Genomic DNA, 82,407 nt, shown 5'->3' on the forward strand with positions numbered 1-82,407 from the left:
AAGCATTTAGTTACACTATAGATTCCTTAGAATATGATTCACATTCCGATAAAGAACTAAATGCTTTTTCATCAAAAGACTTAAATAGAAATTCGGGATTTAAAGCCCATTATAAGGTGTTAAGAATCAGATGAATTGCTCTTCCATTTATAAATTAAACCAAAAGTATGGAAAAAATTGTAATAGGTATTGATATTAGTGCCAAGACACTGGATATCTGTATTAAAAAGTGTGGTTCTTATTCTTTTTATGTTATTGCCAATGAAGCTAAGGCAATCAAAGTATTCTTCAAAATTTTTCAAAAACCAAAATCTGAGACTATAGTTTCCATGGAAAATACAGGAAGATATAATTGGGAATTATATCAGGTTCTGGAGTATTTTAATTTTAAAGTTTTTGTACTTAACCCCTTACACTTAAAGAAAAGCATAGGCTTAATAAGGGGTAAAAATGATAAAATTGATGCTAAAAGGATCTGTGAGTTCACAGAGAAACATGAAAAAGAGCTCATAGAATGGAAACCATGCTCTGATAACATAAAGAAAATTAAAGTGCTGTTTTCTGAGCGAAATTCTAAGATAAAGCTAAGAGCTTCTTTATTAAAACAAAGACATCTGTATTCACAACTTGAAAGTATAGGATATGATTCTAAATTTTTAAGAATGAATAAAAAGGAGATTGAAGTTTTAGAAAAGCATATAGATTTTTTAGAAAATGAAATAGAACAACTCATTGATAATGACTCAGATTTATACTCCAAGAAGCGATGTATACAAAGTATTCCAGGAGTAGGAAAAGTATTAAGCTGGATGATTATTGCCAAAACAGAAGGGTTTACAAAGATTAATAGCCCCAGAAAATTAGCTTGTTATGCAGGTGTGGTCCCCTTTGGCTATCAATCCGGAACATCAATAAAATTTAAACCTAAACTTTCTTATTATGCGGATAAATCATTGAAAACAGTACTCCATATGGCTGCAATGAGAGCTGTGAGACTAGAAAATGATTTAAAAATATATTATCACAGAAAAATAAGTGATGGTAAAAACAAAATGGCAGTTTTAAACGCTGTGAGAAACAAAATTATTCATAGAATTTTTGCAATGATCAGAACAGGGAAACTTTATGAAAAAAACTATAATAATTCTTTGTTTTTGTCATAGAAATCGGAATGACATTGCGAATGGATAACCTAAGCGTTGTATTTGTAATTCTGAAAGAATCCCACATTACAATTTTCTAGCTATCATGTAACCATCATCCATTTTATCGGAGATAAAATCCTAGCGCCTTATAACATACAGCTTAAGACAAAACTTGCGACTTTGCGTTTTTCAACCAAGCAATGCAGAGATTCTTACGGAATGGCAAAGTGTACGAATAAGCTAAACGTTGTATTTGTCATTCAGCAGGAATCTAACCTTATACTTTTCTATGCAGTTATTATTTACCAATATCCCAACCAAAAGACGTAAAAATTCGCTTCTTCCGGAGGGTGGCAAAAATTCCAAGAATTTTTGACGGGGTGGTTTTACCGGAACAATTTCTCATACCAGGCGCCAACATCATTTTTAATTTCCTCATGATGCTTGCATAAAATCATAGCCAGCTCAAGTTCAGATCTCTCAGATTGATAAGGATTCAAAGTAAGAAATCCAAAGAAATTCCCATCCTGATCCAGAATCGCCGGAGGATAAGAAGCATAAGCATTCCACGGAGAGTAAGGACCATAAGTGCTTCCGTAGTTTCCATAGGTATTCCAGATAGATTTTGAACTCAATGCATTTCCATAATCACTGAACTTATTCCATATCGAATTTTTATCAAAATTATCACAGTTTAAGCATCCCAGATACTGATCCTGATCTGCGCCGCCATACAAATGCAGAGTTTGCGCATAAAAGATACAGTATAAGAAAAGACTTAAAATAATGAACACTTTTTTATAATACATAAGATGATTACTTTATTGAATAATGATAACTGCCGGAAATAAAAAACTGATACTAACCTCCATCTTCCTTTCTTCCATCTTCCAGCCTTATCTCTCAGTCTATTTTAAACTTTTTCGGTGATTTTCCAGTGATCTGAGTGAATTTTCTATAAAAATATTCCAATGTATTAAAACCTGATTCAAAACAGATATTCTTAATCCCGATTTCTGGATTGCTGATCAAAAGGTGCTTGGCATGCTCTATTCTCAACTGGATAATATATTCTACCGGAGTACAGTTGTAGGAATGCTTAAACTTTTTAAACAGATTGGCTTCACTCATTCCTGCGATCACAGAAAGTTTTTTGATGGTAATCGGTTCTCGGTAATTTTGTTTGATAAAATGAACCACTTCCTGAAGTCCGTTTTGCACATTTTCTGTCTTGTCAGAATACAACAAAATATGCTTTGCATTGGTCTTCATCAGCTCATAAATCAGTTCTTTCAAACTTAAGCTTAAAAGAAAATCCGAGGTATTATGAAGATTTCCGTCAATTCTTCTGTTGTAAAGATTGGTAAGGCTTCTCCATAAAGATTCATCCGAGCTTACGAACTTTTTCACGGCATTTTCTTTCATCATAATTCCGGTTCTGTCCCAGTCCGGATGCCAGTTTTCAATCACTTCGGAGAATACACTGTCAATATACTCCTGCTCAATATTCAGTACCAGACATTTCGTGGGTTCTTTGAAAATGGGATGGATATCTATGCTCAGTTCTTTATTGCAGGGCGGAATAAATACACTTCTTTCATTAAACTCAAAAGTTTCATCCTCACTACGAATGATCTTATTGCCACTCAACATTAGCGTGATGACAGGCTTTTCAAAATAGAAAGGAAAATCATGACAAACTACATTCGTTTCAAATACATTCAATTCACCAAAAGGAATGCTGAAAACAGTTCTTTCTTCGATCTTTTCCATGATAGGTAGAGTTTAGGTTAAAAAAAATAGAGAATAGGTAAATGATTTATATCATGTTATTGCCATTTTCGAACTACGTAAAATACAAAATAATTTAAAACAATGGAAAATACATCAGCAGTCAAGGAAACCCATACTCCAGATACCCGGTTTTTATCCCTAAATCCTTCTACCTTAGAGGTTATAGGCGAAGTAACCAATACTTCCCATGAGGAGATTGATACCAAAATTGAGAAAGCAAAAAAAGCCCAGAAACTATGGGCAGCAAGGACGGATTCAGAAAGAAAAGAGATTTTATTAAAAGTAGCGGAAGCTTTACAGCAAAATTCACAACACCTTGCAGAATGGATTACCCGCGAGCAGGGAAAACCGTTGAATGGTCCTGGAGCTAATTTCGAAATGCAGGCTTGTGTTGGTTGGACACAGGTTCCTGCATCACTGGATTTGCCTGAAGAAATTGTTTTCGAAGACGACACCCGAAAAGATGTTTTATACAGAAACCCGATTGGAGTGGTGGCCGCCATTGCCCCTTGGAACTGGCCTTTGATGATTGCTATCTGGCAGATTATTCCTTCATTGAGAATGGGAAATGCTGTCATCATCAAACCTTCGGAATATACCACTTTCTGCAGTCTGGAAATGATAAAAGTGATCAATAGTGTCCTTCCTGAGGATATTTTGCAGGTAGTTACCGGCAGAGGAGAAGTAGGTGGTTACCTTACCTCACATCCTGAAATTGGAAAAATTATGTTCACAGGTTCCATTGCTACAGGAAAAAAAGTCATTGAAGCTTCTGCTAAAAATATGGCCCGGTTAACCCTTGAATGTGGAGGAAATGATGCTGGAATTATTTTACCCGGACTTGATGTCTCTAAGTATATTGATGGAATTTTCTGGGGAACCTTCTTGAATATGGGGCAAACCTGTGCCTGCTTAAAAAGGCTATACGTTCATGAAAATGATTACGAAAAAGTCGTTAAAGCATTGGCAGACTATTCTTCCAATATTCCAATGGGGAACGGAGCGGATGAAGCCAGTGTTTTAGGACCTATCCAGAATAAAATGCAGTACGATAAAATTCAGGATCTGATTCTTGATGCTGAAAATATGGGAGCAGACTTCATATTCAAAGGGCAAAAACCTGATTTGGAAGGCTATTTTATTCCCGTAACTCTGGTTGGAAATGTAGATAACGGAGACAGAATTGTAGACGAAGAACAGTTTGGTCCTGTACTTCCAATTATTAAGTATAAAACGTTGGAAGAAGCCATCAGTAAAGCCAATGACTCAGAAAATGGACTGGGAGCTTCCGTTTGGAGTGATGATCTTGACGAAGCTCAGAAAGTGGCTGCACAACTGGAAGCAGGAACCGTATGGATCAATCAGCATGGCGCTATTCACCCGTTTGTTCCCTTCGGAGGGGCAAAACAATCCGGTTATGGAGTAGAATTCGGAATAGAAGGATTGAAAGCAGTCACAGTTCCTAAAGTCATCAGCATTAAAAAATAAAGTTAGAACTCATGAAATACGATTTTATAATTGTCGGATCCGGTTCGGCAGGCGCTGTAATAGCCAACAGATTAAGTGAAAATGAAAATATAAATGTCCTTTTACTGGAGGCAGGTCCCGATGATAAAGTTGCTGAAGTGGAAGAACAAGCTGGCTGGCCCGCCATATGGAATACCGAAAGAGACTGGGCTTATCATACCGTTGCGCAGGAGCATGCAGGAGGAAATGCAAGATACTGGCCCCGTGGTAAAACATTGGGTGGTTCAAGTTCCATCAATGGAATGATCTACATCAGAGGGCATCAGCAGGATTATGATAGTTGGGCTTATAAAGGATGTGTGGGCTGGGATTGGGAAAGTGTTCTGCCTTATTTTAAGAAATCAGAAACCCATGAAGAGGGTGAAGATGATATTCATGGAGGGGAAGGACCGCTTTATGTAAGCCGCATCAAACATCCGAATGCCATTTCAATAAGTGCTATTGAAGCCTGTAAAGAATTGGGCTATCCTTTGACAGATGATTTTAACAAAAAAATCTGGGGTGCAGGTCTTAATCATCTCAGTGTAGGAAAAGACGGTAAAAGGTGTTCTACCGCAAAAGCATTCTTAGATCCTGTGAAATCGAGGCCCAATCTGCATATTCATACTAATGCGCTGGCTCAGAAACTGATTTTTGAAGAAAACGAGTGCATCGGAGTTCAGTATTTGAAAGACGGTGAATTAGTAGAAGTGGAAGCAGAAAAAGAAGTGATTGTATCTTGCGGAACTATAGAATCTGCCAAACTTCTGATGCTTTCCGGAATTGGTGATCAACAGGAACTGGAATCTGTAGGAATTCCAGTAGTAAAAGACCTGAAAGGAGTCGGGAAAAACCTTCAGGATCACTTGTTGACCAGTGTGATTTTTAAAGCTAAAAAAGAAATTCCAGCTCCGGAAGCCAATTTATTGGAAGCTCAGCTATTCTGGAAGAGCAAAGAAGAAATGGCTTTCCCGGATCTTCAGCCTTTGTTCATGGGACTTCCTTACTACAGCCCGGGATTCACAGGGCCGGAAAACGCATTTACATTCTGTGCAGGGTTTATCAGACCTGCCAGTAAAGGATATATCAAACTGACTTCTTCCGATCCTTCCGCTTCACCAGAAATCAATCCGATGTATCTTTCCGAAGAATCCGATCTGGAAGCCCTTTATCAATGCGTTGAAATATGCCGTGAAATGGGAAGAACAGAAGCTATGAAAGAATGGAATGACGGTGAAATCTATCCCGGAGAAGGAAAAACAAAAGAGGAAGTGATAGATTATATCAAAAAATCATGTTCCACCTATCATCATATGACCGGAACCTGTAAAATGGGAATCGACAGCCATTCTGTAGTAGATCCGAGACTGAAAGTATATGGAATAAAAGGATTAAGGGTAGCAGATGCATCCATTATGCCGGATGTGGTTTCCGGAAATACCAATGCACCTACCATTATGATTGGTGAAAAAGCCGCCGATATGATCAAAGACGATCATCATCTGAAAGCGTCCGGTTCATCTGAAAAGTTATCGTTTGTTGTGTAAGAAGGGTTAAAAACCTTGAAAAGAAGCCGTTTCATACTTATGGAGCGGCTTTTTAATGAAAAATTGAAAGATCATTGAGATAAAAAAGTCTGTAGCACTTACCTTTGTTTAAAATAAAATTCATGACACCAGAAAAAAAGAAACTCATTACAGACAGCTTCGGCCGTTCGGAAACCTTACAGTTTTATAAAGCAGAACTGCTGGAAGTAGAAACAGATTTTATCTCCATGAAGATCCCTAAAATGGAAATGATGACCAGAAAAGCAGGAATGTTCAATGGTGCAATGATCGCCTCTCTGGTGGATGTTTCTTCTGGATACGCTGCTGTGAGCCATTATCCGGAAGACTGTTATGTAGTAACTGTTGAATTGAAAGTGAACTATCTCCGTCCTGCCATGGGTGATGCTTTGGTTTCAAAATCCTATGTCATCAAAGGTGGCGGAAAAATTGTTGTGGTGAGAACGGAAATCTATGTTCAGACCGAAGGTTCTGATTCTGAAAGTCATGTAGCCACTTCATTAGTCACCATGATGAAAATAAAATAAGAGATTAAGAGGAAATAAAAGGCAAAATATTCCTTCAATAAAGGGTTTCAAAGCATTCTTTTTTCCGGAATGGAATAGCTTTTGCTCAACAAACCCCATAAACATTAAAAAATATCACAATGAACTTAATTATCCGACTATTTATTACGGCAATTGTTGCTTATCTTTTAACTAAAATCTTACCGGGAGTACAGTTTGAAGGATTTTCTTCAGCGATCATCTTTGCGATTGTACTTGGGGTTCTTAACATATTTGTAAAGCCTATTTTAAGTCTGTTCGGCCTTCCGTTGACCATTCTTACCTTAGGATTCTTTGCGCTGGTAATTAATGCCGCAATTGTCCTGATTGCAGACTATTTTATAGACAGCATGGTGGTAGATGGCTTCTGGTGGGCATTTATCTTCAGTATCTTATTATCAATCGTAACTTCACTGGCGAACTCTATGTTTTCAGATGGAGATTAATTAAATCATAAAAGATCAAAATAAAGGAATCCGCTCAACGAGCGGATTCCTTTATTTTTTAACGAACTTCAGTAACACCAGATCTCCTTTCGAATCTTTAAGCTTTAGAAAGTAATTTCCTGAAATAAGCTGACTAATTAAAATTTCTTTCACAAACTGATCTTTTAAAATCACTCTTCCGTTCATATCTATAATTTCATATTCATTGAAATTCCGGTCCGTATTTACTTTTAAAATATCTGAAACAGGGTTCGGATAAACTTTGATTAAAACGCTGTTATTTTTAGAGACTGATTCATTAGACGCTAAAAATAAGCATGAAGGCGGAGTGGTTATGACCCCATCCGTAAAATCATAATACAAAGTACTTCCCATCGGAATCAGATTGGTGCTGATGGTGGCAGGAATATTTTCAAATAGAGTACAGTTATTAAAACGGACATTGGCAGTTTCAAAATCTCTTGTAGTCTTATACCATGATTCACACCCTGCAGGTTGCATCACAACTCCGGGCCAGAAGGTATCGATGGCAAATCCGTCTATAGAATTGGGACTCACCATATCAACCATTACACAGCTTCCTGAAACCCATGTAGAAGGAACTTTAAAATAAATAACAGCAGTAGGAATACTTCCTGTGTAATACTTTTTACTGATTACAGGAGACGAACTTCCTTGTCCGTTAACAAGAAATGCCTTGATCTCTTTATTCTGATCAATAGAAATCTGCACATTATTTACAGCAGAGGAAGAACTAATTGTCGGAGTGCTTCCGTCAGTGGTATAATAAATAGTACCGTTTCCATTAATAGTGACCTGATAAGGATTATAATAATGATTGGGAAAAGGACTCATCGTAAGCTGTGAAAAAAAGAATGAAGACACACAAAGTGAAGAAAAAAGTATAAATTTTTTCATATTAAATGGGTATTAGTTTATTTCTGGTAAAACTAATAAAGTTTTGTCATACATAAATCAATTATTTTTCAACTTTAAAAACTTAATGTTAATTCTTTCGTCCGTTTTTATTTTAAATATTAACTTTGGCAATCTTTGAATTTAATAAAAGGATGTAGAAAATCAACTGATTTTGTGCCTCCGTTAAAAATGAATATCAACATATGAAACTTAAGTACAGCCTGCTGGCTTTGGCAGCTCCGCTTTTAATGAATGCACAACAAGTAATGACGCCTGAAATTCTTTGGACTTTGAAAAAAGTTGGGGTACAGGCAGTTTCACCAGATCAGGGTTCTCTTATCTACAAAGTAGGGCAGGTAGACCTGAAAACAGAGAAAACGAAAAATGAAAACTATTTTCTGAATGTTCTTAATAACCAGTCTTCCAAAATTGATTTCGGGAAAAAATCCCTTATTCAGTGGGATAAAAACGGAATCTATGCTCAGGAAGGAGATAAAATCTATCTTTCTAAAGATGCCGGAAAAACCTGGACAGAATTTTATACCATTGGTGAAGCAGACAATATCGTAATTTCTCCGGATGGGAAGAAAATTGCTTTCAGCAAGCAGGTATTGGTAGAAAAAGTGATGGGGAAAGATAAATTCACTGATACTCCTAAAACGACAGCACAGGTATACACAGACCTGAACCACAGACACTGGGATTATTTCAATGAAGGAAAATACAACCATGTATTTGTAGTGAATGCTTCAGATAAAGTAGAAGGAGCAAAAGACCTTTTGGAAGGAAAAACCTGGGATTCTCCTCAAAGACCTTTCGGTGGTGCTGAAGACTTCATCTGGAGTCCGGATTCTGCCCAGCTTTTATATGTTACAAAACCTAAAAGCGGTAAAGAATATTCTACAAGTACGAATACAGATATCTTTGCTTACGATCTGGCATCAGGTACAACCAAAAACCTTACAGAATCCAACAAAGGATATGATGTAAACCCTAAGTTCAGCCCGGACGGAAAATCTTTAATCTGGCAGAGTATGGCCAGAGACGGATATGAAGCGGATAAAAATGATGTGAAAATCTTAGACTGGAAATCAGGGAAGACAACTAACCTTACTTCAGGTTGGGACGAAAGCGTTTCAGGAGATGTGCTTTGGGGAGCAGATTCAAAAACAATCTACTTCACAGCAGCATTCAGAGGGACGAAACAGCTTTTTGCTTTGGATTCAAAATCAGCAAAAGTACAGCAGATCACCAAAGGAGATTTTGACGTCAACGAAATCTTTACAGACAATAAAACTTCACTTTTAGTAGGAAGAACAGACGTAAACCATGCTACAGAATTATTCTCTGTAAACGTTAAAAATGGGGAAATGAAGCAGGTAACTGAAGCGAACAAAGATACATACGCTAAGTTAGCTCAGGGGAAATCTGAACTTAAAATGGTGAAAACTTCAGACGGTAAAGAAATGGGCGTATGGTTCCACTATCCACCAAACTTTGACCCGAACAAAAAATACCCTACTTTGGTGTACTGCCAGGGTGGTCCACAGTCTGCGCTTACTCAGTTTTTCAGTGTAAGATGGAACTTTGCTCTTATGACAGCTAACGATTATATCGTAGTGGCTCCAAACAGAAGAGGAATGCCGGGCTGGGGAACAAAATGGAACGAAGAGATTTCAAAAGACTGGGGCGGACAGCCAATGAGAGATTATCTGGCAGCAACAGACTTTGCGAAAACTTTACCTTATGTAGATGGTGACAGAGTAGCAGCTGTAGGAGCTAGCTACGGAGGATACAGTGTATTTATGTTAGCCGGAATCCATGAGAACAGATTCAAGACTTTCATCGCTCATGATGGTTTATTTGACATGAAATCCTGGTATCTGACTACGGAAGAATTGTGGTTTGCAAATTGGGATCTTGGTTCTCCATGGGAAAAACCTCTTCCAAAAGCCTATACAGAATTCAACCCAAGCAACTTTGTAGAAAAATGGAACAAACCAATCATGATTGTTCAGGGAGGAATTGATTTCCGTGTTCCTTACGAGCAAGGTCAGGAAGCTTTCCAGGCTGCAAAATTAAGAGGATTAAAATCTAAACTGGTATACTTCCCGAACGAAAACCACTGGGTACTTCATCCACAAAACGGATTGGTATGGCAGAGAGAATTCTTCGACTGGTTGAAGGAAACTTTATAGACAAACAATATAAGATATCAATAGAAACGGGCTTTAGCCCGTTTTTTTATGATTAAAAATTCCAATAGCTTTAGCTAAAACCTAAATAAACTACGGTTGGGTTCAGCAAATTAAATTCAGGCTCCCGGCTTCCAGCCTAATTAAAAATTAAAATAAATTAAATCAATATATTTGAAGATGCAAAATCGTATTTCTTCATTTCCCCCTCTTATTGATACCCAATCTGAGATTCTGATTCTAGGCTCAATTCCCGGAGTGAAATCATTAGAAAAACAGCAATATTATGCCCATCCTCAGAACAAATTCTGGAAAATTATTTTTGAATTGCTGCAAGAAGAATTTACAGAGGATTATTCTAAAAGAGTTGCAACGATAAAGAAACATCATATTGCCCTCTGGGATGTCATCGATTCCTGTGAGAGAAAAGGAAGTCTGGATTCTGAAATCAGAAACGAAGAAGCCAATCAGATTGCTGAATTGTTAGAAAAACATCCGAATATCAAAGCCATTTTTTGCAATGGTGGAAAGTCATACAAGAACTTACAGAAACTGCTCGGAAAAGATTATAAAATACCCATTTTTTTATTGCCTTCCACAAGTCCGCTTCATACCGTTTCCTTTGAAAAAAAGCTGGAAGAGTGGAGAGTGATTCTGGGGTTTTTGAGTTGAGAATGGGGTAGGGTTTTAGGGTTTTAGGGTTTGAGAGTGGGAGAGTTTGAGAATAAGAGAGTAAAAACACATTCTTACAAAATGGCAAAGTGCATAGGTAAGTAAAGCGTCCTATCTGCCCATTTCGTAGAAATTTATGCACTTACAAACTCAACCCTCAAACCCTCAAACTCTCCGACTCTCAAACCCATTAGCTCCCAAGTATTCTCTCAACCCCTTCAACAGTTCCAGCTGGTTTTTTGTTCTGTCCAGATTGTGTTCAGGATGCATGATAGAATAGTAGGTGCTTCCGTTAAGGTAATCCGTTAAAAAGCGAAGTTCCTGAATATAAATAGCGACTTGTGCCGCATAATCAAGATTCCCGTATTCTTCAGGCGTCAGTTTTTCTTTTAAATGAAATAGAAATCCTTCTTTTACAACTTTATACATTTCAGGGTTGAAATTGTTTTGAGCTGTCCCGTCATCTTCCTGTGTTGTATTGGTGTAGGACTGAATCATGGTTCCAAAATCATACAGAATAGTAGAAATCATCATGGTATCGAGATCAATCACAGCTAATGGATTATGATTCTGATCAAAGAGAATATTACTGATTTTTACATCAGCATGAATAATTCTTTTAGGAATCTGATTGTTTTTCTCCATTTCAATCCATCGGTCAGGTAAGGACAAAAGCTGGTTGGTAATTTCTATTTCAGCCCTGGCGTTTTCTTTCAAATAAGGCTCTGCATTTTTTAGGGAATCTCTATAATCTGCAACCCTCTTCTCAAAATTGAGGAAATTGGGAAGAGAATCCTGAATGGCAGGTATTTGTTCAGTATTTACCGTATTGAGAAAATAACTGAAGGTTTTAGCCGCATCAAAAGCGGTCTGTAAGGAGGGAGCAGTAAGGAATGTAGTGCTGTTTTCTACAAAACTTAACATACGCCATGGCTGGCCATTTTTATCTTTTATCAGTATTTTACCTGTAAGAGAAGGAATGGGTTCTATAATTTCAAATCGATAATGATTTGACCTGAGCACTTCATTGATCATTAAATGATTGTTAACGACCACTTCCGGCTGTTTAAAAACATGATTGTTGATTTTCTGCAGAATAAACTTTTTCCCCTGATCTTTATTCTCCAACAGATAAGTGGTATTGATCAATCCATCCGTAATAGGAGTGAGGTCATAATTATTCGTAGTTATAAATTCAGCAATGATATCATTTAGCTCCATAAATCTTCCGGGTATCTGTTATTTTTAATCTCTAAAGTCAGAAAATCTATAATTTCCTTTTTATCATCAGCATAGGTAACTCCCATCCATCGGGATGGAGAGGCTTTCACTTTTACTTTGACTCTGTTTTCGTCCATCATTTTCTGTACTGCAGAAGGAATGTAAAATTCCTGATTGGGTAGTGGGTCAGATTCAATGAAATCATAGAAATAAGCTTCCAGATAACAGAAAATGTGAGGATGGAAAATAAAAAAGTTCATGGATACCAATGTTTCAGGCTCTAACTGTATATTTTCTCCGTTTTCAACATAAACGATGGAATGATTGATCTTTTGAATAGAAGTTTGCTCCTCTACTTTGATCAGATAATTTTCAGCATCCAACGTACATATTCCTCTTGCTACAGCACCGTTGCCACTCAATGTTGTACCCACAGGATAAGCAATCATCCCTAATTGTGTATCTGAAATATAATGATGGTTAATTTCATCAGCAGCCAGTTGATAGGCTTCTTTTCCGTAGAAATCATCCGCATTGATCATCACAAAAGGTTCCTGTATTGAATATTTGGCGCAAAGTACGGCATGAGCAGTTCCCCATGGCTTCTCACGATCAGGATAATCGAAGCCTTCCAGTGAAATAGGAATGGTGTCTGTCTCCTGATATACCCAAATCAATTCAAAATTTTTAGCTTTTGAAATGCCGTTAAGTCTTTCAATATAACTTTCAGGAATCAGTTTGTTGACAATAATAACTACTTTTTGGAAACCGGCTTCCAGAGCATCAAAGATAGAATACTCAAGAATCGGCGAACCGTTATCAAGTATTCCGTCTATTTGTTTAAGTCCTTTGTACCTGCTGCCTAATCCGCCTGCTAATATGAGTAGTGTTTTCTTAGAACTCATCTGTCATTCCAAATACAGGTTTACGGGTTTTCCATTTTCCATTGGTAAAATCAGGGATATCAACTACCTGACCGCCTTTGGCAATAGACTCTTCACTCAGTGGGGTAATGGAATACCATAGGGCAAGATCATATACGTCCATCGGGAATTCTATATTTCGCTTGATACATTCAATAAAAGTATTCATCACAAAGAAGTCCATTCCGCCATGTCCGGCTCCTGCAGCAGTAGTTTCAAACTTCTTCCACATCGGATGATCATATTCTTTCATCCATTTTTCAGTATTATCCCAACGGTGGGTATGGTTCATTGTTTTTTCAAAATAGATGTGTCCCTGGTCGAAATCTCCCCATCCGAAATCCTGCCACAATCCCTCAGTTCCCTGAACTCTGAAGCCAAGATCATATGGTCTCTGCAAACTTGTATCATGAGTAAGAAGAATAGTTTCTCCATTGGCACAGGCAATCTGTGTGGTTACAATATCTCCCTGGTTGAATTTTACTTTGGCGCTAGGATGGTTTTCTCCTCCTTTTGGATGCTCTACAATATATTTATGAAGGCCTACAGATTTTGATGAGAATGAAGAGAGCCTCGTTAAACGATTTCCTCGGTTGATATCCATCATCATCGCTACAGGACCTAAACCATGGGTAGGATAAAGCTCTCCATTACGTTTTACATAATGTTCGGTTCTCCATTTTGCTTCACTGAATCCTTTTTCTCCAAATTCAGCCCCGGAATTGTACGGATTAACTCCATCATTGAAAAGAACACCTCTCAGATCATGCTGATAACCGCCTCTTCCATGTACCAGTTCCCCGAACATTCCCTTACGGACCATATTCAGGATGGCCATAATATCTCTGCGGTAACACACATTTTCCATCATAAAGATAGGAACTTTTGTTTCCTCATATACCTTTACAAATTCCCAGCAGTCCTGAAGCTTTATCGCTCCGGAAACTTCCATGCCCACAATTTTTTTAGCGCGCATAGCTTCCACCCCTTGGGTAAGATGCCATTCCCATGGAGTTGCAATGACAACAGCGTCTATTGTTTTTAATTTTAAAAGATTTCGATAGTCATATTCTCCGTTGGAAAACTCCTGAGCAGCCGGTTTATTGTTGTCTTTTAAGATTTTTTGAGAGGCGGCAAGCATTCTTTTTTCCGGATCTGCAAACGCAACAATCTCTACATCATTACGTTTGGCCAATAATTTTACATGCTCCTGACCACGAAGACCTACGCCGATAAAACCGACACGGACTTTTTTATCTGTTTTAAAATCATTGGAATAAGCAAATAAAGAATTGGGTAAAACCAATGCCCCAAAGCTTGCTAAAGCTGCGGTCTTGAGAAAGTTTCTGCGGGAGTTACTATTGTTCATCTATTTTTTTCTTAAATATATTAAAACTTTTGTAAATCCCGATAAAGTGATAGATAATAGGAGAATGAAGTAATAGAGGTGGTTGGTGAGAATTTGTAGCTTGTTGGATTTTAAAGTTGAATGATTTTGGAATTGTTGAAGTATAGATTATTAATTTTCGCTTTTTTCTCTATTTTGATCATTTATATTTTTTTTACATATTTTGTTATATGCGTGAAAATTTATTGATTGATCCATGCTTTTCTTAATGCAATTTGTTTTGAATCGGGGTTGGAAACAGGAGTTACCTTTCCGGTAGCTTCATCATAGTTGAATCCTGCTTTTTCCAGATACTCTTTTAGAGGAATGGGTTGAGCACCCTCTACATAATCTTTGAAAAATGTACGGATTTCCGGAAAGGTCATTTTGGTAATCTCATTAAAAAGCTCATCATCATTAAAATATTGACCTGCTCCATATTTTTTCATAAGCATCTGCATCAGATCCTGAGTTCCCATTTTCCCGTTAGAAAGCTCTCTTAGTCTTATATCCAGACATAACCCAAGTAATGCTCCTTTCATATAAAAATTCATATACTGATCCTGTCTTTCCATGGATTGTTTACTCATTTCTGTTAAAGATAGAGTGTTGTCAAATGCTTTCATGCCTTTGATCTTTTCTTCCAGACTTCTTTCAAAATCTTCCAGACTGATCATTTTTTGTTTGACAGGCATATGAATGGTGGCATACTCCGTCATTCCTTCGTATAGCCACAAATGTTTAGACATGACAGGATTCAGGAAATCATAATGCTGAATTTCTCCTGAATGAATGTTGAGCGGGGTAACCACATGGAAAAATTCGTGAGAAGCAACCCTGTTTAAAGCATTTGGAAGAAACTTCATACTTCCGGAACGGTACAGGCAGACCGTAGAGTGGGAATGTTCAAGTCCGTCCCCTAAAAATCCATTCTCATTGGAAGATTCATAATAAATCAGAAAAGCATATTTATTAACTGGCAATGTTCCACCAAGATAAGCCTGCTGATTTTTCAGAATATTTTCTATTTCGTGGGCAATCGTTTTGGAGTAATGTCTTTCCTTTTTGTTGTAGAACGATACAAGTACTTTGGTATGACCTATTTTCAACCACGTGGTATCTGGAACGGAATATAAAACAGGAGAATCTACCAGTTCACGGTAATCCTTTGCCCAAACCATATCCGTATTTTTATTTTTCTGTCTATAATCTAAAGCAGAAGAAGCATAAAAATCTTTGTTCTTGGTAATCGTAATCTGATAAGGAATATCTTTCAGTTCTTCAAAATATCCCACTAAAGAATTATAATTGATGACAAAAACACTGTCTTTTATAAACATGCTGCCGGCAGATCTGGCTTCGTTAGATTCTTTTTCCAGAGAGTCCCACCCGTCAGCTACCTGATAAGATATTTTCTTTACACGATTGAGATCATGTACCATCCAGCTGTTTTTATCCAGACGTTCGGTTACTACTTTTTTACCGTTTTTATCGGTGGCGGCGAAATCAGAAATATATTGTCCGAAATTCATAGCCTGATAAAACCCGGGCACCAGTTTGGGAATGATAAATTTGCCTTGTTTAAGATTGTTCTTTGGAGGCGAAAAAGATACCCGGACTTCATCATTGGTCATATGAAGAAGATCTATAGAATATTCGTAATTTTTCTTTGAAGTCTGAGCAATCATTAGGTTGGGAAGTATAATGACTGCGAAAAATAGCTTGATAAGGGTCTTCATTGGCTGCATTTTAATGATTACGAATATTTTAAATCACTTCTATAATTTGTCTGTTTTATTTTTCCATATAGTATACCTCTTCATAAGGTTGAATCAGTACCCATCCGTGTCCTGAAAACTTCATCTGGAACTCTTCACCGCTTCCTCTGCCGATAAGGCTTTTGAATGAAACATTCGTTTTCAGTTCCGGGCTTAGGTTTCCAGACCATGCAACTGTGGCATTAGGATCTGTAAACACAGGAGTGTCAGGAGTTACAAGTAAAGTTAAAGGATCTCCGTGTGTAGTAATGGCGATATGCCCTGTTCCTGAAAGTTTTGCCTGAAAAAGCCCTCCGGACATCATTCCTGCTATACTTTTCAGCATGGTGATATCACTTTTTACACTTTGTTCGTGGGCAAGAATATCATTTCCGTTTACACATACAGATTCATTATTCAGATACAGAATACGGACTTTCTTACCGGAATCGGCTACATATAGTTTTCCGGTTCCTTCTGCTTTCATCAGCCTGGCACCTTCACCGCTGATCGCTTTCTTCAGAAGATTTCCAAGTCCTCCGGAAAGCATTCCCTGTCTTTCAAAATTGATATTTCCCACATAGCTTACCATACTTCCTCTTTTGGTCCATACCGCCTGATTATTAAGGTTGATTTCCAGAAGATGTTTCGTTTCCAGTTCAAAATAATCTCTTTGCTGCGGATTCTCTTTCGTTTCGTTGATAAATGCTTCAATCGAATATTTACTCATAATGATATTTTTTAATTATAGTGTAATTACTTTAGTTTGTCGAGTTTATACTCTCTTTTGTTACTTTTAGGATTCAGATCTACAAATTCATACGTTTCAAAACGGGCAAGTCTGGCTTTGAACATTTCAGTTGCTTTTTCCAGTGACCAGGTTTTGGGATAATGAAAACCTTCAAATTCAGCATTGAAAATCTGCGCTTTGAAATCATGTGAAAATTCATCATCACCCGCATAGGTCAATGCTATTTTACCCGTCCATGCAATATCATATCGGTTATTATCTGTTTTTGAAAACCGGATCTGATGTCCCGCACAGCTGTCATGTCCCAGCAGATAGATGTTGAAGGCAAGGTCATCATCATCAAAATGGTTTTCAGAAGGGAGATCATTACTGAAAAGATCATTTTTAACAACGGTATCGAAATCTAGTTTTTCATCAAGATTGTTAATTCTGATGCCTCTTTGTTCACCCCAATAGTTGGACGAAAGTGTACAGGCATGGTAGTTTCCCCATACAATTTTGGAGTCCCAGTCGGACAGATCTTCGTCTTCTTCTTCACTGTTTTGATCATCATTGGCGTAATAATTTTCAGTTTTTAAATGAAAATCAAACCAGATAAATCCATATTCATCAATTCTTCCACTCCAGCTGAAAGTTTCAATTTTGTGGCCATTAGGATACGGATTATCAATGAAGTATATTTTACTTACAGATTCCATGTTGAATTTTAATTTTTCCAAAAATACTCTTTTTATGCCTTGAAAATCCCCGTGAAATCACGGTTTTATATTTGATTGTAAATAATACTTGACAAAGGGGTGTTCAATGTCGTATATTTGCACTCCGAAAATTACACCTTGTAATTTCAATAATTTTTAAACCGTAATTTAAAAAATGAAAACATCAGATTTTAATTTTGATCTTCCTGCGGAATTATTAGCAGAACACCCATCAGAGCACAGAGACGAAGCGAGATTAATGGTACTTGATAGAAAAACACAAACTATCGAGCACAAATTATTCAAGGATGTTGTGGATTATTTTGATGAAGAAGATTTGTTCATCTTCAACAATACAAAAGTTTTCCCTGCACGTCTTTACGGAAATAAAGAAAAAACAGGTGCGAAAATTGAAGTTTTCTTATTAAGAGAGCTTGATAAAGAAACAAGAGTTTGGGACGTTTTGGTAGACCCTGCAAGAAAAATCAGAATTGGTAACAAATTATTCTTCACAGAAGATGAGTCTTTGGTAGCTGAGGTTATTGATAACACGACTTCAAGAGGAAGAACATTAAGATTCTTATTCGACGGTTCTTACGACGAATTCAGAACGAAATTAAAAGAATTGGGAGAAACTCCACTTCCAAAATATATCAAAAGAGCAGTAGAGCCGGAAGATGCAGAAAGATATCAGACGATCTATGCAAAAGTAGAAGGAGCAGTAGCTGCCCCTACAGCAGGTCTTCACTTCTCAAAGCATTTGATGAAGAGATTAGAGATCAAAGGAATTAATTTTGCTGAAGTAACACTTCACGTAGGATTGGGAACATTCAACCCGATTGAGGTAGAAGATCTTTCTAAGCATAAAATGGAGTCTGAAGAGATCATCATTGATGAGAAAAATGCTGCCATCATTAACAAAGCGGTAGAATCTCACAGAAGAGTATGTGCCGTAGGTACTACTACAATGAGAGCATTGGAAACTTCTGTTTCTTCAAACAAAAAAATCTCTGCTTTCAACGGATGGACAAACAAATTCATTTATCCTCCTCACGATTTCGGAGTAGCCAACTCAATGATCACGAACTTCCACACACCGAAGTCTACTTTGATCATGATGATTGCTGCATTTGCCGGAAGAGATTTCGTAATGCATGCTTATGAAGAAGCCGTAAAAGAAAAGTATAAATTCTATTCTTACGGTGACGCAATGTTAATTCTATAAAAAAAGTAAAAAGAGCCAAGTTAAAGGTAATACAAGTAGAAATGAGACAAAATGATTTACTTATCAGAACTTTTACATTTGGAGTTAATTGTCTTAAGTTTTTAAGAACACTCCCCAATGATTCTGAAAGTAAATTAATAAGATTTCAACTCGGGAAATCAGCTACTTCAATAGGTGCTATGAAGAATCCCAGGCTGGATCTTCTAAAGCAGATTTTAAAAATAAAGTAAAAATTGCTTTAAGAGAAGCTAGAGAAAGTCATTTCTGGCTTCGGGTTTTAGAAGAATTAGATGGTTATGATTCTGAGGAATTTAAAGCTTTATTGAATGAAAGTAACGAATTGAAAAACATTTTGGCTGCAATAGTTAACAATACTCAACTTTAAACCTTTTACTTTTAACTTGGCTCTTTAATATTATGAAAGATATCCGTACATTATCATTAGACCAGCTTAAAGACTACTTTGTATCTTTAGGAGAAAAACCGTTTCGTGCGAAACAGGTCTATGACTGGCTATGGAGTAAAAACCTCCATTCGATTGACGAAATGACGAATCTTTCCAAATCACTTCGTGAGAGAATTTCGGAAGAATATACCATTAACCCTGTTTCCGTAGACCTTCTTCAGAAAAGCTCTGACGGAACCATCAAAAACGGAGTGAAACTTCATGACGGACTGATGGTGGAATCTGTTCTTATTCCTACAGAAACAAGAACTACAGCCTGTGTGTCTTCACAGGTAGGATGCTCATTAAACTGCGAATTCTGTGCTACAGCAAGACTGAAAAGGATGAGAAACCTTGAAGTCGCTGAGATTGTAGATCAGGTAGCCCTGATTGACAGCCAGAGCAGAATGTATTTCGACAGACCACTTTCCAATATCGTATTTATGGGGATGGGAGAGCCGATGATGAATTACAAAAACGTAGTGGAAGCCATCAAAAAAATTACCCAGCCGGAAGGTTTGGGAATGTCTCCAAGAAGAATTACCGTTTCTACATCCGGTATTCCTAAGATGATCAAAATGCTTGCTGATGACGAACTGCGTGTGAAGCTGGCTTTATCCCTTCACTCTGCTATCGAATCCAAGCGTAATGAGATCATGCCTTTCTCTGATAAATTCCCGTTGACGGATATTATGGAGGCTCTTCAGTACTGGTATCAAAAGACAGGTTCTGTGATTACTTTTGAATACTGCGTATGGAAAGGAATCAATGATGGGGACGAAGATATTAAAGCTTTAATCAGATACTGCAAACAGGTTCCTTCAAAAGTAAATCTTATCCAGTACAACCCGATCGGAGATGGAAAATACGATCAGTGCAACAAACAGGCAGAAGAAAATTACATCCGACAGCTTGAAAATGCAGGAGTAACTGTAATGGTCAGAAGAAGCCGTGGAGGCGATATTGATGCCGCATGCGGACAGTTAGCCAACAAAACAACAGATTAAAATTTCCTTAAAAAAAGCCTAAAACTTTCTTAAAAAATAGCTTAAAACCCTACCTTTGCACAAATTATTTTGTGATGATGGATTTTCTTATGAGCGAGGATGGGCTGGAAAATGTGTATGCATGGGCTATTCCGTTGCATGCTACTGTTATTTTAGCTGAAATGATTTACAGCCACGTTTCGGAAGCTAAGTTATATAGTGGAAAAGATCTTGCCACCAATGTTTATCTTGCATTGATGAACTTTGGTCTTGACCTTATCATGAAGGCATTTGCCATGGGAGTGATGTTTTTCTTTTACCATCACAGGATTTTCTCATGGGATCTTAGCATCTGGTATTTGCTGGTTTGTTTTATAATCACAGACTTTGCTTATTACGTATTACATTATGTAGACCACCGTTCCAGAGCATTCTGGGCAGTTCATATTACCCACCACAGTTCAGAATATTTTAACCTGACAACAGGATTCAGAAGCCCTGTATTACAGCCGCTTTACAGATATTTGTATTTTTCACCGCTTGCATTTTTAGGATTTAATCCGTGGCACATCATGGTGGCATACGCCATCGGACAAGTGTATGGAACATGGGTACACACGCAGACAGTGAAGAGTATGGGATTCTTGGAATATATTTTGGTAACCCCTTCCCACCACCGTGTTCATCATGCATGTAATGTAAAATACCTGGATAAAAACATGGGAATGTGTCTCATTATCTGGGATAAAATATTCGGAACCTTTCAAAAAGAAGATCCGAATGTACCTGTAAAATATGGAATCTATCCAAAAATGCCGGATAACAGACCAGATACTGTTCTTTTTTATGAATGGAGAAAAATCTGGAAAGATCTTAAGCAGCCTGGATTAAAGTTCACAGACAGAATCAATTATATTTTCAATTCACCTGGATGGAGACATGACGGAACCGGAAAGACGGTAAGACAATATCAGAAAGAATATTTTGCCAGACAGGCCAGAAAGAAAGAACAACAGCAAAATCAGAAAGAGCAGAAAACTGCTTAACTTCTGATTTAAAATCAATAGAAATCTAAGTGAAAAGCAGGCTATTTTGGTCTGCTTTTCTTTTTAAGAAGAGAGAATAAGCAAAACAATAAATCTCTTCAAAAATCCGGAATTTTTTCCCATTGACTATATACAATATTTAGATTCTTTGGAATGACAAACAGGAAGCTTAATTTATCCATACACTACGTCATTCCATAGGAATCTACATGCTCCCCTCAAACCCGCATCCCGAAACCCGAAACTCATATCTTACTCAAACTCTCCAACCCTCCAACCCTCCAACTCAATACCCACATCTCACCTCAGAATAAAACCCTAATTTTGTCTTATGAAAAAACTCTTTCTGATTATTGCTCTTTTCGTTGGTCAATCTGCATTTTCTCAGCAGACCGATTTTCTGAAAATAAAAAAATACAGAGTTAATTATCTGGATGGCAAGATTGAGGAAACTTCAGGACTGAATATTTTGAACGGTAAATTATATACATTCAACGACAGTGGAAATACTGCCGAGCTTTTTGAATTGGATAAAAAGAGTGGAGAAATTATCAGAACACTGAAAACCAATTTAATCAATACAGATTGGGAAGCTTTAGCTAATGATGGTGAGAATTTCTACATCGGAGATTTCGGAAATAATGCAGGAACAAGAAAGGATCTGACGATTTACAAAGTTCCCTATGGCCGTCTTGATTCTGCGAATATTTCTAACGTTCCCGGTTCAGAAAGGGCTTTAGATGGAACATCTATTTCTTTTTATTATCCTGAACAGACCGAATTTATTTCTAAAAATATAAAGAACGACTTCGATGCAGAAGCCATGATTTATCTGAATGGGAAGCTGCATATATTTACCAAAGAATGGGCTTCTAAGGCCACTTCCCATTATGTCGTAGACCCTGAAATGTCAGAGCTTCAAAAAGCAGAAAAAATAGAAACCTATAAAACGGGTTTTGTGGTTACAGATGCCTCTTATTTTGATAAAAAGCTTTATTTGGTGGGATATACCAGGAAAACAGAAGTCTTTTTAGATATTTTTACAGAAACAGAACCAGGCATATTTTTTAAAGAAAAACCAAAGCATTATTACCTTGGAACTGCGCTTGCATTAGCACAGATTGAAGGAATAAGTGTAGATGAAACGGGAATTTATATTTCAGGAGAAAAGTTCAGGTCTCCATTGGGAACTACAAAACCTTCATTTTATTTTATCCCGAAAGATCAACTCAAAGATTAATTTACCTTAAAATTGAGCGAAAAAAATTATCTTTGTGAGAATTAATAATTATTCACCCAGCATTCGCAGATTGTGGCAAATACAGTAGAAGAGATTAAACGACCGATCAATGATGAAATGAAACTTTTTGAACAGAAGTTTTATGAGTCAATGCAGAGTAAAGTAGCTTTATTGGATAAAGTAACCCGTTTTATTGTGACCACCAAAGGAAAGCAGATGCGTCCTATGTTTGTGTTTCTTTGTGCCAAACTGGTGGGTGAAGTGACAGAAAAAACGTATCGTGGTGCTTCTATGATCGAGCTGATCCACACTGCTACTCTGGTACATGATGATGTGGTGGATGAAAGTTTTAAACGTCGTAATTTCTTTTCAATCAATGCTTTGTGGAAAAATAAGATTGCAGTTCTGGTAGGAGATTATCTTTTATCTAAGTCAGTTTTATTATCCACAGACCACAAAGATTATGACCTGCTTGGGGTGATTTCCAGAACGATTCGTGAAATGTCTGAAGGAGAACTTCTTCAGCTGGAGAAAGCCAGAAAACTGGATATCACGGAAGAGGTGTATTATGAAATTATCCGCCAGAAAACAGCTACTTTGATCGCTGCATGTTGTGAAATAGGCGTTCTTTCCAATAATGCAGACGAAGCTCTTGCCAAAAAGATGATGGATTTCGGTACTTTTACCGGAATGGCATTCCAGATAAAGGATGACCTTTTCGATTATTTAAGTTCGAACGTGATCGGTAAACCGGTAGGGATTGATATTAAAGAACAGAAAATGACGCTGCCTTTGATTCATACCTTAAAGATTGCCAGTGAAAAAGACAGAAAGTACTATTTCGATACCATAAAACGATATAATAACAATCCTAAGCGTGTAAAAGAGCTTATAGAATTTGTTAAAAGTTCAGGTGGATTGGAATATGCTATTACCATCATGAAGGATTTCCAGCAAAAAGCCAAAGATATTCTGAATGAATTTCCGGATTCTGAAGCAAGGAAATCGTTACATATTATGCTCGATTATGTCATTGAGCGAAAATTCTGATGTTGATGTTTTTTTAGCATTCTGATTTTTTTATTCACTTATTTTCCGTTATTCCCGTGTGGTATGTAAATTTTTCATTATTGGAGAAAAAACAGAGCTATCTTTCAATAATTCAATCAGTTGTGATTAGTGGTAATTTTTTATATTAGTAAATTGCTGTAAACTAATATTTTGCAATATTCAAATAAAGTGGTTGTTAACAATTCATTGAGGTTCCATATAATTTTTGTTAATTTGTCGTAAGAAAAAACAACAAATAATGAAAAAAATTCAGACAATGATGATAGCGTGTGCTATCAGTTCAGGTTTCATCACGTATGCACAAGTGGGAATAGGTACTCAAAATCCCCAAACAACTTTTCATATTGACGGCTCTAAAGATAATCCTGCTACCGGAGTTCCTTCCGCAGCGCAACAGGATAATGATTTTAGTGTAACTTCTACTGCCAAAGTAGGGATTGGTACAACTTCTCCAAGTGAAAAGTTAGACGTAGCTTCGGGAAATGCCCGTATCCGTAATATCAATTCAAATATAGGTATAGGAGGAACAGACAGAGTGGTTGTAGCGGATGCTACCGGAGTACTAAAGACTATAGACTTTACTGCTTATTCGCTTTTTCATGCACGTTTAGCGGCCAACCAGAACATTAGTTCATCAACCATTACTACTTTATTATTCGCTGCGCCTATAGCAACTTCTCCCTTCTATTCCTATAATACCGGAACTGGAGTAATGACTTTTAATCAGGCTGGAAATTATCTGGTAACATTACAGGCAAGTTTTACCAATATGCCTGCAGATACTCAGTTGCTTATTGGTATAAGACCTGTGCCGGATGCTAATTACCTGGGAAGAGGAAGCCATTATAATGCAGTGGCTGCTTCAGGAACAGTAGGTGAACTAATGAATTATACAACCGTAGTGGTAGCTCCTACAGCGGGATACCAGATTCGTTTTACAGCAGCTCCCAATCAGAATGCTACGATTATTTCAACAGAAACAGGATCTACAGGAAGCGGAAATGTTACCAATGTAACTGTTCAGAAGATATAACTCTACCTTTTATTATAATTAAAACTAAAGTGTTTTGTATATGTTTTCAGGAAACTGAAAATGTATGCAGAACACTTTCTCTTTTATATTCAGAATCTGATATTAGTTCAGTATAAAAAATGAGAATGAACAATTTAATCAATTCTCATGTTTTTATATGATTATCCTTATATATTACCGTCGATTGTTTAATTAAGCGAAAAATTTAAATTAAATAATTTTCAGGGTTACAATAATAACGGCTAGAACTATACAAAATAAAGCGATTAAAAATAAATAATCCGCAATGTTCTCAAACGTAGATTCCCGCTTTCTATTGCTAGTTCTGATCGCCAGAAATGAAAAGAAACAGCTGCAGGCAAAAAGGATACAGGCAAATCCTGCAAATTCGTCCAAATAGGTATGCTGACTGATCTTAGAGATTTTCAGTGAGGTGATAATGAGTAAGGAAAATCCTAAAAGATTGCTGGAGGCATTCAAGATGTGGGGAGACTTTTTTTCCATCTTTTACAATTTTTTTCAAAATAAAGCACAATTTTTTTTATTATCAAATTTTTAAAAAAGATTATTAAAAATTAAAATTAATTTAAAAAGTGTATATTAGCAAAATACTTGAAGATTAAAAAACTTTTTTACTTAGCTATGCAAACAACCTATATTGAAACACAGCAAATATCCTTTCAAGATTTTAAAAATCAGATACTTGGAGACTACAGGTTAGGAAGGATCTCTCGTGAAATGTCTTATCTCGGAAGGAGAGAAGTACTCACTGGAAAAGCTAAATTTGGAATTTTTGGGGATGGAAAAGAACTTCCTCAGCTTGCAATGGCGAAAGTTTTCAGAAATGGAGACTTCCGTTCAGGATATTACAGGGATCAGACTTTTGCATTGGCAATAGATGCCTTAACAGTAGAAAGTTTCTTTGCACAGATGTACGCAGATACCAGTGTGGAAAGAGAGCCTGCTTCAGCGGGAAGACAGATGAACGGGCATTTTGCAACAAGAAGTTTACATGAAGACGGAAGCTGGAAAGATTTGACAGCTCAGAAAAATATTTCTTCCGATATTTCTCCTACAGCCGGACAAATGCCAAGATTATTGGGATTAGCTCAGGCTTCAACGATCTATAAAAGTGTAAAATTTGATGGTTCAGAAAAATTCTCAAGAGAAGGTAATGAAATTGCTTTCGGAACTATTGGGGATGCTTCTACAGCTGAAGGACACTTCTGGGAAACTCTGAATGCAGCATGTGCGCTTCAGGTTCCTATGATCGTTTCTATCTGGGATGATGGATACGGAATTTCAGTTCCTACGAAAAATCAGAGAGCAAAAGCTGATATCAGTGAAATGCTAAGTGGTTTCCAGAGAAAAGAAGGAGAAAACCAGGGATGTGAGATTATCCAGGTAAGAGCCTGGGATTATCCTGCATTATTAGATGCTTATGCTAAGGCAGAACATTTTGCAAGAACAGAAAGTGTACCGGTAGTAGTGCACGTGGTAGATGTTACTCAGCCTCAGGGACATTCTACATCCGGATCTCACGAAAGATATAAAAACGAAGAACGTCTGGCTTGGGAAGCTGAGTATGACGGACTGGCAAAATTCAAAGAGTGGATTCTGAACTATTCTATCGAAATTGATGGAAAAGAGGAAGTAATAGCTACTGCTGAAGAATTGGAGGCGATAGATGAAGAAGCGAAAAAAGCAGCAAAAACAGGTCAGAAAGTAGCCTGGGAAAACTATCAGAAAGCCATTTCAGAACTTATTCAGTCTATTTTACCTTTAGTAGAAAACCTTAAAGGACAAAATGCTGAAGTGGAAACTTATATTGCTCATTTCAACAAATTGGTTTCAAAAGCGAAGAAAGATATTTTCCATTTGGTAAGACAGACTTTACTGGCAACAAGAGGAACGAATTCTGCGGAAAGAAATCAATTGATGCAGAAATACAATGAAGTATCTGCTGTTGAAAAAGATAACTATTCTTCTCACTTATATTCTCAGTCTGAGTGGAAAGCTGAAAACGTACAGGAAATTAAGCCTGTATATTCTGACAGCTCTGAAGATGTAGACGGAAGAGTAGTGATCAGAAACAATTTCGACAAAATTTTTGAAAAATATCCTGAAACTTTAATCTTTGGAGAGGATACCGGAAATATCGGTGACGTCAACCAGGGATTGGAAGGAATGCAGGAAAAATACGGTGCTCTACGTATCGCTGATACAGGAATCCGTGAAGCAACGATCCTTGGACAGGGAATTGGTATGGCGATGAGAGGTTTAAGACCTATTGCTGAAATCCAGTACTTAGACTATGTTCTTTACTGTTTACAGGGAATGAGTGATGATCTGGCAACGGTACATTACAGAACTAAAGGAGGTCAGAAAGCTCCGTTGATCATCAGAACAAGAGGTCACAGATTAGAAGGAATCTGGCACTCTGGTTCTCCAATGGCTGGTATTCTGAACCTTTCAAAAGGTATTTTAGTATTGGTACCTAGAAACCTTACAAAAGCAGCAGGATTCTACAACACGATGCTTCAGGCTGACGAACCTGCGATCATCGTAGAATGTCTGAACGGATACAGATTAAAAGAAAAACAACCGGATAACTTAGGTGAATTCACAGTTCCTGTAGGAAAGATTGAAGTGACAAAAGAAGGAAAAGATGTTACTTTGGTAACGTACGGTTCTACATGGAGAATTGTAACGGAAGCGGCTAATGAATTGGAAAAATTAGGAATTTCTGCAGAAGTGATTGATATTCAGTCGTTGATTCCTTTCGATTTATCTCACGAAATTGCTGAAAGTGTTAAGAAAACCAACAGATTGGTAGTGATTGACGAAGATGTGGAAGGGGGAACTACAGGATTTATCCTGCAACAGATCCTTGAAAAGCAGAAAGCTTTCAGATATCTGGATTCAGATCCGTTGACGATCTCTGCAAATGATCACAGACCTGCTTACGCAAGTGATGGTGATTATTTCAGCAAGCCGTCTACAGACGATATGGTAGAAAAAATCTATGCTATGTTTAATGAAACAAATCCTCAGAAATATCCAGCGATATTCTAATTGGGATTTTTAGATAAATTTAAAACCGCTTCCTTTGGGAGCGGTTTTTAAATTTACAGTTACGGTAAACCGTAAATTATTTATAGTACAAATTTCTAAATTTGAATTCATATAAACTTTTAGGAATTAATGAATATTGAATCTTTATTAAACAAAGTAAATCTTTTTGAATCATTAGTATTAACTTCTGGATTTAAGAGAGATATTGTAGATTATTTTAAATCTATTCAACAATCACATAATCAGAATCTGGTTTATATGAAGGATTTGTCCTTACGAATAAAAACATCTTTTCAAAATTTTGATAATAATTTACTTAGTGAGGAATTACTTTATTTGTTAAAAAATACAATTCCTTTTACAGAATTAAATATTACTTCCAAACTCGATGAACTTGACGAAGATAGTTCATTAGAGGCAAATGACTATTATTCAAATTTTTATCACATATTAAATACTTTAATTGAATCAATTGATGAGAATGAAGATGAGGTTAAAAAGCTAAAAGATGTCTTAAATAAATATTCTGTTGCAGAAGTTGAGCAACTAGCATCAGAAGGAAATGCTTTGATTTCAATTATTTTTAAAGATTTAAAATCAACAGGTACAATTAAAGAATTTACAAAAAGCCTTACTAAATGGAATAGAGCTTTACTTATGTATTATACCTTGCTTAAGTCAGATTCTCCTGAAGAAATTGATTTGGTTGAGATTCAAAATGGGTCTATTGATGTTATATGTAATATTGATTTCGATGTTTCTATAGACTTAACAAAAGTTGTCATGAAGGGACTTGAAGTTTATGCAGCGTATTTATTATACAAATCTAAAACTGCAAAAGAGATAATATCTTCTTATATGGGAAATAAAAAGTTGATTGAAATGGAGAAGGAAAGAGAAAAGCTTATGCTTTCAAATATTAGTGAGATATTAAGAGATACTATTATTCAACAGCACAAAGAAAATTTTAAAAAGGACAAAAAAATCACTAAAGAGGGTACTGATAAAAAGATTGAAGAAGTTAGTAAGATAATTGCGGAACATATTATTAAAGGAAATGAAGTTAAATTATTAACTTATGAACCCCAGGTTGAAAAAGATAAGAAAGAAAATGAATCACATGAAAGTAGTAAAGAACTGGCTGAAAGATTAAGGGAGACTACTTCGATTGTTCGTGAAAGATTTAACCATTTAGAAGAGGGTGATAAATTATTATTATTAGAAACTTATATCATAAAAGAAGAAGATGAAGTAAAAGAATAAAATAGAAACGCTGCTAAACGTTAATTGCATTTCTAATAACATTTCCTGTATCAATTTTAAGTTTTGGCTGCAGATATGCTGATCCCAGTATTTGGCCGGTTTTATTGATTCAGTTTTTTATGTTTTTAATTACATTTTTTATTTTGTCCTTATTTATAAAAAGTAAGCCTGATAATAAATAATTTTTAGAATTGTTTTAAAAGCAAAAAGCTATCAAACATTGACAGCCTTTTTATTTTTTACATCCTCATTTAGAAAAGCACAGTCTTTATCTTCATGCTGCCCTTTCACCTGATATTTCGCTTCCCATTCCTCCAGTAAATATAAAATAGGCAATAAAGCCAATCCCTTTTCTGTAAGAGAATATTCTACTCTTGGAGGCAGTTCTTTAAACTCTTCACGGATCACCAGTCCATCGGTTTCCATTTCCCTCAGCTGATCTGTCAAGACCTTTCTGGAAATGACATTAATGCGTACTGCCAGTTCCCCGAAACGTAACTTCCTGTCTTTGATAACCAAAACAATAATAGGCTTCCATTTGCTTCCCAAAGCGGCCATTGCTTTGCCCAGAGGACAGCTGTATTGCATCAATTCATTCTTTTTCATAAGGCGGAATTTATTTTAAATAATCGTAAGGAACATAAATTTCATACGTTACTTGGATGTTACTAATGTAAGTTACTGCGAAGTTACCACTATTTTTTTAATAAAGGATACAAAAGTGAACTATTATTAGTTACTTTGTGTAACAATTATAAAATATAAATTTAAATATGAGCACATCATCATTATTTAAACCGTTTCAATACAAGAATTTTCAGCTTAAAAATAGAATTGTAATGGCTCCAATGACCAGAGCACAATCTGATAATGGAGTTCCTACACAGAACATCGCAGATTATTATGGAAGAAGAGCCGCTTCTGAAGTAGGATTGATTCTTTCTGAAGGAACGGTGATCAACAGACCTGGATCAAAGAACTTACAGAACATTCCAGATTTCTATGGAACAGAAGCTTTAAACGGATGGAAAAACGTTATTGATACTGTACATCAGAATGGAGGTAAAATGGGTCCTCAGATCTGGCACGTAGGAGATACAAGAATGTCTGAAGACTATCCGTTGGTTCCAATGGAAAAGGCTTCCACAATGACGATTGAAGATATTCAGGATACCATTGCACAGTTTGCAGCCTCTGCAAAGTCAGCGAAAGATCTTGGTTTCGACTGTATTGAAATCCATGGAGCGCATGGATATCTTATCGACCAGTTTTTCTGGGAAGTGACCAATACAAGAACTGACGAATACGGTGGTAAAACTTTAAAAGAAAGAAGCCGGTTTGCGGTAGAGGTAGTAAAAGCGATCAGAGCAGCAGTAGGAGAGGATTTTACCATTATCATCCGTCTTTCCCAGTGGAAGCAGCAGGATTACAAAACCAGACTGGCATTTACTCCTAATGAAATGGAAGAATGGTTATTACCATTAAAAGAAGCTGGAGTAGATATTTTCCACTGTTCGCAGCGTCGTTTCTGGGAACCGGAATTTGAAGGTTCTGATTTAAACTTTGCAGGATGGGCCAAGAAAATTACCGGACAGCCAACCATTACTGTAGGCTCAGTAGGTTTGAACGGTGATTTCCTGAATGCTTTTGCGGGACAGGGAACAGAAAAAAGAGACCTTACAGAATTGATCAGAAGACTTGATAATGAAGAGTTTGATCTTGTTGCAGTAGGAAGAGCTATTTTGCAGGATCACCAGTGGGTACAGAAGATCAAAGATGGCAATACAGAAGCTCTGCTTGACTTCTCAGCTGAGAGTATGGGCGTTTTATTTTAATATCAGTTATGAATTGTGATTTCGTTTCGCGGTGGTTTTTTAACAGCATAATTTATTCATTCGCGAAAAAGAATTGACGATTCAATCTGGTATTAAATCAGCATAATTCACTTTATTTTATATTTAATTTTCACCTATTTATTAAAGAACCCGCTCACAGAATTTCCATGAGCGGGTTTTAACAGATTTAAATATCTAAAACTGCCTGTAACTGGCAGAAATGATTTCTTTATAAACCAATATTTTTAGTTGGTTTCAATTGTTTTAAGATGCTTTTTGGGATTGCATTTTTGTGAACAAGGATTGCTGTTGATTTGTATTCAACATAAGGTCTTGTTACATACAGATATCCGGCGAAATCGTTGGTTACACCCCATGAGTTTTTCACCATATAATATTCTTTACCCGTTTGATCTTTTGCCAAACCTACGATATGCATCCCGTGGTCATCCGTTGTGGAAAGATTGTTAAGTGCTTTCTGACGCATGTCTTCAGTGATGGTTTTATCTTTTTTAGGCTCCGTAAACAAAGTTTGTTTGTTTTCTGCAGTAATTTGATCAAGATCCATGTCCGGAACGTACGCTACCCCGTTTTTGTAAGAGAAATAAGGCTCAGAAACATCCGTTGCCCAACCTACAGAATATCCTTTAGTTACAGCATTGTCGATGATTGCAGTAAGGTCTTTCATCGGAACATTCCAGTCAGAATCATGGCTCCAGTTATCAGGAATTGGAACTACAAATTTCTGAAAATATGGATAATCTTTATAAGAAGATAATTCTACATAATCTTCAGGATTGATTCCCACAACTTCTTTAGCAAATGTTTTCGGAGTATAGTTTTTCCCTTCATAAGTGAAGTTGGCAGGTACTTTTCCTAAATATTCATCAAGAATAGCATCTACAGAATCCATCCAGTTGTCTGTAAGCTTTCCTTTTGACGAAGCCTGAACAAGGCTGTCAAGAACCGGCTTCAGTTTTCCTTGCATTTCTTTGAAGTTATTCGTAGTCTGTCCGGCTTTTAATCCAGTGTAAACATCCTGAGGAACTGCTCCGTACTTTTTGTACATATTGATTACGTCGTGAAGTTCTCCTCCGTCTCCCCAGCTGATAGCACCATTATTCAAAACATATAATTTTGCTTTATCGTGGTAAGAATTTCTTGCTGTAAAGATTTCAGCAAGATCTACAGGTTTTTTGCCCATTCTCTGCATTTCAGATTCAAGGAAAGAATTTCCGGAGTAGCTCCAGCAAGTTCCTGATGAACCCTGGTTCTTTACTGAAGTTGCACCAACGTCTTTTAACGTTGTGAACTGAAAATTAGCATTTTGTGATTGGTTGTTTTTTAACTTATTGATTAAGTCATCTTGGGCAAACATCATACTTCCTGCAGACAAAACAAAAAGTAATGATGCAATTTTGGCATTTTTCATTACTATAAAAAGATTATTTATATTAAGAGTCGTTGATAATAGAGATTTGTTACAGATGGAAAAGTTAAATTTGAAATTAAAAAAAATACAAAAAGGCTGAATTAATAGAGGTTCATTTGCCAGTTTACCCTTTTACTCAAAAAAAGTTGATCATGTTTCCAACCCTTTCAAAAGTTTCCGCATCTATAATAGTATAACTCCTGACTATGGAACAAGAATTATTATTGGAATGCCAGCGTAGCAACCGCAATGCCCAGCGGAAGGTTTACGAGAAAATGGTGGGCAGGCTTTACTCAGTCTGCAGACGCTATTTGAAAAACGACGAAGATATAGAAGAAGTATTAGCCGATACATTCTACAAAATTTTTACGAAAATTACCCAGCTTCACAATGCCGATACCTTTGAAGCATGGGCAAAAAAAATTGCAGTGAACGAATGCCTTCAGAAGTTGAGATCAGATAAAGGACTGTTTATTTCCCTGGAAGAAAATTTCATGGATCATTCCGAAGGAACTACAGAAAATCTTTCTCTGGAAAAAGATATTCTGAGCTTACTGAATTTTCTCCCGGAAGGTTGCAGAGCGATTTTTAATCTTTTTGCTATTGAAGGATATCCTCATAAAGAAATAGCTACTATGCTTTCTATCAGCGAAGGAACATCAAAATCCCAGCTCAATTTTGCAAGAAAAAAGCTGCAGGAACTTCTCGTAAATCAAAACATTTAAACTTTTACAACAATGGAAAATAATCATATAGATCAACAATTCAATGAAGCTTCCAGGCTTTCAGAAGAGCCAACAGTTTTTCCTGGTTTTGAAAAAGTATGGGAAAAAATTGAAGAAAAATTAGATAAAAAAGAAGATAAAAAGAAAATCATTCCTCTTTGGCTGCCCTATGGTATTGCTGCAAGTTTGATGATTGGTTTAGGGGCTTTCTACTTTATGAATAAAAAAGAGGTTGCTGAACCTTTACAACCTGTAATAACAGAAAATAAAGGGTCAAACGTTCCTGGTAATAAAGTTGATATTGCAAAAATAGACAGCCTTACAAAACAGAATATCCAGAAAGAGAAAAATAGTGTTAAGCCGGTAGAAAAACTGGCAATTAATACACTGCCAACTCATACTCAATATCCTGTGGGATTTCCTCAGAAAACATTGCCCAATCCCGTGTTTTCAGAAAAAGAGAAAAATGATACTTTATATAGTGATAGAAAAGTAGATTATATCTATTCAGGGCAACGCAAAGATACCAATGCCGTTAAGAGTATTGAAGAAGTGGTAGTGATGGGATATTCAAAAACAGTTAAAAGTAAGACTGTTTCATCTGCTTCCACTGTGATGATTGCTTCCACAGACAAAACTTCTGCACATGCTCCGGTTGCAATATCTTCATTGGCAGGAAGTGTTGCCGGAATAGAAGTAACCACTGGAATTAAAAAACGTGATGAAATATCAATCAGAGGAGCAAAAAGTATTGATGGCCATTCTACGAACCCTTTATATATTGTTGATGGAATTGTATTAGGCAGAGAATCTGGATTTTTAAATACCCTTGATCCTAAAAAAATAAAAGAATTAAAAGTACTGAAAGGTCTTGAAGCCACTGCCCTGTATGGAAGCAAAGCTAATAACGGAGTTGTTGTCATCACCACGAATGGATTATCTAAAGATGAAATAGAAAAACTTAAAAAAGTTTCTTCAGAAAGTAAAGAGGAAATACTAAAAGAACCTGAAGAACCTGAAAAAGTACTTCCGAAAGCAGGCCAGCTCACAGCAGGAGAAGTTAACGATTTTTCTAAGTGGGATTATTGGAAAGATATTGCAGTTCCTACTCTGGATCAGTATAAAAATACATGGAAGTTCTTCCCTGACAAAAGGGTTTCAGTTCAGTTGGTCAATCAAGACAGAAAACCGGTAATAGGGGAAAAAATAAAACTATTGGATGATAAGAAAAATATTATCTGGGAAGCCGTTTCAGATAATCTGGGCAATGTGGAATTATGGATATCACCGATGACTGATGAAAACTCAGATTCTCAGAAATATTATTTATCTGATGGTTCAGGGCAGATCATCAGTAGTAATCTCAGAACCTTTAAAAATGGGCAAAACCTGATTATTCTTGATAAACACTGTCTGCAAAAGCGTGTATTGGATCTTGCTTTCGTAGTGGATGCTACCGGTTCTATGGGGGATGAGATTTCTTATCTTCAGTCTGAACTTTTGGATGTGTTGAAAAAGATCGAAGGACAGCTTAAGAATACAACGGTAAGATATGGATCAGTTTTTTACAGAGATCAGGGAGATGAGTATGTAACCCGGAAGTTTGATTTTTCAGACAAAGCAGAAGACCTTGTAGGATTTATTAAAAAACAGATGGCCGGCGGTGGCGGCGATACGCCGGAAGCTGTTGTAGAAGCACTAAAAGTTTCCGTTGATGAGCTGAAGTGGAGTGATGAAAATTCTACTAAAATAATGTTTTTTATTCTGGATGCTCCTCCACACCATTCAGAACAGAATATAAAGGAACTTTATAGTACAATAAAGGCTGCCGCAAAGAAAGGAATTACCATTATTCCACTGGCAGCCAGTGATACCGATAAACAAACGGAATATCTGATGCGTACATTTGCTTTACTCACCAATGGAACCTATACGTTCCTTACAGATGACAGTGGAATAGGAAACAGCCATATCAAACCTACCATAGATTCTTATGAAGTTGAAAAACTGAATGATTTACTATTAAGATTAATCCTTCAGAGAGCTGTTTTGCCAGAATGCAGCGCAGGAATTTCAAATGATAACATCAACAAAAAAATGGAAAAAGAAATTGACAGTCAGATTGAGAGTAAAACTGTACTATTTCCAAATCCTACAAAAGGTCAGCTGCAGATAAAAACAAGAAAACCAATTGAAGAACTGTTTATCTATGATCTTGCCGGAAAGATTATTATGAGAAAAGAAAAACTACCGGAAGGTAAAAATACAATTGATTTAACTTCTTATCCTCAAGGGATTTATCTTGTACGTATTCATACTAATGATCTGTGGGAGACATTTAAGATCATTAAAAATTAACTGTCTTTTTTATTTAAGGAATAAGTTTTATTTAACAATTATTAACAGGTTTGAATTTATTTTAATAATTTCCTGTCGAAATTTTTAAAGATGAAAAAAATTGTAATAACCATGCTAGGGCTTGTTGCATTGACAAGCTGTAAAACTCAAAAAAATACTGAAACGTCCAAGGAGACAAAGACTTATAGTGTCAGGAAAGATAAAGATCAGGATGGGATTCCTAATCAATTGGATAAATGTCCTGATATTGCCGGTCCGGTAGAAAATGAAGGCTGTCCGTGGGTAGAGTCGGATGGAGATGGTGTTATTGATAAAGATGACGCATGTCCTACAGTGACAGGACCTCCTGAAAATAATGGCTGTCCATGGCCGGACACAGATGGAGATGGTATTTTGGACAAAGATGATGCCTGTCCTACGGTTCCGGGATTACCGGAATATAATGGCTGTCCGAAACCAAAGTCAGTGACCGCAATGGAAGTAGTAAGTTCCAGGAAATTCCATGAATCGGGAAGAGTGTACGACCATCATGTAGGTGATAAAAAGAATGTTAAAAAGACTACAAAAAAGGCAGATCAGGATATTGATTATAACAATGAAGAATATGCAGCGTTAGTTGAAAATGCATTTGAATTAACCCGTAATCAACCTGTTTCTACCTTCTCTATTGATGTAGACAATGCTTCCTATTCCAATGTCAGAAGAATGATCAGTTACGGAGGTAAGGTTGATAAAAACTCAGTGAGAGTAGAAGAGATGATTAATTATTTTAAATATAATTATCCTCAACCCACAAATGGCGATCCTTTTTCAATTAATACAGAATACAGTGCATCTCCATGGAATCCTAAACATAAATTGCTCAAAATAGGACTTCAGGGGAAAAATATTCCGATGGATCGTCTGCCTGCTTCCAATATTGTTTTTCTTATTGATGTTTCAGGTTCAATGAGTCAGGAAAATAAACTGCCATTGCTGAAGTCTTCTCTTAAAGTTTTACTGAACCAGCTCAGACCTAAGGATAAAGTTGGGATTGTAGTATATGCGGGTAGTGCAGGAATGGTACTTCCCCCAACGTCAGCAGGTGAAAAAGAAAAAATAATTCAGGCATTAGATAAGCTTGAGGCAGGAGGAAGTACAGCGGGAGGAGAAGGAATTGAACTGGCCTATACACTAGCGAAGCAAAACTTTATAAAAGGAGGAAATAACAGAGTTGTTCTGGCAACAGATGGTGATTTTAATGTGGGAGCTTCTTCTGCCTCAGATATCGAAGCGTTGATCACAGAAAAAAGGAAAACCGGGATTTTCCTTACCTGCCTCGGCTATGGAATGGGAAATTACAAAGACAATACCATGGAAATTCTGGCTGACAAAGGAAACGGAAATTATGCTTATATTGATAATATGCAGGAAGCCAATAAATTCCTGGGAAGAGAATTTGCCGGAAACATTTATACCATTGCCAAAGATGTAAAAGTGCAGATTGAATTTAATCCTAAATATGTAAAATCATACCGACTGATCGGCTATGAAAACAGAAAACTGAGAAATGAAGACTTTATAAATGATAAGATTGATGCAGGAGAACTAGGAAGCGGACATACAGTAACTGCTTTATATGAAGTGATCCCGGCCAACGTAGATTCTGAATTTATCCCAAAAGAAACAAAATTGAAATACTCTGAAATTTCTAAAAAGAAGAACTTTGGAGATGAAATGGCAACGGTAAAATTCAGATACAAAAAACCTGATGGAGACAAAAGCATTGAGATAACTAAAGTGATTAAAAAAGAAAATAAATCTTCAGTGAGTCCGGATTTTAAATTTGCATCTTCCGTAGCCTGGTTCGGTTTAGTACTTAGAAACTCAGAACTGATTACAAAAAAAGATCTTTCCGATATTGAAAACCTTGCTAAACAGGGAAAAAGTAAGGATGAAGAAGGCTATCGTTCAGAATTTATAAAGCTGATAGAGAGCTATAAAACAATTCAAAAGTAATTTATAAAAAAAGAAATTTCCCCGGAAATTTCTTTTTTTATATTTTTAAGCATACTAATAACTGATGAAAAAGAATTATTTGCTGTTGCTGCCATTTACCATTACTCTATTACAGGCACAAAATTCACAATTGTACTATTCCGGAAAATTTTTGACATCTAAGGATAAAGAACAGAATTTTTTAAAGGTTTATAATAAGAACAGCGGTATCTATGAACTGACTGATGAGAAAGGGTTTGCCATCATCGCTGCCAAACCTTATGATACCCTTGTATGGAACCAAGGGAAAAATACCCATGTTATTTCTTCTTATGAACTCAGGGAATTAAAAACGATTCTGGAAAGTCAGACAGGAAGCAAAAGTGTTGAAAATATTTACAGTAAAGCCTATGACAGTCTTGTTTCAAAGGAGATTAAAGACGATTTCAGTATTGAAAAAACTAAAACCCAACTCAGTAAAGGCTCCCATTCTTACTTTGATAAAATAAGAAAATTAAAGCAAAAGAACGACAGTGTTTATGTTTTAAAAAGGATCAATGAGACAACATTGCTCTTTAACGGAAGCTTTACCACATCTTTTGATATTAAAAGCAGAAATGCTGTTCCGGAGACTCAAAATAAGTATGTCCAGGGAAGATCTGAGAATGGAAATCTTGTTTGGAAAGGCCCTGAAACGAATGAAATGTTCAGTTTTGGACCGGATCTATCTACCCTTGGATTTAGTGGGTTACCTTACGAGTACGATCAGAATGGAAAACTAATTCCATGGGTTGATGGACTTCAGCGTGCAAAAAGGTACGATAATAACCTTTTTAAAACCACAGTAGGTTATAATAACCAGTTGAATCTAAATGCTTTTATACAACAGGGTAACAATGAAAAACTCCGTCTTGCCCTGAATCTGGGGCAGCAAAAGAACCAGATGTACTTTGTGGATCAGTTTGATATTACCAATACCCTTAAAGCCAAACTGAATGCAGATTTGGGTAGATATTACATTAATCTTGCTTTTAATTACGAAGAAGATAAAGCAACCAATACCAATAGAATAGGGCTGTTCAACAGAGCTTACCAAAACTCATTGTTAACGCCCGTTTCTTTTTCAAATGAACAAAATACTTTCCTGAATAACGGTTCGCAGAGAAGCTACAGCAAATATGCAGACAATCCTTCATTCCTTTTTGAGCAGGATAGCAAATACCGCTATAAGAATCGGGACAGGCAGTTTAGTCTGAACGTAGCGAAAGACTGGGATCAGTTTAAACTGAATATTACTCAGTCCTATGAAAGTATTACTACCTGGAATCAGGACCAATATAAACCTTCTACTTATGGTTTCATCAGCGGTGTATCGAATGAAAGGATTCAAAACAACAGTTCCTATCATTCCAATATACAGGGCTCTTATTCATTGGGAGGCTATAACTTTAGAAATACTTTCAGCCTGAATTTTATTTTAAATGATAAAAAATCCGACATTTATAACAGCCTGACTCATCAAAAGTATCTCTATCAGAGAACTTCGCAGGATCATATTTTTAATTATAATATGAACATCCGCGATTATGATTTTGAAGCAGGTTTTAATCTTGGAAATTCATTTTATATCTCCAATACTTCCCTTAAAAATAATTATTGGCTTCCAAAGGCTAACTTTTATTTAAAGTTCAATGAGATCTTCAATTGGTATAATTACAATTTTAAATTATTGGGAAGCTATACACAATTAAGCTCCGAGCCGGAAATTACAAGATCCTATGCTTCGTATTCTACTACTTTGCTGAAGGCGGAAAATTACAATCAATATTTTCCGGTACAGGAAGTAGAAAGTTTCCGGGGTTTATCAAATATTAATACTCAGGAATGGAAAATTGGAGCCAGGCTGAATCTTGGGTATAAAATAAGCGTAGATGGAGAATATTTTAATAAAAAGAATACTGATGATATATTTCCTGTTTTTGAAAACAATCAGTTACGACTTAAAAATATAGCAGATCATACGTACAGCGGATATGAATTCAATTTTGCTTACGAACGATTACGTCTGGGATACGATATGTATACCACCCATAAAGTTTCCTTTTTCAAATATAAAGATATTGTAGATCGCATGGCTCCGGGATATCAGGATCTGGCGGTTTCAGGATTCAAAGATATTTATAAAACACTATCAGAAGGTCAGGTTTTGGGTGCTGTCATGGGAAGTTACTTTGAAAAAAATGCAGCCGGACAACTGATCATTGATGAGTTCGGATTTCCTAAAAAAGCAGACGGAATGAAAATTATTGCAGATCCTACACCGGATTTTGTGATGAAATTCAACCACAGTTTTGCCTATAAAAACTGGTCTTTAGATATCAATTGGGAATGGAAAAAAGGAGGCCACCTTTGGAACGGGACACAGGCTGTTCTCGATTACTACGGTCGTTCTTACGGCTCAGGAGAAGAAAGGAATATCAAAAATTATATTTTCGAAGGTGCACAGGCCAATGGAACTGTCAACCAAATTCCTGTGGATTTCTATGATCCCAACCAGAATGTTATGGAAAACAGGTGGTCGAGGTACGGTTATTTAGGCGTGGCTGAAAATTATGTTCAAAAGGCAGATTATATAAGAATCAACAATATATCCCTTTCCTCAGATTTCCCGATTAACAACAGGAAACAGAATCTTAGACTGACTTTTTATGTAAACAATGTTATGCTATGGCAGGCTAATAATGGGGTAGATCCCAACCAGAATTTCTACGATATGAGCAATGGAAGAGGATTGGATTTTTTTAATCTTCCTTCCTTTAAAACATTTGGCTGTATTGTTTCACTTAAATTTTAACTCATGAATCTCAAGTTTATATCAACCTATATCATCCTGCTGTGCTTATTGCTTTCAGCCTTTTCTGTGAAAGGCCAGCAACCATTTCAGGACTTTGAAAAAGAAAAGACCTACATTCAGACCAATCATGTTTTTTATAAACCTGGGGAGCAAATGTATTTTAAAATATATGTGGTAAAAGGAAACAATAATTTACCGGTCGAAGAAAGCAGGGTCGTAAATTTCGAAATAACAGATCCTGCAGGAAGTATTGTGAAAAAATTAAAATATGAAATTACCAATGGATACGCCCGGGGAGATTTCTATTTTGCTGAAGACATGAAGGGTGGCATCTATAAAATCAGAGCTTTTACCAACTGGATGCAGAACGAAGAAGGGAAAAATACCTTCGAAAAAGAAATTACCCTCCAGAAAATTGTATCACCAAGGATTTTAATGAAGCTTGATTTTCCTAAAAAAGGATATGGCCCGGGAGATGAGGTAAGTGCCGATTTTTCAATGAGAAGTCTTAGCAATCTTCCGATTCCTTTTTACGAAGCAGATTACACCGTAATGCACAACGGAGAAACCATTTCAGAAGGAAAACTTATTACTGATAAAGAAGGCAAAAAACTGTTGACTTTTAAGCTTCCTGAAGTTTTGAAATCCTCTGATGCTCTTTTAAATATCAAGGTGAATTTTGACGGATTTACCGAATCCATCTCCAGAAATATTCCTGTTGTCCTGAATAATCTGGATGTGAAATTCTTACCTGAAGGCGGAACTTTTGTCAATGGAATAGAACAGAATATCGCTTTTAAAATTCTGGATGAGTTTGAAAAACCTGTAGATGCTGTTCTGGCAGTTTACAATCAGAATCACGAAAAAATAAAGGAAATTTCAGCCTATAATTTCGGAATGGGAAACTTCCGGTTTACGCCTAAAATAGGAGAAACTTATTATGCAAAAGTGCTGAAACCGGAAAATATTACCCAGACTTTTAATCTTCCGGTAGCAAAAAATGAAGGACTGGTTTTGAATATTCGGAATGAAAATAAAAACCTGAATGTTACCATCGTTTCTACCCGGGAAAAAACAATTACCCTGTTGGGAAGTTTCCGCGGAAAAGACGTTTACAGCAAAATCATTTCGCTGAAAAAAGGAATGAATTCTTTAAAAATTTCAGAAAAGGATTTCCCTACAGGAATCTGCAGGTTCACCGTTCTGGAAAACAGTATGCCGATTGCAGAAAGGATTGTTTTCGCTAATAAAGTAAACCAGCTGAATATAAAAGTTACCCCTGTAAAGCAACATTATCTGCCGAGGGAAAAAGTGATGCTGAATATTGAAACTACCGATGAAAATAATAAACCTGTTCCCGCTAATCTTGGAATAAGTGTAGTAGATGATAAGCTATGGACTTATGCCGATGATAAGCAGAATCATATTATTTCCTGGCTTTTGATGGACTCTGAGCTCAAAGGGAAAATTGAAAAACCTCAGTTTTATTTCGATAAAAAAGAAGAAAAAGCAGATAAAAGCTTAGATCTTGTGATGCTGACAAACGGTTACAGATATTTTGAGCCTATTCCGGAAATTGTGAAGAGCAATAAATACAAATACCTTCCTGAAAAGAAAAACACAATCTATGGCGTGGTAGAAGATGAAAACAAAAAGCCGGTGAAAGCAGATGTTTTTCTTTTGGATACCTATAACAAAAAGATTCTCAAGCAGGCCGTTGCAGAAAATGGAAAGTTCTATTTTTCAGATTTAAATGCAAATAATTCTTATAAAATTATTGCAAAGTCTTTTCAGCCAAAACATCAGCTGAAAATCAGAATTCTGTCTTATAATCTGGATATTAATCCTTTAGTAAAGCAGAAACTTACCCATATAGATGTAGAAGAAATTGTAAAGGAAGCTGAAAGAAAAGAAGAAATAAAAAAAGAAAACAGAAACAATACCAGTCAGTTAAATCACCCGGGAAGATCAAAAACTGATACTATCAGTAGAAATAAGAGTATTGAAGAAGTAATTGTTGTGGGGTACGGTGTAAAGAAAGATCAATTAACGGTTGCTTCTACCACAGTATCTTCTTCTATGGAAATGCAGAATGCCAGTGTAACTTCTCTGTTGAGTGGAAAAGTTGCCGGATTGGTGGTCACAAGTGCCGGGCAGCCGGGAGCGGGAGAACAGATCAATATCAGAGGAACGGCCTCTATTACCAATAAGAACCCGCTATTCATTGTGGATGGTATTCCTGTCGAAAACTTTAATACGACGATCAATCCAAATGATATTAACAGTATTACCGTTTTGAAAGATGCTGCTGCTACCGCTGTTTACGGAAGCAGAGCTGTGAATGGAGTAGTGATCGTCAACTCATCCAAAAATAGAAAATCAGAAATAAGTTTTGATATTACTCCGAAATCTTACCTCGCCATACAAACTTTGCCTTATGGAAATCTTATTTCATATGCAGGGGCAAGAGAATTTGTTTATCCTGAATATAAATCCACCAATACCTCTTACCGTTTTGATTACAGAGAAGCGCTTTACTGGAATCCGGTAGTAGAAACGGATAAAAATGGGAAGGCAAAAGTGGAGTTTTATAATTCAGATGCCAATTCCACTTTCAGAATTATGACAGAAGGAATTTCTGCTTCAGGACTTGTGGGAAGGGATGAAACTACGTACGCTGCGCAGAGTCTTATTTCTATTGATGCTAAAATTCCTCAGTATCTGACGAGAACAGATCAGATAACAATTCCTGTGGTGATTAAAAATAATTCTCCTGAAACGCGCAAAATGACCATGGATGTAATTGTTCCGAACCATGTAAAACTTATCAGTTCTGATAGTCTTATCACTTTAAAGCCATTGGAATCAGGAAGATTATTTGTAAGAATACAGACCGATGAGATAGTGAATTCCAATATCCAGTTGACCATCAAATCAGGAGATTTCAGAGAGACAATGATTCTTCCGTTTAAAGTAGAAGAAAAAGGATTTCTCCATCAGTTTTCCATCATTAATAATAAAACAGAAGATCTCAAAATCAATATTCCTGAGTATATCAATGGAAGCCTGTATTCATCCTATTATCTATTTGAAAGTACAGCGCTGAAGATGTTTGGAGATATAGAACAGCTGAAAAAAGAACCTTATGGATGTTTTGAACAGCTTTCTTCTACTGTGTATCCTAACATTTTTATCCTTGATTATTTAAAATCAAATAAAAAAATAGACACCGCAACTGAAAATCTGGTGATAAAAAACCTGAAAAAAGGCTTCCAGAAGCTGCTGAGTTATAAAAATAAAGACGGAGGTTTCGGATATTTCAGCTCCGCAGAATCAGATGTCGCCCTTTCAGCATTTGCGTTATTGGAATTTATGGAATTGAAGAAGTACGTGAATCCGGATGCTAAGCTCATCCAGGGACTTTCCTCATTTATTTTGTCGAAAAAGAATGCAAACGGATTATTCGAAGTAAGAAAACCCTATGAGTCCCAAAAAGATTTTTCTGAATTTTCCTGGTCGAGAAATATGTATGTAGTATATGCTTTATCCAAACTTGGATTTAAAAATGACATTGAAGATTCCTTTCAGGTAACACTCAAAAGAGCTTTAGCTACAAAAGATTCTTATCAGTTGGCTTTACTTGCTAATGCGGCAGCACATCTTGGGAAACAAAAAGAATATGACGATCTGATAAACATTCTGGACAAACAATATGAAACAAAGAAGGTAAAATCTGAAGTTACTTTTACAGGTTCATGGGGAATGTCTGCAGATGCAGAAACACTTTCGTTATATATAATGGCGCTTCAGAAAGATGAGAAACTCAATCAGTTGAAAATTGCTGAAGCAGTTGATCAGCTTATTGGTTTGAATGGCTATTTCGGATTCGGATCTACACAAGCCACAACACTGGCAATCCAGGTATTATCTGATTTTTTCTCTAAAAATGATAAGCTGTATAGATCTGAAAAGCCGGTGATCACCATTAATAAAGCACAAACCTTACCTATGATAAGTACTTCATCAGCATTTAAAGCCGGAGAAAATACGATTAATATTCATTATCCAAATAAAAATGGACTGCCTTATAAGCTGGAATATCAATATTATACGCTTCAGGCTCCGGAAAGCAAGGATATTCCACTTACCATGGAGACCAACTTAAAATCCGGAATGTCAAAAATAGGGGAGATTAAGAGAATGACCATTACTGTAAAAAATAAAATAAACGGTGAGCTGCCGATGACCATAGCCAAAATTGGTATACCAGCAGGACTGACGCTGCAAAATGCTTTACTGAAGGATATGGTTGATAAAAAACAGGTTTCTTACTATGAGATTTTTGACAATTATCTGGTTTTATACTGGGAACATTTCAATGCTGAGGAAACAAAGACTATTAATCTTGATCTCAAAGTAGAATTTGCCGGAACGTATACAGGGAAATCTAGCAATGTATATCTGTATTATATGCCGGAAGCAAAATATTGGAATCAAGGAATTACAACCAGTATTGAACCTTAATTTTTATCAACTGAAACAGGCATCTATTGATCCTTGTCAAGGTTTTAAACCTTGACAAGGATCATAAAAAATCTTTCTAAAAGAAATAACCTTTTAAAATTAATTTTCAAAAATTATTGAAAATTCAAAAAATATAATTATATTTGTTACAGAAATTAAAAAAGGAAACAAGATGCAACTTTCAGAAGCAAAAGAAAAATACATTCAAACCTGGGGAACCTTTGCTACCAATTGGGGAATCAACCGTACGATGGCACAGGTGCATGCATTGCTTCTGGCGAGCGGAAAACCTCTTTCTACGGATGAAGTCATGGAACAGCTGGAGATTTCAAGAGGAAATGCTAATATGAATTTACGTGCTCTGATAGACTGGGGCATCGTGAAAAAAGAATTTGTAAAAGGCGACCGCAAAGAGTATTTCGTAGCAGAAAAAGATGTATGGTATCTGTTCAAACAAATTACCAAAGAAAGAAGAAAAAGAGAGATTGAACCTGTCATTTCCTTTCTTGAAGAATTAAAAAATATTGAGGATAGAGACTCCGAAGAAGCTCAGGAATTTATCAAGCTGATGAACGATTTCAGCTCTGTCACCGGAAAAATCAACAATATCATGGATCTGGCGATAAAAAGTGATGACCACTGGCTGGTAGGGAAGATTACCAATCTGTTGAAATAAATTTTCAAAAAATGAGAAATCTTTTGTTACTATGTCTTTTAACTCTGATGATGAGCTGTCAGAAAAATGTAATGGCAAATTTCGATATTCATATAGAAAACTCTGATAAATATGATAATGGACGTCACGATTTGTACAAAATTGAAATCTATAAGGATGAGAAGATTTTCAAAATTCTAGAACCTGAAGGGTATGCTCTTTTCTTAAATTCCAATATAAAATTTGACAGTTTAAAAGAAGGAAAGTATTCATTTGTTTATGAAAATCTTTTTGGAGAAACCATAAAAAAAGAAATAAAAGTTGATGAATCTAAAACATACAGAGTTAGTATTAATCCTGATTATTTATTAAAAAGAAATAAAAAAGCTGTTTTTGAAAATCTAAAAGACTCGGAAGCAAAATTGGTATTTCAATCAAGAGGATGTTTTCATCAGGGTAAAGATTCAATAATCATCATTAATAAGGGAAAGAATTACTTTCTCCGCCTGAAAAATGGTAGTTTGAAAATTTTAGATAAAGAAGCATGGGCGTATTTGGTAAAAACGGAAAATATAATAAGAGAAATTCCTAAAGATGGAGAGTGTACCACAAGAGATGAATATATTTTCTGTCATAAAGGAAAATCAGATACCATTAATGACACTACCTGTAGATTTTCTACCTGGTATACACTGAAAGACTATTTAAAAAAGAATAAGCTACAATAAAATAAAACTGGATGAAAATCCTTTTTTATTTCAATCTAATTTTCAAAAATTACTGAAAATATAAAATTAATAATAATTATGAAAAATTTAATCATTCACTTATTCCTGATAATTTATTTCAGACGAAAAAGATCACTTTAAAACCATTGCTGCCATGAAAACATTTGCAAAATATGATTATTACATTCAGTTATTCTTTATAATAATTGGGCCTCAGGCTTTTATATTTGGTGGTTTGTCTGGATTTGTTCTGTTTTATTTTATAGTAGGAATTCCTCAATTGGTAAGTTTCCTGATCAAACTGTTTTTCAAAACAAAAAAGTCAGCATTGTATATCGCGTATGGAATTGTAATAGTACCGGTCTGGATTATTGTAACCATCTTGTTTACAGAGAAACACATCAATGATTTTTTTGGATATGTTTTAATGGCTGCTCTTTTATATAGCCCTGTGATGGCAGCGGCGTATGTCTATGACTGTTACACTACTTATGAACCTTATAAATCACAATTATGAAAACGCTCAAAAACCACACATTAATCTACGACGATGAATGTCCTATGTGTAATCTCTACTCCAAAGGTTTTACAAAATGCGGAATGCTGGATGAAAAGGGAAGAGAAGCCTTTACAGAAATCACATTGAGAAATAAAAGTCTGATAGATTTCAACCGTGCAAAAAATGAGATTGCATTGGTAGATCATAACAGAAACCAAGTTGTATATGGATTAGACAGTCTGCTTCTCATCATTGGAAACTCTTTTCCGTTGTTGGAGAAAATAGCAAGAAAGAAGCCTCTGTATTGGCTTTTTAAAAAACTGTATTCCTTCGTCTCTTACAACCGGAAACAGATCATTCCTTCTCAAATAGACGATACAGAGCAATCCTGTGTGCCGGATTTTAACATGAAATACAGAATTGCATACATCGGTTTTGTTGTTATTTTTTCGGCATATATCTTAAGTATATTTTCTGGTAAACTGAACTTGAATTTAGAGAGGAATTTCGTGAGAGAATTTGCCGTTTGCCTTGGTCAGATCCTTTGGCAGACTATCTTTTTAAAAGCTTATCTCAAAGATAAAATCTGGGATTATCTCGGAAATATGATGACTGTTTCTTTAATCGGAACTTTACTGTTAATTCCTGCGCTGATGACCAGTTTTACTCCTGTTTTTTATATGATATATTTTGGAATTGTAGTAGTGATCATGTTTCTGGAACATATCAGAAGGTGCAGAATATTAAAGCTGAATTATCTTCCTACCATTTCCTGGATATTATTTAGAATAACAGCGCTAACAATCATTATTCTGACCACTTTTGGAATTAAAATATAACAAGCTAAAACGTTTTAGAAATGTCAACCATCTATTTAAATACAGTCATCAAAGCAGATATTCACTATGTTTTTGATCTGGCAAGAAATATTGATCTTCATCAACAGTCAACCTCAAAGTCTCATGAAAAAGCCATTGCAGGACGTACTTCTGGATTGATTGAAGAAAACGAAACCGTAACCTGGCGGGCAAAACATCTAGGAGTTTATCAAAATCTCACCACGAAAATTATCAGCATGGAAAAACCGTTTCAGTTTATTGATGTCATGCAGAAAGGAGCCTTCAAATCTATGCGTCACCGACATATTTTTAAATCTGTAAACGGAAATACGTTGATGACAGATATTTTCGAATTTGAATCTCCGCTGGGCATTTTAGGGAAATTATTTAACTCAATTTTTCTTAAAGGATATCTAAGGAAATTTTTACTCAGAAGAAATGAAATGATCAAAACTATTGCAGAATCTTCTGTTCGTGAAGGAATTGCGATTTTTTAACCTTAAAAACAGCGTTATGAACTTTTTAAAAGCAGAATGGCGAAAGCTGGCTATCATCAATTACGAAATCAATCCTGAAGTTTTGCTGCCCTATCTTCCAAAAGGAACAGAACTCGATTTTTATAAAGGCAAATGCTATGTAAGCCTCGTAGGATTCATGTTTTTAAATACCAGACTATTGGGAGTTCCTATCCCTTTTCACCGGAATTTTGAAGAAGTGAATCTAAGGTTTTACGTAAAGAAAAAAGAAAAAGGCATCTGGAAGAGAGGAGTAGTTTTTATCAAAGAGATTGTTCCTAAACCTGCATTAAGTCTGGTCGCCAATTCTATTTATAAAGAAAATTATCATACCATGCCGATGAAAAATCAGATGGAAAAAGGAGAGGATGAACTGCTGATCCGTTATTCATGGAAGGATAAAAACTGGCATTCTATTCAGATTAAGTCTGAAAATACAGCAAAACCAATGGAAGAAAACTCAGAATTTGAATTCATCACAGAACACTATTTTGGCTTTACAAAAAAGGAAAATACAACCTCCGAATACGAAGTATGTCATCCGAAATGGGAATGCTACAGTGTAAAAGAATATGAGTTGGAAGTAGATTTTCAAAAAATATACGGCAATGATTTTGAATGCCTGAACCATCAGAAACCTCTTTCCGTAATGCTTGCCGAAGGCTCAGAAATTGAGGTCAAAACCAAGAAATACATCAGCTGAAAAATGAAGAGATTAAAACATCTTGTTTACTCATAAACATCTGTGAAAATCTGTGTCATCTATGGGCAAAAAACACTATCCGATAATAGCTGCGACAAATTATTTTAAACACAAATATCCCCAATATTTTCACAAATAAACACAAGGAAAATACAACATAATCATCTGTGAAAATCTGCGAAATCTATGGGCAAAAAACACTATCCGATAATAGCTGCGACAAATTATTTTAAACACAAATATCACCAATACTTTCACAAATAAACACAAGGAAAATACAATATAATCATCTGTGAAAATCTGCGAAATCTGTGGGAAAACCTTAAACCTTAAACTCAAAACTTTAAACTTCAAAACAATGAAAATAATCATAGCCGGAGGCACAGGATTTCTCGGTGAAAACTTAGAAAAATACTTTACAGAAAAAGGAAATCAGGTCTGTATTTTTACCCGCAATCCTCAACGTAAAAACGAAATCTATTGGGATGCCCAAACGATAGGTGAATGGAAAAACAGCCTTGAAAAAGCAGATGTTTTGATCAACCTGACAGGGAAATCTGTGGATTGCCGTTATCATGAGAAAAATAAACAGGAGATCTATTCTTCAAGAATCAACAGTACAAGAATACTGCAGGAAGCCGTAGACCAATGTGCTGAAAAACCAAAAATATGGTTGAATGCAAGTTCTGCAACCATTTATGTTCATTCCGAAAACCATCTCAATACAGAAGAAAACGGAATTATCGGAGACGATTTTTCTATGAATATCTGCAAGAGCTGGGAGAAAGAATTTTTTGCAGTTAAAAATGAAGAAATACGAAAAGTTGCCCTTCGTACTTCTATTGTCCTTGGAAATAATGGCGGTGCTTTTCCAAAACTGAAAATGATTACAAAACTGGGGTTAGGTGGAAAACAGGGAAGAGGAAATCAGATGGTAAGCTGGATTCATATTGAAGATTTCTGTAGAGCAGTGGATTGGCTTATTCAGGATCAGAATCTTTCAGGAACAGTGAATATAACCGCTCCGACTCCTCTTTCCAATCAAAACATGATGAAAAAACTGAGACATAAAATGAAAGTTCCTTTTGGGCTCAATGCCCCTGTATGGCAATTGGAAATTGCCTCCCTATTCCTGAATACAGAAACAGAATTATTATTAAAAAGCAGAAACGTTTACCCTGATAAACTTATTAAAAGCGGATTTCAGTTTTCATATCCCACATTTGATGAAGTGATTCTTAATCTCTTGGAATCCTAATGTTTGCGGGTTTCCCAAAGGATAATTAAATTAGCAGAAAACTATTCCTTATGCTGGTTATATCCAAAATAAAACCCTTTTTTCTTTCATCCTTGTTAATAAGTTCAATTGCTTTTTCACAAGCTCATAATGTATCAGAAGGTTATCAGAAGCCCACAGACCCGTTGGTTGTCCAGAATCTGGAGCAATGGCAGGATATGAAATTCGGGTTGTTTATGCATTGGGGAACCTACAGCCAGTGGGGAATTGTTGAAAGCTGGAGCTTATGCCCGGAAGATGAATCATGGACACAGAGAAAACCTGAACATGGAAAATCTTATTATGAATATGTGAAGAATTATGAAAATCTTCAGACAACTTTCAATCCAACTCAGTTCAATCCTCAGAAATGGGCAGATGCTGTAAAAAAAGCAGGAATGAAATATGTGGTTTTCACCACCAAGCATCACGATGGTTTTGCTATGTTTGATACTCAGCAGTCAGATTATAAAATTACTTCTCCCAAAACCCCTTTTTCAAAAAATCCAAAATCTGATGTGACGAAAGAAATTTTCAATACATTCAGAAAAGAAGGCTTTAAAATTGGTGCTTATTTTTCAAAACCAGATTGGCATTCCGATGATTACTGGTGGTCTTATTTTCCGCCCAAGGACAGAAATGTCAATTATGATCCCAAAAAACATCCGGAAAAATGGGAGAACTTTAAAAAATTCACTTTCAATCAACTGAACGAAATTACTTCCAATTACGGTAAAATTGATATTCTCTGGCTGGATGGCGGCTGGGTACGTCCCTTTCATACCATAGATCCAAAAGTGGAATGGCAGCGCACCATCAAAGTAGAACAGGATATCGATATGGATAAAATAGGAACGATGGCAAGAAAAAATCAGCCTGGTATTATTATTGTGGACCGTACGGTTTCCGGGAAATGGGAAAACTATGTCACTCCTGAGCAGGCTGTTCCGGAACACGCGCTTTCCATTCCCTGGGAAAGCTGCATCACCATGGGCGATTCCTTTTCTTACGTTCCCAATGACAACTATAAAAGCTCCCAGAAGATCATTGAAACATTGGTTAAAATCATTTCAAGAGGAGGAAATTACCTTATGAATATTGCACCCGGACCTAACGGAGATTATGATCCGATAGTTTATGAAAGATTACAGGAAATTTCAGGTTGGATGGAAAAAAATCAGTCCGCTGTTTTTGCAACCAGAAGCATTGCGCCTTATCACGACGGAAATTTTTATTATACACAAAGCAAAGATGGAAAAACAGTAAATATTTTTCACTTGGATGAAAAAACAAATTATGAGTCTCCATCAACATTAAGTTTTACAGTTCCGGAAAATTTTAAACCGAAATCTTTGAAAATTTTAGGGTTACCAAACAAAATTCAATGGAAAAAATCAGGGAATTCAATTGAAATTAATTTACCTAAAGAAAGAGCTCAGTTAAAATATTCAACTGTTATTCAAATACTGCAATAGTTGAATTTGTGACTCATTTTTATATTAAAATGACATAGGAAATCGGAGCGTTAAGAGAATAAAGTCTGTGAACGTTAAGAAAATTCTACTGTTTGAGCGCGAGACAATTGTTGAACAGGAAAACTAACATCAAATTCGCGCGAGTTTTAGAATTTTTAGAGAACAGATTTTATTTTTAGCGGAGAGTTCCAGGTCTTGAACTTTTGGTTCTTTTGCTTCAAGGTAAAAGAACAAATTTTAAACTAAATTATTCTTTAGATGTGTTTTAAACTTCGATTTGAAATTTTAGGAATTTTCTTGTTGAGCTCAGTATTTATCTCTGCTCAAAAACCTTTATATAAAGACCCCCAACAACCCATTGAAGCCAGAGTTCAGGATCTGTTGAAGAGAATGACCCCGGAGGAAAAATTCTGGCAGTGTTTTATGATTCCCGGAGATCTGGATAACGTTCCGAAAGGACAATATTCTCATGGAATTTTTGGTTTGCAGGTAAGCGCAGGAAATCAGGGAGGCGGAGCAGCAGGACAACTGCTGCAATACAATGCCAGTGAAAAAGCAGAGATACTTGTGAAAAAGATTAATGCCATTCAGAAATATTTTGTGGAAGAATCACGATTGGGAATTCCAATCATCCCTTTTGATGAAGCTTTACACGGTTTGGTTAGGGAAGGTGCTACGGCTTTTCCTCAGGCTATTGGTCTGGCTGCTACTTTTAATCCGGAATTAATGACCAGGGTTTCAACAGCCATTGCAAAAGAATCAAAACTCAGAGGAATCCGTCAGATCCTGACTCCTGTAGTCAACCTTGCCAATGATGTACGATGGGGAAGAACAGAAGAAACCTATGGTGAAGATCCGTTTTTGACCTCCGTAATGGGAGTCAGCTTTGTTACTTCGTTTGAAAATAGGGGAATTATTACCACCCCTAAACACTTTTTAGCCAATGTAGGAGAAGGAGGAAGAGATTCATACCCGATTCATTGGAGCAGAAGATATCTTGAAGAAACCCATTTAATACCTTTTCACAATGCTTTTACCCAAGGAAAAAGCCGTTCAGTGATGACTTCCTATAATTTGCTTGATGGAAGACCGTCAACTGCAAACCATTGGCTGTTAACGGAAAAATTGAAAAAAAACTGGGATTTCAAAGGCTTTGTTATCAGTGATGCGAGTGCGGTTGGTGGAGCAAATGTGCTGCATTTTACAGCAAAAGATTATGATGATGCGTCTGCACAGGCAATCAATGCAGGTCTTGATGTGATTTTCCAGACAGAATATAAACATTATCAGCTCTTTATTCCACCGTTTTTGGATGGGAGAATTTCAAAAGAAAGAATAGATGATGCCGTATCAAGAGTATTGAGAGCCAAATTTGAACTTGGATTATTTGAAAACCCTTATGTTTCTGCTAAGGAAATTGGTGAATTAAAAAAACTTAATCACAAACCTTTGGCAGAAAAAGCAGCGGCAGAGTCTTTTGTTTTGCTTCAGAACAATAACCAAACGCTTCCTGTTCCCGCGAATGTTAAAAAGATTCTGGTGGTAGGAACAGATGCTGTGGATGCAAGATTAGGAGGTTACTCAGGGCCTGGAAACAAAAAAGTAAATATCCTGGATGGTCTTAAAAATTATGTGAAAAATACAGACACTGAAGTTATATATTCAAAAGGAATTGATTGGAATGTAAAGGACTTTACTACTATTTCAAGTGAATATTTATCCTCCGAAAACAAAAAAGGATTAAAAGGAAACTATTTTTCCAATACAGATTTAAAAGGCAATCCCGCTTTCGGAAGAGTGGATGAACAACTCAATTTTAAATGGACTTTATATTCTCCTGATCCGGAAAAACTGCAGTCTGACAATTATAGTATTCGATGGACGGGAAAACTGGAAGCTCCCCATTCCGGAAAATATAAAATAGGTTTGCGTGGTAATGATGGCTTCAGATTATACCTGAATGGAAATTTAGTGATTGATCAGTGGGAAAAGCTGAGCTATTCTACCAAAACAGTGGATGTAGATTTTGTACAAGGGAGAAAATATGATATTAAGATCGAATTTCATGAAAATCGTGGCGAAGCCAATCTGGAATTGATCTGGAACTATGATTTGTATGATTATCAAAAAGATTTTAAAGAAGCTTTAGATCTTGCCTCAAAAGCAGACTATATTCTTGTTACGGCCGGAATTCATGAAGGAGAATTTCAGGACAGATCATCACTAAGTTTGCCTGGAAATCAGGAAGCGTTTATTCATGAGGTTTCAAAACTGAAGAAACCTGTAACTGTTGTTCTCATAGGAGGTTCTGCCATAAAAACAACATCCTGGAAAGACAAAGTAGGAGCAATCCTGGATATTTGGTATCCGGGAGAAGAAGGCGGAAATGCTGTGGCAAAAACACTTTTCGGGGCAGAGAATCCATCAGGTAAGCTGCCTGTTACTTTTCCGGTTCAGGAAGGTCAGCTGCCTTTAACTTATAATCATCACCCAACAGGAAGAGGAAATGATTATCATGATCTGAGTGGAGAACCCTTATATCCGTTTGGCTTCGGGCTCAGTTATACCTCTTTTGAAATTTCTGAGCTGCAATTGGATAAAACCCAGTATTCAGAAAATGAAACCATTGTGGCTAAAGTCAAGGTGAAAAATACAGGTTCAAAAACAGGAAGTGAAGTCGTTCAGTTGTATATAAAAGATGTATTGGCGTCAGTTTCAAGACCAATTATTGAGCTCAAAGGATTTCAGAAAATCGAATTACAACCCGGAGAATCAAAAACAGTCACCATAGAAGTTCCGGTAAAACAATTGCAGTTTTTAAATGAAAATATGGAATGGATTGTAGAAAAAGGAACGTACAGAATTATGATCGGTAATTCCTCCACGAGTCTTCCTTTAAAACAAAATATCGAGATTTTATAGAAATTAAAAAAGAGCAGATTTTTCTGCTCTTTTTACGTATATGGTTTTGAATATATTTAGTATTTTCTCGCCAATAGGACGTTCAAGAGGAATGTTCCTGCCCAGTTACTGTTATTGGTAGTGACGCCATTGGTGCCAATAAAGTCTACACGGGCAACAGATACAGTAAGCCTGGTTTTACCGCCAGTACCATTATTGGCCAGACTTACAAAAGAGGCTGTAAACACATCCGGGAAACTTGAGTTGTTTCCTGCAGTAAGAATAGGATACATATTGGTAACATTGAAAGGAGTACCCTGATATTCATAAACAAGGGTCATTCTGCTGGCATTGGAGTAGGAAGCAGTCTGGGCTCTGTCCACAGAGGTTTTGCTCACAATCCACCACCTGTCTGTTGCAGCACCTGAATCGTAACCTGCATTAGCATGAGCGGTCCAGTCAGCAAGGGCCGCTGTTCCAAGTGCATGAGGAGGAATGAAAAGCTGTGTACCATAAATCTCAACATTACTTGGTTTGGGAAGCACTGTAAAAGATAAATCCCAGGTTCCTCCGGAAGTATTGCTGTTGTTTACAACTTCAGCATACGCTCCTGTAGGAATTACAAATGAAGCAACCGGGGTATTGTCAATTCTCAAAGTATTTCCACTCGAAGCCTGCAACGTGATAGCATTGGGAGAAATGTTTTTAATCTTATAAATTCTTCCTGTAAAACTGGTGGTCCCTGTTCCTATAACGGGAAGAGTAAAGGTGGCATCCGCCGTTCCGTTATAGGTAATATAATGGTCAGTAGACAGAATATTGTACGTTGTAGCAGTAATCTGAGTATAACCAGCCCTTAAAGAACCGTTCACAGCAAGTGTACTGTTAGGTGTTGTTGTATTAATACCTACTTGTGCAGTTAGGGGAACGACTGCAAATAAAAAGATCGAAATGTATTTTTTCATATTGTATAAATTTGGATTTAAACAAAAATATAAAAAAATAACTAAAAGTCACCGAATGATGAATATTTTAAACCAAATCGCTTTCTGGTGAGAAGGGTTGTTTTTTTAAGGATTAAATCAATCGGCAGGGAACCTCCAGATCTTCGGTAAGATAATAGCTGGAACAGAGCCGGTGGTAGCCATCTGCAATGATCAGTTCATTTTGCCCTCTAACCAGTAATAATGGGGAAAGCTTTTTATTTTTTTCCACCTTTTTAAGGTTTTCTTTCACATGGATATTCGTCTCCGGCAGAAGGGTGAGTTTACTGGCTCTTAAAATGTCTTTCGACTTCTTTATAATTGTAGGAGCTGCCTTTAATTGTTCGACCATTTTTTTTGCTTCCTCAGATTGGAAAAGGAGTTCAAGATAATCCTGAGCAGCAGGAAAATCATGATCTTCAGGCTCTTTCAGCCAGATATTGTCTTTGGTCATATGATTTTTTTTCACTGATGTCTTCATAAGTGCTTATTTAAAAGATGAATAAATGTATGAAAAATAGATCACCACTCCATAAACAACTATCCATGTATTTTGCATTTTGCTTTTTGAAAAAATATTGGTACGATATATGCAAGATTTATCATGAACCGGAATGAATTTCATTAAATGATATTGAATTAATTGAAACCATTCAAAAATATGAACATTATGAAAAAGTTATTAATTTCAACAGTATTGTTATTAGGTTTGTCCATGAATGTTTCAGCACAGAAACATCCACCTACACCACCGCATCCTTCAAAAAGTGAGCTGGTAAATATTAAAATGCAGGAGCTTACCAAAAAATACAATCTTGAGAAAAAGCTTATCCTTAATCATCCTCTTGCTACCAAACAGATGAAGAGGGATCAGATGAAAGCCTTAAATCAAAGATATGCAACTGAAAAACGATTACTTAGAGAGGCAAAATAGTACAGTATTTTTGCAATTAATAAAATGGGGAAAACCTTTTTTTATACTTTAAGTTTTAATAAGTTTTCAACGGAATATGAAATTTATTGAAAGAGAATACGTTTGTGTTCTCTTTCTTTATTTAAAATGGAATAAAATGCCTTTGTTGATGCATTTTAAGATCAGTTTGAAGAATCATAAAACATCCAATATTTTTCCTTAAATTCGCATAAAAATTTTTAAAGTAATGAATTACGATATTATTGTCATTGGAAGTGGTCCTGGTGGATATGTTACTGCAATCAGAGCAGCGCAATTAGGTTTCAAAACCGCAATTATCGAGAAAGAAAATTTAGGAGGAATCTGCCTTAACTGGGGATGTATTCCAACTAAAGCTTTATTGAAATCTGCTCAGGTTTTTCATTATATCAACCATGCTGAAGATTATGGTCTGAATAAAGTGGAGGCAAGCTTTGAATTCCCGAATGTGATTCAGAGAAGCCGTGGTGTTGCCAGCAAAATGAGCAAAGGAATCGAATTCTTGATGAAAAAGAATAAGATCGACGTAATTCTTGGTACTGCAAAAGTACAGAAAGGTAAAAAAGTTTCTGTTACCGATAAAGAAGGAAAAGTAACCGAATATACAGGTACTCACATTATTATCGCTACAGGAGCCCGTTCAAGAGAATTACCGAACTTACCGCAGGATGGTAAAAAAGTAATTGGATACAGACAGGCATTATCTCTTCCTGAGCAGCCGAAATCTATGATCGTTGTAGGTTCCGGAGCTATCGGGGTAGAATTTGCTGATTTCTATAACACAATGGGAACTAAAGTAACTGTTGTTGAGTTCATGCCAAACATTGTGCCTGTAGAAGACGAAGAAATCTCTAAACACTTAGAGAAATCTCTTAAAAAGACAGGAATTGAGATCATGACAAACGCTTCTGTAGAAAGTGTTGATACAAGCGGAGAAGGAGTAAAAGCTACTGTGAAAACAGCAAACGGAAACATTACCCTTGAAGCTGATATCTTATTATCTGCTGTAGGTATTGCTGCTAATATCGAGAACATCGGATTGGAAGAAGTAGGAATCCAGACAGACAAAGGAAGAGTATTGGTAAACGAATGGTACGAAACGTCAGTACCTGGTTACTATGCGATCGGTGATATCATCCCGACTCAGGCATTGGCACACGTTGCTTCTGCAGAAGGAATCACTTGTGTTGAAAAGATCAAAGGAATGCACGTTGAGAAAATCGACTATGGCAATATCCCTGGATGTACTTACTGCCACCCTGAAGTAGCATCTGTAGGTCTTACTGAAAAACAGGCTAAAGAAAAAGGATACGAAATCAAAGTTGGTAAATTCCCTCTTTCTGCAAGTGGTAAAGCTACTGCAAACGGAAATACGGATGGATTTATCAAAGTGATTTTTGATGCTAAATATGGTGAGTGGTTAGGATGCCACATGATCGGTGAAGGAGTAACTGATATGGTTGCTGAAGCTGTTGTAGCCAGAAAACTAGAGACTACAGGTCACGAGATCATCAAGTCTATCCACCCGCACCCAACAGTTTCTGAAGCTATTATGGAAGCTGCTGCTGCTGCTTATGGTGAAGTGATTCACATCTAATCTGAAATACAGAAAAATATATCATAAAAGCCTGGAGAAATCCAGGCTTTTTTTGTTGATGCTGCAAAGAAATAGAGGTAAAGTAAACCTAACAGGTTTCAAAAACCTGTTAGGTTTGATACTAATACATCTTTATTAAGTAATAACCACATCGAAGAATAGAGGTATTTCTATTTTTAGATTAAATTTTTGACCCATTATTATAGATTTTATTAAAATAATTTTAAAATCAACATATTTATAAAAATTAACTTAATTATATCAGGCTGTTTTCTTACATTTATTCAATGAATTTTGAGAGAGTAGGACTTGTTTTATCAGGAGGCGGTACCAAAGGAATCGCTCATGCAGGAGTATTAAAATTCTTACAGGAAAAAAATATTGAAGTAGATATCCTTTCCTGCTGCAGTGCAGGTTCTATTGTAGGATGCCTTCATGCAATAGGAAAAACCCCTGAGGAAATCCTGGAATTTTTCAATTCCGTCTATTTTTTCAACTGGAAACACTTTACATTCAATCAGCCGGGTTTGGTTTCTTCAGTAATCTTCAGAAACTATCTGAAACCTATTTTCCATGAAATGAAATTGGGAGATCTTGATATCGAGGTGAAAATTGTAGCTACAGAACTTGTTGCGGGAAGCCAGAAGATTTTTGATAAAGACTTTGAGATTGTTGATGCCATTATTGCTTCATGCTCTATTCCCGGAATAACGACACCTTACATCATTGGTGATGAAATGTATTGTGATGGAGGAGTATTGAATAACTTCCCGGCAGATATCATCAGGGAAGACTGTGATAAGCTGATTGGCGTATTTGTATCCCCGCCCAACGAAGCAAAGATCAAGGATCTGAATTCCATTAAGGCTATCGTTTCCCGTTCTTACGACCTTCTGTCCTACAGGATCGAAAAAATAAAATTTGATTACTGTGACTGGTTTATTTCGTCCCAAAAATTATCTTCCTACGGAACTTTTGAACGCAGGAAAGACAGATTGGAAGAGATTTTCAATATCGGTTACAAAGCCGCCAAAGAAAGCTACGAAGAAAGTACCTTTTTCACAGAATTAAGACAATCCGGAACATAAAAAAATCCTGTATCAATTGAATACAGGATTTTATTTTATAAAAGCGGAAAAACGGTTTTGAGTTCTTAAAGAGAAGATAACAACTTCCAGCTTCTCACCTCCATCTTCCAGCTTAATTCTTCACTACATATCCGTCCTGGCGAACAATTTCACGGTCATTCGCATCATTTACAACCAATGTATAAGGTGCTTTTTTCGGAGAATCCGTAAGGTAATTTCTCCAGATCTGATAGCTGTGTCCCTCATTATTGAAGTTGATGTAATAGTTACCTCCTGTACCATCAGGAATCAGTTCACCATCACTGATGATCATGCTTGGTTTTGCCGTAATCTTTGTGTTGGCATTCCACGACTGGTAAAGGTACTTGCCATTCGGTTGTTTGTCGATTCTGATCTTGAACTTTTTGGTTTTGATAATAACAGTCTTCGGTACCTGCTGAAGGGGAGAAGAAGTAATAAAACCGTCTGTTTTAGGAGCCGGAACTTCTTTGGCATAAACGAAAGAAAACTGAGCTAAGCAGAAAGCTCCTAATAAAATATGCTTTATCATATTGAGTGGTTATTGGTTAACATTTTAGATTCTATCAAATATAAAGCCATTTTTAATTTAGAATATAAATATATAGTGCTGAAAATTAGATTTTTACAACTGCCGGACGCGTGTTTTTAGAAAATAATAATACTGATTTTCAATTTGTTATTGTTGTATTGGTGAAATATTGTCAGTTTCTAAAACAACTGATTACTTTTCTTATGTACATTTGTACCATCAAAGGATCTCGTTCCTTTATTATCAAAATGAAACTAATTAACTTTAAGTTTTTTCTATTAAAAGTATCAGAAATCATCTTCACGATTTTTAATACATCTCCTCCTGTAATTTCTTAATTTTTTCAAAAGAATTATCACATAATTCGTACTCTGTTTTTTCGTATTCTGAAGAATCAGAGCGCAATCCCTGTTTTAAAATTTAATTAAAAAACAAAACAAACTATGGAATTAGATTTTCATGGCTGGATGATTCCGGCCGTAATGGCGCTTTTGTGCGTACTTTTTTACAAATTCATCTTAAGAATTTTCTTTGGATTGATCATTGTTCCTCAGGACAAAATTGGTTTGGTGACCAAAAAATTTGTATTGGTAGGAAAACAGGAACTTCCGGAAGGTAGAATTATTGCCACCAACGGAGAAGCAGGTTTTCAGGCTCAGACATTGGCTCCGGGAGTGTATTTTGGAAAATGGATCTGGCAGTATTCTATCGATTTTCAACCATTTACAGTGATTCCGACCGGTAAAATAGGGCTACTGCTGGCAAAGGATGGGATTGAACTGGAAACAGGAAGGATTCTAGCCAGAAAAGTAGACTGTGATTCTTTTCAGGATGCTGAAGCGTTTTTAAAAAACGGTGGAAGAAAAGGCCGCCAGACTGCAATTATTGCACCGGGATCTTACAGGATCAATACCCTGCTGTTTGAAATAGAATTAACGGAGATGACTCAAATTCCTGACAATGCAGTCGGAATTATCACAACAATGGAAGGAAGTCCTTTGGAAGAAAGTCAGATTGCCGGTAAAATTATCAATGATCATAATAAGTTCCAGGATGTAGATACTTTTTTAAATAACGGAGGATATAAAGGCCTTCAGGAGCAGGTTATCCTGGCTGGTTCGTATTTTCTGAATCCCTGGTTTACAAAAGTGGAAATGGTAAAAATGACGGAAATTCCGATTGGCCATGTTGGGGTAATCATCAGCTATGTAGGTGAAGAAGGAAAAGACCTCAGCGGAGTTGATTTTAAACATGGAAATATCGTTGAGAAAGGTCATAAAGGCGTTTGGGCAGAACCTATTGGCCCTGGAAAATATCCTATTAATCCTTATATTATGAAGGTTGAGCTTGTTCCTACTACCAACTTGGTATTGAACTGGGCGTATGAAAGAAGCGAATCTCACCAACTCGATAAAAATCTTTCAACGATTACCGTACGAAGTAAAGACGGTTTCCCTTTCAATCTTGATGTTTCCCAGATCATTCATATTCCAACTTATGAAGCTCCAAAAGTAATTGCCCGTTTCGGGAATATGATCAATCTTGTGAGCCAGGTTTTAGAGCCAACGATTGGGAATTATTTCAGAAACTCAGCTCAGGACAGTGATGTGATTGCTTTTTTAGGAACCCGAAAAGAAAGACAGCAATCTGCAAAAGACCACATCAGCAGTGTCTTGGAACAATATAATGTCAACGCTGTCGATACTTTGATAGGAGCTATTGTTCCACCAGAAAGTTTAATGAAAACTCTGACAGACAGAAAACTGGCGGAAGAGCAGAAGATTACTTATGAAACCGAAATGCTGGCTCAGGAAACCCGTCAGGCACTGGAAAAAGAAACGGCTGTTGCGGATATGCAGAAAGAAATTGTAAAAGCAGATCAAGGGGTTGTGATAGCGGAAAGAATTGCAGATGCATCGGTGAAAAAAGCAACCGGAGATGCGAATTCTGTAAGACTACAAGCAAATGCAGAAGGAGACCGATTGAAACTGCTGGCAACCGGAGAAGCAGAGAAAACAAGACTTCTCGCAAAAGCCGAAGCAGAAAAAATAGAGTTGCTGGCTAAGGCAAGTGCTGAGCAGATTTCATTGACGGGTAATGCGGAAGCAGAAAAAATTCTGGCCATCGGTAAATCTAATGCAGAATCTTACAAACTGTCTGTAGAAGCAATGGGCGGTAATAATTTCACTCAATTAAAAATCATGGAAAATATTGCGAGTCAGAATGTAAGAATAATGCCTGAAGTATTAATCGGAGGAAGCGGAGATTCTGCGAATGGAGGAATCAGTGGACTTTTAGGACTTCAGCTCTTGGAACAGGTTCAGAAGAAAGGTATTGATACCGTTGCTGCTACTGGAGAAAAACCAGATAACAATTCTTAACCCAATTGACAAATAACGTAAACTTAATTCAAATTTAGAATTTTTAAAATGATTTATATCGTTCAGCTCATTATAGCACTACTGATTATTAGTTTTTTTGTTTTCTCCATTATTGAAATCTATTGTGAAATGGCGAAAAAAAGTTCAAAGGCATTTTTTGGTATGCTTGTTAGCTTGATTTTATTTTTTTTAATGATTACAGTACGCAATCATTGGGTTAAAAATGAACTTGTAGAAAATATAGAAACTTCAAAAATAGAACAGAGTAATTCATCTTTTTCAAAAAAAGAATTGTCCAATATTCATATTGTAAGTGAGAAAATGAGAGTTGCTGATAAGGATATTTATATTGTGCTTATGCCTCAAAAAGATACGCTTTATATGAATCAGGATTTGAATAATAAAAATAAATTCTGGATCCACTACAAAAAATATGAGATTTTGAAAATTACAGCACCTGTAGGATACATCATTAAAAATTAAAAAATCGCCCGAAAATATTTTCGGGCGATTTCATATTCTTTATGCTGTATAACTTGCAAAAGCATCTTCCAGGCTTTCAAATTTACCTTTAAACTCATCAATAGGGCAGTCCTGAAGAATATTTCCTTTATGGATCAGAATGACTCTTGAGCAAAGCGCTTCCACTTCCTGCATGATGTGGGTAGAAAGTAAAACCGTCTTTTGCTGTCCGATTTCTTTTACTACATTACGGATTTCAATGATTTGATTAGGATCCAGACCGTTGGTAGGTTCATCCAGAATCAGTAAATCCGGCTGATGAATAATGGCCTGCGCAAGCCCTACACGTTGTTTGTATCCTTTAGACAGCTGTCCGATTTTTTTAGATTTTTCGGGAGTAATTCCTACCAGTTCGATCACTTCATCTACTCTGGATTCAGAAATCTTGTGGATGTTGGCCACAAACTGAAGGTATTCTTTCACATACATCTCCAGATAAAGCGGATTATTTTCCGGAAGAAAACCGATTTTCTTTTTGCTTTCGATCTCATGATCTGAGATATTCATTCCATTAAAAATAATTTCTCCCTGATCAATTTTCAGTGCACCGACAATAGATTTCATCAGGGTAGATTTTCCGGCACCGTTTGGACCAAGAAGACCAATGATTTCATTTTTATCAATAGAAATGTTGATGTTGTCAAGAGCAGTCTGTTCACCAAATTTTTTGGTTAAATTGATTATCTGAAGTGGCATAAGTTGTACGATCTTTCTGCAAAAATAAAATAAAAAAACTCATCCGATAGAATGAGTTCGCAATATTTATAAAATATAATTATTTTCTTGATTTTTTCTTGGCTCCTCCAGATGCAGGAGCTGCAGTGGATGCTGTATTGGTAGCTCCTTTTACTGCCGCAGGATTTATGCTGGAAGGTTTGTCATACATCGCGTACTTTCCATTGGTTCTTCCAAAAATTTTATCCACCTGTTTTTGAGTTAAAAACTGTGATTTTCCAATGTATTTCCGGTTTTTATTGATCACCTGGATAAACTGCATGGTTTGCTGCCCGTAGTTTTTTTCATAATGAAGCTCTATGATATCATTAGGCAGTTCCAATACAACATTTTCTTCCGGAGTGGAAATAAAACCATCCATAATCAGTTTATATAATCCTGCCACATCACCATTAAGATTCTGGAATGAAAAAGAGCGGATTGTATTCAGGTTGCTGGTGTTCAGATCCTGGTAGTTAACTGTAAATTTATCTTCCTTTTTATAGAGACCAACGGAATTATCTTTACCAATTTCCACCAAACTTTCATTTTTCAACACTTTGATCTGTGAGAAAACTGAAATACCGAACATACATGTAATAAGTAGAATTATTTTTCTCATGGAATGAATTTTAATGTTTTATAACTTGGTGCACATAAATTTACTTATAAAAAAGCTAAAAAGCAATTTTAATTCGTTAAAGCAAAAGTAACACTTTTTTTTAATATTTATTAGTAAGCTTCTTGTGATGCTATGGATTTCATGGTTTATATAAGGGGTTGTTAATCATTGCTTTGATCCTGCTTTCTAAACGGGCTGGCATTTTTGTGTAGATCAGTTTTATAATTTCAGATATCGTGTAAGGTGTTGAAAAACAGATTGAAAATTACGCAGGTGTGATAAAATTAAAAATTTATTAAAAATAAATGTTAAAAATGGGCTTTGGTGAATTAAGATAAAAAAATTATAACAGTTTGTTTTTGGAAAGAGCGGCTATAAAGAGATCGAACTCGTGTTTATAACTCCTTCCAACAGGAATCTGATATTTGTTGATAACCAATTCATTATTATTAAAAGCGGTAACAAAAGAACTATTAATGATAAATGATCTGTGGATTCTGATGAAACCTCTATCAGAAAGAATGATCTCTAACTCTGTGATTTTACTTTTTGCAGTGAAGCTTTCGTAGGTAAGTACCACTTTGATATCATTTCCCTGGCTTTCAAAATATACGATTTCCGAAAGAGAAATCTTGCGTTGCATTCCCTCCGTTTTGATGATGATGAAATCCTCTGTATTGCCGGCAGTGCTTCTTAATATACGTTCTACGGCTTTGAAAAAGCGCTCAAAGGTAATGGGCTTCAGAAGATAATCTACCGCTTCCAATTCAAAGCCTTCAACCGCAAAATCCCGGTAGGCTGTGGTGAAAATTGTTTTGGGTTTTTGTGGCAGCGATTTCAGAAAATCAATTCCATTGAGATGGGGCATCTGAATATCCAGAAACATGAGGTCGACCGATTGTTTTTGCAGTATTTTATAAGCCTCTATCGCGTTTTGGGCTTTCCCGGTAAGCCTGAGATCGTCAATTTTTGAGATATGATTTTCCAGTAATGATGCAGCTAAAGGTTCGTCATCTACAATAATACAGTTAATCATAATGGGAAGGTGTTGTTATTTCTACTTTAAAAATATTGTTTTCTTTTGAGATCCGAAAGGTGAAATTTTCCTGATAATGATATTGAAGCTGCTTTTGTATGTTCTGGAGTCCAATTCCTTTTTCATGATTTGTGGGGTGATCTGAAAAGGTATTTTCAATGGTAAAAACAGAATGCTGCTGATTCGTTTTGATCTCAATTTTTATTTCTGTGGTCTCCGAACTTTTTCCGGCACCGTGCTTAAAAGCATTTTCTACCAGAGTAAGATACAGCAGTGGCGGAATGGTATTGGGAGAAGGGATGGTAATATATTTTTGAATTTTTAACCTTTCCTCATGATATCTGAGGCTTTCCAAAGCAATATATTGATCTATAATATCCAGTTCATCAGAAACCTGCACCCATTTCTTCTGACCTTTGTATAAAATATAATCCAGAATATCAGACAGCTGGCTGATGGATTGGGAGGTTTTATCGGAATGGCTGATGGACAGCGAATAAATATTATTCAAAGTATTAAAGAGAAAATGGGGGTTGAGCTGAGATTTGAGAGATTGAAGTTCCAGCTCGGTCTTTTCCTTCTGCAGTTTGATCGTACGTTCTTTTTCATCCTTATACCGTATGATAAACATAATTGAGATGAAGATAAAGGCAGCGCTGATAATCGGAAAAGTATAATGAAGCAGCAGGTAAGGAATATCTGTGAAAATTTCAAAAGGAGTGTCTTTCATCTCATTGATGAATAGAGGTTCTGCAACATAAACGATAAAAAAACGGTTGATGACAGAAATAATATAAAGGCTAAGGAGAATAGACAGTATTAATTCAATATACTTTTTTTGATCAAAAAAATGACGAATCAGAACAAAATAAATAAAATTGGCTCCCGCAATCTGGAAAATCCAGTGGCAGAAATTATAAATAATCAACTCATGGGAAGCCTCACCATCATACTCTCCATACATTCTTACCGTTCCGAATAAAAATAAAGCCGTCCAGAAGAGCAGCTGGAAGTATAGATTTTGTCTGATCTGAATTTCTGACGGAGTTTTCATCATCTTCAAAAATATAAAATCTTAAACAACCTCAGGAAAATGTTGTACCAATGACATTAAAATAATGACATACAACATTATTCACGATTTAAACTGCATATTTTGTCTTTGATCATGAATAGACTGCTGTTCGGATATTACTTCGGAAATCAGTCCTGAATTCATCCACATTTGCATAAAAAAATAATGAAGGAATATTCAGAAAGGTTTTACGGATTGGATCATCTCAGAGCAATTGCCATTTTATTGGTGCTCATGTATCATTACCGGGCATTCAAACATCCTGACTGGATAGACAGTGTCGGAAGGTTTGGCTGGACAGGAGTAGATCTGTTCTTTGTTTTAAGTGGTTTTCTGATCTCGGGACAGTTGTTCAGAGAAATAAAGAATAAAGGAAATATCAATCTGAAAGTATTTTATATAAAACGGTTTTTCAGGATTTTTCCAGCTTACTTTTTTACGCTTTTCCTCTATTTTACATTTCCTTTTTTCAGAGAACGCGAAGCTTTATCTCCGTTATGGAAATTTGTTACTTTTACCCAAAACTACGGGCTGGATGTTATTAACCGGGGAACATTTTCTCATGCCTGGTCATTGTGTATTGAAGAGCAGTTTTACCTCATTCTTCCTTTATTCCTTTTGATAGTAATGCCAACAAAACTGGTCAGATATCTGGCGGTTCTGATGATGGCTGTTATCGGACTTTCTATTGTATTCAGGTTGATGGAATGGAATGAATATATATCAGGGCTGGATACAGCTTCCACTGATTTTTGGAAACTATGGTATATGAAAATATATTACCCCACTCATACAAGGCTGGATGGGTTGGGGATAGGTGTTTTGATCGGCTACTTGATGCAGTATTCAGCACAATTCAAAAAAATAGTGAATCACAATGGTAACAGACTTTTCTTTTTGGGAATTGTACTGTTGGGAATATCTTTCTGGATATGTAATGAGCAGGCTTCAAAAACAGCTTCTATATTTGGGTTTACGTTGGTAGCTGTAAGTTTTGGAGTAATTCTGATGGCTGCAGTTTCTTCATCATTTTTCCTGTATCGGACAAAATCTTATCTCACTGCTCAGCTGGCAGCTTTATCTTATGCTGTTTACCTTTCACATAAGGGAATTATTCATCTCGTGCAGGAAGGTCTGGATTATTTCAACCTTGAAACATCAGATAACATAAGTCTTATGGTTTGTCTTTTTGCCTGTATACTTGGAGGCTTATTCTACAGATTGGTGATAGAAAAACCTTTCTCTATTGTTAAAACAAGAATTTTAAAAAGAATTGTAAGATCTCTACCATCTTCAGGATAGATTTTGAAAAAATGAAAAAGTATTATCCTTGCTAAAAATCTTTGATTTTTTTGCGCCTTAAAAAAATATAATATTAAAAAAACTTGCGCCTTTGCGTTTTCCAAAAAAACATAAATATAAAAGGTTTAATTAGAGAACGCAAAGGCGCAAAATGTTATTAATAAAGTGGTTATAAGACGCAAAGATTTTATCTGCGATAAAATTGCATGCTGTGTATTTTGAAATCTTTGACAGATCCTTTATAAAACAAATTTTTGACTTACTTAGAAGTTATTGCTTTCAGAACGGCATTTTTTATGGCAGCTTCTTTGAAACTCCAGTATTCACGGTTTTCCGGCATCTGATTTTCGAGAATGATCAATGTTGTATCTGTGGAAGGAAAGTAAGTGTTAAGGCAGGTGAAGCCATCTCCAAGACCCGTCACCGCATAATAATCCAGCCCTGCTTCTTTGATGAACCTTATATTATACCCGAATCCCATGCTTTCTTTTCCAAATACATCATGCTGAGAACGGGTAGAAGGGGTCATCATCTGTTTCTGAAATTTTGCGGAGAGAAGCTTACCTTTAAATAATGCCTCATCCCAACTGGCAAGATCCTGTACCGTAGAAATAATTCCTGCAGCAGGAGCGATATCCTCATTCAGAAAGGACTCTTTTACTTTTTCAAACTTATTGTTTTCATTCATATAACCTGAAACCAGAGATTGATTATTCTTGGTATTGTAAACAAAAGTATGATCCATTCTTAGTTTTTTGAAAAGAGAATTGGCCAATTCAGTGAAACTTTTCCCGGTTGTATTTTTAAGGATGTCACCAAGCATCATATAAGAAAGATTACCATATTTAAACTGGGTGCCCGCTTTGAACGCTGCAGGTTTTTCCGGATTGCTAATTCCGTGAGTATGGTTCAGGAGATGATGGATTGTTACTGTATCTGCCCAGGTCTGGGTAAGCCCGGGGAGATATTTTTTGATAGGAGTATGAAGATCCAGTTTTCCCTGTTCGGCAGCCTGCAAAATTAAAATGGCAGTAATCTGTTTGGAATTTGACATGATTTCAAACTGATCCTCCGTTTTCAAGGGTATTTTCTTTTCGAAATCTTTATAACCATTAGATTTAAGATACTGTATTTTCCCTTTTTGAGCTACCAAAACAACTCCGTTGAACTGTATCGGGTTGGAAGCGGTGATAATGCTGTCGATTTTGTGCTCATAACTGTCCTTTTTCTGAGCTGCTGCGGTAACAGATAATACGGCGAAAAAAACACTCGTGAAGAATAATTTTATAATGGTCATTATTTATTTGTATTACTGAAAAAATAAGAAATATACAGGATGTTAAAATGTTTCCAAATATATGTATTTCCTCTTTTGCTTTTAATTCAAATATTTTAATAATTTAGTTTCCATGAAAATTAAAACTATTAGCCTTACTGTTATTTTTTTCACTATTATTTCCTGTAAAAAAGATAAAGAATATCCTAAATATGTTGAATTGGAATCGGGAAATGGAAGCTATTCTCTTCATATAAAGGATGGAAATTTCGAATTTTTAAAAACAGAACTTATAAGTTATGATCAAATCGTAACAGCACCTTTTTCAGAAGGTAAATATAAGATATCAGGTGATGAATTGATTTTGAATAGTGATAAAGGAAAAAAGTATATTTTCAAAATCGGGAATGACTATGAACTGCTCCCTGAAAAAATAGATTCCCTGAAAGACCTGAAAGGATTATATCCTGTTCAGATTCTTCATAACAATAAAATGCCGAAAGAAATGGGGCGTCTGGATTCTTTAGGAAGAAAAAATGCGTTGTGGCTTTACTTTAATGAAAAAGGAAAGGTCATTAACCAGAGGTTGTATAAAAATGGTGAGCTGGTGAAAGATCATTACAAGTCTGATATTGTTATAAAATAAAAAATCTGCTGATTTCTTTTATCTCTCGCAGATTTTGCAAATTAAGCAGATCTTTACGTAAAACTTGTTAAAATCACGAAAAAATTTTAAACATTCTCTTGCTAAAAATCTTTGTTTTTTTTGCGTCTTAAAATTATACTCAAAATTTAGAAAAAGTTTGCGTCTTTGCGATTTTCCAAAAACAAGCAAGAGATGATCTATCATAAACGCAAAGTTTAATAAAGCTAAAAATACAGTAAGCGAGCAACGTAAGCGACTTTGTCGCTAATGAAGTTGAATCGTAATGCGTTTGCTTGGAAAGAATCAATTTATTGATTCCAACTTTGCTTCCTTAAAAATTATGAAAGCATCAAAGAAACTTTGCGTTAAAAAGTATCTCGCAGACTCTGGAAATTTCACCCAATTTTAAAATCGGCGTGAGATTATTAAAGTTTAGATTCCTTGTTATGCCCGAAATGACAAATATGACGTAAAAAGGCACCACTTACAAGTAAATGGCGCCTCGTCACTGAATATATTTGAATGTAAAATTGTTTCTGTTTATCTATTCATTCTGTTTGATTTGTGGGTTATTATTAATCTCTTTATTAGGAATCTGGAATCTGAATTTATCCGGGGTCAGGTTGAATCTTCCAAAAGTGTGATTCGTTCCTGTGTATACTCTTTCTAAAGGAGTATTGAGCCTTTTCATATCAAACCAGGCGTAACCTTCACCCCAAAGTTCTATTCTCTTTTGCAGGATAATTTCATTAATCAGCTCACTGCCTGATTTCGTAGACAATGTATAAGCCTGATCTCTTTTTGAGGTAATGTCAAATAATACCTGTCTGGCTTCAGCTTCCCGTCCTTGTCTGGCAAGGGCTTCAGCCTGAATATAATACAGAGAAGAAGCTCTGATGTAAATATAATCTCCTTCAAAAAGCGTAGGATCTTTAAATTTCCAGCTTACATAAGGCGGATAGTTTTTCGTTTTCCCATTAAAAGTATACGTTGCATTCTGGCTTCCATTGAATACTTTTTTACGGTAATCCGATGCCGGAATGGCTTCATAAAGACGCTTGTCTATCAGCTTACGGATCTGTGCTGCTCCTGCATATCCTTCATTGGTATTATCAAACATGGAGAAGAAAGAAGCATAATAATTTCCGATACTCATCGTGGAAATCGTATTATGAAAGCCCCATATTACCTCAGGATTATTGATGTTGGAAAATCCGGTATTGGTATAATCGTCCTCGGTCATCAGGGCAATTCCCTGCTTACTTTCCTCAGCGTATTTAGCTGCTTTGATATAATCTGCTGTTTCCAGAAATACTTCGGCTGCAATAGCCTTGGCAGTTCTTTGGTCTATCTGGGCTCTGGAAGGGCGGGCATACGTATCCAAAAGCGAAACAGATTCCTCTATATCTTTTTTGATTTGCGTATACACCTCAGCAACCGTTGATCTCGGAAGTCCCTGACTTGGATTAGCTGCGGTAAGTACCAATGGAAGTCCGGGCTCAGACTGATGTCCGTTATAATCATTGGCATAAAAACGAACCAGATAGAAGTAGGAATAAGCTCTTAAAGCGAGCAACTGTCCCGCAATCGCTCTGTTTTTTGCATTGGCATTTTTATCCAGACCATCAAGCAGTTTGTTGATCACAAATATTCTTGCGTAAAAAGTGGTCCATACAATCTCAGAAGCAATATTACTGGCATTGGTAGCTTCGTAATTATAAAACATTCCTAAATGCTGGTTAGTAGACTGGATTACATCGTTTGACATCAGGTCAGCACCTGCTTTGATTCCCATGATTCCGAAATCTGAGTGAACGGTGGTACCGCCTGCACCATTGCTTCGAAGATCAAGATAGATTCCACCCAGAATTTTTTCCGGACTGTTGGCATCGTTATTGAGCTGCTCTCCGGAAATATCTCCTTCCGGTAACGTATTGAGATCATTAGCACAGCTGGTAGCCAGAAAACTTAGGGTTGCAGCTGTTATCAAGTATTTTATTGTATTCATTCCTGTTCTTTTAAAAATTAAGTTTGAAGCCTAAAGAGACACTGGACAAAAGAGAATAACGGTAGGCATCAGAAACTCCCGTCAGTGAAGCCCTTGGATCGTATCCTTTTCTCTTAGACCATAGATACAGGTTGTTTCCTGTTACATAAATTTTCAGTCCTGATAATCCTGCCTGTTGGGCAAAACCTTCGGGAAGCTGATAGGAGAGGGTTACATCCTGAAGACTGATATAATCCGATTTAATCAGATAAAGTGTTGAGTTTCCATTCTGGTTCGTCGCCGTAAGATCTACTCTTGGTAAGGCAGCTGTTGGATTTTCCGGAGTCCAGGTTTTATCCAGATCCGTAGAATAGTTAGAACCATAGGTATCAGAATGGAATAAGCTTCTGTAAATATCATCATAGCCATAGCCTCCGAACTGGTAAGCAAAATTCACTGCAAGATTGAATCTTTTATAACTGAAATCTGTCCCAAATCCACCATATACCTTTGGAATAGCAGACTTTCCGGTGTTATAATCGGTGGCTTCCTTATAATTATTGGTCACTGTTCTTTCTTCCTTTTGAGTAGCAGGATTAATGGTTGTACGATACCATAAAGCATCACCATTCTCAGGATTTACGCCTGCAAATTCTTTGAGGAAATACGTGTAACGGTCTCCACCTTCCGTCAGGATAAATAAACCTGAAACAAGTCCTGTGTTTCTCTGCTCAGCCGGTAATCGGGTAATCTTATTTTTGTAATGAGTGGCATTCGCATAAAAGCTCCACTGAAACTCGTCACCGCGAAGGATATCCACACTGATATTAGCCTGAACACCTCTGTTCGTCATATCTCCGATATTTCCATACTTCACATAGGAGCCTGCATTGGAGGGAGGAAGAGGAAGCGTGTAGATCATATCCGAAACTTTCCTTTCAAAATAATCAGCATTCAGATTGATTCTGTTTTTTAAAAGTGAAATTTCAAAACCGGCATTCAGGTTTTTGGAGGTTTCCCATTTCAAATCTTTATTTCCTTGTTTTTTAAGAGATAGAACAGGTTTGTCGTCCCCGAAGTTGTTGATTCCGTAGATATCCTGATAAGCATAATAATCTCTGCTGGAACCCCCTAAAAGAATGTTGTCATTTCCCTGTTGGCCGTAAGAAGCTTTTAATTTTAAAGAATTAATCACACTGTTGTCCTTAAGGAAATCTTCTTTTGCGATATTCCATGCCAGTCCCAGTCCATAGAAATTTCCCCATCTGCTCTCCGGAGAAAATACAGAAGAACCGTCTCTACGGATATTGGCATTGAAGAAATATTTTCCATCATAGTTATAGAGTAACCTCGTGAAATACCCTTCTACCGCATATTCATAGCCGCTTCCTGATAAACCGGTAATTTTCACGGCATTATCAAAAGCTTGTGAGTCAGGTAATAAAAGCTGCTGTTTTGATCCTGAAAAGCCATCATCTTTTATCTTATTCAGTTCATGTCCTACAAGGAGGTTGAAGCTGTGATTTCCCAGTTTTTTCTGGTAGGTAAGCAATTGCTGGTGGTTCAGTGTATATTTAAAGTTTGAACTTTGTGAAATAGTTCCTCCCACAGAAGACGAAGTTCCTCCTTCCGTATTTCCAAACTGAAGATTTCTTGTATTTTCAAGATAAGCACCAAAATTATAGGTAAAATCCAGCCCTTTGATGATTTCATAATTTAACCCAAGATTCAGATTGGTCACATTACTTACGATTTGTGATTTATTCTTCTGAAGGTTTCCTACAGGATTTTCAAACACCGCATAAGATCTTGTCGCTCCGTTAGGTCCCTGGCCGTCTCCGTAATCATATAAAGCATTTCCATAACTGTCATAAAGCCTCTGGTAATTATTATCTCTTAGAAAAACAGGATAGAAAGGAGCAATGTTTCGGGCAAACTGGAAAGGGTTGGAGAAACCTCCGGTCTCACCGAAATCCTGCTTGCTGTACGTGTAGGATAAAGCACTTGTTAATTTCAGCTTTGAAGTGATAGCGTAATCTACATTAGATCTGATCCCGAATCTTTCAAAACCTGATGAAATCAAATATCCCTTGTCATCAAGATAGTTAAGGGAAGTGTAAGATTTTACCTGATCCCCGTTGGCATTGATTCCTACCGTAGCCTCTCTTCGTAAAGCAGGTCTGAAAAGCAGTTTCTTCCAATCGTCCTGATACAGTAATTTTGCATCCGGATTAAAAGAACCATCCTTTGATATCAATTGATTAAACGGAACATTATACACATTGTACCCAAGTTTGGTTAATGCTGAAAGTCCCACATCATGAGGAGAAGGGCCCGAAGGAACTGCTCCCGGTTGTTTTAGTCTTGCAATTTCGCCAATTCTGGCTCTGTTATAATAGGCGGTATAATAATCCTGAGGAGAAGTATAAACCGAATAATCTTCAATAGATCTGAAATTAACCCCTGTTTTTACATCAGCCTCAATACTTACACCTTTACTTTTTCCTCTTTTGGTATTCACAATAATAACACCATTGGCTCCTCTGGAACCATACAGAGCATTCGAAGAGGCATCTTCCAGAAAAGAAATACTTTCAATATCGGATGCCGCAATGCTGTTCAGGTTTCCGCTGTACGGAATACCATCTAGTACAATTAACGGGTCGCTGGATGCGTTGATAGAGCCTATTCCTCTCATTCTGATGGTAGGCTGTGAACCCGGCTGTCCAGATGAAATCACCTGTACTCCGGCCACTTTCCCTCCAATTCCCTGAAGAATATTTCCATTTTGAAGATTAGAAAGATCTTTAGCCTTCAGCGACTGTACAGATCCTGTAATCTCTTCTTTTTTCTGCTTTCCAAAGGCAACTACCACTACTTCTTTGATGGAGGTTTCCTTGGAAAGACTGTCTTTGCTCTGTGCAAAACCATATTCCGCGAACAGCAGTAAGGCCAATACACCAAGCTTGCATTGTTTCTTTTTCATTATATTAATCTAGGTTTAAAACTGAATTGTGTATTACTGCTGATCTCTCCTTACAAATAATAGTTTCCCGCCTCCTTTTTCAGGGAGGATATCAAAAATGGAAGATTTAAATTTACAGGAGATGTACCCGGATGAAAGAAGCCTCGAATTTGTTGGCTTTAATTCCTACAGTAATGAATGGATCTCTTAAAAAGTTAGCACATCATCATCATGCCCATCATATCAAAGCACATGTCTTGAGAAATACATTGGTGCTGTGAAATGGCAGACATTCCACAACAATTTTGCTGTGCAGAAGCTGCCACCGTAATGGTGCATAGGTAAGAATTAAAGGTATTCTTATTCATGAGAATAAAGTTTATGATTTTTTTAACTGGGTCAAAATTATTTAATAAATGACAAACCCTTACAAAAAGGGAATATGAGATAAATCATATTAGTCCACTAAATTAGTGGGTTAATAGTTGAAATTTAGATTTTAATAAATTAATAAATTGATTATCAATTCATTGTATGAAGTGTTGCAAATGTTAAAAAATAATAAAAAAGTTAATTTTCAAGTGTGAATTAAAATTAAAATAAGAAGTCTATTTATTTTGTAGACTTTTTATTTATTTTATAGCTGTATTCCATGAAAATGAGGATTAGAAGCTTTATCCTGCTATCCGCTCATACTCCTCACGCCAGGCTGTCACCCTCAGCTTAGCCGAAGACCTCAACGCTTGTTGCGGGGTAGCCGCTGCTATCAGGGCTAGAATAGAATTATAAATGATAAATGATAAATGATCGATTATCAATTATCAATTATCAATTATCAATCATGATATAAAATTATCCCAAACCTCTTGTCAATCCGTGAGATCTGCGGTGATAACAAAAAAGAAGCCCGCCTCACGGCAGACTCCTATAAAAACAAGATTGAAAAGAATTTATTGTTTGGTAATATCCGGAACTTCCAAAGGAGTTTGGTCCCAACCACCACCAAGAGCTCTGTACACAGCAACACTTGCTTTAAGTTGGTTTACTTTCTTTTCTACCAGCTCAAACCTTGATTCCAGGGCATCTCTTTGAGTCAGTAAAACCTCCATATAATCAGCACGGGCATATTTGAACAGGTCGTTGGAAATGTCTATAGACTTTGTCAAAGCATTCACTTCCTTCGTTTTGATATTCACACTGCTTTCCAGATTATGAATTTTAGACAGCTGATTCGCTACCTCAATATAAGCTCCCAAAACAGTCTGCTCATAATGATATACCGCCTGAATCTGTTTGGCATTAGCATTATTATAAGCCGCTTTAATCGCTCTTCGGTTGATCAGTGGAGCAGTAAGTTCTCCTGCAAGAGAGAACAGAAAAGACTGAGGTTTGATGATATACAAAGGATTAAAAGCCTGTAGTCCAACTCCGGCAGAAAGATCAAGAGAAGGGTAGAACCTTGCTTTGGCTACTTTAATGTCAAGCTTGGCAGCAGCCAGTTCATATTCAGCCTGTTTAATATCCGGGCGGTTTTCCAATAATTCAGAAGGAATTCCTCCATAAACCGCTTGCGGAACAACAGAATCAAAAGAATCCTGACTTCTTTCTACGGGTTGAGGAAATCTTCCCACCAGATAATTGATCTTGTTCTCCGTTTCAACAATCTTCTGTTGGATATCATACTGCATTCCCTGAGTTTTAAGAACCTGGGCTTCAAATCTCTGCACGGCCAGTTCATTGGATCGGGCATTCTTTTTTAAATCTTTGATAATCTCCAGCGCATCATTCTGAATTTTAATATTCTGATTCAAAATAACCAGCTCATTATCCATTGCCAACAGTTCATAATAAGAATCGGCAATTTCAGAAATAAGATGAGTGGTCATGAAGTTCTTTCCTTCAATGCTCGCAAGATATCGCTGTACCTGTGCTCTTGTAGCATTATGAAGTTTTCCCCAGATATCGGTTTCCCATTGCGCCTGAGCGCCAACTCCAAAATCAAATAAAGGTTCCGGCATTTCTCTGCCGGGTTCTATTTCGGTATTGGCTTCCATCGCTCCGATATTGGTGTATCGGCTTACTTTGTCTACGCCAGCTCCGGCTTTTAAACCTACAGAAGGAAGATATTCACCTTTCTTGGCTTTGATTTCGTTTTTAGACATTTCAATTTCCTGAAGGACAATATTCAGTTCCTGATTATTCTGAAGGGCCTGACTAATCAGCTCCTGAAGATGAGGATCACTGAAATATTCATTCCACTTCATTTTTCCCGTATTGATAGTGTCATTTTCTGCTGAACCGTATTTTTCAGGAACGGTTTTATTTTCAGCACGCTTTGCTATTTCGATAGGTTTACAGGCAGTAAGACTTAATAAGACGACTGCCAGACCTGCATATTGATATATTTTTCTTTTATTCATAATGGATCATGTCTTCGCTTAATGGAGATTCATCTTCGTCTTTGATCATTTTTTTACCATCAGACCACTTGGCAAATATGTAGTAAAGCCCCGGAATTACAATTACTCCGAATAACGTTCCTATCAGCATTCCTCCTAGTGAAGACGCTCCAATGGTGTGGTTTCCGATCGCTCCGGCACCTCTTGCAAAAACAAGCGGAACCAATCCTGCAATAAAGGCAAAAGAGGTCATCAGAATCGGTCTGAAACGGGCTTTGGAACCTTCCACGGCAGCTTCAAGAATAGAATCTCCTGCCTGACGCCTTTTCACGGCAAACTCTACAATAAGTACTGCATTTTTACCCAGTAATCCGATAATCATGATCAATCCAACCTGTGCGTAAATGTCATTCTCAAGTCCCATCGCTTTTAATAATAAGAAAGACCCGAAAACTCCCACTGGTAAAGAGCAAAGTACCGCAAACGGAATAAGGAAACTTTCATACTGAGCTGCCAGAACCAGATACACGAATACCAGCACAACAAGGAATACATAGATGGCTTCATTCCCACGCTGTGCCTCATCGTAAGACAATCCTTCCCAGGCTACTTTATATCCGTGAGGAAGTGTTTTAGCTGCCGTTTCATTGATAGCCTGAATAGCATCAGCAGTAGTATATCCTGCAGCCGGAAGTCCACGGATTGCCGCCGAATTGTACATGTTGTAACGGGTGATTTCGTTTGGCCCCTGTGTCTTTTTCATTGTCATAAATGCTGAATAAGGCACCATTTCGTCACGGTCATTTTTCACATACAGATTCATAATATCTGTCGGAAGTCTTCTGAATTCCGGAGACGATTGTACATATACTTTAAAGAACTGTCCGAAACGGATAAAGCCCTGTTCATAGGTACTACCGATCAGAATGTTGAGGTTGTCCATCGCTTTTCCGATAGAAACTCCTTTCTGCATCGCTGCATTATTATCAAATACCAGTTCATACTGAGGATAATTGGCTGCAAAGAAGGTAAATACTCCTGAAAGCTCCTTACGCTTTTTAAGCTGTGCAATGAAATCTTTATTGGCTTTATCAAATTCCTGATAATCGGTCGTTCTGTTCAGGTCCAGAAGTCTCATAGAGAAACCTCCCGAAGACCCGAATCCCGGTACAGCCGGTGGTTCAAAGAACTCAATGGTAGCTCCGAGATCTTTTGATTTTTCTTCCAGTTCTTCCATGATTTCCTTTACAGAATGATCACGGTCGTTCCAGCTTTTAAGGTTGATCAGACAGGTTCCTGCATTCGATCCACGTCCTTCCGTCATGATTTCGTATCCTGCCAGAGATGATACAGATTCCACACCATCTACATCCATACAGATTTTCTGCAATGTTCTGGAAACCTTATTTGTTTGTTCCAGCGTAGAACCCGGAGGAGTCTGGATAATGGCATAAATAGTTCCCTGGTCTTCGTTCGGGATAAATCCACCTGGAAGTACTTTATTAATCATCACAATTCCGGCACAGAAAGCAATCAGAATTCCCCATGTTACCACCTTTCGGCTCACAATTTTTCTAAGGAATGAAGCGTATTTTCCTGTTATTTTATCAAACCCGCTGTTAAATGAGTCTAAAGCTTTGGTGAAAATATTGACTTTCTTAGGCTTTCCATGATGGTTTTTCAATAACATTGCCGCCAAAACCGGAGTCAAAGTAAGCGCTACTACTGCAGAAATCACAATAGAGCTCGCCATAGTAATCGAAAACTGACGATAGAAAGTTCCCACCGGACCCGTCATAAATGAAATCGGAATGAACACGGCTACCATCACAGCTGTAATCGCAATAATAGCGCCTGCAATTTCACCCATTACTTCTTTTACTGCTTTGTAAGGAGAAATATTGCTATCTTCCATTTTGGCGTGAACAGCCTCAATGACAACAATGGCATTATCCACCACAATACCGATCGCCAATACCAATGCGAAAAGAGTAACCAAATTGATGGTTAATCCGAAGAACTGAATGACAAAGAAAGTTCCGATCAGAGAAACCGGTACGGCAATAATAGGAATCAATGTAGAACGCCAGTCTCCAAGGAAAATGAAAACCACGATGGCTACAAGGATAAACGCATCTCTCAACGTATGCATTACCTGTTCAATAGAAGCATCAAGGAATTGAGATACGTCATAACTGATTTTATAATCAACTCCCGGAGGAAAGTTCCCTTTCATCTCTGCCAGTTTCGCTTTCACATCTCTGATCACATCATTGGCATTACTTCCGTAATTCTGTTTTAAAACAATAGAGGCGGAAGGATGTCCGTCCAGATTGGAATAAATATCAAAGAACTCACTTCCAAGCTCTACCTTGGCAATATCTTTCAGCTTTACATTTTCTCCTTCTGCATTGGAACGGACAATGATATTTTCATACTCTTCCGGTTTGTTGTACTGTCCTTTATAGGTCAATACATATTCCAGCGACTGTGCCGCAATACCGGAACTTTGCCCGATTCTTCCCGGACGTCCGATGATACTCTGTTCGCCAATAGCTTTCATCACCTCATCTACAGAAATAGAATACGCACGCATACGGTCAGGATTCAGCCAGATACGCATGGCATATCTTCGGCTTCCCAGAATCTGTGATTTTGCAATCCCATGGATACGGTTGATCTCCGGGATGATATTTACCATAGAGTAGTTGTACAGGAATTTTTCATCCATACTTTTATTCGTACTGTAAAGGTTTACGTACATCAGCATACTCGGCTGAATCGGGTTTACCACAACACCTTCTTTCTGTACAAGTTCGGGTAATAAAGGCATTACCTGATCCACTCTGGTTTTTACCAGAACCACCGCTTCATTGGGATCGGTTCCGGGATCAAAGACGACGTTTACCGTAGCTTCTCCGGCACTGGTGGCATCGGTCGTGATGTAACGCATTCCCTGAACTCCATTGATGGCATTTTCAATCGTAATCAAAGATGATTTTACCAATACATCTGCACTCGCGCCGGGATAGGCAATAGAAACGGCTACAGTGGTAGGGGCAATTTTTGGAAACTGTTCCGTAGGAAGCTGCTTCATGGCGATACCTCCCATAAACAGGATCACAACCGATATCACAATGGCGAAAACCGGTCGGTGTATTACTTTTTTAAACATAATGCTGCTTTTGGGTTACTCGGCGTACAGATCCAGGTTCGACATTACTTTTTCAGGTTTCTGATATTTTGAACTGATCTTTTGGTTTTCCTGAACCATTCTAAGACCCTCAAGTAGGATTCTGTCATCCTTTCCAAGTCCTGAAGCCACTACATAAATATGAGGTAATTCGGCAGCTACTTTTATTTCTCTTGCATGTACTTTACCATCTTTACCAATCACATAGACATATTTCTTTTCCAGCTCTTCGAAAGTTGCTTTCTGTGGAATCATCATCGCATTGGCATAAGGAGAAGTAATAACAATGTTTCCGGTTTCACCGTATCTCAGCAGTCCTTTTGGATTCGGGAAAGTAGCTCTGTAAGCGATATTTCCTGTTTCATTGTCAAAATCAGACTCGATGGTTTGTACGATACCGTCTTGTGTGAACTCTTTGCCATTGGCCATTCTAAGGCGTACATGCAATGGATTGTCATCTTTTTTCGCATCCATCTGATTAAGATATTCAGCTTCCGGTACATTGAAATATACCCACATTTTGCTGTTGTCTGAAAGCTCTGTTACCAGCTCGCCTTCATCTACAAGGCTTCCTTTTCTTACATGTAATTTTCCTACAATTCCGGTAAAGGGAGCACGGATTTCTGTGAATCTCAAATGGGTATTCATTGAAGAAAGCTCAGCCTGGGCTTTTTCATATCTTGCTTTAGCCATAGCCATTTCCTGAGGAGCAACGATGTTTTTGTCAGAAAGGTTTTTGGTATTCTGATATTCAATTTCTGCGTATTTGGTTTCCGCTTTGGCGCGGTTTACATCAGATTCGTAAAGATTAGGCATGATTTTGAACATCAGCTGCCCTTTCTGTACAACCTGCCCTTCATCTACATAAATAGACTGGATGTATCCTTTTTCCTGGGCACGAAGCTCAATATGATTGATAGAACGGATCTGCGCAACATAATCTTTGTTGACTAAAGTATCTTTTATAAGAGGGCTTGTAACGTTGAATGACGCTGCTTCTGTTTTTTCCTTTTTTTCAGATTGACAGCCTGCAAACAAGAAAATAAGGCACAAGTTGATATACATGAGACTTTTCTTGACCATGATAAATATTGTTTTTATAATAATTTATAATTGAAAAAATAGAGTTACCGGCTCTCATCATAAAGAATGAAAGCAGATAAGGTTTTCGAAAAAATTAGTATAAAAATCACAGGCGGATGACCCTGTACTGGAGGTACAGATCATCATGTAAGGTCTTTAAATGTTCTGATTGAGCAAGTGAAACAGCAATTTGTCTGTTGTGAAATGTAGTGACAAAGCCTGAAATAAGATGCCAGAAGCCATCTTTGAAAAGAGCAATAAGTTCTGTAGATCCCGATGATTCTACATTGTCGTCATTTTCATTATCATTTTCAGAAAGGTTTGCTCTGATTTTGTTGTAGCGGGGATGGCTGACATTGTAAGCATCATTGGCCTCATGATTTTTGAGAAAGGCAAAAGATTCTTTGAAACTCTTTTTCTGATGAACAAGAAGATCAGTGGTAAAATGAAGATCAGAAGAAATATCCGTTGAAATATACTGCTGAATTTGCCCATAGTACCATCCTAAAACGGTAAGCAACGCAAATAATAAGCTGTACAAATATTGATAAAATCTTTTCCGCATCCAGAGGCAAAGGTAGGTAAAGTTCAAAATAAGTGCAACCGTTAAAGATTAAAAAAGTGTTAAAAAGCAGGCTGTTTTATTGAAAAAATAAAGGTATTTCTCGTTTATGCTTTTTTGGCTAAAGAGAAGATAGATCCGGCGAAGTCTTCTTTACTGGCATTTCGGAATTTTACCCCAACAAAAAATTAAAGAAATGAATATTGTTTTAACAGGTTCCATCGGGAACATTGGAAAACCACTTACAAAAGAACTGGTAGAGAAAGGACACACCGTAACGGTAATAAGCAGTACTGAAAAGAGAAGGGAAGCCATTGAAGCTTTGGGCGCAAAAGCAGCTATCGGCAGTATGTTTGATCCTGATTTTCTAACCAAAACATTCACAGGAGCAGATATTGTGTATCTGATGGAAACCATGGAAGCAGCAGGTGATTTATTTGATAAAAATATTGATTTTATTGAAAAAATCAGTGAAATTGGTCATCATTACAAAGGGGCTGTGGAACGTTCGGGGGTTAAGAAAATAATCCATCTTAGCAGTATCGGAGCGCACACGGATAAAGGAACGGGCATTATTGTATTTCATCATCATGTAGAACAGATTTTAAAACAGCTTCAGGATGATGTTAGCATTAAATTTATCCGTCCGGTAGGTATTTATTTCAATATGTTTTCATTCATCAGCACAATTAAAAATAAAGGAGCTATTATTTCCAATTGGGGAGGAGATCAGAAAGAGCCCTGGGTTTCTCCGTTGGATATTGCAGCTGTTGTAGCGGAAGAAACAGAAAAACCGTTTGTAGAACGAACAGTACGTTATGTCGCCAGTGATGAAGTTTCTCCTAATGAAATTGCAAAAGCATTGGGTAAAGCAATTGGAAAGCCGGATCTTGAGTGGAAAGTAATCTCCGATGAAGAATTATTGAAAAACTGGCTGGATATCTGTTTCAATGAACAGGTGGCTAAAGGTTTTGTAGAAACACAGGCAAGTCAGGGCAGTGGCATTCTCTATGAAGATTATAATCAGCATCAACCTGTCTTGGGAAAAGTAAAGTTGGCAGACTTTGCAAAAGAATTTGCTGAAGCTTATCAAAATGATGAAGCGTAAATAGTGAACCGCAAAAGCCACAAAAGTTTTTAAGCATTTTAGTAATAAAAAGAGTATATTCTTACGCTGAAGAGTACACCTAAGAATAAAACAACGCACTCCTTTAACCACAAACATCTGTGAAAATCAGTGCAATCTGTGGGAAAATATAAACCACAAAAGT

65 protein-coding genes are annotated in these 82,407 nt (G+C 36.7%); 39 read left to right on the forward strand and 26 right to left on the reverse strand.

All coding sequences use genetic code 11. The annotated features are described in order from the left end of the window. The first annotated feature begins 167 nt into the window (after positions 1 to 167). Positions 168 to 1,163 carry an IS110 family transposase gene (locus tag DDF69_RS16465; RefSeq protein ID WP_114821245.1) on the forward strand — a complete coding sequence of 332 codons (996 nt, stop codon included), beginning with the start codon at positions 168 to 170 and terminating at the stop codon, positions 1,161 to 1,163. A gap of 368 nt (positions 1,164 to 1,531) precedes the next feature. On the opposite strand, the gene DDF69_RS16470 is transcribed toward DDF69_RS16465, so the two are convergent. Together DDF69_RS16470 and DDF69_RS16475 are read right to left on the reverse strand one after the other, a co-directional pair. Further along, positions 1,532 to 1,954: a hypothetical protein gene (locus DDF69_RS16470; protein ID WP_114821734.1), complete on the reverse strand. Its 423-nt coding sequence runs from the start codon at positions 1,952 to 1,954 to the stop codon at positions 1,532 to 1,534. Positions 1,955 to 2,048: 94 nt separating this feature from the next. Further along, on the reverse strand, positions 2,049 to 2,918 hold the full coding sequence (locus tag DDF69_RS16475; protein ID WP_114821735.1) for a helix-turn-helix domain-containing protein: 870 nt from the start codon (positions 2,916 to 2,918) through the stop codon (positions 2,049 to 2,051). Positions 2,919 to 3,020: 102 nt separating this feature from the next. Here DDF69_RS16475 and DDF69_RS16480 point away from each other — a divergent pair, with 102 nt between their 5' ends. The 4 genes from DDF69_RS16480 (at position 3,021) to DDF69_RS16495 (ending at position 7,001) form a co-directional block, all read left to right on the forward strand. Then, on the forward strand, positions 3,021 to 4,427 hold the full coding sequence (locus DDF69_RS16480; RefSeq protein WP_114821736.1) for an aldehyde dehydrogenase family protein: 1,407 nt from the start codon (positions 3,021 to 3,023) through the stop codon (positions 4,425 to 4,427). Between the two features lie 11 nt (positions 4,428 to 4,438). Beyond that, entirely contained in the window at positions 4,439 to 5,992 is a 1,554-nt protein-coding gene (locus DDF69_RS16485) for a GMC family oxidoreductase (protein WP_114821737.1), read from the forward strand. 122 nt (positions 5,993 to 6,114) lie between these two features. Beyond that, positions 6,115 to 6,537 (forward strand): PaaI family thioesterase, encoded by a 423-nt coding sequence (locus DDF69_RS16490; RefSeq protein WP_089690417.1) that lies wholly within the window; start codon positions 6,115 to 6,117, stop codon positions 6,535 to 6,537. Between the two features lie 119 nt (positions 6,538 to 6,656). Then, entirely contained in the window at positions 6,657 to 7,001 is a 345-nt protein-coding gene (locus tag DDF69_RS16495) for a phage holin family protein (RefSeq protein ID WP_114821738.1), read from the forward strand. Between the two features lie 51 nt (positions 7,002 to 7,052). Here DDF69_RS16495 and DDF69_RS16500 read toward each other — a convergent pair whose 3' ends face one another. Beyond that, complete coding sequence (locus tag DDF69_RS16500) at positions 7,053 to 7,919, reverse strand: chitobiase/beta-hexosaminidase C-terminal domain-containing protein (RefSeq protein WP_114821739.1); 867 nt, start codon at positions 7,917 to 7,919, stop codon at positions 7,053 to 7,055. Positions 7,920 to 8,122: 203 nt separating this feature from the next. Here DDF69_RS16500 and DDF69_RS16505 point away from each other — a divergent pair, with 203 nt between their 5' ends. Next, complete coding sequence (locus DDF69_RS16505) at positions 8,123 to 10,117, forward strand: S9 family peptidase (protein WP_114821740.1); 1,995 nt, start codon at positions 8,123 to 8,125, stop codon at positions 10,115 to 10,117. Positions 10,118 to 10,294: 177 nt separating this feature from the next. Further along, positions 10,295 to 10,786 carry a DNA-deoxyinosine glycosylase gene (locus DDF69_RS16510; RefSeq protein WP_114821741.1) on the forward strand — a complete coding sequence of 164 codons (492 nt, stop codon included), beginning with the start codon at positions 10,295 to 10,297 and terminating at the stop codon, positions 10,784 to 10,786. Positions 10,787 to 10,951: 165 nt separating this feature from the next. Here DDF69_RS16510 and DDF69_RS16515 read toward each other — a convergent pair whose 3' ends face one another. From DDF69_RS16515 to DDF69_RS16540, 6 genes are all read right to left on the reverse strand, one after another. Next, on the reverse strand, positions 10,952 to 12,007 hold the full coding sequence (locus DDF69_RS16515; RefSeq protein ID WP_114821742.1) for a phosphotransferase enzyme family protein: 1,056 nt from the start codon (positions 12,005 to 12,007) through the stop codon (positions 10,952 to 10,954). Then, positions 11,998 to 12,912: a sugar phosphate nucleotidyltransferase gene (locus tag DDF69_RS16520; RefSeq protein WP_114821743.1), complete on the reverse strand. Its 915-nt coding sequence runs from the start codon at positions 12,910 to 12,912 to the stop codon at positions 11,998 to 12,000. The genes DDF69_RS16515 and DDF69_RS16520 overlap by 10 nt, the downstream gene beginning before the upstream one ends. Continuing rightward, positions 12,902 to 14,299: a Gfo/Idh/MocA family protein gene (locus DDF69_RS16525; protein WP_114821744.1), complete on the reverse strand. Its 1,398-nt coding sequence runs from the start codon at positions 14,297 to 14,299 to the stop codon at positions 12,902 to 12,904. Before DDF69_RS16525 ends, DDF69_RS16520 begins: the two co-directional genes overlap by 11 nt. A 221-nt stretch (positions 14,300 to 14,520) precedes the next feature. Continuing rightward, on the reverse strand, positions 14,521 to 16,056 hold the full coding sequence (locus DDF69_RS16530) for a peptidase M61 (RefSeq protein WP_162800951.1): 1,536 nt from the start codon (positions 16,054 to 16,056) through the stop codon (positions 14,521 to 14,523). A gap of 55 nt (positions 16,057 to 16,111) precedes the next feature. After that, positions 16,112 to 16,804 (reverse strand): AIM24 family protein, encoded by a 693-nt coding sequence (locus DDF69_RS16535; protein ID WP_047433734.1) that lies wholly within the window; start codon positions 16,802 to 16,804, stop codon positions 16,112 to 16,114. Between the two features lie 26 nt (positions 16,805 to 16,830). Further along, positions 16,831 to 17,544, reverse strand: a complete 714-nt coding sequence (locus tag DDF69_RS16540; RefSeq protein WP_228412022.1) for a hypothetical protein — start codon at positions 17,542 to 17,544, stop codon at positions 16,831 to 16,833. A 154-nt stretch (positions 17,545 to 17,698) separates the two neighbouring features. Between DDF69_RS16540 and queA the strand changes: the two genes are divergently transcribed. From queA to DDF69_RS16575, 7 genes are all read left to right on the forward strand, one after another. Continuing rightward, complete coding sequence (gene queA / locus DDF69_RS16545) at positions 17,699 to 18,748, forward strand: tRNA preQ1(34) S-adenosylmethionine ribosyltransferase-isomerase QueA (RefSeq protein ID WP_034696367.1); 1,050 nt, start codon at positions 17,699 to 17,701, stop codon at positions 18,746 to 18,748. 232 nt (positions 18,749 to 18,980) lie between these two features. Continuing rightward, positions 18,981 to 19,133 carry a four helix bundle protein gene (locus tag DDF69_RS16550; RefSeq protein WP_262510858.1) on the forward strand — a complete coding sequence of 51 codons (153 nt, stop codon included), beginning with the start codon at positions 18,981 to 18,983 and terminating at the stop codon, positions 19,131 to 19,133. 32 nt (positions 19,134 to 19,165) lie between these two features. After that, positions 19,166 to 20,200 (forward strand): 23S rRNA (adenine(2503)-C(2))-methyltransferase RlmN, encoded by a 1,035-nt coding sequence (rlmN, locus tag DDF69_RS16555; RefSeq protein ID WP_114821746.1) that lies wholly within the window; start codon positions 19,166 to 19,168, stop codon positions 20,198 to 20,200. Positions 20,201 to 20,274: 74 nt separating this feature from the next. Continuing rightward, on the forward strand, positions 20,275 to 21,225 hold the full coding sequence (locus DDF69_RS16560) for a sterol desaturase family protein (protein WP_114821747.1): 951 nt from the start codon (positions 20,275 to 20,277) through the stop codon (positions 21,223 to 21,225). A 331-nt stretch (positions 21,226 to 21,556) separates the two neighbouring features. Continuing rightward, positions 21,557 to 22,465, forward strand: a complete 909-nt coding sequence (locus DDF69_RS16565; protein ID WP_114821748.1) for a hypothetical protein — start codon at positions 21,557 to 21,559, stop codon at positions 22,463 to 22,465. Between the two features lie 72 nt (positions 22,466 to 22,537). Then, positions 22,538 to 23,515 (forward strand): polyprenyl synthetase family protein, encoded by a 978-nt coding sequence (locus tag DDF69_RS16570; RefSeq protein ID WP_034696374.1) that lies wholly within the window; start codon positions 22,538 to 22,540, stop codon positions 23,513 to 23,515. A gap of 259 nt (positions 23,516 to 23,774) precedes the next feature. Further along, positions 23,775 to 24,569 (forward strand): hypothetical protein, encoded by a 795-nt coding sequence (locus DDF69_RS16575; RefSeq protein ID WP_114821749.1) that lies wholly within the window; start codon positions 23,775 to 23,777, stop codon positions 24,567 to 24,569. Positions 24,570 to 24,779: 210 nt separating this feature from the next. Here DDF69_RS16575 and DDF69_RS16580 read toward each other — a convergent pair whose 3' ends face one another. Beyond that, positions 24,780 to 25,073, reverse strand: a complete 294-nt coding sequence (locus DDF69_RS16580; RefSeq protein ID WP_114821750.1) for a hypothetical protein — start codon at positions 25,071 to 25,073, stop codon at positions 24,780 to 24,782. A gap of 138 nt (positions 25,074 to 25,211) precedes the next feature. On the opposite strand from DDF69_RS16580, the gene DDF69_RS16585 reads away from it, so the two are divergent. Together DDF69_RS16585 and DDF69_RS16590 are read left to right on the forward strand one after the other, a co-directional pair. Beyond that, positions 25,212 to 27,644 carry a thiamine pyrophosphate-dependent enzyme gene (locus DDF69_RS16585; protein ID WP_114821751.1) on the forward strand — a complete coding sequence of 811 codons (2,433 nt, stop codon included), beginning with the start codon at positions 25,212 to 25,214 and terminating at the stop codon, positions 27,642 to 27,644. Between the two features lie 129 nt (positions 27,645 to 27,773). After that, a complete protein-coding gene (locus DDF69_RS16590; protein WP_114821752.1) occupies positions 27,774 to 28,907 on the forward strand; it encodes a hypothetical protein in 1,134 nt (377 codons plus the stop codon). Positions 28,908 to 29,120: 213 nt separating this feature from the next. On the opposite strand, the gene DDF69_RS16595 is transcribed toward DDF69_RS16590, so the two are convergent. Further along, positions 29,121 to 29,513 carry a winged helix-turn-helix transcriptional regulator gene (locus DDF69_RS16595; RefSeq protein ID WP_047388122.1) on the reverse strand — a complete coding sequence of 131 codons (393 nt, stop codon included), beginning with the start codon at positions 29,511 to 29,513 and terminating at the stop codon, positions 29,121 to 29,123. 167 nt (positions 29,514 to 29,680) lie between these two features. Between DDF69_RS16595 and DDF69_RS16600 the strand changes: the two genes are divergently transcribed. Further along, positions 29,681 to 30,742 carry an NADH:flavin oxidoreductase gene (locus DDF69_RS16600; RefSeq protein ID WP_114821753.1) on the forward strand — a complete coding sequence of 354 codons (1,062 nt, stop codon included), beginning with the start codon at positions 29,681 to 29,683 and terminating at the stop codon, positions 30,740 to 30,742. A gap of 229 nt (positions 30,743 to 30,971) precedes the next feature. Here DDF69_RS16600 and DDF69_RS16605 read toward each other — a convergent pair whose 3' ends face one another. Further along, a complete protein-coding gene (locus DDF69_RS16605) occupies positions 30,972 to 32,174 on the reverse strand; it encodes an aminopeptidase C (RefSeq protein ID WP_114821754.1) in 1,203 nt (400 codons plus the stop codon). Positions 32,175 to 32,380: 206 nt separating this feature from the next. Here DDF69_RS16605 and DDF69_RS16610 point away from each other — a divergent pair, with 206 nt between their 5' ends. The 14 genes from DDF69_RS16610 (at position 32,381) to DDF69_RS16675 (ending at position 54,224) form a co-directional block, all read left to right on the forward strand. Next, positions 32,381 to 32,899: an RNA polymerase sigma factor gene (locus DDF69_RS16610; protein WP_114821755.1), complete on the forward strand. Its 519-nt coding sequence runs from the start codon at positions 32,381 to 32,383 to the stop codon at positions 32,897 to 32,899. A 12-nt stretch (positions 32,900 to 32,911) separates the two neighbouring features. Continuing rightward, complete coding sequence (locus tag DDF69_RS16615; RefSeq protein WP_114821756.1) at positions 32,912 to 35,257, forward strand: T9SS type A sorting domain-containing protein; 2,346 nt, start codon at positions 32,912 to 32,914, stop codon at positions 35,255 to 35,257. 90 nt (positions 35,258 to 35,347) lie between these two features. Continuing rightward, positions 35,348 to 37,255, forward strand: coding sequence for a vWA domain-containing protein (locus DDF69_RS16620; protein ID WP_114821757.1), 1,908 nt, complete (start codon positions 35,348 to 35,350; stop codon positions 37,253 to 37,255). Between the two features lie 64 nt (positions 37,256 to 37,319). Then, positions 37,320 to 40,088, forward strand: a complete 2,769-nt coding sequence (locus DDF69_RS16625; protein ID WP_114821758.1) for a hypothetical protein — start codon at positions 37,320 to 37,322, stop codon at positions 40,086 to 40,088. A gap of 3 nt (positions 40,089 to 40,091) precedes the next feature. Beyond that, a complete protein-coding gene (locus DDF69_RS16630) occupies positions 40,092 to 44,612 on the forward strand; it encodes a TonB-dependent receptor plug domain-containing protein (RefSeq protein ID WP_114821759.1) in 4,521 nt (1,506 codons plus the stop codon). 172 nt (positions 44,613 to 44,784) lie between these two features. Continuing rightward, on the forward strand, positions 44,785 to 45,288 hold the full coding sequence (locus DDF69_RS16635; RefSeq protein WP_114821760.1) for a GbsR/MarR family transcriptional regulator: 504 nt from the start codon (positions 44,785 to 44,787) through the stop codon (positions 45,286 to 45,288). 11 nt (positions 45,289 to 45,299) lie between these two features. After that, the gene (locus DDF69_RS16640) at positions 45,300 to 45,995 is read left to right on the forward strand and encodes a hypothetical protein (RefSeq protein ID WP_162800952.1); all 696 of its coding nucleotides are present in this window, start codon (positions 45,300 to 45,302) and stop codon (positions 45,993 to 45,995) included. A 154-nt stretch (positions 45,996 to 46,149) separates the two neighbouring features. Continuing rightward, positions 46,150 to 46,512 (forward strand): hypothetical protein, encoded by a 363-nt coding sequence (locus tag DDF69_RS16645; protein WP_047378194.1) that lies wholly within the window; start codon positions 46,150 to 46,152, stop codon positions 46,510 to 46,512. Beyond that, entirely contained in the window at positions 46,509 to 47,333 is an 825-nt protein-coding gene (locus tag DDF69_RS16650; RefSeq protein WP_162800953.1) for a hypothetical protein, read from the forward strand. The genes DDF69_RS16645 and DDF69_RS16650 overlap by 4 nt, the downstream gene beginning before the upstream one ends. Positions 47,334 to 47,353: 20 nt before the next feature. Further along, entirely contained in the window at positions 47,354 to 47,830 is a 477-nt protein-coding gene (locus DDF69_RS16655; RefSeq protein WP_114821763.1) for an SRPBCC family protein, read from the forward strand. 16 nt (positions 47,831 to 47,846) lie between these two features. Continuing rightward, positions 47,847 to 48,551, forward strand: a complete 705-nt coding sequence (locus DDF69_RS16660; protein ID WP_114821764.1) for a YqjF family protein — start codon at positions 47,847 to 47,849, stop codon at positions 48,549 to 48,551. A gap of 358 nt (positions 48,552 to 48,909) precedes the next feature. Beyond that, positions 48,910 to 49,809 carry a TIGR01777 family oxidoreductase gene (locus DDF69_RS16665; protein WP_114821765.1) on the forward strand — a complete coding sequence of 300 codons (900 nt, stop codon included), beginning with the start codon at positions 48,910 to 48,912 and terminating at the stop codon, positions 49,807 to 49,809. A gap of 50 nt (positions 49,810 to 49,859) precedes the next feature. Then, positions 49,860 to 51,302 carry an alpha-L-fucosidase gene (locus tag DDF69_RS16670; RefSeq protein WP_114821766.1) on the forward strand — a complete coding sequence of 481 codons (1,443 nt, stop codon included), beginning with the start codon at positions 49,860 to 49,862 and terminating at the stop codon, positions 51,300 to 51,302. 258 nt (positions 51,303 to 51,560) lie between these two features. Continuing rightward, the gene (locus DDF69_RS16675) at positions 51,561 to 54,224 is read left to right on the forward strand and encodes a glycoside hydrolase family 3 N-terminal domain-containing protein (protein WP_114821767.1); all 2,664 of its coding nucleotides are present in this window, start codon (positions 51,561 to 51,563) and stop codon (positions 54,222 to 54,224) included. Between the two features lie 56 nt (positions 54,225 to 54,280). Here DDF69_RS16675 and DDF69_RS16680 read toward each other — a convergent pair whose 3' ends face one another. Together DDF69_RS16680 and DDF69_RS16685 are read right to left on the reverse strand one after the other, a co-directional pair. Next, entirely contained in the window at positions 54,281 to 55,168 is an 888-nt protein-coding gene (locus DDF69_RS16680) for a hypothetical protein (protein ID WP_114821768.1), read from the reverse strand. A gap of 112 nt (positions 55,169 to 55,280) precedes the next feature. Next, a complete protein-coding gene (locus DDF69_RS16685) occupies positions 55,281 to 55,667 on the reverse strand; it encodes a hypothetical protein (RefSeq protein ID WP_114821769.1) in 387 nt (128 codons plus the stop codon). A 189-nt stretch (positions 55,668 to 55,856) separates the two neighbouring features. Between DDF69_RS16685 and DDF69_RS16690 the strand changes: the two genes are divergently transcribed. From DDF69_RS16690 to DDF69_RS16700, 3 genes are all read left to right on the forward strand, one after another. Then, positions 55,857 to 56,120, forward strand: coding sequence for a hypothetical protein (locus DDF69_RS16690; RefSeq protein WP_228412023.1), 264 nt, complete (start codon positions 55,857 to 55,859; stop codon positions 56,118 to 56,120). Between the two features lie 226 nt (positions 56,121 to 56,346). Then, on the forward strand, positions 56,347 to 57,735 hold the full coding sequence (gene lpdA, locus DDF69_RS16695; protein WP_047378183.1) for a dihydrolipoyl dehydrogenase: 1,389 nt from the start codon (positions 56,347 to 56,349) through the stop codon (positions 57,733 to 57,735). A gap of 287 nt (positions 57,736 to 58,022) precedes the next feature. Then, positions 58,023 to 58,823: a patatin-like phospholipase family protein gene (locus DDF69_RS16700; RefSeq protein ID WP_114821771.1), complete on the forward strand. Its 801-nt coding sequence runs from the start codon at positions 58,023 to 58,025 to the stop codon at positions 58,821 to 58,823. Between the two features lie 112 nt (positions 58,824 to 58,935). Here DDF69_RS16700 and DDF69_RS16705 read toward each other — a convergent pair whose 3' ends face one another. Next, the gene (locus tag DDF69_RS16705) at positions 58,936 to 59,373 is read right to left on the reverse strand and encodes a hypothetical protein (protein WP_114821772.1); all 438 of its coding nucleotides are present in this window, start codon (positions 59,371 to 59,373) and stop codon (positions 58,936 to 58,938) included. Positions 59,374 to 59,816: 443 nt separating this feature from the next. On the opposite strand from DDF69_RS16705, the gene DDF69_RS16710 reads away from it, so the two are divergent. Both DDF69_RS16710 and DDF69_RS16715 read left to right on the forward strand, forming a co-directional pair. Further along, complete coding sequence (locus DDF69_RS16710; RefSeq protein WP_114821773.1) at positions 59,817 to 61,754, forward strand: SPFH domain-containing protein; 1,938 nt, start codon at positions 59,817 to 59,819, stop codon at positions 61,752 to 61,754. Positions 61,755 to 61,883: 129 nt separating this feature from the next. Beyond that, entirely contained in the window at positions 61,884 to 62,237 is a 354-nt protein-coding gene (locus DDF69_RS16715) for a hypothetical protein (RefSeq protein WP_162800954.1), read from the forward strand. A 39-nt stretch (positions 62,238 to 62,276) separates the two neighbouring features. On the opposite strand, the gene DDF69_RS16720 is transcribed toward DDF69_RS16715, so the two are convergent. The 4 genes from DDF69_RS16720 to DDF69_RS16735 form a co-directional block, all read right to left on the reverse strand. Then, positions 62,277 to 62,972, reverse strand: coding sequence for an ABC transporter ATP-binding protein (locus DDF69_RS16720; protein WP_114821775.1), 696 nt, complete (start codon positions 62,970 to 62,972; stop codon positions 62,277 to 62,279). Positions 62,973 to 63,051: 79 nt separating this feature from the next. Beyond that, entirely contained in the window at positions 63,052 to 63,612 is a 561-nt protein-coding gene (locus DDF69_RS16725) for a hypothetical protein (protein ID WP_114821776.1), read from the reverse strand. A 343-nt stretch (positions 63,613 to 63,955) separates the two neighbouring features. After that, a complete protein-coding gene (locus DDF69_RS16730) occupies positions 63,956 to 64,648 on the reverse strand; it encodes a LytR/AlgR family response regulator transcription factor (protein ID WP_114821777.1) in 693 nt (230 codons plus the stop codon). Further along, the gene (locus DDF69_RS16735; protein WP_114821778.1) at positions 64,641 to 65,705 is read right to left on the reverse strand and encodes a sensor histidine kinase; all 1,065 of its coding nucleotides are present in this window, start codon (positions 65,703 to 65,705) and stop codon (positions 64,641 to 64,643) included. The genes DDF69_RS16730 and DDF69_RS16735 overlap by 8 nt, the downstream gene beginning before the upstream one ends. Before the next feature lie 183 nt (positions 65,706 to 65,888). Between DDF69_RS16735 and DDF69_RS16740 the strand changes: the two genes are divergently transcribed. Further along, the gene (locus DDF69_RS16740) at positions 65,889 to 67,025 is read left to right on the forward strand and encodes an acyltransferase family protein (protein WP_114821779.1); all 1,137 of its coding nucleotides are present in this window, start codon (positions 65,889 to 65,891) and stop codon (positions 67,023 to 67,025) included. A 259-nt stretch (positions 67,026 to 67,284) separates the two neighbouring features. On the opposite strand, the gene DDF69_RS16745 is transcribed toward DDF69_RS16740, so the two are convergent. After that, positions 67,285 to 68,322 carry a serine hydrolase domain-containing protein gene (locus DDF69_RS16745; protein ID WP_114821780.1) on the reverse strand — a complete coding sequence of 346 codons (1,038 nt, stop codon included), beginning with the start codon at positions 68,320 to 68,322 and terminating at the stop codon, positions 67,285 to 67,287. Between the two features lie 112 nt (positions 68,323 to 68,434). Between DDF69_RS16745 and DDF69_RS16750 the strand changes: the two genes are divergently transcribed. Continuing rightward, the gene (locus tag DDF69_RS16750) at positions 68,435 to 68,947 is read left to right on the forward strand and encodes a hypothetical protein (protein ID WP_114821781.1); all 513 of its coding nucleotides are present in this window, start codon (positions 68,435 to 68,437) and stop codon (positions 68,945 to 68,947) included. Between the two features lie 544 nt (positions 68,948 to 69,491). On the opposite strand, the gene DDF69_RS16755 is transcribed toward DDF69_RS16750, so the two are convergent. The 6 genes from DDF69_RS16755 to DDF69_RS16780 form a co-directional block, all read right to left on the reverse strand. Then, complete coding sequence (locus DDF69_RS16755) at positions 69,492 to 70,955, reverse strand: RagB/SusD family nutrient uptake outer membrane protein (RefSeq protein WP_114821782.1); 1,464 nt, start codon at positions 70,953 to 70,955, stop codon at positions 69,492 to 69,494. 10 nt (positions 70,956 to 70,965) lie between these two features. Continuing rightward, on the reverse strand, positions 70,966 to 73,920 hold the full coding sequence (locus DDF69_RS16760) for a SusC/RagA family TonB-linked outer membrane protein (protein WP_114821783.1): 2,955 nt from the start codon (positions 73,918 to 73,920) through the stop codon (positions 70,966 to 70,968). Positions 73,921 to 74,849: 929 nt separating this feature from the next. After that, on the reverse strand, positions 74,850 to 76,319 hold the full coding sequence (locus DDF69_RS16765) for a TolC family protein (protein WP_114821784.1): 1,470 nt from the start codon (positions 76,317 to 76,319) through the stop codon (positions 74,850 to 74,852). After that, on the reverse strand, positions 76,312 to 79,473 hold the full coding sequence (locus DDF69_RS16770) for an efflux RND transporter permease subunit (RefSeq protein ID WP_114821785.1): 3,162 nt from the start codon (positions 79,471 to 79,473) through the stop codon (positions 76,312 to 76,314). The genes DDF69_RS16765 and DDF69_RS16770 overlap by 8 nt, the downstream gene beginning before the upstream one ends. A 15-nt stretch (positions 79,474 to 79,488) precedes the next feature. Beyond that, positions 79,489 to 80,574, reverse strand: a complete 1,086-nt coding sequence (locus tag DDF69_RS16775; protein WP_114821786.1) for an efflux RND transporter periplasmic adaptor subunit — start codon at positions 80,572 to 80,574, stop codon at positions 79,489 to 79,491. 106 nt (positions 80,575 to 80,680) lie between these two features. After that, a complete protein-coding gene (locus tag DDF69_RS16780; RefSeq protein WP_114821787.1) occupies positions 80,681 to 81,139 on the reverse strand; it encodes a hypothetical protein in 459 nt (152 codons plus the stop codon). A 193-nt stretch (positions 81,140 to 81,332) separates the two neighbouring features. Between DDF69_RS16780 and DDF69_RS16785 the strand changes: the two genes are divergently transcribed. Then, a complete protein-coding gene (locus DDF69_RS16785; protein WP_114821788.1) occupies positions 81,333 to 82,244 on the forward strand; it encodes an SDR family oxidoreductase in 912 nt (303 codons plus the stop codon). The last annotated feature ends 163 nt before the right edge of the window (positions 82,245 to 82,407 follow it).

The organism is Chryseobacterium sp. KLBC 52 (genome assembly GCF_003347605.1).
Classification (GTDB): Bacteria; Bacteroidota; Bacteroidia; order Flavobacteriales; family Weeksellaceae; genus Chryseobacterium.

Bases quoted from the DNA above. Each gene is read 5' to 3' on its own strand.
- DDF69_RS16465 (WP_114821245.1), top strand. From the start codon at position 168: ATGGAAAAAATTGTAATAGGTATTGATATTAGTGCCAAGACACTGGAT.
- DDF69_RS16470 (WP_114821734.1), bottom strand. From the start codon at position 1,954: ATGTATTATAAAAAAGTGTTCATTATTTTAAGTCTTTTCTTATACTGT.
- DDF69_RS16475 (WP_114821735.1), bottom strand. From the start codon at position 2,918: ATGGAAAAGATCGAAGAAAGAACTGTTTTCAGCATTCCTTTTGGTGAA.
- DDF69_RS16480 (WP_114821736.1), top strand. From the start codon at position 3,021: ATGGAAAATACATCAGCAGTCAAGGAAACCCATACTCCAGATACCCGG.
- DDF69_RS16485 (WP_114821737.1), top strand. From the start codon at position 4,439: ATGAAATACGATTTTATAATTGTCGGATCCGGTTCGGCAGGCGCTGTA.
- DDF69_RS16490 (WP_089690417.1), top strand. From the start codon at position 6,115: ATGACACCAGAAAAAAAGAAACTCATTACAGACAGCTTCGGCCGTTCG.
- DDF69_RS16495 (WP_114821738.1), top strand. From the start codon at position 6,657: ATGAACTTAATTATCCGACTATTTATTACGGCAATTGTTGCTTATCTT.
- DDF69_RS16500 (WP_114821739.1), bottom strand. From the start codon at position 7,919: ATGAAAAAATTTATACTTTTTTCTTCACTTTGTGTGTCTTCATTCTTT.
- DDF69_RS16505 (WP_114821740.1), top strand. From the start codon at position 8,123: ATGAAACTTAAGTACAGCCTGCTGGCTTTGGCAGCTCCGCTTTTAATG.
- DDF69_RS16510 (WP_114821741.1), top strand. From the start codon at position 10,295: ATGCAAAATCGTATTTCTTCATTTCCCCCTCTTATTGATACCCAATCT.
- DDF69_RS16515 (WP_114821742.1), bottom strand. From the start codon at position 12,007: ATGGAGCTAAATGATATCATTGCTGAATTTATAACTACGAATAATTAT.
- DDF69_RS16520 (WP_114821743.1), bottom strand. From the start codon at position 12,912: ATGAGTTCTAAGAAAACACTACTCATATTAGCAGGCGGATTAGGCAGC.
- DDF69_RS16525 (WP_114821744.1), bottom strand. From the start codon at position 14,299: ATGAACAATAGTAACTCCCGCAGAAACTTTCTCAAGACCGCAGCTTTA.
- DDF69_RS16530 (WP_162800951.1), bottom strand. From the start codon at position 16,056: ATGAAGACCCTTATCAAGCTATTTTTCGCAGTCATTATACTTCCCAAC.
- DDF69_RS16535 (WP_047433734.1), bottom strand. From the start codon at position 16,804: ATGAGTAAATATTCGATTGAAGCATTTATCAACGAAACGAAAGAGAAT.
- queA (WP_034696367.1), top strand. From the start codon at position 17,699: ATGAAAACATCAGATTTTAATTTTGATCTTCCTGCGGAATTATTAGCA.
- rlmN (WP_114821746.1), top strand. From the start codon at position 19,166: ATGAAAGATATCCGTACATTATCATTAGACCAGCTTAAAGACTACTTT.
- DDF69_RS16560 (WP_114821747.1), top strand. From the start codon at position 20,275: ATGATGGATTTTCTTATGAGCGAGGATGGGCTGGAAAATGTGTATGCA.
- DDF69_RS16565 (WP_114821748.1), top strand. From the start codon at position 21,557: ATGAAAAAACTCTTTCTGATTATTGCTCTTTTCGTTGGTCAATCTGCA.
- DDF69_RS16575 (WP_114821749.1), top strand. From the start codon at position 23,775: ATGAAAAAAATTCAGACAATGATGATAGCGTGTGCTATCAGTTCAGGT.
- DDF69_RS16580 (WP_114821750.1), bottom strand. From the start codon at position 25,073: ATGGAAAAAAAGTCTCCCCACATCTTGAATGCCTCCAGCAATCTTTTA.
- DDF69_RS16585 (WP_114821751.1), top strand. From the start codon at position 25,212: ATGCAAACAACCTATATTGAAACACAGCAAATATCCTTTCAAGATTTT.
- DDF69_RS16590 (WP_114821752.1), top strand. From the start codon at position 27,774: ATGAATATTGAATCTTTATTAAACAAAGTAAATCTTTTTGAATCATTA.
- DDF69_RS16595 (WP_047388122.1), bottom strand. From the start codon at position 29,513: ATGAAAAAGAATGAATTGATGCAATACAGCTGTCCTCTGGGCAAAGCA.
- DDF69_RS16600 (WP_114821753.1), top strand. From the start codon at position 29,681: ATGAGCACATCATCATTATTTAAACCGTTTCAATACAAGAATTTTCAG.
- DDF69_RS16605 (WP_114821754.1), bottom strand. From the start codon at position 32,174: ATGAAAAATGCCAAAATTGCATCATTACTTTTTGTTTTGTCTGCAGGA.
- DDF69_RS16610 (WP_114821755.1), top strand. From the start codon at position 32,381: ATGGAACAAGAATTATTATTGGAATGCCAGCGTAGCAACCGCAATGCC.
- DDF69_RS16615 (WP_114821756.1), top strand. From the start codon at position 32,912: ATGGAAAATAATCATATAGATCAACAATTCAATGAAGCTTCCAGGCTT.
- DDF69_RS16620 (WP_114821757.1), top strand. From the start codon at position 35,348: ATGAAAAAAATTGTAATAACCATGCTAGGGCTTGTTGCATTGACAAGC.
- DDF69_RS16625 (WP_114821758.1), top strand. From the start codon at position 37,320: ATGAAAAAGAATTATTTGCTGTTGCTGCCATTTACCATTACTCTATTA.
- DDF69_RS16630 (WP_114821759.1), top strand. From the start codon at position 40,092: ATGAATCTCAAGTTTATATCAACCTATATCATCCTGCTGTGCTTATTG.
- DDF69_RS16635 (WP_114821760.1), top strand. From the start codon at position 44,785: ATGCAACTTTCAGAAGCAAAAGAAAAATACATTCAAACCTGGGGAACC.
- DDF69_RS16640 (WP_162800952.1), top strand. From the start codon at position 45,300: ATGAGAAATCTTTTGTTACTATGTCTTTTAACTCTGATGATGAGCTGT.
- DDF69_RS16645 (WP_047378194.1), top strand. From the start codon at position 46,150: ATGAAAACATTTGCAAAATATGATTATTACATTCAGTTATTCTTTATA.
- DDF69_RS16650 (WP_162800953.1), top strand. From the start codon at position 46,509: ATGAAAACGCTCAAAAACCACACATTAATCTACGACGATGAATGTCCT.
- DDF69_RS16655 (WP_114821763.1), top strand. From the start codon at position 47,354: ATGTCAACCATCTATTTAAATACAGTCATCAAAGCAGATATTCACTAT.
- DDF69_RS16660 (WP_114821764.1), top strand. From the start codon at position 47,847: ATGAACTTTTTAAAAGCAGAATGGCGAAAGCTGGCTATCATCAATTAC.
- DDF69_RS16665 (WP_114821765.1), top strand. From the start codon at position 48,910: ATGAAAATAATCATAGCCGGAGGCACAGGATTTCTCGGTGAAAACTTA.
- DDF69_RS16670 (WP_114821766.1), top strand. From the start codon at position 49,860: ATGCTGGTTATATCCAAAATAAAACCCTTTTTTCTTTCATCCTTGTTA.
- DDF69_RS16675 (WP_114821767.1), top strand. From the start codon at position 51,561: ATGTGTTTTAAACTTCGATTTGAAATTTTAGGAATTTTCTTGTTGAGC.
- DDF69_RS16680 (WP_114821768.1), bottom strand. From the start codon at position 55,168: ATGAAAAAATACATTTCGATCTTTTTATTTGCAGTCGTTCCCCTAACT.
- DDF69_RS16685 (WP_114821769.1), bottom strand. From the start codon at position 55,667: ATGAAGACATCAGTGAAAAAAAATCATATGACCAAAGACAATATCTGG.
- DDF69_RS16690 (WP_228412023.1), top strand. From the start codon at position 55,857: ATGAAAAAGTTATTAATTTCAACAGTATTGTTATTAGGTTTGTCCATG.
- lpdA (WP_047378183.1), top strand. From the start codon at position 56,347: ATGAATTACGATATTATTGTCATTGGAAGTGGTCCTGGTGGATATGTT.
- DDF69_RS16700 (WP_114821771.1), top strand. From the start codon at position 58,023: ATGAATTTTGAGAGAGTAGGACTTGTTTTATCAGGAGGCGGTACCAAA.
- DDF69_RS16705 (WP_114821772.1), bottom strand. From the start codon at position 59,373: ATGATAAAGCATATTTTATTAGGAGCTTTCTGCTTAGCTCAGTTTTCT.
- DDF69_RS16710 (WP_114821773.1), top strand. From the start codon at position 59,817: ATGGAATTAGATTTTCATGGCTGGATGATTCCGGCCGTAATGGCGCTT.
- DDF69_RS16715 (WP_162800954.1), top strand. From the start codon at position 61,884: ATGGCGAAAAAAAGTTCAAAGGCATTTTTTGGTATGCTTGTTAGCTTG.
- DDF69_RS16720 (WP_114821775.1), bottom strand. From the start codon at position 62,972: ATGCCACTTCAGATAATCAATTTAACCAAAAAATTTGGTGAACAGACT.
- DDF69_RS16725 (WP_114821776.1), bottom strand. From the start codon at position 63,612: ATGAGAAAAATAATTCTACTTATTACATGTATGTTCGGTATTTCAGTT.
- DDF69_RS16730 (WP_114821777.1), bottom strand. From the start codon at position 64,648: ATGATTAACTGTATTATTGTAGATGACGAACCTTTAGCTGCATCATTA.
- DDF69_RS16735 (WP_114821778.1), bottom strand. From the start codon at position 65,705: ATGATGAAAACTCCGTCAGAAATTCAGATCAGACAAAATCTATACTTC.
- DDF69_RS16740 (WP_114821779.1), top strand. From the start codon at position 65,889: ATGAAGGAATATTCAGAAAGGTTTTACGGATTGGATCATCTCAGAGCA.
- DDF69_RS16745 (WP_114821780.1), bottom strand. From the start codon at position 68,322: ATGACCATTATAAAATTATTCTTCACGAGTGTTTTTTTCGCCGTATTA.
- DDF69_RS16750 (WP_114821781.1), top strand. From the start codon at position 68,435: ATGAAAATTAAAACTATTAGCCTTACTGTTATTTTTTTCACTATTATT.
- DDF69_RS16755 (WP_114821782.1), bottom strand. From the start codon at position 70,955: ATGAATACAATAAAATACTTGATAACAGCTGCAACCCTAAGTTTTCTG.
- DDF69_RS16760 (WP_114821783.1), bottom strand. From the start codon at position 73,920: ATGAAAAAGAAACAATGCAAGCTTGGTGTATTGGCCTTACTGCTGTTC.
- DDF69_RS16765 (WP_114821784.1), bottom strand. From the start codon at position 76,319: ATGAATAAAAGAAAAATATATCAATATGCAGGTCTGGCAGTCGTCTTA.
- DDF69_RS16770 (WP_114821785.1), bottom strand. From the start codon at position 79,473: ATGTTTAAAAAAGTAATACACCGACCGGTTTTCGCCATTGTGATATCG.
- DDF69_RS16775 (WP_114821786.1), bottom strand. From the start codon at position 80,574: ATGGTCAAGAAAAGTCTCATGTATATCAACTTGTGCCTTATTTTCTTG.
- DDF69_RS16780 (WP_114821787.1), bottom strand. From the start codon at position 81,139: ATGCGGAAAAGATTTTATCAATATTTGTACAGCTTATTATTTGCGTTG.
- DDF69_RS16785 (WP_114821788.1), top strand. From the start codon at position 81,333: ATGAATATTGTTTTAACAGGTTCCATCGGGAACATTGGAAAACCACTT.